The sequence below is a fragment of the Pseudonocardia humida genome (assembly GCF_023898865.1).
Classification (GTDB): domain Bacteria; phylum Actinomycetota; class Actinomycetes; order Mycobacteriales; family Pseudonocardiaceae; genus Pseudonocardia; species Pseudonocardia humida.
Map to the genome: position 1 here is coordinate 1 of NZ_JAGSOV010000025.1, position 110,320 is coordinate 110,320.

102 protein-coding genes and 1 pseudogene are annotated in these 110,320 nt (G+C 75.2%); 74 read left to right on the top strand and 29 right to left on the bottom strand.

All coding sequences use genetic code 11. The annotated features are described in order from the left end of the window. Positions 1–76: 76 nt before the first annotated feature. Positions 77–220, bottom strand: coding sequence for a GPGG-motif small membrane protein (locus KDL28_RS12605; RefSeq protein ID WP_252438058.1), 144 nt, complete (start codon positions 218–220; stop codon positions 77–79). 170 nt (positions 221–390) lie between these two features. On the opposite strand from KDL28_RS12605, the gene KDL28_RS12610 reads away from it, so the two are divergent. After that, positions 391–1,776, top strand: coding sequence for a class II 3-deoxy-7-phosphoheptulonate synthase (locus KDL28_RS12610; RefSeq protein WP_252438060.1), 1,386 nt, complete (start codon positions 391–393; stop codon positions 1,774–1,776). Positions 1,777–1,811: 35 nt separating this feature from the next. On the opposite strand, the gene pknB is transcribed toward KDL28_RS12610, so the two are convergent. Continuing rightward, a complete protein-coding gene (gene pknB, locus KDL28_RS12615; protein WP_252438062.1) occupies positions 1,812–3,605 on the bottom strand; it encodes a Stk1 family PASTA domain-containing Ser/Thr kinase in 1,794 nt (597 codons plus the stop codon). Between the two features lie 125 nt (positions 3,606–3,730). Here pknB and KDL28_RS12620 point away from each other — a divergent pair, with 125 nt between their 5' ends. Further along, positions 3,731–4,084: an Rv2175c family DNA-binding protein gene (locus tag KDL28_RS12620; RefSeq protein WP_252438064.1), complete on the top strand. Its 354-nt coding sequence runs from the start codon at positions 3,731–3,733 to the stop codon at positions 4,082–4,084. On the opposite strand, the gene KDL28_RS12625 is transcribed toward KDL28_RS12620, so the two are convergent. The 4 genes from KDL28_RS12625 to KDL28_RS12640 are packed head-to-tail and all read right to left on the bottom strand — an operon-like array spanning position 4,053 to position 9,588. Beyond that, positions 4,053–5,048: a phytoene/squalene synthase family protein gene (locus KDL28_RS12625; RefSeq protein ID WP_252438066.1), complete on the bottom strand. Its 996-nt coding sequence runs from the start codon at positions 5,046–5,048 to the stop codon at positions 4,053–4,055. The genes KDL28_RS12620 and KDL28_RS12625 overlap by 32 nt on opposite strands. Beyond that, the gene (mptB, locus tag KDL28_RS12630; RefSeq protein WP_252438068.1) at positions 5,026–6,792 is read right to left on the bottom strand and encodes a polyprenol phosphomannose-dependent alpha 1,6 mannosyltransferase MptB; all 1,767 of its coding nucleotides are present in this window, start codon (positions 6,790–6,792) and stop codon (positions 5,026–5,028) included. Before mptB ends, KDL28_RS12625 begins: the two co-directional genes overlap by 23 nt. Before the next feature lie 28 nt (positions 6,793–6,820). Further along, entirely contained in the window at positions 6,821–8,383 is a 1,563-nt protein-coding gene (crtI, locus tag KDL28_RS12635; protein ID WP_252438070.1) for a phytoene desaturase family protein, read from the bottom strand. Positions 8,384–8,430: 47 nt separating this feature from the next. Continuing rightward, a complete protein-coding gene (locus tag KDL28_RS12640; protein WP_252438072.1) occupies positions 8,431–9,588 on the bottom strand; it encodes a polyprenyl synthetase family protein in 1,158 nt (385 codons plus the stop codon). A gap of 306 nt (positions 9,589–9,894) precedes the next feature. Between KDL28_RS12640 and KDL28_RS12645 the strand changes: the two genes are divergently transcribed. After that, positions 9,895–10,791 carry a methylenetetrahydrofolate reductase gene (locus tag KDL28_RS12645; protein WP_252438237.1) on the top strand — a complete coding sequence of 299 codons (897 nt, stop codon included), beginning with the start codon at positions 9,895–9,897 and terminating at the stop codon, positions 10,789–10,791. On the opposite strand, the gene KDL28_RS12650 is transcribed toward KDL28_RS12645, so the two are convergent. Both KDL28_RS12650 and KDL28_RS12655 read right to left on the bottom strand, forming a co-directional pair. Beyond that, positions 10,775–11,485 carry an LppM family (lipo)protein gene (locus tag KDL28_RS12650; RefSeq protein WP_252438074.1) on the bottom strand — a complete coding sequence of 237 codons (711 nt, stop codon included), beginning with the start codon at positions 11,483–11,485 and terminating at the stop codon, positions 10,775–10,777. The two genes, KDL28_RS12645 and KDL28_RS12650, sit on opposite strands and share 17 nt — an antisense overlap. Before the next feature lie 5 nt (positions 11,486–11,490). After that, positions 11,491–12,072: a GNAT family N-acetyltransferase gene (locus KDL28_RS12655; protein WP_252438076.1), complete on the bottom strand. Its 582-nt coding sequence runs from the start codon at positions 12,070–12,072 to the stop codon at positions 11,491–11,493. A gap of 186 nt (positions 12,073–12,258) precedes the next feature. Here KDL28_RS12655 and KDL28_RS12660 point away from each other — a divergent pair, with 186 nt between their 5' ends. Next, positions 12,259–12,573, top strand: a complete 315-nt coding sequence (locus KDL28_RS12660) for a hypothetical protein (protein ID WP_252438078.1) — start codon at positions 12,259–12,261, stop codon at positions 12,571–12,573. Between the two features lie 56 nt (positions 12,574–12,629). After that, a complete protein-coding gene (locus KDL28_RS41110; RefSeq protein ID WP_305882203.1) occupies positions 12,630–13,118 on the top strand; it encodes an SAV_6107 family HEPN domain-containing protein in 489 nt (162 codons plus the stop codon). A 140-nt stretch (positions 13,119–13,258) separates the two neighbouring features. Here KDL28_RS41110 and KDL28_RS12675 read toward each other — a convergent pair whose 3' ends face one another. Next, a complete protein-coding gene (locus KDL28_RS12675) occupies positions 13,259–14,116 on the bottom strand; it encodes a ParA family protein (protein ID WP_252438080.1) in 858 nt (285 codons plus the stop codon). A 127-nt stretch (positions 14,117–14,243) separates the two neighbouring features. Here KDL28_RS12675 and KDL28_RS12680 point away from each other — a divergent pair, with 127 nt between their 5' ends. Continuing rightward, a complete protein-coding gene (locus KDL28_RS12680; RefSeq protein ID WP_252438239.1) occupies positions 14,244–14,954 on the top strand; it encodes a class I SAM-dependent methyltransferase in 711 nt (236 codons plus the stop codon). A 305-nt stretch (positions 14,955–15,259) separates the two neighbouring features. Further along, complete coding sequence (locus KDL28_RS12685) at positions 15,260–15,646, top strand: SCO2097 family morphological protein (RefSeq protein WP_252438082.1); 387 nt, start codon at positions 15,260–15,262, stop codon at positions 15,644–15,646. A gap of 208 nt (positions 15,647–15,854) precedes the next feature. On the opposite strand, the gene KDL28_RS12690 is transcribed toward KDL28_RS12685, so the two are convergent. The 3 genes from KDL28_RS12690 to KDL28_RS12700 are packed head-to-tail and all read right to left on the bottom strand — an operon-like array spanning position 15,855 to position 20,504. Continuing rightward, positions 15,855–18,164: a transglutaminaseTgpA domain-containing protein gene (locus tag KDL28_RS12690; RefSeq protein ID WP_308215995.1), complete on the bottom strand. Its 2,310-nt coding sequence runs from the start codon at positions 18,162–18,164 to the stop codon at positions 15,855–15,857. 58 nt (positions 18,165–18,222) lie between these two features. Further along, a complete protein-coding gene (locus KDL28_RS12695) occupies positions 18,223–19,482 on the bottom strand; it encodes a DUF58 domain-containing protein (RefSeq protein ID WP_252438084.1) in 1,260 nt (419 codons plus the stop codon). A 17-nt stretch (positions 19,483–19,499) separates the two neighbouring features. Next, entirely contained in the window at positions 19,500–20,504 is a 1,005-nt protein-coding gene (locus KDL28_RS12700) for an AAA family ATPase (protein WP_372496958.1), read from the bottom strand. A 594-nt stretch (positions 20,505–21,098) separates the two neighbouring features. On the opposite strand from KDL28_RS12700, the gene mraZ reads away from it, so the two are divergent. The 21 genes from mraZ to KDL28_RS12805 all read left to right on the top strand — a co-directional run bounded on the left by mraZ (position 21,099) and on the right by KDL28_RS12805 (position 46,609). Then, positions 21,099–21,530 carry a division/cell wall cluster transcriptional repressor MraZ gene (gene mraZ, locus KDL28_RS12705; protein ID WP_252438086.1) on the top strand — a complete coding sequence of 144 codons (432 nt, stop codon included), beginning with the start codon at positions 21,099–21,101 and terminating at the stop codon, positions 21,528–21,530. A gap of 161 nt (positions 21,531–21,691) precedes the next feature. Beyond that, entirely contained in the window at positions 21,692–22,684 is a 993-nt protein-coding gene (gene rsmH / locus KDL28_RS12710) for a 16S rRNA (cytosine(1402)-N(4))-methyltransferase RsmH (protein WP_252438088.1), read from the top strand. A 73-nt stretch (positions 22,685–22,757) separates the two neighbouring features. Next, positions 22,758–23,564, top strand: a complete 807-nt coding sequence (gene ftsL / locus KDL28_RS12715) for a cell division protein FtsL (RefSeq protein ID WP_252438090.1) — start codon at positions 22,758–22,760, stop codon at positions 23,562–23,564. Next, the gene (locus KDL28_RS12720; protein WP_252438092.1) at positions 23,564–25,420 is read left to right on the top strand and encodes a peptidoglycan D,D-transpeptidase FtsI family protein; all 1,857 of its coding nucleotides are present in this window, start codon (positions 23,564–23,566) and stop codon (positions 25,418–25,420) included. The genes ftsL and KDL28_RS12720 overlap by 1 nt, the downstream gene beginning before the upstream one ends. 281 nt (positions 25,421–25,701) lie before the next feature. After that, on the top strand, positions 25,702–27,279 hold the full coding sequence (locus KDL28_RS12725; protein WP_372496960.1) for a UDP-N-acetylmuramoyl-L-alanyl-D-glutamate--2,6-diaminopimelate ligase: 1,578 nt from the start codon (positions 25,702–25,704) through the stop codon (positions 27,277–27,279). 91 nt (positions 27,280–27,370) lie between these two features. After that, the gene (locus KDL28_RS12730) at positions 27,371–28,816 is read left to right on the top strand and encodes a UDP-N-acetylmuramoyl-tripeptide--D-alanyl-D-alanine ligase (protein ID WP_252438094.1); all 1,446 of its coding nucleotides are present in this window, start codon (positions 27,371–27,373) and stop codon (positions 28,814–28,816) included. Next, positions 28,813–29,883, top strand: a complete 1,071-nt coding sequence (mraY, locus tag KDL28_RS12735; protein WP_252438096.1) for a phospho-N-acetylmuramoyl-pentapeptide-transferase — start codon at positions 28,813–28,815, stop codon at positions 29,881–29,883. The genes KDL28_RS12730 and mraY overlap by 4 nt, the downstream gene beginning before the upstream one ends. After that, complete coding sequence (murD, locus tag KDL28_RS12740; protein WP_252438247.1) at positions 29,883–31,295, top strand: UDP-N-acetylmuramoyl-L-alanine--D-glutamate ligase; 1,413 nt, start codon at positions 29,883–29,885, stop codon at positions 31,293–31,295. Before mraY ends, murD begins: the two co-directional genes overlap by 1 nt. Continuing rightward, positions 31,292–32,677, top strand: a complete 1,386-nt coding sequence (gene ftsW, locus KDL28_RS12745; protein WP_252438098.1) for a putative lipid II flippase FtsW — start codon at positions 31,292–31,294, stop codon at positions 32,675–32,677. The genes murD and ftsW overlap by 4 nt, the downstream gene beginning before the upstream one ends. A 207-nt stretch (positions 32,678–32,884) precedes the next feature. Beyond that, positions 32,885–34,018: an undecaprenyldiphospho-muramoylpentapeptide beta-N-acetylglucosaminyltransferase gene (gene murG / locus KDL28_RS12750; protein ID WP_252438249.1), complete on the top strand. Its 1,134-nt coding sequence runs from the start codon at positions 32,885–32,887 to the stop codon at positions 34,016–34,018. After that, on the top strand, positions 34,015–35,487 hold the full coding sequence (murC, locus tag KDL28_RS12755; RefSeq protein WP_256501400.1) for a UDP-N-acetylmuramate--L-alanine ligase: 1,473 nt from the start codon (positions 34,015–34,017) through the stop codon (positions 35,485–35,487). The genes murG and murC overlap by 4 nt, the downstream gene beginning before the upstream one ends. Next, the gene (locus KDL28_RS12760; RefSeq protein WP_252438100.1) at positions 35,484–36,302 is read left to right on the top strand and encodes a cell division protein FtsQ/DivIB; all 819 of its coding nucleotides are present in this window, start codon (positions 35,484–35,486) and stop codon (positions 36,300–36,302) included. The genes murC and KDL28_RS12760 overlap by 4 nt, the downstream gene beginning before the upstream one ends. 167 nt (positions 36,303–36,469) lie before the next feature. Continuing rightward, positions 36,470–37,945: a cell division protein FtsZ gene (ftsZ, locus tag KDL28_RS12765; protein ID WP_252438102.1), complete on the top strand. Its 1,476-nt coding sequence runs from the start codon at positions 36,470–36,472 to the stop codon at positions 37,943–37,945. 20 nt (positions 37,946–37,965) lie between these two features. Next, positions 37,966–38,679, top strand: a complete 714-nt coding sequence (gene pgeF / locus KDL28_RS12770; RefSeq protein WP_252438104.1) for a peptidoglycan editing factor PgeF — start codon at positions 37,966–37,968, stop codon at positions 38,677–38,679. Next, a complete protein-coding gene (locus KDL28_RS12775) occupies positions 38,676–39,422 on the top strand; it encodes a YggS family pyridoxal phosphate-dependent enzyme (protein ID WP_252438106.1) in 747 nt (248 codons plus the stop codon). The genes pgeF and KDL28_RS12775 overlap by 4 nt, the downstream gene beginning before the upstream one ends. Positions 39,423–39,475: 53 nt before the next feature. Beyond that, positions 39,476–40,306, top strand: coding sequence for a cell division protein SepF (locus KDL28_RS12780; RefSeq protein ID WP_252438108.1), 831 nt, complete (start codon positions 39,476–39,478; stop codon positions 40,304–40,306). A 4-nt stretch (positions 40,307–40,310) separates the two neighbouring features. After that, on the top strand, positions 40,311–40,604 hold the full coding sequence (locus KDL28_RS12785; RefSeq protein ID WP_214406485.1) for a YggT family protein: 294 nt from the start codon (positions 40,311–40,313) through the stop codon (positions 40,602–40,604). A 48-nt stretch (positions 40,605–40,652) separates the two neighbouring features. Continuing rightward, the gene (gene wag31 / locus KDL28_RS12790) at positions 40,653–41,528 is read left to right on the top strand and encodes a DivIVA-like cell division protein Wag31 (protein WP_252438110.1); all 876 of its coding nucleotides are present in this window, start codon (positions 40,653–40,655) and stop codon (positions 41,526–41,528) included. Between the two features lie 66 nt (positions 41,529–41,594). Then, positions 41,595–42,776, top strand: a complete 1,182-nt coding sequence (locus KDL28_RS12795) for a hypothetical protein (RefSeq protein ID WP_252438112.1) — start codon at positions 41,595–41,597, stop codon at positions 42,774–42,776. A gap of 312 nt (positions 42,777–43,088) precedes the next feature. Further along, complete coding sequence (gene ileS / locus KDL28_RS12800) at positions 43,089–46,304, top strand: isoleucine--tRNA ligase (protein ID WP_252438114.1); 3,216 nt, start codon at positions 43,089–43,091, stop codon at positions 46,302–46,304. Positions 46,305–46,321: 17 nt separating this feature from the next. Next, on the top strand, positions 46,322–46,609 hold the full coding sequence (locus tag KDL28_RS12805) for a DUF167 family protein (RefSeq protein WP_252438116.1): 288 nt from the start codon (positions 46,322–46,324) through the stop codon (positions 46,607–46,609). 63 nt (positions 46,610–46,672) lie between these two features. On the opposite strand, the gene KDL28_RS12810 is transcribed toward KDL28_RS12805, so the two are convergent. Next, entirely contained in the window at positions 46,673–47,038 is a 366-nt protein-coding gene (locus KDL28_RS12810) for an excisionase (protein ID WP_252438118.1), read from the bottom strand. Positions 47,039–47,111: 73 nt separating this feature from the next. Here KDL28_RS12810 and KDL28_RS42450 point away from each other — a divergent pair. The 3 genes and pseudogenes from KDL28_RS42450 to KDL28_RS12830 form a co-directional block, all read left to right on the top strand. Then, positions 47,112–47,478 (top strand): annotated as a pseudogene (locus tag KDL28_RS42450) (Clp protease N-terminal domain-containing protein); the annotation flags it as partial. A gap of 32 nt (positions 47,479–47,510) precedes the next feature. Continuing rightward, positions 47,511–48,062, top strand: a complete 552-nt coding sequence (locus KDL28_RS12825; protein ID WP_504967675.1) for a Clp protease N-terminal domain-containing protein — start codon at positions 47,511–47,513, stop codon at positions 48,060–48,062. 209 nt (positions 48,063–48,271) lie between these two features. Then, positions 48,272–49,033: a class I SAM-dependent methyltransferase gene (locus KDL28_RS12830; protein WP_252438120.1), complete on the top strand. Its 762-nt coding sequence runs from the start codon at positions 48,272–48,274 to the stop codon at positions 49,031–49,033. Here KDL28_RS12830 and KDL28_RS12835 read toward each other — a convergent pair. From KDL28_RS12835 to KDL28_RS12845, 3 genes are all read right to left on the bottom strand, one after another. Then, entirely contained in the window at positions 49,020–49,913 is an 894-nt protein-coding gene (locus KDL28_RS12835; RefSeq protein WP_252438122.1) for a DUF4097 family beta strand repeat-containing protein, read from the bottom strand. The two genes, KDL28_RS12830 and KDL28_RS12835, sit on opposite strands and share 14 nt — an antisense overlap. Further along, complete coding sequence (locus KDL28_RS12840; protein ID WP_252438124.1) at positions 49,910–50,584, bottom strand: response regulator; 675 nt, start codon at positions 50,582–50,584, stop codon at positions 49,910–49,912. The genes KDL28_RS12835 and KDL28_RS12840 overlap by 4 nt, the downstream gene beginning before the upstream one ends. A gap of 70 nt (positions 50,585–50,654) precedes the next feature. Continuing rightward, positions 50,655–52,004 carry a sensor histidine kinase gene (locus tag KDL28_RS12845; RefSeq protein ID WP_252438126.1) on the bottom strand — a complete coding sequence of 450 codons (1,350 nt, stop codon included), beginning with the start codon at positions 52,002–52,004 and terminating at the stop codon, positions 50,655–50,657. A 96-nt stretch (positions 52,005–52,100) separates the two neighbouring features. Here KDL28_RS12845 and KDL28_RS12850 point away from each other — a divergent pair, with 96 nt between their 5' ends. The 8 genes from KDL28_RS12850 (at position 52,101) to KDL28_RS12885 (ending at position 60,666) form a co-directional block, all read left to right on the top strand. Beyond that, the gene (locus KDL28_RS12850; protein ID WP_252438128.1) at positions 52,101–53,615 is read left to right on the top strand and encodes a potassium/proton antiporter; all 1,515 of its coding nucleotides are present in this window, start codon (positions 52,101–52,103) and stop codon (positions 53,613–53,615) included. A gap of 46 nt (positions 53,616–53,661) precedes the next feature. Further along, positions 53,662–54,393: a signal peptidase II gene (gene lspA / locus KDL28_RS12855; protein ID WP_252438130.1), complete on the top strand. Its 732-nt coding sequence runs from the start codon at positions 53,662–53,664 to the stop codon at positions 54,391–54,393. A gap of 37 nt (positions 54,394–54,430) precedes the next feature. Beyond that, a complete protein-coding gene (locus KDL28_RS12860; RefSeq protein WP_252438255.1) occupies positions 54,431–55,318 on the top strand; it encodes an RluA family pseudouridine synthase in 888 nt (295 codons plus the stop codon). Further along, a complete protein-coding gene (locus KDL28_RS12865; protein WP_252438132.1) occupies positions 55,315–56,088 on the top strand; it encodes a hypothetical protein in 774 nt (257 codons plus the stop codon). Before KDL28_RS12860 ends, KDL28_RS12865 begins: the two co-directional genes overlap by 4 nt. Before the next feature lie 148 nt (positions 56,089–56,236). Next, the gene (locus KDL28_RS12870; RefSeq protein ID WP_252438134.1) at positions 56,237–57,004 is read left to right on the top strand and encodes a DUF998 domain-containing protein; all 768 of its coding nucleotides are present in this window, start codon (positions 56,237–56,239) and stop codon (positions 57,002–57,004) included. Further along, the gene (locus KDL28_RS12875) at positions 57,001–57,966 is read left to right on the top strand and encodes a hypothetical protein (RefSeq protein WP_252438136.1); all 966 of its coding nucleotides are present in this window, start codon (positions 57,001–57,003) and stop codon (positions 57,964–57,966) included. The genes KDL28_RS12870 and KDL28_RS12875 overlap by 4 nt, the downstream gene beginning before the upstream one ends. A gap of 47 nt (positions 57,967–58,013) precedes the next feature. Next, positions 58,014–59,192, top strand: a complete 1,179-nt coding sequence (locus KDL28_RS12880) for a glycosyltransferase (protein WP_252438138.1) — start codon at positions 58,014–58,016, stop codon at positions 59,190–59,192. Between the two features lie 247 nt (positions 59,193–59,439). Next, entirely contained in the window at positions 59,440–60,666 is a 1,227-nt protein-coding gene (locus KDL28_RS12885; RefSeq protein ID WP_252438140.1) for an IS110 family RNA-guided transposase, read from the top strand. Positions 60,667–60,727: 61 nt separating this feature from the next. Here KDL28_RS12885 and KDL28_RS12890 read toward each other — a convergent pair whose 3' ends face one another. Both KDL28_RS12890 and KDL28_RS12895 read right to left on the bottom strand, forming a co-directional pair. After that, positions 60,728–61,798, bottom strand: a complete 1,071-nt coding sequence (locus KDL28_RS12890) for a glycosyltransferase family 4 protein (RefSeq protein WP_252438142.1) — start codon at positions 61,796–61,798, stop codon at positions 60,728–60,730. Next, positions 61,795–62,709 carry an alpha/beta fold hydrolase gene (locus KDL28_RS12895; protein WP_252438144.1) on the bottom strand — a complete coding sequence of 305 codons (915 nt, stop codon included), beginning with the start codon at positions 62,707–62,709 and terminating at the stop codon, positions 61,795–61,797. The genes KDL28_RS12890 and KDL28_RS12895 overlap by 4 nt, the downstream gene beginning before the upstream one ends. Before the next feature lie 239 nt (positions 62,710–62,948). Here KDL28_RS12895 and dnaE point away from each other — a divergent pair, with 239 nt between their 5' ends. Both dnaE and KDL28_RS12905 read left to right on the top strand, forming a co-directional pair. Then, positions 62,949–66,488 carry a DNA polymerase III subunit alpha gene (gene dnaE / locus KDL28_RS12900; RefSeq protein ID WP_252438146.1) on the top strand — a complete coding sequence of 1,180 codons (3,540 nt, stop codon included), beginning with the start codon at positions 62,949–62,951 and terminating at the stop codon, positions 66,486–66,488. Between the two features lie 150 nt (positions 66,489–66,638). Continuing rightward, complete coding sequence (locus KDL28_RS12905) at positions 66,639–66,863, top strand: hypothetical protein (protein ID WP_252438148.1); 225 nt, start codon at positions 66,639–66,641, stop codon at positions 66,861–66,863. 46 nt (positions 66,864–66,909) lie between these two features. Here the strand turns inward: KDL28_RS12905 and KDL28_RS12910 are convergent, their stop codons facing one another. Beyond that, positions 66,910–67,110 (bottom strand): DUF397 domain-containing protein, encoded by a 201-nt coding sequence (locus tag KDL28_RS12910; protein ID WP_252438150.1) that lies wholly within the window; start codon positions 67,108–67,110, stop codon positions 66,910–66,912. Between the two features lie 259 nt (positions 67,111–67,369). Between KDL28_RS12910 and KDL28_RS12915 the strand changes: the two genes are divergently transcribed. Beyond that, positions 67,370–67,936: an isochorismatase family protein gene (locus KDL28_RS12915; protein ID WP_252438153.1), complete on the top strand. Its 567-nt coding sequence runs from the start codon at positions 67,370–67,372 to the stop codon at positions 67,934–67,936. Positions 67,937–67,977: 41 nt separating this feature from the next. On the opposite strand, the gene KDL28_RS12920 is transcribed toward KDL28_RS12915, so the two are convergent. Further along, positions 67,978–68,889: a PaaX family transcriptional regulator gene (locus KDL28_RS12920; protein ID WP_252438155.1), complete on the bottom strand. Its 912-nt coding sequence runs from the start codon at positions 68,887–68,889 to the stop codon at positions 67,978–67,980. Between the two features lie 126 nt (positions 68,890–69,015). Here KDL28_RS12920 and KDL28_RS12925 point away from each other — a divergent pair, with 126 nt between their 5' ends. From KDL28_RS12925 to KDL28_RS12935, 3 genes are read left to right on the top strand one after another with little or no spacing between them, the layout of a single operon-like run. Continuing rightward, complete coding sequence (locus KDL28_RS12925) at positions 69,016–69,990, top strand: GNAT family N-acetyltransferase (RefSeq protein ID WP_252438157.1); 975 nt, start codon at positions 69,016–69,018, stop codon at positions 69,988–69,990. Then, positions 69,987–70,538, top strand: coding sequence for a GNAT family N-acetyltransferase (locus KDL28_RS12930; protein ID WP_252438159.1), 552 nt, complete (start codon positions 69,987–69,989; stop codon positions 70,536–70,538). Before KDL28_RS12925 ends, KDL28_RS12930 begins: the two co-directional genes overlap by 4 nt. A gap of 36 nt (positions 70,539–70,574) precedes the next feature. Then, positions 70,575–71,081 carry a type II toxin-antitoxin system PemK/MazF family toxin gene (locus KDL28_RS12935; RefSeq protein ID WP_252438161.1) on the top strand — a complete coding sequence of 169 codons (507 nt, stop codon included), beginning with the start codon at positions 70,575–70,577 and terminating at the stop codon, positions 71,079–71,081. 13 nt (positions 71,082–71,094) lie between these two features. Here KDL28_RS12935 and KDL28_RS12940 read toward each other — a convergent pair whose 3' ends face one another. Both KDL28_RS12940 and KDL28_RS12945 read right to left on the bottom strand, forming a co-directional pair. After that, positions 71,095–71,775, bottom strand: coding sequence for an LON peptidase substrate-binding domain-containing protein (locus KDL28_RS12940; protein ID WP_252438163.1), 681 nt, complete (start codon positions 71,773–71,775; stop codon positions 71,095–71,097). 5 nt (positions 71,776–71,780) lie between these two features. Continuing rightward, positions 71,781–72,479 carry an NUDIX hydrolase gene (locus tag KDL28_RS12945; RefSeq protein ID WP_252438165.1) on the bottom strand — a complete coding sequence of 233 codons (699 nt, stop codon included), beginning with the start codon at positions 72,477–72,479 and terminating at the stop codon, positions 71,781–71,783. 157 nt (positions 72,480–72,636) lie between these two features. On the opposite strand from KDL28_RS12945, the gene nadA reads away from it, so the two are divergent. The 6 genes from nadA to hisB all read left to right on the top strand — a co-directional run bounded on the left by nadA (position 72,637) and on the right by hisB (position 79,428). Next, the gene (nadA, locus tag KDL28_RS12950; protein WP_252438167.1) at positions 72,637–73,662 is read left to right on the top strand and encodes a quinolinate synthase NadA; all 1,026 of its coding nucleotides are present in this window, start codon (positions 72,637–72,639) and stop codon (positions 73,660–73,662) included. A 70-nt stretch (positions 73,663–73,732) separates the two neighbouring features. Then, positions 73,733–75,328, top strand: coding sequence for an L-aspartate oxidase (locus KDL28_RS12955; RefSeq protein ID WP_252438169.1), 1,596 nt, complete (start codon positions 73,733–73,735; stop codon positions 75,326–75,328). Further along, positions 75,325–76,191 carry a carboxylating nicotinate-nucleotide diphosphorylase gene (gene nadC / locus KDL28_RS12960; protein ID WP_252438171.1) on the top strand — a complete coding sequence of 289 codons (867 nt, stop codon included), beginning with the start codon at positions 75,325–75,327 and terminating at the stop codon, positions 76,189–76,191. Before KDL28_RS12955 ends, nadC begins: the two co-directional genes overlap by 4 nt. Positions 76,192–76,370: 179 nt before the next feature. Further along, positions 76,371–77,705, top strand: coding sequence for a histidinol dehydrogenase (gene hisD / locus KDL28_RS12965; protein WP_252438173.1), 1,335 nt, complete (start codon positions 76,371–76,373; stop codon positions 77,703–77,705). Continuing rightward, complete coding sequence (locus KDL28_RS12970) at positions 77,702–78,832, top strand: histidinol-phosphate transaminase (RefSeq protein WP_252438175.1); 1,131 nt, start codon at positions 77,702–77,704, stop codon at positions 78,830–78,832. Before hisD ends, KDL28_RS12970 begins: the two co-directional genes overlap by 4 nt. After that, positions 78,829–79,428, top strand: coding sequence for an imidazoleglycerol-phosphate dehydratase HisB (hisB, locus tag KDL28_RS12975; protein WP_252438177.1), 600 nt, complete (start codon positions 78,829–78,831; stop codon positions 79,426–79,428). The genes KDL28_RS12970 and hisB overlap by 4 nt, the downstream gene beginning before the upstream one ends. Before the next feature lie 661 nt (positions 79,429–80,089). Here the strand turns inward: hisB and KDL28_RS12980 are convergent. After that, complete coding sequence (locus tag KDL28_RS12980) at positions 80,090–80,455, bottom strand: nuclear transport factor 2 family protein (protein WP_252438179.1); 366 nt, start codon at positions 80,453–80,455, stop codon at positions 80,090–80,092. Between the two features lie 106 nt (positions 80,456–80,561). Here KDL28_RS12980 and KDL28_RS12985 point away from each other — a divergent pair, with 106 nt between their 5' ends. The 3 genes from KDL28_RS12985 (at position 80,562) to KDL28_RS12995 (ending at position 84,736) form a co-directional block, all read left to right on the top strand. Next, a complete protein-coding gene (locus tag KDL28_RS12985; RefSeq protein WP_252438181.1) occupies positions 80,562–81,677 on the top strand; it encodes a helix-turn-helix transcriptional regulator in 1,116 nt (371 codons plus the stop codon). Next, entirely contained in the window at positions 81,626–83,230 is a 1,605-nt protein-coding gene (gene mdlC, locus KDL28_RS12990; protein ID WP_252438183.1) for a benzoylformate decarboxylase, read from the top strand. The genes KDL28_RS12985 and mdlC overlap by 52 nt, the downstream gene beginning before the upstream one ends. A gap of 147 nt (positions 83,231–83,377) precedes the next feature. Next, positions 83,378–84,736 (top strand): MFS transporter, encoded by a 1,359-nt coding sequence (locus tag KDL28_RS12995; protein WP_252438185.1) that lies wholly within the window; start codon positions 83,378–83,380, stop codon positions 84,734–84,736. A 7-nt stretch (positions 84,737–84,743) separates the two neighbouring features. Here the strand turns inward: KDL28_RS12995 and KDL28_RS13000 are convergent, their stop codons facing one another. After that, entirely contained in the window at positions 84,744–86,123 is a 1,380-nt protein-coding gene (locus KDL28_RS13000; protein WP_252438187.1) for an MFS transporter, read from the bottom strand. Positions 86,124–86,234: 111 nt separating this feature from the next. Here KDL28_RS13000 and hisH point away from each other — a divergent pair, with 111 nt between their 5' ends. The 6 genes from hisH to KDL28_RS13030 all read left to right on the top strand — a co-directional run bounded on the left by hisH (position 86,235) and on the right by KDL28_RS13030 (position 91,196). Beyond that, positions 86,235–86,870 carry an imidazole glycerol phosphate synthase subunit HisH gene (hisH, locus tag KDL28_RS13005; protein WP_252438189.1) on the top strand — a complete coding sequence of 212 codons (636 nt, stop codon included), beginning with the start codon at positions 86,235–86,237 and terminating at the stop codon, positions 86,868–86,870. A 281-nt stretch (positions 86,871–87,151) separates the two neighbouring features. Next, positions 87,152–87,922 carry a bifunctional 1-(5-phosphoribosyl)-5-((5-phosphoribosylamino)methylideneamino)imidazole-4-carboxamide isomerase/phosphoribosylanthranilate isomerase PriA gene (gene priA, locus KDL28_RS13010; protein WP_252438191.1) on the top strand — a complete coding sequence of 257 codons (771 nt, stop codon included), beginning with the start codon at positions 87,152–87,154 and terminating at the stop codon, positions 87,920–87,922. Continuing rightward, positions 87,922–88,695 (top strand): imidazole glycerol phosphate synthase subunit HisF, encoded by a 774-nt coding sequence (gene hisF, locus KDL28_RS13015; RefSeq protein WP_252438193.1) that lies wholly within the window; start codon positions 87,922–87,924, stop codon positions 88,693–88,695. Before priA ends, hisF begins: the two co-directional genes overlap by 1 nt. After that, positions 88,692–89,063, top strand: coding sequence for a phosphoribosyl-AMP cyclohydrolase (gene hisI / locus KDL28_RS13020; protein ID WP_252438195.1), 372 nt, complete (start codon positions 88,692–88,694; stop codon positions 89,061–89,063). The genes hisF and hisI overlap by 4 nt, the downstream gene beginning before the upstream one ends. 206 nt (positions 89,064–89,269) lie before the next feature. After that, a complete protein-coding gene (locus KDL28_RS13025) occupies positions 89,270–90,496 on the top strand; it encodes a sensor histidine kinase (RefSeq protein WP_252438197.1) in 1,227 nt (408 codons plus the stop codon). A gap of 43 nt (positions 90,497–90,539) precedes the next feature. Next, a complete protein-coding gene (locus KDL28_RS13030; RefSeq protein WP_252438199.1) occupies positions 90,540–91,196 on the top strand; it encodes a response regulator in 657 nt (218 codons plus the stop codon). A gap of 71 nt (positions 91,197–91,267) precedes the next feature. On the opposite strand, the gene KDL28_RS13035 is transcribed toward KDL28_RS13030, so the two are convergent. Beyond that, entirely contained in the window at positions 91,268–91,891 is a 624-nt protein-coding gene (locus KDL28_RS13035; RefSeq protein WP_252438201.1) for a TetR/AcrR family transcriptional regulator, read from the bottom strand. Between the two features lie 79 nt (positions 91,892–91,970). Here KDL28_RS13035 and KDL28_RS13040 point away from each other — a divergent pair, with 79 nt between their 5' ends. The 13 genes from KDL28_RS13040 (at position 91,971) to KDL28_RS13100 (ending at position 105,149) form a co-directional block, all read left to right on the top strand. Then, the gene (locus KDL28_RS13040) at positions 91,971–93,587 is read left to right on the top strand and encodes an anthranilate synthase component I (protein ID WP_252438202.1); all 1,617 of its coding nucleotides are present in this window, start codon (positions 91,971–91,973) and stop codon (positions 93,585–93,587) included. After that, positions 93,584–94,198, top strand: coding sequence for a Trp biosynthesis-associated membrane protein (locus KDL28_RS13045; protein ID WP_252438204.1), 615 nt, complete (start codon positions 93,584–93,586; stop codon positions 94,196–94,198). The genes KDL28_RS13040 and KDL28_RS13045 overlap by 4 nt, the downstream gene beginning before the upstream one ends. Positions 94,199–94,258: 60 nt before the next feature. Further along, positions 94,259–95,083, top strand: coding sequence for an indole-3-glycerol phosphate synthase TrpC (trpC, locus tag KDL28_RS13050; RefSeq protein ID WP_252438206.1), 825 nt, complete (start codon positions 94,259–94,261; stop codon positions 95,081–95,083). 74 nt (positions 95,084–95,157) lie between these two features. Beyond that, positions 95,158–96,504 (top strand): tryptophan synthase subunit beta, encoded by a 1,347-nt coding sequence (gene trpB / locus KDL28_RS13055; RefSeq protein ID WP_252438207.1) that lies wholly within the window; start codon positions 95,158–95,160, stop codon positions 96,502–96,504. Positions 96,505–96,648: 144 nt separating this feature from the next. Then, the gene (gene trpA, locus KDL28_RS13060; protein WP_252438209.1) at positions 96,649–97,458 is read left to right on the top strand and encodes a tryptophan synthase subunit alpha; all 810 of its coding nucleotides are present in this window, start codon (positions 96,649–96,651) and stop codon (positions 97,456–97,458) included. A gap of 24 nt (positions 97,459–97,482) precedes the next feature. Next, the gene (gene lgt, locus KDL28_RS13065; protein ID WP_252438211.1) at positions 97,483–98,643 is read left to right on the top strand and encodes a prolipoprotein diacylglyceryl transferase; all 1,161 of its coding nucleotides are present in this window, start codon (positions 97,483–97,485) and stop codon (positions 98,641–98,643) included. Beyond that, a complete protein-coding gene (locus KDL28_RS13070) occupies positions 98,640–99,275 on the top strand; it encodes a DUF2461 domain-containing protein (RefSeq protein WP_252438213.1) in 636 nt (211 codons plus the stop codon). Before lgt ends, KDL28_RS13070 begins: the two co-directional genes overlap by 4 nt. Positions 99,276–99,455: 180 nt before the next feature. Then, positions 99,456–100,877 carry a pyruvate kinase gene (gene pyk / locus KDL28_RS13075; protein WP_252438215.1) on the top strand — a complete coding sequence of 474 codons (1,422 nt, stop codon included), beginning with the start codon at positions 99,456–99,458 and terminating at the stop codon, positions 100,875–100,877. A gap of 46 nt (positions 100,878–100,923) precedes the next feature. Continuing rightward, a complete protein-coding gene (tesB, locus tag KDL28_RS13080; protein WP_252438217.1) occupies positions 100,924–101,814 on the top strand; it encodes an acyl-CoA thioesterase II in 891 nt (296 codons plus the stop codon). 20 nt (positions 101,815–101,834) lie between these two features. Continuing rightward, a complete protein-coding gene (locus KDL28_RS13085) occupies positions 101,835–102,551 on the top strand; it encodes a dienelactone hydrolase family protein (RefSeq protein WP_252438219.1) in 717 nt (238 codons plus the stop codon). Between the two features lie 97 nt (positions 102,552–102,648). Further along, positions 102,649–103,218: a GNAT family N-acetyltransferase gene (locus tag KDL28_RS13090; protein WP_252438221.1), complete on the top strand. Its 570-nt coding sequence runs from the start codon at positions 102,649–102,651 to the stop codon at positions 103,216–103,218. Between the two features lie 96 nt (positions 103,219–103,314). Next, positions 103,315–104,637, top strand: coding sequence for an O-acetylhomoserine aminocarboxypropyltransferase/cysteine synthase family protein (locus KDL28_RS13095; protein WP_252438223.1), 1,323 nt, complete (start codon positions 103,315–103,317; stop codon positions 104,635–104,637). Further along, positions 104,634–105,149: a CoA-binding protein gene (locus KDL28_RS13100; protein ID WP_252438225.1), complete on the top strand. Its 516-nt coding sequence runs from the start codon at positions 104,634–104,636 to the stop codon at positions 105,147–105,149. Before KDL28_RS13095 ends, KDL28_RS13100 begins: the two co-directional genes overlap by 4 nt. A gap of 24 nt (positions 105,150–105,173) precedes the next feature. Here KDL28_RS13100 and KDL28_RS13105 read toward each other — a convergent pair whose 3' ends face one another. Together KDL28_RS13105 and KDL28_RS13110 are read right to left on the bottom strand one after the other, a co-directional pair. Beyond that, positions 105,174–105,626 (bottom strand): hypothetical protein, encoded by a 453-nt coding sequence (locus KDL28_RS13105; protein WP_252438227.1) that lies wholly within the window; start codon positions 105,624–105,626, stop codon positions 105,174–105,176. Positions 105,627–105,696: 70 nt separating this feature from the next. Continuing rightward, on the bottom strand, positions 105,697–106,881 hold the full coding sequence (locus tag KDL28_RS13110; protein ID WP_252438229.1) for a DUF418 domain-containing protein: 1,185 nt from the start codon (positions 106,879–106,881) through the stop codon (positions 105,697–105,699). A gap of 104 nt (positions 106,882–106,985) precedes the next feature. On the opposite strand from KDL28_RS13110, the gene KDL28_RS13115 reads away from it, so the two are divergent. Further along, on the top strand, positions 106,986–107,981 hold the full coding sequence (locus KDL28_RS13115) for a malate dehydrogenase (protein WP_252438231.1): 996 nt from the start codon (positions 106,986–106,988) through the stop codon (positions 107,979–107,981). A 67-nt stretch (positions 107,982–108,048) separates the two neighbouring features. Here KDL28_RS13115 and KDL28_RS13120 read toward each other — a convergent pair whose 3' ends face one another. Together KDL28_RS13120 and treZ are read right to left on the bottom strand one after the other, a co-directional pair. Further along, the gene (locus KDL28_RS13120; protein ID WP_252438233.1) at positions 108,049–108,381 is read right to left on the bottom strand and encodes a hypothetical protein; all 333 of its coding nucleotides are present in this window, start codon (positions 108,379–108,381) and stop codon (positions 108,049–108,051) included. A 56-nt stretch (positions 108,382–108,437) separates the two neighbouring features. Continuing rightward, positions 108,438–110,177 (bottom strand): malto-oligosyltrehalose trehalohydrolase, encoded by a 1,740-nt coding sequence (gene treZ / locus KDL28_RS13125; RefSeq protein WP_252438235.1) that lies wholly within the window; start codon positions 110,175–110,177, stop codon positions 108,438–108,440. Positions 110,178–110,320 lie beyond the last annotated feature (143 nt).

Genomic DNA, 110,320 nt, shown 5'->3' on the forward strand with positions numbered 1-110,320 from the left:
GCGCCCCCCCGGGGGGGGGGGGGGGGGCCGCGGGGGGGGGGGGGCCGCGGCGCCCCCCCCCCCCCCCCCGCCCCGGTCACGTGAAGATGCTCACCCCGCCGGGGCCGACCAGCAGGCCGACGACGATCAGCACGATGCCCCAGAGCAGCTGCTTGCGCAGGATCGCGAAGATGCCCGCGATGACGAGGACGACGGCCAGGATCCACAACAGGGTTGCCATGTCGAGCGAGTGCCCGGAACCGTCCCCTGTGGAATCAGTCCGATCGGGTGATATTGCCGTGGGGCGACGGCACAATGTCGAATGCTCGTGACCGTGCGTAGTTTTGTGCGCATTCGGGACCGGTCGACCGGCCACGGCGCACTTCCGCGCACCGCTTATCGTTGGGACCTGTGAACTGGACGGTCGACGCCCCGGTCGAAGAACTGCCGACCCTGCCCCCGCTCCCACCGGACCTGCGGGCCCGGCTCGACGACGCCCTCGCCCGTCCGGCCGCCCAGCAACCGGACTGGCCCGACCCGGAGCACGTGGCGCACGTCCGGACGGTCCTGGAGAGCGTGCCGCCGGTGGTGCTGCCGCCGGAGATCGACCGGTTGCACGAGCGGCTGGCGTCGGTGGCCAACGGCGAGGCCTTCCTGCTGCAGGGCGGCGACTGCGCGGAGACCTTCCAGGACAACACCGAGCCGCACATCCGGGCCACCATCCGCACCCTGCTGCAGATGGCCATCGTGCTGACCTACGGGGCGTCGCTGCCGGTGGTGAAGGTGGGGCGGATCGCCGGGCAGTACGCCAAGCCGCGCAGCGCGCCCGTCGACGCCCTGGGGCTGCCGTCCTACCGCGGTGACATCGTCAACTCGATCACCCCGGACCCGAGGGCCCGCATCCCCGACCCCTCGCGCATGGTGCGCGCGTACGCCAACGCCAGCGCCGCGATGAACCTGGTCCGCGCGCTCACCGCCACCGGCGAGGCCGACCTGACGATGGTGCACGACTGGAACAAGGACTTCGTGCGCAACTCGCGGGCGGGGGAGCGGTTCGAGGCGATCGCCGCCGAGATCGAGCGGGCGCTGCGGTTCATGGACGCCTGCGGCGTGGACGACCACAACCTGCACAACGTGGAGTTCTACGCCAGCCACGAGGCCCTCCTGCTCGACTACGAGCGGGCGCTGCTGCGCCTGGACACCCGCTCCGGGCCGGCGCTCTACGACCTCTCGGCGCACTTCGTCTGGATCGGCGAGCGCACCCGCCAGCTCGACGGCGCGCACATCGCCTTCGCCGAGCTGCTGTCCAACCCGATCGGCCTCAAGATCGGCCCGAGCACCACCCCGGAGCAGGCCGTCGAGTACGTCGAGCGGCTCGACCCGCACGGCAGGCCGGGCCGGTTGACGATGATCAGCCGGATGGGCAGCGGCAAGGTCCGCGACCTGCTGCCGCCGATCGTGGAGAAGGTCGAGGCCTCCGGGCACAAGGTCATCTGGCAGTGCGACCCGATGCACGGCAACACCGTGGAGTCGGCCAGCGGCTACAAGACCCGCCACTTCGACCGGGTCGTCGACGAGGTCCAGGGCTTCTTCGAGGTGCACCACGGCCTGGGCTCGCACCCCGGCGGCATCCACGTCGAGGTCACCGGCGAGGACGTGACCGAGTGCATGGGCGGGGCGCAGGAGATCTCCGACGCCGACCTGTCCGGCCGCTACGAGACGGCGTGCGACCCGCGGCTGAACACCCAGCAGTCGCTGGAGCTGGCGTTCCTCATCGCGGAGATGCTGCGGGGCTGACGGCGCCGGTCTGGAAGGGCGGCTGGAAGGGCCGGCTAGAAGGGCAGGGTGTCCAGGACGACCGTGGTGCCGATCTCGACCATCGAGCCGGCGCCCTGGTCCTGGCCGACCACCAGCCCGCCGCCGCCGAAGACGCCGCCGATGCGGGGCCGCTCCTCGGCCTCCAGCCCGACCTCCTGGAGCCGGGCCTCGGCCTCGGCGTAGGACCGGCCCGTCACGAAGGGCACCCGGACCTGCTCGGGCCGCTCGCCCCGGCTGAGCACCAGCTCGACGGCGCTGCCCGAGTCGACCCGGGACCCGCCGGAGGGCTGGCTGCGCGTGACCGTGCCCTCGGGGGCCGAGTCGCTGTACTCGGTGGCGCCGCTCGAGCGGGGTTCCAGGCCGGCGTCGCGGATGAGGGCCTCGGCCTCGGCGACCGTGGTGCCGGGCGCGATGGTCGGGACGCGGGGCTTGCCGGTCGAGACGGTGATGGTCACCGTGCTGCCGCGCAGCACGTCGGAGTCGGGCGGGCGGTCGGCGGCGGCGACGAGGCCCTCGGCGACGCCGTCGTCGGGCTTCTCGACCGTCACCGCGACCAGGTCGGCGTCCTCCAGGAGGCGCTGGGCGACCGTCTCCTCCACCCCGACCAGGGACGGCACCGCCGTCCACCGGCCGCTGCCCAGCCACCAGGCCGACACCCCGATCGCCGCGGCCAGCACCAGCACCACCATCAGCCAGGCGGCGAAGACGCGCCGGCTGCGGCGGCGCGCGCGCAGGTGCGGGGGCGGCTCGGCGGCCGCGGCGGCCGGGGCCTCCTCGACGGGGCGGGGCAGCGCGCGGGTGCCCCGCGGGCCGGCGGGCGCGGCACCGGCGCCGGGCCGCCCGCCGGGCACGACGGGGTTCGGGCGGGTCGCCTCGCCGGGGGCGTCGGGGTGGCGCTGCCGCGGGGCCGTGTCGACGTCCTCCGGCGGCGGGGCGGGCGGCACCGGGACCGCCACCCTCGGCACCTCCAGCTGCTCCGCGAGGGTGCGTAGCTCGTGCAGCAGCCGGGCGGCGTCGGCCGGACGGCCCTGCGGGTCGCGGTGGGTGGCGCGCTGGATGAGCTGGTCGAACTCGGGCGGCACGTCGCCCGCGACGTCCGACGGCGCCGGCACGTCGGAGTTCACGTGGCGGTAGGCCACCGAGATGGCCGTCTCGCCGCGGTAGGGCGGCTCGCCGGTGAGCAGCTCGTAGAACAGGATCCCGGCGGCGTAGACGTCGCTGCGGGCGTCGGCCCGGCCCGTGACGACCTGCTCCGGGGACAGGTACGCCACCGTCCCCATGATCATGCCGGCGTGGCTGGCGCCGGCCTCGGCGGCCGCCACGACCAGCCCGAAGTCGGCCACCTTGACCTCGCCCGACGTGCTGATCAGCACGTTCTCCGGCTTGACGTCGCGGTGCACCAGGCCCAGCCGGTGGGCCTCGGCCAGCCCGGCGAGCACCCGGTCCATCACGGTGACCGCGGCGGGCACGCCGAGCGCGCCGCGCAGCCGCAGCACGTCGCGCAGGGTGCCGCCCTCGACCAGCTCCATCACCAGGAACAGGGCCGGGCCGTCGGGGCCGTGGTGGTTGCCCTGGTCGAACACGTCGACGACGGCGGGGTGGTCGATCCGGGCGGCGGAGCGCGCCTCGCGCACGAACCGGGTGCGGAAGGCCGGATCGGCCGCCATCCGGCCGTCCATGATCTTGATCGCGACCGGCCGGTCGAGCCGGGTGTCCAGGCCCCGGTAGACGGTGGACATCCCGCCCCTGGCGATCATCGACCCGACCCGGTATCGCGCGTCGATCAGCGCGGCGGATGGGGCGTTCACGGGAAAACGGTACCGCCCGTGAGGGCGGTGCCGGAGCCGGCGCCGCTGTGGCAGAGTGTCCCAGCCGTGCTGGATGGTCCCGCCCCCGGTGAGGGGGCGGTCCGGAGGGAACAGGGGATCGTTGCGTGAACGAGGTGTTCGAGCTGTCCGGCGACGTGGTCACGCTGCCGGTGGCCGAAGTCGGCGCGATGCTGGGCGTTCCCCCCTCGCGCGTCCAGCAGATGGTCCGCGACGGCCAGTTGCTGTCCTTCCGGCGCGAGGGTGAGGTCGTCGTACCGGCCGACTTCTTCGTCGACGGGGAGGTCGTGAAGGGGCTCTCCGGCACGATCATCCTGCTGCGCGACGGCGGCTACACCGATCCCGACATCCTGCGCTGGCTGTTCTCCGACGACGACACGCTGCCCAGCACGCCGCTGGCGTCGCTGCGGGCCGGTCGCCACCGCGAGGTCAAGCGCCGGGCGCAGCTGATGGCCTTCTGACCGGTCTCCCGAGCGGCGCAGGCGACCGCCGCGCGCGGGCTGTGAGGGCCCTGGCGAGACCGGGGATTGCCACGGCGGCCCGTCGCGACGGGGACACCGCCACCCGGCGGTGCAGCACGTCGTAGTCGGCCGCCGCGATCTCGTCGAGGATGTCGCGGTAGAGGCGGAAGGCGCAGCGCACGCAGGCCCGGGAGACCGGCTCCAGCATGGCCAGACCGGCCTCGGCCCTGCGGTACACGGCCTGAGTGTGGGCGACCAGGTGGGCCAGCGCGCGCCGCACCCGCGGGTCGGGGCGGCGGGTGCGCCGGCACCAGAGCAGCAGCTCCCGGTCGACGCCGAACGCGGCCAGCTCCTCGGTGGGCAGGTACACGCGGCCGCGGTCGAGGTCCTCGCCCACGTCGCGCAGGAAGTTGGTCAGCTGGAAGGCGACCCCGAGCGCGGCCGCGGGCCCCTCGGCCTCGGCGACCGGCACGACGGTGCCCAGCACCGGCAGCATCTGCAGGCCGATCACCGCGGCCGACCCGTGCACGTAGACGCCCAGCTCGTCGAAGGTGGCGTACTCGGTGACCTCGGTGTCCATCCGCATGGATGTCATGAAGTCGGTGAAGTGCGCCGTGGGGATGCGGTAGCGGCCCGCCGTGTCGGCGAGGGCGATCAGCACCGGCTCCTCGGGCGGCTCGCCGGCCAGCGCCCCGGCCAGCGCGGCGTCGAGGGCGTCGAGGCGGGTGGCGCGCTCGGCGACCGGGCTGTCGTCGTCCAGGTCGTCGACGATCTCGTCGGCGTAGCGGGCGAAGCCGTACAGGGCGTGCACGGCGGGCCGGCGCGCCGCCGGGAGCAGCCGGGTGGCGAGGAAGTACGTGCGGCCGTACCGGGCGTTCAGCCCGCGGCAGGTGGTGTAGGCGGCCCGGAGGGCGGGGTCGGTGATCCCCGCCGCGTCGAGCTCAGCCGGCCCGCTGCTCGGCACCGGCCGAGGCCCCGGCGGGGGAGGGGGAGGTCGTCGTCCCGGTGGGCGGGGCGGCGGTGGTGGCCGGACCGGCGTCGGCGGCGTCCGGGGTGGACGGCGGCTGCTCGGCCGGGAGCGGCTCGGTGGCGCGGGCCGCGGTCTGCGCCTCGGCGGTGGTGCCGCGCTCGCCCACCACGGGCCGCGGGGCTGCCGGGGTCCGCCCGCTGCGCGCCCCGGCGGCCAGCCGGAGCGGGTCGGGGCGGTACAGCGACACCGCGGCCAGCGCCGCGACCAGCGCGCAGCCCAGCAGGTAGGGCCAGTTGTAGAGGGCGTCCTCGCCGTTGGGGTAGTAGACGATGATCAGCATCAGCGAGACGAAGACCATCGCCGTCAGGCCCCGCCGCGACCACGGCACCATCGCCAGCAGCGCCATGCCCCAGCTGAGGTACCAGGGCAGCGTGGCCGGCGAGAGCACCGCCACCAGCAGCAGCGCGGTGCCCGCGCGGTGCACCGCGAGGGGCTGGTCGTCGCGGGCCCGCCACCACAGCCGGCAGATGATCCAGACCAGCAGGATGGCGCCCAGGGCCCGGGCGACGTCGATGAACGGCTGCTTGCCCACGTCGACGAAGATCGACGTCAGCATGTGCAGGAACTCGCCGACCGCGGTCGGGATCGACATCCAGTTGACGATCATCGACGGCGCGCTGAGCGCGGGCAGCCAGCCCAGGCTGACGCCCGCCGCGAACGTGCACGCGGCGAACACCACCACGAAGACGCCGACGCCGTAGGCGATGCCGCGGACCAGCCGGGAGCGCGGCGAGCCGGTCAGCTGCGCGGCCCACACCAGCACCAGGAACGGCAGTGCGATGCCGGCGCTGGCCTTGACCGCCATCGCCGCGGACACGATCGCGATGCCGCTGGCAGGGGCGCCGCGCAGCGCGATGAGCGCACCGGCCGCCAGCATGCCCACGACGATCAGGTCGTTGTGCCCGCCGCCGATCATGTGGATGACCATCACCGGGTTGGCCACGGCGATCCACATCGCCAGCGGCACCCGGCCGCCGAGGCGGCGGGTCAGCTCGGGCAGCGCCCAGATCAGCAGGGCCAGGCCGGGCAGCATGGTCAGCCGCATCAGCACCACGCCGAGGATCACGTTGTCGCCCACCAGCGCGGTGACCGACTTGGCGATCAGGATGAACAGCGGGCCGTAGGGCGCCGGCGTGTTCTGCCAGAAGTAGTGCACGTTCTCGGTGAAGACGCCCGGCATGACCTCCGGGCCCACCTCGTACGGGTCGAACCCGGCCAGCGGCAGCCCGCCCTGGGCCAGGTAGCTGAACACGTCGCGGGTGAACAGCGGCGGCGAGAACAGCATCGGCACCGACCACACCAGCGCCGTGGTCAGCACCGCGCGCCCGCCGACCCGCCGGGCCAGCACGTCGCGGCCGAGCTGGACCCACGCCCAGGCCATCAGCGCGACCCCGCTGTAGATCATGATGGCGGCGAGCTGGCTGCCGTGGCCGTAGCGCCAGAAGCCCAGCGGCGAGTTGGTCAGCACGGGGTCGTGGACCAGCACCCCGCCGGCGCCGAAGCCGCCCACGACCATCAGCAGGGACGCGGCCAGCCCCAGCAGCAAGGGGCGCCGCGGTGGGCTGCCGAAACGGCTGCCCGACCGGGTGCGGACCGGTGCCGCGGCGCGCTCCGACGGGGCGGGGTCGGGGGCCGCGTCCGGCCCTGCCGGCCGGTCGTCCGATGGTGGTGAGTCCATGACGCGATCCATGCTCGCACGCCCGGTGTCAGCCGGTTGTGGGTACCCTGCGCCCCCGCGCCCGGGCGCGGGACGGGCCGCATATCCGCTGGGCCGCGAGCCGGCCGGAGATCAGCACCGGCGGGATCCCGACACCGGGCGTGGTGCCGCAGCCGGCCAGCACCGCGTTCTCCAGCCCGCGCACCAGGTTCCGCGGCCGGAACGGGCCGGTCTGGGCGAACGTGTGCGCCACCGAGAACGGCGTGCCCGCGGCCATGCCCTGAGCGGCCCAGTCGGCCGGCGTGACCAGCCGGGAGATCTCGATGTCGCCGGCCAGCCCGGTGAGCCCGGGGTGGGCGCGGCGGTCGAGCTCGGCCAGCAGCTCGTCGCGGTAGGCGGGGCCGACCCTGGCCCAGTCGATCGGGCCGCGCTCGGTGTTGGGGCACGGGGCCAGCACGAACGCCAGGTCGCGGCCCGGGGGAGCGAGCCCCGGGTCGGTCGCGGTCGGTCGGGTGATCAGCAGCGACGGGTCGCTCATCAACCGGCCGTCGGTGATGATCTCGCGGAACGTGGAGCGCCACGCCCGGCCGAACGAGATCGTGTGGTGGGCGGCCTCCGGGTGGGGCGAGGACAGTCCGGCGTGCAGCACGACGGCGCTCGGGGAGTACCGCAACCGGATCGGGCGCCGCGGCGCGCGGCCGAGCAGCTCGTGGACCACCGGGAGCTCGGGCGTGAGGACGATCGCGTCGCACTCGAGGCGCTCGGTCGGGTCGGCCGGGTCGCCGGTGGCGCGGTGGCGCACGGCGACCACCCGGCCGCCGCGGCGCTCCAGGCCGGTCACCGTGCGGTCGTAGACGATCTCGGAGCCGGCCGCGGTCGCCGCGTCCGCCAGCGCCGCACCGACCTGCCGCATCCCCCCGCGCGGGAAGTGCACGCCGCCGATGGTGTCCATGTAGGCGATCACGCCGTAGGCGCCGAGGGCGCGGTGCGGCGGGATGCCTGCGTACAGCGCCTGGAAGGAGAAGATCCGCTGCAGGCGCTCGTCGGACACCATGCTGGCCACCTGCGGGCCGAGCCGGCCGAACCCGCCCAGCGCGGCCAGCCGGGCCAGGTCGGGGCCCACGAGGTTGAACGGGCTGTCCATGTTGGCGCCGATGAACGAGTCGATCTCGGCCCGGTAGAGGTCGGTGAGCCAGCGGCGCAGCGTGCGGTAGCCGTCCGCGGCGCCCGGCCCGCAGACCCGCCGGACCTCGGCCTCCATCGCCGCGGCGTCGGTGTGCACGTCGATCGTGGAGCCGTCGGCGAAGTGGGTGCGGTAGGCCGGGTCGAGCTCGACCAGGTCGAGCCGGTCGGCGGCCTTCTCCCCGACCGCGGCGAGCGCCTCGTCCAGCAGCGACGGCATGGTGAGCACGGTCGGACCCGGGTCGACCAGGTAGTCGCCGTGCTCGGTGCGCAGGTCGAGCCGGCCGGCCCGGCCGCCCGGATGGTCGGCCCGCTCCAGCAGCGTCACCCGGCGACCGGCGCCGAGCAGGTGCAGCGTGGTGGCCAGCCCGGCCAGCCCGGCCCCCACGACGACCACGTGGTCGGTGGGTCCGGGGATGCGGCGCGTCATCGTGCCGCGCCCGTCGCGGGGCGTGCGGCGTGCTCGTTCATCGGCGGTCAGCTCTGCCGACGGGTGGCCTGGTCGGCCAGGCCGACGAGCGCGGCCCGCGCCACGTCGGTGATCCGGGCCGCGTCGAGCGCGTCGAGCGCGGAGCCGGTCAGCGCGGTGATCCGCTTCTCGACCTCGTCGTGGGCGCCCAGGTCGAGGATCAGCCCGCGCACGCGGTCGACGCCCTCGTCGTCGAGGTCGGGGTCGCCGACGGCGGCCTCGATGGCCGTCGCCGCCGCCTCGCTGCCCCGCTCCGCGGCGCGCTGCAGCGCGATGGCCAGCAGGAGCGTGCGCTTGCCCTCGCGCAGGTCGTCGCCTGCGGGCTTGCCGGTGACCGCCGGGTCGCCGAACACGCCCAGCAGGTCGTCGCGCAGCTGGAAGGCCACCCCGATGTCGGCGCCGAAGCGCCGGAACGCCGCCACGAGGTCGGCGTCGGCGCCGGCGAGCGCGGCCCCGAGGTGCAGCGGGCGCTCGACGGTGTACGCGGCGGTCTTGAACCGGTCGATCTGCAGCGCGGCACGCGGCGACGGGTCGCCGGCGGCCTGGTAGAGCACGTCGAGGAACTGTCCGCCGAGCACCTCGGTGCGCATCGCCTCCCACGGCACCAAGGCCCGGGCCATGGCCTCGGGCGGCAGCCCGGCGGCGCGCAGCATGTCGTCGGCCCAGGCCAGTGCCAGGTCGCCGAGCAGGATGGCGGCGGCGGCGCCGAACCGGGCGGGCATGCCCCGCCAGCCGGCGTCGACGTGGCGGCGGGCGAAGTCGACGTGCACCGTCGGGCGGCCGCGACGGGTGGCCGAGGCGTCCATGAGGTCGTCGTGGATCAGGGCGCAGCCCTGGATCAGCTCCAGCGCGCTGATCGCCCGCACGACGGCGGGCGCCTCGGCGGACTCCGGGTGCCCGCCCGCGCCCCGCCAGCCCCACCACGCGAAGGTGGGGCGCAGCCGCTTGCCGCCGGACAGCACGAACCCGCTCAGGGCCTGGCCGGCCTCGGCGAACACCGGGTCGATGGCGGCGGCGTCCGCGGCGCGACGGGCCAGGTAGGCGGCGAGTTCGGCCTCAACGGCCCCGGCGAGGCCGTCGTCGGGGAGGCCCGGGGCGTCCGGGAGGCCCGGGGCGACCTCCTGGGCCGACGGGGGGATGAGGTCGACACCGGCCGGGCGGCTCATCGCCGGCTCCGGACGGGCCGCTGACCGGGGGGCGAGGGGAGCGAAACGGACACCGATCGAGGGTATCGGCGTCGGCCGGAACCGGCGCGTCGACGAGCGGGACCCGATCCGGGGTACCGGGGACCTTCGCGGTGGTCGGTCATCGCGGAACGGTATCGCCGCATGTCGCGGGGTGAGCGCGACATTCGTCGAACTGCCGGATCGGCCGAGCGGGGCTACTGCCTAAGCTGGGGGTGTGCTGGATACCGGAGAAGGTGACGCGTGGTGCATGCCCGGTGACCGTGCTGACAGGGTGGCGCAGTGAAGATCACCCAGCGGATCAGCACCGATCGACCGGTCTTCTCGGTGGAGTTCTTCCCCCCGAAGGACGAACCGGGCGAGGTCGAGCTGTGGAAGGCGATCCGCCGCCTGGAGGCGCTCGACCCGGCCTTCGTCTCGGTCACCTACGGCGCGGGCGGCTCCAGCCGCGACCGGACCATCCGCACCACGGCCCGCATCGCCACCGACACCACCCTGGTCCCGATGGCGCACCTCACTGCCGTCTCGCACTCGGTCGCCGAGCTGCGCCAGGTGGTGGGCGCCTACGCCGCCGCGGGCATCCGCAACGTGCTGGCCGTGCGCGGCGACCCCCCCGGCGACCCGCTGGGCGAGTGGGTCGCCCACCCGGAGGGCCTGACCTACGCCGACGACCTGGTCCGGTTGGTGCGCAGGCTGGGCGACTTCTGCGTGGGCGTGGCGGCCTTCCCCTACGGCCACCCGCGCTCGGCCGACGTCGACAGCGACTTCGCCCGGCTGCTGGCCAAGATCCGGGCCGGCGCCGACTTCGCCATCAGCCAGCTGTTCCTGGAGCCGGAGGGCTTCCTGCGGCTGCGCGACCGGCTCGTCGCCGCGGGCTGCGACGTCCCGCTGCTGCCCGGGATCATGCCGCTGACCACCGTGCGGACGTTCCACCGCGGCCCGGAGCTGTCCGGCGCGCCGCTGCCGCCCGCGCTGGTCGAGCGGCTCGACCGCTACGCCGACGACCCGGCGGCCTTCCGCGCGGCCGGCATGGACGCCACCGCCGAGCTCTGCGCGCGGCTGCTCGACGAGGGCGTCTGCGGCCTGCACTTCTACACGTTGAACCGGTCGACCGCGACGGTGGAGCTGGTCAACCGGCTCGGGCTGGCCGGGGCGCGCTCGGTGGCGCTCAGCGGCGTGGGCTGACCGGGGGGTTGCGGGTCCGCCGCGCCATCACCACGACGGCGGCGGCGGTCAGCACCACGATGGCCGACAACCCGAGCGTCCAGTTCAGCGCGGACGGGGCGTTCGGGTCGTCGAACGCGGCGATGGCGTTGATGTCGCCGACGTCGCCCGGGGTGAACGTCCAGCTCACGGTGCCCGAGTCGGCCTCGCCGTTGGTCTCGGTCACCTCGCCCGGGAAGCTGATCTTGAGCTGGAAGTCGGCCTTGTCGACCGGGACCCTGGTCAGGTCGATCGAGCCGGTCACGATCACCCGGTTGCCCTGCCTGCGCAGCTCGAGGACGGTGCCGGTGCCGGCCTCGCCCACCACCCGGTTGAGCTGGCCGACCTGCTCGAAGGTCAGGTCGGAGAAGCGCAGCAGCGACCCGACGTAGCCGTCCTGGCGGTACTCGCTCACGTCGACGGCGTCGGCGAGCTCGGGCGGGACCGTGACCTTGGGCCCCTTGTCCTCCGGGTTCTGCTCCGGCGTGGCCAGCACGACCTCGCCGGCCACCGTGTCGTCGGGCTGCACGGCGAGCGCGGTGCGCACCCGGGCGCAGCCGCCGACGAGCAGGCCCAGCACGAGCACGGCGAGCAGCAGCGGCAGCGCCCGGCCGCGCGAGCGGCGGACGGGGCGGGGTCGAACGGTGGTCGTGGGCCGGCTCGGCGGTCGGGGCACGACCGTCATCGTGCCACCGGCGGGTCGAGCGGCAGCGGGCGGCCGAGCACCGCGAAGGGGCGGGAGTCGCCGGTGAAGCGGTGGTCGCGCAGCACGTCGCGGAAGCCGGTCCGGCGGTAGAGCTGCCAGGCCTTGCCCGGCTGGTTGTCGCGGTACTCCGGCGTCGACAGCAGCACGGTGGACCGGTTGGTGCCGGCCAGCAGCGCCCGCAGCAGCCCCTCGCCGAGGCCGCGGCCCTGCGCGTCGGGGCGGACGTGCAGCTCGGTCAGCTCGAAGTAGTCGGTGAGCCAGCCGTCCGGGTCGCCGCCGGCGCCGAGCAGGCCCCGGCGCACCTCCTCGAACCACCACTGCCCGGGCGCGCCCGCGTAGCCGTAGGCGATGCCCTGCAGGTCGCCGCCTGCGCCGATCCAGCCGACCGCCCGCCACCCCGGCCTGCGCATGTGGTCGAGCCACAGCGCGCGCCGCTGGCGGGCCGTGCTCGGGGGATAGCCCATGGCGCTGACGTACACCTGCAGGGCCTCGCTGAGCCGATCGGTGAGCTCGCCCGCCCCGAACTGGACGAGCTGGCGGGCGGGCGCGGCGGTCACCGACCCATCTCACCACGTCCGGGAATGTCGGTGCGGTGCGGTGCACTCCGACTTGACGCGAGGGCCGGTACGGGCTGTACTGGTCGTGGTCGAACATCTGTTCGATCCCGTCGACCCGGTGGCTGGGGTGGGGGAAGCGCCCCACCACCGGGTGGGCGGGTGCGGTGGAGTCTTCAGGGAGCGCTCATGAGCCCGTTCGGACGTCGGTTCGGACGCCAGCCGACGCCGATCCAGGTCCGCTGGCAGGACGGCGAACCGATCGAGTTCGAGCGCCGCCCCATGCGCAAGGGCGCCCGCTACCTGGTCACGGACGTGCGCGAGCGGTGGATCGAGGAGTCGCCGTGGCCGTTCCCGTCGCCGATGCCCGTCGGCGGCGACCGGCTGCGCTGCTGGCGGGTGATGGCCCGCTCGGCGACCGAGCCCGACGCCCCGGCCATCGAGATCGTGCTGCGCATGCGCGCGGGGCCCGGCGTGTGGGACCTCGTGCGGGTGGCCGACTGACCACTCCCACCCGGCACTTCGACCGACGACAGGACGACGAGAGGAGGCGGCTACCGATGACCGCGATGATGAGCGAGTCCGCGATGACCTTCGACCTGCCGGACGGCCGGGGTCCCGGCCGGCGGGGCGCCCCCGGGGCGCGTCGCTTCACGGCCCCGGTCCCGCCCCCGGCGCCGACCCCGCGCGCGGCCCTGTCCCTGCTGCGCCAGGCGGCCGACGGCCTCGCCGAGGCCCACCGCACCGACGACCCCCTCCTGCGCTACCCGGCCGCCTACCTCGCCGCCCTCCGCGCCGGCGCGGCCGTGCTGGCCGTCCGGGCCCGCCCGGAGCCCAAGCGCCGGGGCAGCCGCAACGTCTGGCACCTGCTCGCCGAGGTCGCCCCGGAGTTCGCCGAATGGGCGGCGTTCTTCGCCTCCTGCTCGGACACCAGGGCCGCCGCGGAGGCCGGGATCAGGCGCCTGGTGGGCCGCCGGGAGGCCGACGACCTGCTCCGGCAGGCCGAGCAGTTCGTGACGCTGGTGACCGGCTCCATCCCCCTCCGCTGAGGTCGGCACCGCGCACGAGGGCGGCTCTCGTTCCATGAGGTGGGGCGAGAGCCGCTTTCGTGGTCGCGGGGCGAGGCGGCGCTCCGGGCGGCGCCCGGGGAGAACCAGGGGTCCCGGCCGGGAGGTCCCGGCCGGGGGAGTCAGTTGGGTGCGGGCGGTGCGGTGGCGACGCGCGGGGTGCGGCGGGGGCGCTCGGAACGCAGCACCCGACCGAGCAGCAGGGTGAAGACGGTCGACGCCTCGCGGGCGCCGGGGGTGTCCCAGCGCTGGATGGGCATGCAGGCGCCCTGGGCCTGCTGGATGGCCGAGCGGTCGGGCAGGACCCCGGGCAGCACCAGTGGCCCGAAGAGCTCGCGCAGCTCGGCGATGCGGAAGTCGTGCTCGGCGTTGCGGGGGCGCACCCGGTTGATCAGCACCCCGAGCGGCTGCAGGTCGGGGTTGGAGCGCTGGCGCTCGGTCTGCACGGCGTCGAAGGCGCGCTGGACGCCGGAGACGGCGAACATCGTGGGGTCGGTCACCAGGACGGCCCGGTCGGCGGCGGCCAGTGCGCTGCGGGTCAGCTGGCCCAGCGAGGGCGGGCAGTCGACGACCACGAGGCGGTAGGGATCGGGAGCCTCGTCGTCGAGGCCGTCGACGCTGTCGGCGTCGAGGCGGTCGAGGCGCTGCAGCGCCCGGCGCAGCCTGCCCACCTGGGCAGGCCCGGGTTCGGGGTGGTTGTGCCGCTCGGCCTGCTCGGCGCCCACCATCACGTCGAGGCCCTCGCCCCACGCGCTCGGGGCGATCGCGGCGCGCAGCACCGAAAGGCGGGGCTCGTCGAGGACGTCGGCGACGGTCGCGCTGGTCGGGCCGACGTCCAGGGCGATGGTGGCGTTCGCCTGCGGGTCGAGGTCGACGACCAGGGTGCGCAGACCGTGCTGCTGGGCGGCTCCGGCGAGGCCGAGCGCCACGGTGGTCTTGCCCACTCCGCCCTTCAAGCTCAACGAGGCGACGACCTGCACGGCGTGGAACCTACCCGGTCGGGGTGAGCACTACTGTGCTGCCGTGGAGTTGGGGTCAGCGGTGGACGACACCGGGAACGGCGTGCGGCGCCCGGCCGATGCGGGGGAGCCCGCGGGCGGTGGGCCCGTGCACCGGGCCCTGCTGGCGGAGGTCGACGCCTTGCGCGCCCGCCACCACGGCCGCGCCCCCCGGGTGCTGGACGTGGGCGGCGGCAGCGGGGCGTGGGCGGTGCCGCTGGCCCGGCTGGGCTGCGCGGTGACGGTGGTCGACAACAGCCCCAACGCGCTGGCCGCGTTGCACCGGCGGGCCCGGGAGGCCGGGGTCGACGGGTTGGTCGACGCGGTGCAGGGCGACGTCGACGCGCTCGCCGACGTCGCCCCGGTCGGCGGGGCCGACCTGGTCCTCGGCCACGGCCTGCTGGAGGTCGTCGACGACGCCGGGGCCGCGGTGGACGCACTGGCCCGGGCCGCGGCGCCGGGGTCGGCCGTGTCGGTGCTCGTCGCCGGGCGCTACGCGGCCGTGCTCGCCCGGACCCTGAGCGGCCGCCTCGCCGAGGCCAGGGCGCTGCTGACCGACCCGCACGGCCGCTTCGGGCCCGACGACGCCCTGCGCCGCCGCCTCGACGCCACCGGCCTGCGGGCGCTGCTGGAGGGCGGCGGGCTGCGGGTGGAGCTGCTGCAGGGCGACGGCGTGCTGGACGCGTGGGTGCCCGGCTCGGTGCGCGACGGCGGCCCGGCCGCCGCGCGGTCGGTCGCGGAGCTGGAGGCCCTCGCCGCGGCGGCGGCCCCGCTGCGGGAGGTCGCCGCCCGGCTGCACGCGCTGGCGCGTCTGCCCTGACCCTGTCACCCGTCCGGTCGGCGGAAACTCGCCAGGCCCGAAAATCCGGACAAACAGGGCGAACAGCCTGCCCGCTCACCCGTGCGGGCCGTCCCGAACGGCGCCGCGCGACCCGATCGGCGGAGTCGAACGGGGGTCCGGACGTCGGGTGTGCCACTCGATGCGGCCGCTCGACGAGTCCGGGTGGTCGCGGCGGCCTCGGACTCGTATCCTCCTGGGTAGACGCCCACCCCAGGGCGCTCGTCGCGTCGCTCCGGCACCATGGAAGATGACCCGACAGGATGACCAGTGCCGGAGGTGAAGCCGTGCCCCTCTCCGAGCACGAGCAGCGGCTGCTCGACCAGATCGAGCGCGCTCTCTACGCCGAGGACCCCAAGTTCGTGTCCACCGTTCGCGGTGGACGTCTGCGCAAGCCCACCCGCAGGCGCCGCCTGCAAGGGGTTGCGCTGTTCCTCCTCGGGCTGGTGCTGCTCGTCGTCGGCCTCGCCGTCCGACAGCTCTACTTGGCCGAGGTCTTCCCCGTGGTGAGCATCCTCGGGTTCCTGGTGATGCTGGGCGGCGCGTGGCTCGCCGTCAGCTCGTCGGGTTCCGGTGGTGCCCCCAGCCCCCAGGCCAAGAGCGCCGAACCCGACCGCAACGGGTTCACCGGCCGGATGGAAGAGCGCTTCCGCCGCCGGTTCGAGCAGGAGTAGGTGGCAGGCGGGTAGGAGCGGGTCGGGGTCGTCCCGGTCCGCTGGGACCACCGGCCCCATCCGATCCATGAGCGCGGTGCGCGCCTGTGGGCGCGACGCCGCGCAGGCACGTCCCGATCGATCGCCTGATCCAGGTCCGATGCCGTCCGCACCCGTGCGGGCGGCATCGTCGTGTCGGCGTCCGGACGGTCGGCGTGTCCGGCGCGGGTCAGCGCCCGGGTGCGCTGCCGACCGGCTCGGCGGGCTCGGCGGTGGCCGCCCGCGACAGCGCGCCGCGCCGCACCACCGAGTGCGGCAGCAGCCGCTGGCGCAGCGTCAGCCCCGACCCGGCGGCGATGCCCGCGGCCACCGCCCGCACGGCCCCGTCCAGGGCGCCCGGCGCCGGGTGGTCGCCGCCGTACCAGCTCGCCTCCACCGCCGTCACGATCGCCCGCAGCGCCTGCTGGGCGCCCTCGTCGAGGCGGTGCTCGCGGACCAGCCGCCGGGCCGCGCCGCGGACGGTGTCGGTGTCGGGGATCGGGACGTGCCGGTCGAGCGACTCGGCCAGCAGCTCGCTCCACGCCGCCGCGGCCGCGCCGGGACCGCCGGCACGCACCGCGGCCATCCGCGTGCGCCGGTGCAGGACCCGCAGCCCGGCCGGGGCCCCGACGACGGCGACGACCAGCAGCGCCACGGCGAACGGCCACAGCGGCAGCCCGCCGTTCTCGTCCTCGAGCGCCGTCGGCGGCGGGGTCGCGGGTGCGGCCTGCTCCTCGAGCTCCTGCTGCGGCGACGCCTGCGGGTCGATGTCGTCCTCGGGGGACAGCTCGTCGGGGAGGTCGGAGGCCTCCTCGCCGGCTGCCTGGCCCTGGGCCTGCTCGACGTAGGGAGGGGTGATGGCGCGCCCGTCGGTGAGCGGCGTCGGGTCGAAGGTGGTCCAGCCGATGCCGGGGAACCACGCCTCGACCCAGGCGTGCGCGTCCTTGGTGGTGATCGAGCGGTAGTCGGCGATCTCGGTGCCGCCGGTGAACCCGACGGCCACCCGCGAGGGCACGCCGACGGTGCGCAGCATCGTGGCCATCGCCGAGGCGAACTGCTCGCAGTAGCCGGTGCGCCCGATGGTCAGGAACTCCACCAGCGCGTCGTCGCCGTTGCCCGGCGCGGTCTGCAGGCTGTAGCGGAACGGGCTGGCCGGTCCGGCGAAGAAGTCCTGCAGCGCGATGGCCTTGTCGAAGCCGCCGGCGGAGGCCGAGGTGGCCTGCGCGGCGATCGCGGCCACGCGGTCGTCGACGTTGGTGGTGTCGAGGTACTCCGGGCCCACGCCGTCCACGCCCCGGGCGGCCCGCAGGTCGTCGGCGGTGGGCGCGGGCAGCAGCGCGCGCTGCTGCCAGCCCTCCTCCGCGCGCGGTCGGATCGTGTAGCCGGTGCCGGCGCTGGAGTCGTACTGCCACTGGTCCTCGGGCAGGCCGGCCACCTCGAGGGGTTCGCCGTAGAGGGGCAGCCAGTAGTCCCGGAACGCCACGTTCTCGATGTCGATGTCGGCCTGGTCGCCCGGAGCGAGGGACTCGCCGGGCAGCGCGCCCGGCAGCCGGGCGCCCGGCGCGGGCGGGCTGGCCTGCCAGCCGATGCCGGGCACGTACTCGCGCAGGGTCAGCGCCCGCAGGTAGACCGGCCGGTCGAGGCCGCGCACCCGGAACAGCTCGACCGGCGCGCTCTGGTCGAGCTGGCCGCGCAGCGCGGTGAACGGGCTCAGCCCGATCGAGTTGGTCGAGTCGCCGCCGGCGCCGTTGCCCTCGAAGCGGCCCGCCGTGCCGACGAACCCGGCGCCCGCTCCGACGGCCAGCGCGGCCAGCACCGCCACGCCCACGACGATGCCGCCGGTCCCGGTCCGCCGCCGCCCCGCGGCGGCCCCGGTGACCAGCAGCAGCCCGAAGCCCGCCGTCGCGGCCACCATCGCCCACCAGGGCAGCAGGTCGTCGGCCAGCGCGGCGGGCACCGCGAACACGGCCAGCAGCGGGACCCCGGCGGCCGCGGGCGCGGACGTGCTGACCGCCGCGGCGTACACGCCGATGGCCAGCAGCCCGAACGCCCCGGTGACCAGGAAGCGGATCTCCGGGGTGGGCATCACCGGGGCGGTGCTGGTGTCGATCTGCTCGCCGGCGCGCTGCAGCAGCGCGCCGAACTCGCCGAGCGCGGCCGGCCCGGGCAGGAACCCCAGCAGGCCGCCCTCGGTGAACAGCACGGTCAGCAGGGCCAGGACGGTCAGCAGCTGGCCGACCACCACGGCCGCGGTGCCCAGGCGGTGCAGCAGCAGCCCGACCACGACCACCGGGATGATGGCCACGGCCGCCTGCACCGGCCACACCGAGCCCTGCACGATCGCGGTCACCGGGGCGCCGGCCAGCAGCACGGCCAGGCCGGCGGCGCTCGCGGTGTCCCACGGCAACGGCGGCCGGGTGGGGGTGGGCGGGCGGGTCGGTCGACGCCCGGTCGGGGCGGGCCCGGCCGGGCCCGCGTTCCGCTCGACGGTCGTGGTCACCGGGCTCCTCCGTCCGTCGGCGGTCGGTCGGTCGCCCGCGGGACCGCGGGGCGGGCGGTCATCGGACCTGCACCCGCGCGGCCGCGGCGGCGACGAGCTCGTCCCAGGCGCGGACGGGTGAGGTGGACGCGGTCGCGACGACGACGCCCCAGCCGGCCCCGCGCAGCGCGGCCGCGGTGGCCTGCGCGCCGGGTCCGCTGCCGGCCTTGCCCGCGGCGTCCCAGGTGGCCGTGTCGAGCAGGACGGCGTAGCCGCCGCCGGGCCTGCGGGCCTGCAGCGACTCCAGCTGGCCCGGCCCCAGCTCGCCGAGCACGGCCAGCACGTCGGCGTTGGCGGAGAGCTCGGGGCCGCCCAGGTCGGCGCGGGCGGACGAGCGCAGCTGGGCGAGCACGTCGAGCATCGCCTCGGTGCCGTGGGACGCGCCGGGCGCGGCCAGCTCGGTGCCGTCCTCGGCGACCATCGTGATCGGCTCGCCGCGCGCCACCAGGTGGGCGTAGATGCTCGCGGCCATGCTGATGCCGTACTCCAGGCTGGAGCCCGCGCCCCGGCCGCGGTGGGCGGAGTCGCGGCGGTCGAGCAGCAGGGTCGTGCCACCGCGCCACGGCCGCTCCTCCAGGCGCACCATCAGCTCGTCGTAGCGGGCGGTGCTGCGCCAGTGCACCCGGCGCAGCTCGTCGCCCACCCGGTAGGGGCGCACGAGCACGTCCGACGAGCCCTGGCCCTGGTGGGCGAGCGCGGCGCCGGGCGTGCCCTCGCCCGCGCCGAGCGCCGGGGGCACCCCGACGAGCCCGACCACCCGCGGCACCACCAGCAGCGTGGTGGCCGGGGCCAGCGTCTGCTCGAACTGGGCCAGGCCCAGCGGGTCGGTGCTGCTCGCGGTGAGCGGCCCGATGCGGTGCGCGCCGCGCAGCGCGGGGCGCAGTCGGTAGGTGATGGCGGCCGAGCGCCCGGCGGTGCCCGCGCTGCGCCCGAGGCTGTGCACGGTGAACCGGGGCGGCGTGTCGGCCTGCGGGCCCGCGGCGTCGGGCACCGCGTCGGTCAGCCGCAGCGTGCTGAGCAGGCGCCCCCCGCGCAGCAGCAGGTCGACCCGCAGGCCGCCGCCGACGGCGAGCCGGGCCGGGCGCAGGGTGCGCTCGGCGGCCACCGAGCGCCGGGTGCGCCGGGCCACCAGCAGGGCCAGCAGCGGCAGCAGCGCCACGAAGGCGCCGATGCGCAGCAGGTCGCGTTCGTCGAGCAGGACGGCGCAGCCGGCCGTGGCCAGCCCGCCGGCCAGCATGCAGCGGCCCCGGGTGGTGAGTCCCGACAGCCGCCCGCCCACGTCCGCGCCCCGCGGGCTCAGGGCCCGGGCCGGCTGGGCGCCGGTACGGCCTGCCGGCCCAGCAGGCCGCGGACGATGTCGACGGCGGAGCGCCGGGAGGCGACCGCCTCGGGGGAGAGCAGCAGCCGGTGCGCCAGCACCGGCACCGCGACGGCCTGCACGTCGTCGGGGACGACGAAGCCGCGCCCGGCCAGCGCGGCCTGCGCCTTCGCCGCCCGGACCAGCTGCAGCGTCGAGCGGGGGGAGGCGCCCAGCCGCAGGTCGGGCAGCCGGCGGGTGGCGCTCACCAGCTCCACGCAGTACTGGCGCACCTCGGGCGCGACGTGGGTGCGGCGCACGGCGTCGATGACGCTGGCGACCCAGCGGGCGTCGGTCACCGGGCGCAGCTGCTCGAGCGGATCGGCGGCGGCGTGCTCGTCGACCATGGCCAGCTCGGCCGCCATGTCCGGGTAGCCGACGCTCACCCGCGCGGTGAACCGGTCGCGCTGGGCCTCGGGCAGCGGGTAGGTGCCGTCCATCTCGATCGGGTTCTGGGTGGCCACCACCATGAACGGCTGGGCCAGCGGGTAGGTGGCGCCGTCGACGGTGACCTGGTGCTCGGCCATGCACTCCAGCAGCGCGGACTGGGTCTTCGGCGAGGCGCGGTTGATCTCGTCGGCGATCACCAGGTTGGCGAACACCGGGCCGGGGCGGAACTCGAACTCCGAGGACTGCCGGTTGAACACCGACATGCCGGTGATGTCGCCGGGCAGCAGGTCGGGGGTGAACTGGACGCGGCTGACCGAGCAGTCGATCGACCGGGCCAGCGCCTTGGCCAGCGAGGTCTTGCCGACGCCGGGGACGTCCTCGACGAGCAGGTGGCCCTCGGCGAGCAGGGTGACCAGCGCGACCCGCACCACCTCGGGCTTGCCCACGATGACGCGCTGGACGTTGCCGGCGATCCGGTTGCACAGGTCGGCCACCTCGGCCAGCCCGACCGCACCGTCGCCGTCGACACGGGCCCGGCTGCTCGTCGTCGTCACCCGATCTCCTCACGTCCCGCGTCGGTCACTACGAGACTGCGCTCCAGTCTGTCAAACGGGGGCGAAGCCCGTCGCCCGATGGTCACCCCAAGATTCACCGGAGACCCACCGCAGTGTGCCCGAGCGCCGCCGACGCAGTCTGCCCGAGAGCCTCCGGCCGCCGTCGGGGGCCGTGGGTGGCCGGACCGCGGGGCCCTTGCGCGGCGTGTCGCGCGCGACGCGCCGGTGGTGGCGCGCGCGGACCGACTCCGCACCACCGTCCCCCACCCGGCGCCCCGCCGTCGCCCGGCCGTCCCCCACCGTGCCCCACTTCGCCACCTCGGGTACCCGATCGAGTAGTGATCGTCACCGACAGCGAAGCAACCCCCACCCGTTCGTCACCCACCGTGATGCGGCCCACCTCGGCGGCGGGTGTCGGGATCGGTCACCGGCCCGCGGGCCGGTTCCCGACCCCCACCTGTCCCCACCGCGTTGACCTGCGTATTCGTCCGTCCTCGGAGGGCTGGGGCGGCTCGGTTCCGGTTGACGGTGGGGGGAAGTGGGGTAATGTGGTGATCGCTGGGGCACACAGGGCCGCAGGTGGAGGTGGGGCCGGTGTTCCTCGGCACCTACACCCCCAAGCTGGACGACAAGGGGCGGCTCACGTTGCCCGCGAAATTCCGCGACGAGCTGCGAGGCGGCCTGATGATCACGAAGGGGCAGGACCACTGCCTGTACGTGTTCACCCGCGAGGCCTTCACCGAGCTCGCGAAGAAGGTGGCGTCCGCGCCGCTGACCAGCGAGGCGGCCCGCGTCTTCCAGCGCAACCTCTTCTCCGGCACCGACGAGCAGAACCCCGACGGCCAGGGTCGGATCGTGATCACCCCCGAGTTGCGGCGCTACGCCGGGCTGACCAAGGACTGCGTGGTGATCGGCGCGTTCACCCGCGCCGAGATCTGGGACGCGCGGGCCTGGCAGCGCTACCAGGACGAGCACGAGAACACCTACGCCCAAGCGCAGGAGGAGGTGCTCCCCGGCTTGCTGTAGGTGGATCTGCAGGAGTCGGAACCGGGGGCGAGATGGACCCGGCGGTGTCCCCACCCGGCAGCCCTGGCGCACCTTCCCCGGTGCCAGGTCTGCCGGGTGGAGGCATCGCCGGCGGCCCGGCTGGGAGCCCGGGCCACGGGCTCGGTGACGCGGGGCGGGAGGTGGGGGTTGTGGGGAACCCGGAGTTCGGGGACGGGCCGGCTGGGGCCAGGCACGTCCCCGTCGCCCTGTCCCGCGTCGCCGAGTTGCTCGCGCCCGCGCTGGCCGGGCGCCCCGCGGTGCTGGTCGACGCCACCCTCGGGCTGGGTGGGCACGCGGCCGCGCTGCTGGCCGCGCACCCGCGGCTCACCCTGGTCGGGCTCGACCGCGACCGCGAGGCGCTGGACCTCGCCGGGCGCAGGCTGGCCGCCTACGCCGACCGCACCCACCTGGTGCACGCCGTCTACGACCGGATCGCCGACGTCCTCGACGACCTGGGCCTCACCGGAGTCGACGGCGTGCTGTTCGACCTCGGGGTGTCCTCGCTGCAGCTCGACGCCGATGCGCGCGGCTTCTCCTACTCCCGCGACTCCGACCTCGACATGCGCATGGACCCGAGCACCGGCCCGACCGCGGCCGACGTGCTGAACACCTACCCGGTGCCGCAGCTGGCCAAGGTCCTGCGCGAGTACGGCGAGGAGCGCTTCGCCGGGCGGATCGCCGCGGCGATCGGCAGGCGCCGGCAGAGCTCGCCGCTGCGGCGCAGCACCGAGCTGGTCGAGCTGCTGTACGAGGCGGTGCCCGCGGCGTCGCGGCGCACCGGGGGCCACCCCGCCAAGCGCACGTTCCAGGCGCTGCGCATCGAGGTCAACGGCGAGCTGGACGCGCTGCGCGCGGCGCTCCCGGCGGCCATCGACGCGCTCACCGTCGGCGGCCGGCTCGTCGTGCTGTCCTACCACTCTCTCGAGGACCGGATCGTCAAGCGCGAGCTGGCGGCCAGGGCGAGCTCCACCACCCCGCTCGACCTGCCGGTGGAGCTGCCGGGCCACGGACCGGAGCTCCGCCTGCTGGTGCGGGGGTCCGAGCAGGCGAGCGAGGACGAGATCAGTGACAACCCGCGGGCGGCCTCGGTCCGCCTGCGGGCCGCGGAACGCATCCGGGAGGTGGCGGCGTGAACGAGCTCGGGGATTCACCATCCAACACAGCAGCGTCGATCGCGCCCCCGCAGAGCGTCGGCGAGGAGGGGTCATGAGCGTTCGGACACCGAGCCGGGAGCGGGTGCGCACCGGCTCGACCGCCGGGCGCACCACCGCCCGCGGTCGCACGCCGGCCCTGCCCGCCCAGCGCGAGGCGGCGCCGACGCGCGCCCGCGCCGCGACCACGGCCACCGAGACCGCCACGCCGACGGCGTCCCAGCGCGCCTACGCCCGCCGCGAGGAGCGGCTGCGTCGGCTGGTCGGCGCCGCCCGCCCGGCCCGCCCGGGCGCGGTGTCGACGGGGCGGGCCAAGTTCGTCCTGCTGATCATGCTGCTGCTGATCGGCGGGCTGGTGGCCACGCTGTGGCTGTCCACCTCCGCCTCGGCCGACTCCTACCGCCTGCAGGACGCCAAGTCCGACGCGGCGGCCCTCAGCCAGCGCAGCGAGCAGCTGCGCCGCGAGGTCGCCCAGCTGGCCTCGGCGCCCGAGCTGGCCCGCCGGGCCGAGGAGATGGGCATGGTCCGGGTCCAGGACCCGGCCCGGCTCGTCGTCGGTCCCGACGGCGCGGTGACCGTGGTCGGCGAGCCGCAGGCGGCTCCCGCCCCGGCCCCGCCGGTCGTCTCGGCCGCCCCGCCCGCCGGTGCCCAGGTGGGCGTGCAGCCCGGCGCCTCCGGCCCGGGCACGCCCCTCGCCGGTGCCCCCGGCGCCGGTACCCCCGAGGCGGCCACCTCCGAGGAGGCCACCCAGGGCGACGGGGCCGCGGGCGCCGCAGGCGAGGACGCGGACGAGACCTCCGACCCGACCCCGGGCACCCCGGCCGGCGCCGACGGCGGGGACGCCCCGGGGGGCACCGACTGATGCCGGCGGCCCCGCCCCGGCCCCGGCCAGCGGGCGCGGTCCGCACGTCGTCGGCCGTCCCGCGCCGGCCGTCGGGGTACCGCCGCACACCGCTGGGCGGCCCCTACCGCAAGCGGCTGGTGCTCGGCCGGATCCTGCTGGTCATCGCGCTCGGACTGGCCATGGTGAAGCTCGTGGTCGTCCAGACGGTGCAGGCCGGTGACCTGACCGCGGCCTCGGCCAGGCAGGCCACCACACCCATCCCGCTGCCCGCCGCCCGCGGCGCGATCCTCGACCGCGACGGCAACACGCTCGCGTTCAGCATCGACTCCCGCCAGCTGGTCACCAGCCCCCGCACCATCGCCAGGACCCACGGCGCCGACGCGCCGCGGTACGTCGCGGAGATGACCACGGTGGTCGCCGCGGCCACGGGCGGCGACCCGGTCGAGATCGGTGAGCAGCTCAGCAGCGACAAGCGCTACGTCAAGCTGGGCAAGCCGGTCGAGCCCGCGGTGGCCGACCGGGTCCGCGAGCAGTTCCCGGAGATCGCCGAGGAGCGGCGCGAGGAGCGCGCGTACCCGGCGGGCACCACCGGAGCGAGCGTGATCGGCGCGGCGGCGTGGGGCATCGACGACAAGAAGGTCATCGGCCGGGAAGGCCTGGAGTCCACCGAGGACAACACCCTCGCCGGCTCCGACGGCCTGCGCGTCGTCGACACGGCCGAGGGCAGCAACGCCGTCATCCCCGGCAGCACCCGGTTCGAGCGCGCCGCCGTGCAGGGCTCGGACATCCAGCTCACGCTCGACTCCGACGCCCAGTACACGGTGCAGCGGCTGCTCGAGGAGAAGGTCGCCGAGACCGGCGCCAAGCCGAACTCGTCGGTGGTGGTGCTGGACGCGCGCACCGCGCAGGTCCTGGCCATGGCCAACGGCCAGTCCTACGACCCGGCGAACTTCACCAAGGCGACCGATGCGCAGCGGTCCAACCCCGCGGTGCAGAACCCGTTCGAGCCCGGCTCGGTCAACAAGGTCGTGACGATGGCCGCGGCGCTGGAGTTCGGCGTCGCCGAGCCCGACGACGTGCTGAGCGTGCCCGGCAGCATCAAGGTCGCCGACCGCACGGTCAACGACGCCTGGAACCACGGCACCGAGCAGTACACGCTGACCGGCGTGCTGGCGAAGTCGTCCAACGTCGGCACGCTGATGACCGCGCAGAAGGTCGGCGAGGAGCGCTGGCTGGAGATGCTGGGCCGGTTCGGCGTCGGCACCCGGACCGGGGTCGAGCTGCCCAGCGAGAGCCGCGGGTCGGTGCCGCCCCGGGAGACCTGGTCCGGCTCCACCTTCGGCAACCTGCCGATCGGGCAGGGCCTGTCGATGACCACCCTGCAGATGGCCGGCATCTACCAGGCGGTCGCCAACGACGGCGTGCGCATCCCGCCGCGCATCATCCAGGCGACCATCGGCCCCGACGACGTGCGCGCACCGGCCCCGGCGCCGGAGGGCGTGCGGGTGGTGTCCCCGGAGACCGCCGCGGCGCTGCGGACCATGCTCACCGCGGTCACCCAGGACGCGCAGGGCCAGCGCGGCACCGGATACCTCGCCGCGGTGCCCGGCTACGAGGTGGCCGGCAAGACCGGCACCGCCCAGCAGGTCGACCCGGACTGCGCCTGCTACACCTCGGCCAGCCACACCATCACCTTCGCCGGCATGCTCCCCGCCGACCAGCCGCGCTACGTCATCGCGATCATGCTCGACGCCCCGGCCGCGGGCACCAGCGCGGCGCCGCTGTTCCACGACATCGCCAGCTACCTGGCCCAGCGCGACGGGCTGCCGGTGAGCACCGAGCCGCCGCCGGTGCAGACGCTGGTGGCGCCCTGACCGACCGCCGCGGCGTGCGGCGGGCGGTGCCGCGGGCTCGGCGGGCGGAGGCGGCCCGGGAGCAGCGGTCGACGGGCCCGCCCGGGGCGCGTGGCGCCCCCGACGGCGCTCGATCGCGGTCGATCATCGGGGGAGCGGGGTCGGCGAACTGTCGGCGGGCCGCGCCGTCGCCCGTCCGGTGCGCCGACAGGCCCAGCGGGAGCGGCGGGCGGCGGAGCCCCGCCGGTAGCGCGGTGGTGCGCGGACGTGCCCGGATCGACCCGACGGTAGCCTTCCGCGTCGTGCCGACCGTCAGCTCAGCCACGACCGGGACGGCCGTGAGCCCGCCCCGACCGGGATCGTCGCGGCCGGTCGCGCTCGCCGACATCGCCGCGGCGGTGCACGCCGTCCCGCGCGGTCCCGCGGGCGACACCGCGGCCCCGGTGGCGGTGCCCGCCGTCGAGGTCGGCGGGGTCACCCTGCGCGCGGCGGAGGTCCGCCCCGGCGACCTGTTCGCCGCCCTGTCCGGGGCCAGGGCGCACGGCGCCGACTTCGCCGACGTCGCCGTCGCGGCCGGCTGCGCCGCCGTGCTCACCGATCCCGCGGGGGCCACCCGACCGGCGCTGGCCGGCGTCCCGGTGCTGGTGCACCCCGACCCGCGGGCCGTGGTCGGCGCGGTCGCCGCGCTCGTCTACGGCGACCCGACCGCCCGGCTGTCGGTGCTCGGCGTCACCGGCACCAGCGGCAAGACGACCGTCGCCCACCTGCTGGAGGCCGGGCTGGTCGCGGCAGGCCGGCGCACCGGCCTGCTGGGCACGGTCGGCACCCGCATCGGCGGCGAGCGGCTGCCCAGCGCCTTCACCACGCCAGAGGCGCCCGACCTGCAGGCCCTGTTCGCGGTGATGGAGGAGGCCGGGGTGAGCGACGTGGCGATGGAGGTCTCCAGCCACGCGCTGGCCCTGGGCCGGGTCGCGGGCACCCGGTTCGCGGTGGCCGCCTTCACCAACCTGTCGCAGGACCACCTCGACTTCCACCGCGACATGGACGACTACTTCGAGGCCAAGGCCCGGCTGTTCGACGGCCGCGCCCGCCACGGCGTCGTCTGCGTTGACGACGAGTGGGGCGAGCGGCTGGCCGCCCGCCACCCGGAGGCGGTCACCGTGACCACCGGGCCCGGCCCGGCGGCGTGGCGGGTGCGCGAGGCCCGCACCGACGCCGACGGCGCGCAGTCGTTCACCGCGCTCGGGCCGGACGGGGCGGCGGTACCGGTGCGCCTGGCCCTGCCCGGCGCGTTCAACGTGGCCAACGCGCTGGTCGCGCTGGCCTGCCTGGACGCGGTCGGGGTCGCGCCCGCGGTGGCCGCGGAGGGCTTCGCCGCCCTGGCGGTCCCCGGCCGGATGCAGCGCGTGGACGCCGGGCAGCCGTGGCTGGCGGTGGTCGACTACGCGCACAAGCCCGCCGCCGTCGCCGCGCTGCTGGACACCCTGCGCGCGCAGGTCAGCGGCCGGATCGCGGTCGTGCTGGGCTGCGGCGGCGACCGCGACCGGGGCAAGCGCCCGCTGATGGGTGCCGCGGCCGCGGCCCGGGCCGAGCTGCTCGTGGTCACCGACGACAACCCCCGCTCGGAGGACCCGTCCGCGATCCGGGCGGCGATGCTGGACGGCGCGCTGGCCGAGCCGGCGCACCACGAGGTCCGGGAGGTCGGCGACCGCCGGGCGGCCATCGCGGCCGCCGTCGCCTGGGCCCGCCCCGGCGACGCCGTCGTCGTCGCGGGCAAGGGCCACGAGACCGGCCAGGAGGTCGACGGCGTCAAGCACCCCTTCGACGACGCCGCCGAGCTGGCCGCGGCGATCGCCGCGGGCCGCGCCGGGCCGGTGTGACCGGCCGGGACGGGACAGAGCATGATCGGGCACCGCCGATGACCCGCTCCACCCACCCCTGCTGTCCCCCCACCAGTAGCGGAGCTTGAGCATGATCGAGATGCGGCTGGCCGACGTCGCCGCCGTGACCGGTGGGCGGTTGCACCGCGCCACCGGCGAGGAGCGCGTCGCCTCCGTCGAGTTCGACTCCCGGGCCGTCGGCCCGGGCGCGCTGTTCCTCGCCCTGCCCGGTGAGCGCGCCGACGGGCACGCTTTCGCCGCCGCGGCGGTGGCGGCGGGAGCGTCCGGTGTGCTGGCGGGCCGCGAGGTCGACGCGCCCGCCGTCGTCGTGCCCCCGGCCCCGCCGGGCGGCCACTTCGCCCGCACCTACCTGGCCGCCAACGACCCGGACGGCTCCGGGGCCGCGGTGCTGGCCGCGCTGGCCGCGCTGGCCGCGCACGCGGTGCGCTCGCTGCCGGCCACCGCCGTCGTCGGGGTGACCGGGAGCTCGGGCAAGACCACGACCAAGGACCTGCTGGCCGCCGTGCTCGCCCCGCTGGGGCCGACGGTGGCCCCGCCCGGATCGTTCAACAACGAGCTCGGCCTGCCCTGGACCGCGCTGCGCGCCGGCGCCGACACCCGCCACCTGGTGCTGGAGTTCTCCGCCCGCGGACCCGGCCACATCGCCGCGCTGGCCGCCGCGGTGCCGCCGCGGGTCGCCGCCGTGCTCAACGTGGGCTCGGCCCACCTCGGCGAGTTCGGCAGCAGGGCGGCGGTGGCGCGGGCCAAGGGCGAGCTGGTCGAGGCCCTCCCGGCCGACGGTGTGGCCGTGCTGAACGCCGACGACCCCGCGGTGGCGGCCATGGCCGAGCGCACCGCGGCCCGCGTGGTGCGGTTCGGGCTGGGCACGGGCACCGGGCCCGACCCGGTGGTGCGCGCCGAGGACGTCGAGCTGCACGCCGGACGGGCCCGGTTCACCCTGGTCGCCCCGACCGGATCGGCGCCGGTGGCGCTGCGCCTGGTCGGCGCCCACCAGGTGGGCAACGCGCTCGCCGCGGCGGCCGTGGCGCTGGAGCTCGGCGGCGACCCGGCCGGTGTGGCCGCGGCGCTGTCCGCGGCCGAACCGGGCTCGCGCTGGCGCATGGAGGTCACCGACCGCCCCGACGGCGTCACCGTCGTCAACGACGCCTACAACGCCAACCCGGAGTCGATGCGCGCCGCGCTGTCCGCGCTGGTGGCCATCGCCGGGCCGCGGCGCAGCTGGGCGGTCCTCGGCACGATGGCGGAGCTCGGGGCCGACGCCGCCGCCGCGCACGCCGACATCGCCCGGGCCGCCCGCGACCTCGGCGTCGACCGGCTGGTCGAGGTCGGTGCCGCCGGCTACGCCGGCGCCCACCGCGTCGACGACGCGGCCGCGGCGATCGCGCTGCTGCGCGCCGAGCTGGAGGAGGGCGACGTGGTGCTGGTCAAGGCGTCGCGCGCGGTCGGGCTGGACCGGGTCGCCACCGCCCTGCTCGAACCGGGCCGACTCGACACCCGGGGGGTGGCGGCCAGGTGAGGGGTGTCTTCATCGCCGCGGGCGTCGCGCTCGCGGTGTCGATCCTGGCCACGCCGTACCTGATCCGGTTCTTCGCCCGGCAGGGCTTCGGCCAGGAGATCCGGGCCGAGGGCCCGTCCAGCCACCAGGCCAAGCGGGGCACCCCGACCATGGGCGGGGTGGCCATCGTGGTGGCCATCTGGGTCGGCTACGTCGTCTCGCACGCGCTCACCGGCGAGCCGATGACCCCGTCGGCGCTGCTGGTGCTGTTCCTGACCACCGCGCTGGGCGTGGTCGGCTTCCTCGACGACTACATCAAGCTCCGCCAGGCCCGCAACCTCGGCCTGAACAAGACCGGGAAGCTGGTCGGCCAGGTGCTGGTGGCCACGGTCTTCGCGATCCTGGCCCTGCGCTTCGCCAACGCCGACGGGCTCACCCCGGCCTCGGAGAGCCTCTCGTTCGTCCGCGACATCACGGTGCTGTCCTTCGGCGCCGTCGGCTTCGTCGTGCTGGCCAACCTGATCGTGGCCACCTGGTCGAACGCGGTGAACATGACCGACGGCCTCGACGGCCTGGCCGCCGGGACCGCGGCCATGGTCTTCGCCACCTACACGATCATCGGGTTCTGGCAGTTCCGCAACAACTGCGTGATCGCCGCGGCGGCCGGCTGCTACCAGGTCCCCGACCCGCTGGACGTGGCGCTGGTCGCGGCCGCGGCGATGGGCGGCTGCATCGGGTTCCTCTGGTGGAACGCCGCCCCGGCGCGCATCTTCATGGGCGACACCGGCTCGCTGGCCCTGGGCGGGCTGGTCGCCGGGCTGTCCATCGTGACCCGCACCGAGCTGCTGCTGGTGGTGATCGGCGGGGTGTTCGTGGTCGAGGTGCTGTCGGTGGCCGTGCAGATCGCGGTGTTCCGCACGACCCGGCGCCGGGTGTTCCGGATGGCGCCGTTCCACCACCACTTCGAGCTGGCCGGGTGGGCCGAGACCACGGTCATCATCCGGTTCTGGTTGCTCGCCGCGATGTGCGCGGCACTCGGGCTCGGCCTGTTCTACCAGGAGTGGCTCACCGCGTCGGCGGGCCCGTGATGGACGTGCGCGCGCTGGCCGGCGCCCCGGTGCTGGTCGCCGGGGCCGGGATCTCCGGCCTCGCCGCGGCGTCCGCGCTGGTCGAGCTGGGGGCCCGGGTCACCGTCACCGACGCCGTCCCGGCCCGGCTCGCCGACCTGCCCGACGGCGCGCGCCCCGGCTCGGAGTCCGACCCGCTGCCGCCCGGCACCGCGCTCGTCGTCACCGGCCCCGGCCGCCGCCCGGACAACGCGCTGGTCACCGCGGCCGCCGCGGCCGGGGTGCCGGTCGTCGGGGAGCCCGAGCTGGCCTGGTGGATGGGGTCGGCCCGGCCCGAGCCCCCGCAGTGGCTGGCGGTGACCGGCACCAACGGCAAGACCACCGCGACCGGGATGCTGGCCGCGATCCTGCGCGCGGCCGGCCGCGACGCGGTCGCCTGCGGCAACATCGGCTACCCCGTCGTCGACGCGGTCCGCGCCGGGCACCGGGTGCTGGCCGTGGAGCTGTCCAGCTTCCAGCTGCACTGGTCGCCGTCGGTGCGCCCGGCCGCGGGCTGCGTGCTCAACGTCGCCGAGGACCACCTCGACTGGCACGGTTCGATGGGCGCCTACGCCGCGGCCAAGGCCCGGGCCCTGCTGGGGCCGGTCGCGGTGGCCGGCGTCGACGACCCGATCGCCGCGTCGCTGCTGGCGGCCTGCCCGGCACCGCGCCGGGTCGGGGTCACCCTCGGCGAGCCCACCGCCGACCAGCTCGGCGTGGTCGACGGCGTGCTGGTCGATCGGGCCTTCGACGGCGGCGCGCTCATCGAGGCCGCCGCCGTCGCACCCCCCGGCCCGCCGGGCGTCACCGACGCGCTGGCCGCGGCCGCGCTGGCCAGGGCGGTCGGCGTCGGACCCGACGCGGTGCGCTCCGGGCTGGTCGACTTCCGCCCCGGCCCGCACCGGGCCGCCACCGTGGCCACCGTCGACGCCGTCCGTTACGTCGACGACTCGAAGGCCACCAACCCGCACGCCGCCGCCGCGTCGCTGGCCGCCGCGCTGTCCGGGGCCCCGGCCGGGGCCCGGATCGTCTGGGTCGTCGGCGGGCTGCTCAAGGGCGCCTCGGTGGACGCGCTCGTCGCGGCGCACGCGCACCGGTTGCGCGCGGCCGTCGTCATCGGCACCGACCGCGTCGAGATCGTCGCCGCGCTCGCGCGACACGCGCCCGATCTCCCCGTCACCGAAGTGGTGGCGGGCGACGATGGGCCGATGAGCGGTGTGATGGACCGGGCCGTGCGATCCGCGCGCACCCTCGCCCGACCGGGCGACGTCGTGCTGCTGGCCCCGGCCGCCGCGTCGATGGACCAGTTCGCCGACTACGCCGAGCGCGGCAGCGCGTTCGCCGGGGCGGTGCGGGCCCTGGACGGCGCTGCGGCCGGTGGCGGGGCGCTGTGACGCCCGCGGAGGGCACCGCGCGCAGCACCGAGCGGTCCGCCCGCGAGGGGTCCGGCGGCGACGCCCGCGAGGACGCCCGGGGTGAGGCCGCGGCGCGCGTCCCGGCCGGGCGTGCGTCCGGTCCGCGGGCCGCGATCGGGCGCGCCGCCAACGCGGTCGGCGAGTGGCTGCGCAGCCCGCTGACCTCCCTGCACCTCGTGCTCGCCGTGTTCGGGCTGCTGACCGTCTTCGGGCTGGTCATGGTCCTGTCCGCGTCGGCGGTCCAGTCCTTCACCGCCGACGGCTCCAGCTACTCGGTCTTCACCCGGCAGCTGATGTTCTGCGGGCCGGGGCTGGCGCTGTTCTGGCTGGGCCTGCGCATCCCGCCGCGACGGCTGCGGGCGCTCGCCCCGGTCGGGCTCGCGGTCGGCGTGCTCGCCCTGATCGCGGTGCTGATCGTCGGCTCGGTGCGCAACGGCTCGCGGGCCTGGTTCGCCATCGGCAGCTTCTCGCTGCAGCCCTCCGAGGCGGTGAAGGTCGCGCTCACGCTGTGGGGCGCGCACGTGCTGGTGGCCCGCCGCCGGGTCATGCACCGCTGGAAGCAGGCGCTCTCCCCGGTCGTACCGGTGACCGCGCTGCTGATGACCCTGCTGGTGCTCCAGCCCGACCTGGGCATGACAGTCTCGCTGGGCATCGTGCTGGTCGCGCTGCTGTTCTACGCGGGCGCGCCGATGCGGCTGATGCTCACCCTCACCGGGGCCGCGCTGGGCGGCGCGATCGTGCTCGCGCTCACCGCCGACTACCGGCTGGCCCGGGTCACCGCGTTCCTGTCGGGCAACAGCGCCGACCCGCTCGGCGCCCAGTGGCAGGCCAACCAGGCGCTGTACTCGCTGGCCGACGGCGGGCTGTTCGGGGTCGGCCTCGGCCAGGGCCGGGCCAAGTGGGACTATCTGCCGAACGCGCACAACGACTTCATCTTCGCCATCATCGGTGAGGAGCTGGGGTTCCTCGGGGCGTTCGCGGTGCTCGCGCTGTTCGCGACGCTCGCCTACGTCGGCATCCGGATCGCCGACCGCAACAGCGACCCCTGGCTCAAGCTGGTGGTCGCGACCTCCACCAGCTGGCTGGTCGCCCAGGCCGCCATCAACATCGGCTACGTGGTCGGCCTGCTGCCGGTGACCGGGCTGCAGCTGCCGCTGATCTCGTCGGGAGGCACCTCGCTCGTGGTCACCATGTTCGTCTTCGGCGTGCTGGCCAACGCGGCCCGGCACGAGCCGGAGGCCGTCGCCGCGCTGCAGCAGCACGGGCAGGGCACCATCGCCCGGCTGCTGGGCCTGAAGCTGCCCGAGCCCTACCGGGCCCCGGTCAGCCGCCCGGCCGCGCAGCGGGGGCCGCTGCGATGAGCGAGCGTGCAAGCGGATCATCCAGTACAGCGCCCGCGCAGCGCCGACCGAGCGTCAGCGAGGGAGAGCGATGAGCGAGCTTGCGAGCGACTTGTCAGTACGGCACTGCGTGACTGTTCGACACTGCATGACTGTTCGACCTAGCCTCAGCGGGGGAGTGTGGTGAACCAGCCCGGGATGAACCGGCCGGGGATGCCCGAGCCGGCGATGAACGAGCTGACCCAGCGGTTCGACGTCGGGAGCCGGGCTCCCGGCAAGAGCGCTCGCGGTCCGTCGGTGGTGATCGCCGGCGGCGGCAGCGCCGGGCACATCGAGCCCGCGCTGGCCTTCGCCGACGCGGTCGTCCGGCTGGTGCCCGGGGCGCGGATCACCGCGCTGGGCACCGAACGCGGGCTGGACACCACGCTGATCCCGGCCCGCGGCTACCCCCTGGAGCTGATCCCGCCGGTGCCGCTGCCCCGCAGGCCCAGCGGCGACCTGCTCAAGCTGCCCGGCCGGGTGCGCGGGGCCGTCGGGCGGGTCCGCGAGGTGCTCGCCGCGGTCGACGCCGACCTGGTCGTCGGGTTCGGCGGCTACGTGGCGCTGCCGGCCTACCTGGGCGCCCGCGGTCGGGTGCCGATCGTCGTGCACGAGGCCAACGCGCGCGCCGGGCTGGCCAACAAGGTCGGGGCGCGGTTCGCCGACCGGGTCGCCGCCGCCGTCCCGGGCAGCGGGCTGTCGGCCGCCGAGGTCGTCGGCATCCCGCTGCGCCGCTCGGTCACCACGCTGGACCGCCCCGGTCTGCGGCTGCGCGCCCGGCACCTGTTCGGGCTGCCCCGCGGCGAGCCGGTGCTGCTGGTCTTCGGCGGCAGCCAGGGCGCCCGGACGCTGAACACGGCGCTGGCCGCCGCGCTGCCCCGGCTGCGCCGCGCCGGCATCGCGGTGCTGCACGCCTACGGCAAGAACGGCACGCCCGCCGACCCGATGCCGGGCTACGTCGGGCTGCCCTACATCGACCAGATGCACATGGCCTACGCCGCCGCGGACGCGGTGCTCGGGCGGGCGGGCGCGATGACGGTGGCCGAGGTGTCGGCCGTCGGGCTGCCCGCGGTCTACGTGCCGCTGCCGCACGGCAACGGCGAGCAGGCCCTCAACGCCCAGCCCGTGGTCGACGCGGGCGGCGGGCTGCTCGTCCCGGACGACCAGCTCACCGGGGAGCGGGTCGTCGACGAGCTGGCCCCCCTGCTGACCAACCCCGCTCGGCTGCTGGCCATGGGCCGCGCGGCGCGGGCGTCCGGGCACGCCGACGCCGACGAGCGACTGGCCCGGATGGCCCTCGACGTGCTGGCGGTGCGCGCATGAACCCCACGACCGAATCGCCTGCGCCCTCCTCGGCGGAGCGGTCCGCGGCCGCCCAGCCGGGCCTCGGCGCGGGCAGCAGGGTCCACCTGATCGGGATCGGCGGTGCGGGCATGAGCGGGATCGCCCGGATCCTGCTGGCCAGGGGAGCGGCGGTGTCCGGGTCCGACGCCAAGGAGTCGGGCACGGTGCTCGCCCTGCGCGCGCTCGGGGCCCGCATCGAGATCGGTCACGACCCCGCCCACCTGCCGCCCGACGAGCCCGGCGCGGCCCCGGCGACGGTGGTCGTGTCCAGCGCCATCCGGGAGGGCAACCCCGAGCTGGCCGCGGCCCGCGGCCGCGGGCTGGCGGTGCTGCACCGGTCGCGGGCGCTGGCCGCGCTGACCGCGGGGCGCAGGCTCGCCGCGGTCACCGGTACGGCGGGCAAGACCTCGACCACCTCGATGCTGACCGTGGCCCTGCAGCACTGCGGGCTCGACCCGTCCTTCGCCATCGGCGGCGACCTGGCCACCTCCGGTTCGGGGGCGCACGAGGGCACCGGCGACGTGTTCGTCGCCGAGGCCGACGAGAGCGACGCGTCGTTCCTGGCGTTCTCGCCCGCGGTGGCGGTGGTCACCAACGTCGAGCCCGACCACCTGGACCACTACGGCACCGCCGAGGCCTACGAGGCGGCGTTCCGCGAGTTCCTCGACCGGATCGTGCCCGGCGGCGTCCTGGTGACCTGCACCGACGACCCCGGCGCCGCGGCGCTGGCCGCCGACGCGCAGGCCCGCGGCGTGCGGGTGCTCGCCTACGGCCGCGGCCCCGGGTGCCACGCCCGGCTGGTCGACTTCCGGCCCGACGGCACCGGCGCCCGGGTGGTGCTGCGCCACGCGGGCGTCGAGCACCTGCTGCGGCTGTCGGTGCCCGGCGAGCACATGGCGCTCAACGCGCTGGCCGCCCTGCTGGCCGCGGTCGAGCTGGGCGCGGACGCCGAGGGCGTGCTGGCCGGGTTGGCGGCGTTCGACGGGGTGCGGCGCCGGTTCGAGTTCCGCGGCCGGGTCGCGGGCGTCGCGGTCTACGACGACTACGCCCACCACCCGGCGAAGGTCGCGGCCCAGCTGCGCGCGGCCCGCGACGTGGCCGGCCCGCTGGGCCGGGTCGTGGTGGCGTTCCAGCCCCACCTGTACTCGCGCACCCGCGACTTCGCCGCCGCGTTCGGCGCCGCGCTCGGGCTGGCCGACGAGGTCGTCGTGCTGGAGGTCTACGGCGCGCGGGAGGACCCCGAGCCCGGGGTCAGCGGCGCGCTCATCGCCGACGCCGTGCCGCTGCCGCCCGATCGGGTGCGGTTCGTCCCCCGGTGGTCGGACGTCCCGGCCGTGGTGGCCGGGCTGGCCACCACCGGCGACCTGGTGGTCACCATGGGGGCGGGTGACGTCACCGTGCTGGCCCCGGAGATCCTGCTGGAGCTGGAGCGGCGGGAGCGAGGGTGACCCGGCCGGGGACGCGGCGGGCGGTCCGGCCCGATCGGGCCGACCGCGGCGAGCGCCCCGCCCGGCCACCGCTGCCCGACGTCTACCGCCGCCGGCGCCGCCTGGCCGGGGTGCTGGTCGGCGCCGTGGTTCTGGTCGGGCTCGGGCTGACCGCCCGGCTGCTGCTCTACGACGCCGGTCTGGCCGACGTCGACCAGGTCGAGGTGGTGCTGACGACGCCGGCCGGCACCCCGGTCGGCGGCGCCGGTCCGGACGCGCCGATGCTCTCCGAGCAGCAGGTCCTCGCCGCCGCCGGGGTGGAGCCGGGCGGCCCGCTGATCGAGGTCGACGTCGACGCGGTGGCCGCCCGGGTGGCCGCGCTGCCCGCCGTCGCCTCGGTCGAGGTGCGCCGAGACTGGCCGCACACCGTCTCCGTACGGGTCGTGCAGCGCACGCCGATCGCCGTCGTGCGGACCGGGGGCGGGCCGGCCCTGGTCGATGGGACGGGCTCGGTGTTCCCCGGTCCCCCGGTGGTCGGGCTGCCCGACCTGGCGGTGTCCGCGCCGGGGCCCGCCGACCCGGCGACACTGGCCGCGGTGGGGGTGCTGGCCGCGCTCCCGGGCGACGTCCGGGTCGATGTGCTGACGGTCACCGGGTCGGTCGACCCGGCAGGCGGGCCGGCTCAGGTCGCGCTCGGGCTCACCGACCAGCGCGAGGTGAGCTGGGGGTCCGCCGAGCGCTCCGCGGACAAGGCGGCGGTGCTCGGCCCGCTGCTCACCCAACCCGGCCGCCTCTACGATGTGACCAGTCCCGACCTGCCCACGATCGAGCGGTGAGCACCCGGTACCGGGGGAGGATCCCGGCCGGGACGTCGGAATGAACCCGGACGGGGGGTTGCCGCTGCGCGGCGCGCCTGCTGGACCGGGAGGGAAGCGCGACCTAGCGTCGTAGACGAAGGCCCGGACCCCCGGGGTCGGACCCGAGCTTGACTGGAAGGTGCGCCATGACGCCCCCCCACAACTACCTGGCCGTCATCAAGGTCGTCGGCATCGGTGGCGGCGGCGTCAACGCCGTCAACCGGATGATCGAGGTCGGCCTCAAGGGCGTCGAGTTCATCGCGGTGAACACCGATGCGCAGGCGCTGCTGATGTCGGACGCCGACGTCAAGCTCGACATCGGCCGCGAGCTCACCCGCGGCCTGGGCGCCGGGGCGAACCCCGAGGTGGGGCGCAAGGCCGCCGAGGACCACAGCGAGGAGATCGAGGAGGTCCTCAAGGGGGCCGACATGGTCTTCGTGACCGCAGGGGAGGGCGGCGGCACCGGCACCGGTGGCGCCCCGGTCGTCGCCTCGATCGCCCGCAAGCTCGGCGCGCTGACCATCGGCGTCGTCACCCGGCCGTTCACCTTCGAGGGTCGCCGCCGGGCCGGGCAGGCCGAAGAGGGCATCACGGCGATGCGCCAGGAGTGCGACACCCTCATCGTCATCCCGAACGACCGGCTGCTGCAGCTCGGCGACGTCGGCGTCTCGCTGATGGACGCCTTCCGCTCGGCCGACGAGGTGCTGCTCTCCGGTGTCCAGGGCATCACCAACCTGATCACCACCCCCGGCCTGATCAACCTGGACTTCGCCGACGTGAAGTCGGTGATGTCCGGGGCGGGCAGCGCGCTGATGGGCATCGGGTCCTCGCGCGGTGAGGGCCGGGCCATCCAGGCCGCGGGCAAGGCGATCAACTCGCCGCTGCTGGAGGCCTCCATGGACGGCGCCCAGGGCGTGCTGCTGTCGATCGCGGGCGGCTCCGACCTCGGCCTGTTCGAGATCAACGAGGCCGCGTCGCTGGTCCAGGAGGCCGCCCACCCCGAGGCGAACATCATCTTCGGAACGGTGATCGACGACTCGCTCGGCGACGAGGTCCGGGTGACCGTGATCGCGGCCGGGTTCGAGGCGGGCGGTCCCACCCACAAGAAGCTCGAGCCCACGGCGTTCCGCTCGACCGAGCGTTCCGACCACGGCGACGGGGCCTCCGGCACGGGCGGCTCCACGGCGCCCGCGCCCGACCCGCCGCGCCAGCCCGCCCAGCAGCCGCCGTCGAACCCGGGCCCGTCCTGGTCGGCCGGTGGCACCTCCACCGCACCGGCGGCCCCGTCCGCGCAGTCCCAGGGGTCAGCGCCGGCGTCCGGCGGCGGCCTCGTCGGCTACGTCGGCCCGGCCAACGGCCACACCGGTCGCGGCTACCCCGCGGGCAACGGCACCGCGGGCCAGGGTGCCCACGGCGGCGCCCACCAGACCGGCACCCTGCCGCCGGCGGCCCCGAGCGACCCGTACTCCCCGCCGCAGCACCGGCGCAGCGACTCCCGCACCGACGGCGCCGACACCGGGCCGCACCCGGTCGCGCCGTCCCAGCCCGCGTTCACCCGCCAGGTCGAGACCCACGACGACCTGGACGACGACGTGGACGTGCCGCCCTTCATGAAGCGCTGAGCCGCCGTGCGGATCACCCGGTGACCGCGCGCGTCCGACGCGTCGTCACGACCCGTGCGGGCGGTCGCTCGACCGGTTCGTACAGCTCGTTCAACCTGTCCGCAGGCGTCGGCGACGACCCGGGCGCGGTGACCGCGAACCGCGCCCGGCTGGCCCGAGAGCTGGGCGCGCCGGTGGTGTTCCTGGAGCAGGTGCACGGCACGACCGTCGCCGTCGTGGACGCGCCGCCACGGCCGGGGGAGCCGGACCGCCCGGCGACCGACGCCGTGGTGACCGCGCTGCCCGGGGTCGCGGTGGCCGTGCTGTCGGCCGACTGCGTCCCGGTGCTGCTGGCCGACCCGGGCGCCGGCGTGGTCGGCGCCGCGCACGCCGGGCGGGTCGGCGCGGCCGCCGGGGTCGTCCCGGCCGTCGTGCGGGCGATGACGGACCTGGGCGCCCGGGTGGGCGCGATCGAGGTGCTGCTCGGCCCCGCGATCTGCGGGGGCTGCTACGAGGTGCCGGCGCCGATGCGGGCCCAGGTCGACGCCCGCCTGCCGGGCAGCGCGGTGCGCACCCGCCGCGGCACACCCGGCCTCGACCTGCGCGCCGGCCTCTACCACCAGCTCACCGGGCTCGGGGTCGCCCGCATCGGCGGCGACCCGCGCTGCACCTTCGAGGACCGCGACCTCTACAGCCACCGCCGTCAGCCCGGCACCGGGCGGCTGGCCGCCGTCACCTGGCTGGATCCGTCGTGAGCGCGCCCGGCGCCGGTGCGGCCCGGGCGGAGGAGTTCGCCACCCGGCTGGCCGCGGTGCGGACGCGGATCGCCGAGGCCTGCCGGGCGGCCGGCCGCGACCCCGCGGAGGTCGAGCTGGTCGCGGTGACCAAGACCGTGCCCGCCGAGGACGTCGCCCTGCTGCTCGACCTCGGGCTGGAGACCTTCGGGGAGAACCGGGTGCAGGAGGCCGGGGCCAAGGTCGAGCGGGTCGCCGAGCTGCGCCCGGCCGCCCGCCCCCGCTGGAGCCTGGTCGGCGGGCTGCAGCGGAACAAGGCGGCCGCGGCCGCCCGTTGGGCCGACCGGGTGGAATCCGTGGACTCGATCAGGGTGGCCGACGCCCTCGACCGCGCCGTCCGCCGCCTGCTGGAGACCGGCGGGCGCGCGGCGCCGCTGCCCGTGCTGCTCCAGTTCAGCGTCGACGGCGACCCCCGTCGGGGCGGCGTCCCCGCCGCCGACCTCGAACCGCTCGCCGAACACGTCGCCCGGTGCGGTGGATTGCAGCTTCGGGGGGTTATGGCGGTGGCACCACTGGGTATGGAGCAGGACCGGGCATTCTCGGCCGTCGCGACGGCGGCCAACCGCGTCCGAACGCGGTTTCCGCAGGCCAACACCTTGTCGGCGGGGATGAGCGGGGACTTCGAGTCCGCCATCAGGCATGGTTCGGACGTGGTGCGTGTCGGTACGGCCCTGGTGGGCGATCGACCGTTAGCCTCGCCGTGACGGCCGTTCGTGGGGGCTCGCCGGCCGTCGAGTGACGAGGATTGGGAGCGCGGATGGGCACGATGTACCGGCTCAAGGCCTACTTCGGCATGGTGCCCGCCGAGGAGCTGACCGAGTACGTGGACGAGCCGCTCGACCGCTACCCGGCTCCGCGCCGCTCGCGGGACGACGAGGACCGCTGGGCCGAGCGCAGGCGCCCTGACCAGCACCGCTCCGACCCGCGCCGCGACGACCCGCGCTGGGAGGACAAGCGCTGGGCCGAGCCCGGCTGGGACGAGCGCCGCCGCGACTCCGCCACCTGGGACGACGGCCACTGGGACGACGACCGGTACCCGGACGACGACCACGGGTCGGAGCCGACCCGATCCGACGACCCCCGTCGCGGTGATCTCCCGCGCGACGAGCGGGGCCCGCGGCGCCCGTCCCGCCCGTCGGTGGTCCCGGACCGCAGGCGGCCGGTGAGCGCGGCGTCCTCGCCGGTCAGGGGCGCGCTGGCGATCGACACCGACACCGTGGCCGTCCCCGAGCCGGTCCGGGCGGTGGTGCCGGTCGCCGCGGTGCCCGGTCCGGTCGGCGCGGCCGAGGCACGCGATCGGGTGGCCACGCTGGCCCGCATCACCACGCTGTCACCGCGCAGCTACAAGGAGGCGCGCACGATCGGTGAGCGGTACCGCGACGGCCAGCCGGTGATCATGAACCTCACCGAGCTGGACGCCGCGGACGCCAAGCGCCTGGTCGACTTCGCCGCCGGCCTGGCCTTCGCCCTGCGCGGCGGGTTCGACAAGATCGCCACCCGGGTGTTCCTGCTCACCCCCGCCGACGTGGAGGTTTCCGCCGACGACGCCCGGAAACTCGCAGAACGCGGTCTCTTCCGCCAGGATTGAGCCCGTGTCCCTCGCCATCCAGTTCGTGCTCTACTACCTGCTGTTCTTCTTCTGGCTCCTGCTCATCGGCCGGATCGTGGTGGAGCTCGTACGCAGCTTCGCCCGCCAGTGGGTGCCGGCCGGCCCGAGCGCGGTCGCGCTGGAGTTGATCTTCACGGCGACCGACCCTCCGGTGAAGCTGTTGCGGAGAGTGATCCCGGTCGTGCGGATCGGCGGCGTGGGACTAGACCTGTCGATTATGGTTCTGCTGCTGGTGGTGTTCATACTGATGAACGTTGCCCAGCCGACGCCGCTGTGAGCCCCAGTCACAGGGTGCCGCCGCCGAGGAACTGCATGAGGTGATCCGATGCCGCTGACGCCCGCCGACGTCCACAACGTCGCGTTCAGCAAGCCCCCGATAGGGAAAAGGGGGTACAACGAGGACGAGGTCGACGCGTTCCTCGATCTTGTCGAGGCCGAGCTGGCCCGACTGATCGAGGAGAACGAAGACCTCCGCGAGCAGATGTCCCAGCTCGAGCAGCGCCTCGGCAACGCCCAGGCCGACCTGGAGGACGCCCGTTCGCGTCCACCGGCGGCCGGGATGGGAGGGCAGGGCGTCGCCCCGCCCACCCAGCAGATCCAGCGCCAGGTCGAGCCACCACCCATGCGCATGGAGCAGACACGCGCGATGGGTGGGCCCGGGATGGGCGACATGGGCGGTGACGGCGGTGGCGACAGCCACATGCAGGTCGCCAAGGTCCTCAGCATGGCCCAGGAGATGGCCGAGCGGCTCACCGCCGAGGCCAAGTCCGAGGCCGACACGATGCTGAGCGACGCCCGGTCGAAGTCCGAGCAGCTGCTGTCCGAGGCCCGGAGCAAGTCCGACGGCCTGGTCAACGACGCCCGCTCGCGCGCGGAGACGATGCTCAACGACGCCCGCACGCGGGCCGAGACCCTCGAGCGCCAGTCCCGCGACAAGGCCGCCACGCTGGTCGGCGACGCCGAGCGCAAGCAGGCCGAGATCATCGGCACGATCACCCGCGACAAGTCGGTCCTCGAGAAGAAGATCGACGAGCTGCGGACGTTCGAACGCGAGTACCGCACCCGGTTGAAGACCTACCTCGAGACCCAGCTCAGGGACCTCGGGGACCGGGCGTCCGCCGCTCCGTCAGACAGCAGGGGCAGCGCCAACGGGGGGTACGCGTCCACCGGCTACGGTCAACGCGCCGACGCCGGCAGCTGAGTCTCGCGAACGATCTCGCGGCGGTGCCGGTGTCCGCACCGGTGTCCGCCGTCCACGGAGTAGAACGTGCTGCTGCTGGTCCTGATCCTCATCCTGATCGCCTTCGGGTTGCTCGTGGTCGCGCTGCTCACCGGCAGCGTGCTGTGGGCCTGGGTGTCCGTGGCGGTGAGCGCCGTCGCGGCACTGGTCCTGGTGGTCGACGCCCTCCAGCGGCGGGCGGCGCTGCGGGCCGGTGCCCAGGCGGAGGCGTCGTCGCAGGACCGGTCCGTGCGCCAGCGGTCGTACCCGGCCCCGGATCCGGCCGTGCCGGAGCCGGTCACCGAGATCCTCCCGGTGGTCCCGCCGGGAGGCGGTCGGTCCGTGCGCGGCGAGGCGCCCGTGCCGGAGGTCGAACCGCAGGTGGTCCCGCCGGCCCCACCCCAGCGGGAACCCGTGTCCGAGCAGGCCGCGGCCAGCCAGCGAACGCAGGTGATGGGTCCGGTTCAACCGCCCGGCTCTGAAGCGCGACCGCCCGGCGCTGCCGGCCCACCGGCTCCTCCGGGACATAGCGCATCACCGAGCGTGACCGGATCCGGGGCCGAAGAGGCCCGGGAGGCGGTCGCGGCGAAGCTCGACAAGCCCACCGGTGCGTCCAGCGGCGACACCCCGGACGAACCCGCGGCGGGCGCCCCACCGTCCGGCGAGGGTGGTGCCTCGGGGGCCGCGGGCGGCGGTGCGGGCAACGAGCCGACGGTCGTCGTGCGCGCACACGGCAGCACCAAGGGCTCCGCATCCACGCAGGGCCCCGCGTCCGCCCAGCCCGCCGAGGAGTCCGAGGGCGACAGCGGCGGCGGTGGCGACGACGCCACCTCCGAGCCGGCGAGCGGGGCCACCGCGGTCGCGGGGTCCGGCCCCGCGGCGGCCGGCGCCGAGGCGGCCCCACCCGCCGACGGCGCCGCGACGTCGTCCGGGCCCACCGAGCAGGCAGGCACCCCGGCGGAGCAGCCGGCCGGTGAGCCCCCGGCCGACAGCGACCCTCCCGAGGAGACCCGCGAGCCCGCCGTCTCGGCGGTGGTCGCGCTGCTGCCCGACGAGGTCCTGGTCGTCGACGAGCAGCCCCGCTACCACGTGAGCGGCTGCCGGGCCCTGGCCGCCAGGCCCACCATCCCGCTGCCCGCGCGGGAGGCCGTGGAACTGGGCTTCACGCCGTGCGGTTGGTGCAGTCCCGACCGCACGCTGGCCGAGCGCCACCCCGCCCGCGCCCAGTAGCCGTCCCACCGGGGTCCCGTCGGCCGTCCCAGCGGTCGGCGGGGACGCCCGGCGCAATCCGGTGGCGCGCCGCGGCTATCCTGGTGTGCACAGGCACCGATCCGGCCATCACCGGGGAGCCTCCGGAAGAAACGGGCCCACCCGCGCGGGGCGGCCCGGAGTAGAACCGGACGGGTACGGCCCGTCACAGCCGCCGAACGAGAGGCCGTCCGCGAGCCGCACCACGTGCGGGGACGGCAAGCGGGGTGGTACCGCGGCGCGCGAGCGTCGTCCCCGTGCGCACCGATCAGGCACGCACGAGGAGCACCACCGATGACCGCGAGCCCAGAGACCAGCCCGGCGACCAGCGGCGGGTCCGGCTACCCCGCCGTCCCGGCGCACCCGTCGTTCCCGGCGCTGGAGCAGGAGGTCCTGGCCTCCTGGGAGACCGACCGCACCTTCCAGGCCTCGGTCGAGGCCCGGCCGGCCGGGGAGAACGGCGGCAACGAGTTCGTCTTCTACGACGGCCCGCCCTTCGCCAACGGCCTGCCGCACTACGGCCACCTGCTGACCGGCTACGTCAAGGACGTCGTCCCGCGGTACCAGACCATGCGGGGCAAGCACGTCGAGCGCCGGTTCGGCTGGGACACCCACGGCATGCCCGCCGAGACCGAGACCGAGAAGCAGCTCGGCCTCAAGGACAAGTCCGAGATCGACGCCATGGGCGTGGCCGCGTTCAACGAGGCCTGCCGCGAGTCGGTCCTGCGCTACACCGACGAGTGGCGCGCGTACGTCACCCGCCAGGCCCGCTGGGTCGACTTCGACAACGACTACAAGACGCTCGACCTGGACTACATGGAAAGCGTCATGTGGGCCTTCAAGACCCTGTGGGACAAGGGCCTGGTCTACCAGGGCTTCCGCGTCCTCTGGTACTGCTGGCACGACGGCACGCCGCTGTCGGCCACCGAGACCAAGATGGACGACGTCTACCAGCCGCGCCAGGACCCGGCGGTCACCGTCGGGCTGCGGCTGCGGGCCCCCGGCACCGACCTGGACGGCGTGCTCGCGCTGATCTGGACGACCACCCCGTGGACGCTGCCGTCCAACCTGGCCATGGCCGTGCACCCGGACGTGGAGTACGCCCTGGTCGAGGCGACGGGCGGCGACAACGCCGGCACGCGCTACCTGCTGGCCTCGGCCCGGGTCGGCGCCTACGCCCGCGAGCTGGGCGAGGAGCCGACCGTGCTGCGCACCTACACGGGCGCCGAGCTGGTCGGCACCGCCTACACCCCGCCGTTCGACTTCTTCGCCGGCTGGGAGAACGCCCACCGGGTGCTCACCGCGCCCTACGTCACCACCGAGGACGGCACCGGCATCGTGCACATCGCGCCGGCCTTCGGTGAGGAGGACAAGGTCGTCACCGACGCCGCCGGGATCGAGGCGGTCGTGCCGGTCGACACCCGCGGCGAGTTCGACTCCCGCGTGCCCCCGTACGAGGGGATGCAGGTCTTCGACGCCAACCCGCACATCATCGCCGACCTCAAGCGCGGCGCCGGGCACGCGCACGGCGTGCTGCTGCGCCACGAGACCTACGACCACCCGTACCCGCACTGCTGGCGGTGCGGCAACCCGCTCATCCAGCGTGCGGTCGACTCGTGGTTCGTGCAGGTCACGGCGTTCCGCGAGCGGATGGTCGAGCTGAACAAGCAGATCACCTGGGTGCCAGAGCACATCCGCGACGGCCAGTTCGGCAAGTGGCTGGAGGGCGCGATCGACTGGTCGATCTCGCGCAACCGGTACTGGGGGAGCCCGATCCCGGTGTGGGTCTCCGACGACCCCGCGTACCCGCGGACGGACGTGTACGGCTCGCTCGACGAGCTGGAGCGCGACTTCGGCGTGCGCCCGACCGACCTGCACCGGCCCTACGTCGACGACCTCACCCGGCCCAACCCGGACGACCCGACCGGGAAGTCCACCATGCGCCGGGTGCCGGAGGTGCTCGACTGCTGGTTCGAGTCGGGCTCGATGCCGTTCGCCCAGGTGCACTACCCGTTCGAGAACCGCGACTGGTTCGACCACCACTACCCGGGCGACTTCATCGTCGAGTACAACGGGCAGACCCGCGGCTGGTTCTACACGCTGCACGTGCTGGCCACGGCGCTGTTCGACCGGCCGTCGTTCCGGTCCTGCGTGGCGCACGGCATCGTGCTGGGCGACGACGGGCTCAAGATGAGCAAGTCGCGCAAGAACTACCCGGACGTCGACGAGGTCTTCTCGCGCGACGGCTCGGACGCCATGCGCTGGTTCCTGATGGCCTCGCCGATCCTGCGCGGGGGCAACCTGGTCGTCACCGAGCAGGGCATCCGGGAGGGCGTGCGGCAGGCGATCCTGCCGCTGTGGAACACCTGGTACTTCCTGTCGCTGTACGCCAGGGCGGCCGGGCGCTCCGGGGAGTTCCGCACCGACTCGGCGCACGTGCTCGACCGGTACGTGCTGGCCCGCACGGCGGCGCTGGTCGACGACGTCACCGCGGCGATGGACGTGTACGACATCGCCGGGGCGTGCGAGCGGGTGCGCGACCACGCCGAGGCGCTCACCAACTGGTACGTGCGCCGCTCCCGGGAGCGGTTCTGGGGCGGCGACGCCGACGCGATCGACACCCTGCACACCGTGCTGGAGGTCACCGCGCGGGTCGCGGCCCCGCTGCTGCCGCTGACGATGGAGCGGGTCTGGCAGGGGCTCACCGGCGACCGCTCGGTGCACCTGGCCGACTGGCCGGCGGGCGACCTGCTGCCGCACGACGCCGACCTGGTCGCGGCCATGGACCGGGTCCGCCAGGTGGCCTCCACCGCGCTGTCGCTGCGCAAGTCGGCCGGGCTGCGGGTGCGGCTGCCGCTGGCCGCCCTGACCGTGGCCGCCGCGGACGTCGAGTCGCTGCGCCCGTTCACCGACATCCTGCGCGACGAGGTCAACGTCAAGGAGGTCGTGCTGACCACCGACGTGGCCGCGCACGGCCGGTTCGAGGTGGCGGTCAACGCCCGGGCGTGCGGCCCGCGCCTGGGCGGCGACACCCAGAAGGTGATCCGGGCGGTCAAGGCGGGCGAGTGGACGGCCAACCCCGACGGCACGGTCACCGCGGGTGGCATCGACCTGCTGGCGGGGGAGTTCACCGAGCGGCTGGTGCCCGCCGAGGGTGGTGCCGGATCGAAGGGGGCCACGGCGGCCCTGCCCGGCTCCACCGGCCTGGTGGTGCTGGACACCGACGTCACCCCGGAGCTGGCCGCGGAGGGCACCGCGAAGGACGCCGTCCGGCTGGTCCAGCAGGCCCGCCGCGACGCCGGCCTGGACGTGTCCGACCGCATCCGGCTCACCCTGCACGCCGCCGACGCGGTGCTCGACGCCGTGCGCACCCACCAGGCGTTCCTGACGGGGGAGGTGCTCGCCACCGACGTCGTGCTGGCGGAGGTGGCCGCGCCCACCCTGGTCGGCTCGGTCACCGACCCGGCGGGCAGGTCCGCCGACCTCCGGGTGCTGGTCGAGCGCGCCTGACCCGGGACCGGGCACCGGTGCGGATCGCCGTCCGGGTGCGGCCCGGCGCGGCCGCCGACCGGGTCGGCGGCCGCTGGGACGGCCCCCGCGGGCCCGCACTGCTCGTCGCGGTGCGGGCCCGCGCGGTCGAGGGGGCGGCGAACGCGGCGGTGGTGGCCGCGCTCGCCGCCGCCTTCGCCCTGCCCCGCTCCGCGGTGGCGATCGCCGTCGGGGGGCGGGGCCGCGACAAGCTCGTCCACCTCGACGGCGACCCGGAGGCCCTGGCCGCGCGGCTCACCGCGCTGCTGGCCACGAGCCACGGGTGACCGACGGGGCCGGCTGCGGTCGTCCGCCGGCCGGCGCGCCCCCGGGCACGTCGGGGGTCCCCGCTACCCCGCCCGACCGCGGGCCTCCAGCGCGGCCAGCCGGATCTCCAGCCGGTCGACCTGGCCGCGCAGCATCGCGACCTGGGCCTCCAGGCTGATCTCCCGCTCGGCCCGGCGGCGGATCCGGGCCGAGCGCTCGGCCCGGTCGAGCACGGCCTCCAGCGGCACCAGCCGCTGCGGTCCGTGCGGTCCGTCGACCAGCCGGGAGCTGATCTCCCCGCCGCGGTACCACGACCGCAGCGCGGACCGGGACACGCCGGCCTGCCGCTCCGCCTCGGCGAGCGGCACCCAGGTGGTGCCGGTCGCCCTGGCCAGCAGGTCGAGCTCGGCGCGCCAGGCCTCGAGCCGGGCCTCCCATTCGCCCTCCACGGCGGACCTCCCTGTCACAGCACCCCTTACCCTATCAATAGCATGGTATTGACAGGGTCAGGAGCATAGAAGCATGTTCGAACGGTTCACGGGCGAGGCCCGTCAGGTCGTCGTACTGGCCCAGGAGAAGGCTCGGGAGCTGAGCCACCACCACATCGGCACCGAGCACGTGCTGCTCGCGCTCCTGGCCCAGGAGTCCTCGCCGGTCCGGCAAGGACTCCTGGGCCTGGGGCTGAGCCCGGACACCGCGCTCAAGTTCGTCCTGGAGAACGTCCCGCGGGGCGCCACCCCGCCGCCCGGGCACATCCCGTTCACCCCGCGGGCCAAGAAGGTCATGGAGCTGTCGCTGCGGGAGGCGCTCAACCGCCACGACGAGCACATCGGCCCCGAGCACCTGCTGCTCGGGCTGGTGGCCGAGGGCAGGGGCGTCGCCGGCCACATCCTGCTGAGCGACGGGCGCACGGCCGACCAGATCCGCCAGGCCGTCGCCCCGAGCCGGAGCGCCTCCGCCGCCTCGTCCCCGCCCCGCCACACCCCGGCCGCCGACGAGGTACTGGCCCGCGCCGAGGCGCTCGCCGTCGGAGCGCCGGTCGGCACCCAGCACCTGCTGGAGGCGCTGATGAGGACCTCGACCGGGGTGGCCGGCCAGGTGCTGGCCGACCTGGGGGTCACCGATGAGTCCCTCAGCACCCTGATCGACGACCTGGACGTCGCGGGCACCGGCGACAGCACCCCGGAACTGGCCGCCGCGGCGGCCATGACGCTCACCGTGGACGGCGGCACCGCCGTCCTCACCACCACCGAGCCGGACGCGGTCGCCCGGATCGCCGCCCTGGTCGAGCAGGCCGGCGGCCCCCTCACCGGAGAGGGCCCGCTGGCCGGCCCGTTCATCGGGCTGCACCAGGCACTGGAGACCGTGTCCGGCGCGCTCGAGGCGGTGCTCAACGCGCCGGAGCCGGCCGCCGACGAGCCGCCGCCCACCCCGAGCCTGCGCGACCGGCTGCGCCGGCGGCGGACGGGCTAGTGGCCCGTCCAGCAAGGTTGGTGGGGATATCGGTGGATCCAGGTGTTCGCTGGCAAGGCGCCGGTCGGCCCTCGTACCTGGCTGTACTCGGGTCGGCCGGCAACGCAGCCAGCGGGCACCTGGGCCGCCGAGATACCCGGCGAACCTTGCTGGACGGGCCACAAGCTAGGCGCGTGCGCCTCAGCGGCGATCGGTGGAAGGGTGACGGCGTGGGGGACGCGGCGGAGACCTGGGCGCGGCTGCAGCGCGGGCGGGGCATCCCGCCGGAGATCCTGGCCGGGGCGCGGGCGAACCCGTGGCACCACGACCCGGCGCACTTCCAGCCGCCCGACGTGCCTGCCGACACCCCCTCCCGGCGGGCCGCGCTCGACCTGCTCGGGACGGGCGGCAGCGTGCTCGACGTCGGCTGCGGGGGCGGCGACGCCGCGCTCGCGCTGGCCGGGGTGGCGACCGAGGTGGTGGGCGTCGACCAGCAGGCCGACATGCTCGCGGTCTTCGCGACCGCGGCGGCGGCCAGGGGGTTGGCCTTCCGGACGGTCGGGGGCCGCTGGCCCGACGTGGCGGCGGAGGCCGGGACGGCCGACGTCGTGGTGTCGCACCACGTGCTGCACAACGTCGTCGACCTGCCGCCGTTCCTGCTGGCCATGGGGGCCGCCGCGCGGCGCGGGGTCGTCGTGGAGATGCTCGACCGGCACCCGATGGCCTGGCTCGACCCGCTCTGGGAGCGGTTCCACGGCCTGCGCCGACCCCGGCCCGCCACCACCGACGACGCCCTCGCCGTGCTGGCCGAGCTGGGCGTCTCGCCCACCGTCGAGCGCTGGGAGCGCACCGCCCCGCCCCGGCAGGACACCGCCGTGGTCACCCAGCGGCTGTGCCTGCCGCCGGAGCGGGAGCCCGAGGTCGACGCCGCGCTCGACGAGCTCGTTCGGCCCCGGGTGGCGGCCACCCTGAGCTGGCTCAGCCCCCGTTGACCAGCACCGGCTCCGGCGGCACCGGCGGGTCTGGCGGCCGCGGCGGCACCGGGGCGGGCCCGTCGCCGCGGGGGTCGGGCAGGACCAGCGGCCCGGGGAAGGGGTAGGACGTGCGGACCAGGACGTCGCCGCCACCGCTGGTCGCGGTGATCGCGTGCGCCGACGAGGCATCGGTGCGCACGCCGATCCGGGTCTCGCCGTCGATGGCCCAGGAGTCCACCCGGTAGCGCTCGGCGCCGGGGACCCCGACGACGACGTCGCCGCGCTCGGACCACAGCCGCACGTCGCTCGGGGCGGTGTCCATGTCCAGGAAGATGTTGCCGTCGGTCCGCTCGACCACCACCGCGTCGCTGTCGATCTGCACGGCGTTCACGTCGCCGGAATCGCCCCGCACGGTCAGCGGACCGCTCAGGTCCGACAGGAACGTGTCGCCGGAGCGCGCGGTCAGCGCGAGCGCACCGCTCAGCCCGTGCGCGGCCACGTCGCCGGAGCCGACCTCGACCCGCACGGCGAAGTCGCGCGGCACCTCGATCTCGTAGTCGACCCGGCACTCGATCGCCAGCAGGTCCTCGCAGCGCGCGGACAGCAGCACGCCGGCCGCGGTCGACTCGGCGGTCAGCGCGGGCGGCTCCAGGCCGTGCTCGGCGTAGGTGCGCACGTGGACGAGGTCGTCGGGGCTCGCCACCAGCTCGACGTCGCCGACGCCGTTGCGCACGGTCAGCATCGCGACGTCGGAGGCCAGCGAGGTGGTCTGCTCGGTCGTCGACCGGTACCCCTGGGCGATCAGGCTGACCGCCCCCGGCACGACCGCCAGCAGCACGAACACCACCGCGAGCAGCACCAGCGCGCGGCGCGGACGGGTGGGCGCGGGGGCGGTCACGACGCGCTCGCGAGGTAGGCGAGCACGGCCAGCACCCGGCGGTGGTCGGTGGCCGCCACGGGCAGCGCGAACTTGCCGAAGATGGCGCTGACGTGCTTCTCCACGGCGCCCTCCCCGACCCTCAGCGCCTCGGCGATCCCGCTGTTGGAGCGGCCCTCGGCCATCAGCGCCAGCACCTCCCGCTCGCGCGGGGTGAGCCCGGCCAGCGGCTGCGGGCGGCGCGCGCGGGCGAACAGCTGGGACACCACCTCCGGGTCGAGCGCGGTGCCGCCGCCGATCACCCGGCGCAGCGCCTCGACGAAGCTGCCGACGTCGACGACCCGGTCCTTGAGCAGGTAGCCGACGCCGCGGGTGTCGCCGGCGAGCAGCTCGGTGGCGTAGCGCTCCTCGACGTACTGCGACAGCACCAGCACCGCCACCTCCGGCCACCGGGCCCGGATGACCAGGGCGGCGCGCAGGCCCTCGTCGGTGTGCGTCGGCGGCATGCGCACGTCGGCGACCACCACGTCGGGGCGTTCCGCGTCGAGCGCGCGCAGCAGCTCGTCGCCGTCACCGACGGCCGCGGCGACCTCGAAGCCGGTCTCGGCCAGCAGCCGGCACAGGCCCTCGCGCAGCAGGACCGAGTCCTCGGCGACCACGACCCTCGGCGGGCTCGTCGGAGGCGCGTTCACCGCACGGCCTCGCAGGACTCGGCCGGCGCTCCACGGAGGCGCTGTGTCGATGATTCGCTCGCAAGCTCGCTCATCGCACGTCGCAGGGCAGCTCGACGGTGAGCACGGTCGGCCCGCCGACCGGCGAGTCCACGCTCAGCTGACCGTCCACGGCGGAGACGCGGTCGGTCAGCCCGCGCAGGCCGGTGCCGCGGTCGGGGTCGGCGCCGCCCCGGCCGTCGTCGGTGACGGTGACCCAGACCGGCCCGTCGTCCTCGCGGCGCACCCGCACGACCGCGGAGGCGGCGCCGGAATGCCGGGCGACGTTGGTGAGGGCCTCGGCGACCACGAAGTAGCCGATGGCCTCCACGGTGGCCGGCGGGCGCCGCTCGATCTCCACGGTCAGCTCGACCGGCACCGGGCAGCGCACGGCGATCGCGGACAGCGCGGCGTCGAGCCCACGGTCGGCCAGCACCGGGGGGTGCAGCCCGCGGATGAGCAGGCGCAGGTCGGTGACCGCGTCCTTGGCCTGCTGGTGGGCGTCGTCGAGCAGCTCGCCGATGGAGCCGGGGTCGGCGGCGTAGCGGGCCTTGGCCCGGCCCAGCGTCATGCCCAGCGCGACGAGCTGCTGCTGGGTGCCGTCGTGCAGGTCGCGCTCGATGCGCCTGCGCTCGGTCTCCCCGGCGTCGACGACGCGGGCCCGGCTGCGCTCCAGCTCGTGCACGCGCCGCGCCAGCACCTCCGGCGGCGGGCCGAGCAGCGCGCGGGCCACCGACACGTCCAGCGCCACCAACCCGCGCACCAGCATCGGGGCCGCCAGCACCAGCAGCAGCCCGGCCGCGCCCAGCAGCATCTGCCCGGTCGGGGTGTCCGACAGCGGCAGCCCGAGCACGTGCCGGTCGACCGAGCCGTCGGCCATCGCGGGCGGGAACAGGATGGCGATCGCCACCGAACCCAGCAGCGCCAGCGCCCCGGCCAGCGTCGCCCACACCAGCCCGGCGGTCACCAGCCCCAGCGGCATGGCGACCAGCTGGTGCAGGGCGCGCCTGCGCACGCCGCCGTCGCGCCACAGCGCCCCGGCGTAGCGCAGCGGGTTGACCTCGGCGGGCGGCATCGGCACCGGGGCGATCCGCACGTCGAGCAGCAGCCGGTAGCGGGCCCGCTCGATCCCGGCCATCATCCGCGACAGCCAGGCGGTCACGATCCACACCGGGACGCCCACCAGCGCCAGCGGCAGCAGCACGACGGTCATCGCCAGCCCGGTGACCAGTACCGTGGTGTACGCCGTGCCCAGCAGGGCGTCGAGCAGCAGGTGCGCGGCGCCGAGCCAGGTGCTGGGGGCGACGAGCGCGCGGATCGGGTCGGGCCGCGCCCGCTCCGCCGCGCCGACCTCCCTGTCGCGGGCCGTGTCCGGCGGTGCGCCGACCGTCATGGGGACCATGCCGGTCAGGCTAGGGAGCCGGACCGCTCCGGCACCATCCTGCGGGTCCCCGGGCTGTGGTGGGGGTAGCCGTAGGGTCCTGCAGCGGGGGGTGGCATGCCGAGCCTTGAGATCCTGCTGGGCGCGGGGGCGGGCATCGTGCTGCTCGGAGTGCTCGCCGTGCGGGTGTCGGTGCGGCTCGGCCTGCCGTCGCTGCTGATCTACCTGGGCATGGGGGTCCTGCTCGGGGAGTCGGTGCTGGGCATCCCGTTCTCCGACGCCGCGCTCACCGAGGCGCTCGGGCTGGCCGCGCTGGTGCTGATCCTGATCGAGGGCGGCATCACCACCAGCTGGCCCGCGGTACGCCCGTCGCTGGGCCTCGGGATCGCGCTGGCGACGGTGTCGGTCGCGGTCAGCATCGGCGTCGTCGGGGTGTCGCTGCACCTGCTGCTCGGGCTGGAGTGGCGCACGGCGTTCCTGTGGGCCGCGGTGCTCTCGTCCACCGATGCGGCCGCCGTGTTCAGCGTGCTGCGCGGCGTCGGGGTGATGCGCAGGCTGGCCGGCGCACTGGAGCTGGAGTCCGGGCTCAACGACGCCCCGGTGGTGCTGGCGGTCGTCCTGCTCGCCTCCAGCGAGGAGCTGACCTGGCAGACGCCCCTGCTGGTGGTCTACGAGCTGGTCGTGGGGGCCCTACTGGGCTGGCTGTTCGGTCGCGGCGGGGCGAGGGCGCTGCGCCGGGCGGCGCTGCCCTCGACCGGGCTCTACCCGCTGGCGACGGTGGCGGTGTGCGTGCTGGCCTACTCCACCGGGCAGCTGGCGCACGCGTCCGGGCTGCTGGCGACCTACGTGGCCGCGCTCGTGCTGGGCAACTCCGACCTGCCGCACCGCGGCGACGTCCGCTCCTTCGCGGAGGGCACCGGCTGGCTGGCCCAGATCGGGCTGTTCGTGCTGCTGGGGCTCTACGCCTCGCCTGCCCGGCTGCCCGAGGCGGTGGTCCCGGCGCTGGTGGCCGGGGTGGTGCTGGTGGTGGCGGGGCGGCCGCTGTCGGTGCTGGCCGCGGCGCTGCCGTTCCGCGTGCCCTGGCGCGAGCAGGCGTTCCTGTCCTGGTCGGGGCTGCGGGGCGCGGTGCCGATCGTGCTCGCGCTGATCGCGCTGACCGAGGGCGCGCCGAGTGCCACCGAGCTGGTCGACGTGGTGTTCGTGCTGGTCGTGGTGCTCACGATCGTGCAGGGCACCACGCTGCCGGTGGTGGCCCGCACGCTCGGGGTGGCCAGCCCGGCCGAGCCGACGGAGATCGAGGTCGACGCCGCCCCGCTCGACGAGCTGGGCGCCGACCTGCTGCAGGTGCGGGTGCCGGTCGGCTCGAAGCTGCGCGGGGTCTACATCGGCGAGCTGCGGCTGCCCCGCGGGGCCACGGTCAGCCTCGTCGTGCGCGACGGCGAGGGCTTCACCCCGTCCCGCGACACCCGCCTGCGCGAGCTCGACCAGCTGCTGGTCGTGGCCACGGCGGGGGCGCGGCCGGCGACCGAGCAGCGCATCCGGGCGGTCGACGAGCACGGCCGCCTGGCCCGCTGGCGCGCCGCGAGCCCGGACGACGGCCCCCGCCGCCCGCGCGGTCCCGGGCCGCGCTGACCCCCGGCCGGCGGGGGGCCTCCTCCGGGTGGGGGATGATGGTCGGGTGAGTCCCCCCAGCACCGCAGCCGGCCCGAAGATCCGGTTGCTCTCCCTGATCGCCGCGGCGGTGCTGGCCGTCGACGTCGTGACCAAGGTCCTGGCGGTCGCCGAGCTGGAGGGCCGCGAGCCGGTCGAGCTGTTCGGCGGGCTGGTCCACCTCGTCCTGGTGCGCAACCCGGGCGCGGCCTGGTCGCTGGCCACCGGCTACACCTGGGTGCTCAGCCTGATCGCGATCACCGTGGTCATCGTGCTGATCCGGGTGGCCAGGCGGCTGCGCTCCACCGGCTGGGCCATCGCGCTGGGCCTGGTGCTGGGCGGCGCGCTGGGCAACCTCGTCGACCGCATCTTCCGCTCGCCGGGCCCGCTGCGCGGGCACGTCGTCGACATGGTCTCGCTGCTGCGCCCGGACGGCACCTTCTTCCCGGTGTTCAACGCGGCCGACTCGGCGGTCTGCTGCGGCGGCGTGCTGCTGGTCCTGCTCGCGCTGACCGGCCGCGAGCTGGACGGCACCCGCAGCCCCACGCGCCGCTCGCGGGACGGCGGCGGTGACGGCGCCGACAGCGCCGACAGCGCCGACAGCGACGACGGCCCACCGGACGACACCCCGCGCACGGGCGACACCACACCCGCCCGCCACGCCGACGGCGGCCCGGAGCGGTCGACCGCCGACACCTCCGGTTCCGACTCGAGCGGCTCCGGCGGCTCCGACAGCAGCAGCGGAGGCTCCGGTGACTGACACCCGCCAGCTCCCCGTCCCCGACGGCCTGGACGGCATGCGCGTCGACGCCGGGCTCTCGCGCCTGCTCGGGCTGTCCCGCACCGTCGTCGCCGCGCTCGCCGAGGACGGCCGCGTCGCCGTCGACGGGCGCACCGCCGGCAAGTCCGACCGGCTCACCGCGGGCTCGTGGCTCGAGGTCGCGCTGCCCGAGCCGGAGGCGCCCGCGTCGATCAGCGGCCCGGCCGAGGTCGTCGCCGGGCTGACCGTGCTGCACGCCGACGACGACCTCATCGTGATCGACAAGCCGGTCGGCGTGGCCGCGCACCCCAGCCCCGGCTGGACCGGGCCGACGGTCGTCGGCGGCCTCGCCGCGCTGGGCTACCGGCTGTCCACGTCGGGCGCCGCCGAGCGCCAGGGCATCGTGCACCGCCTCGACGTCGGCACCACCGGCGTGATGGTGGTGGCCGCCTCCGAGCGGGCGTACACGACGCTGAAGCGGGCGTTCAAGGAGCGCACGGTCGACAAGCGCTACCACGCCGTCTGCCAGGGCCACCCCGACCCGTCCAGCGGCACCATCGACGCCCCCATCGACCGCCACCCCCGCCACGACCACAGGTACGCCGTCGTCGCCGGTGGCCGCCCGAGCGTCACCCACTACGACACGGTCGAGGCGTTCCGCGCGGCGTCGCTGCTGGACATCCGGCTGGAGACGGGCCGGACCCACCAGATCCGGGTGCACCTCTCTGCGGTGCGCCACCCGTGCGTCGGCGACCTGATCTACGGCGCCGACCCCACCCTGTCCCAGCGCCTCGGCCTGACCCGCCAGTGGCTGCACGCCCGCGCGCTGGCCTTCGACCACCCCGCCGACGGCCGGTGGGTCGAGTTCGTCAGCCCGTACCCGGCCGACCTGGAGCGCGCCCTCGACCGCCTCCGCGAGCCGTGAGCGCGGGGCGCCCACCCCGCCCCGAGCACGCCGAGGACGACACCGACGACGACGCCCACGACGACACCGACAGCGGGGCGGGCGGGGGCCTGACCTGGCGCGGACGGCTCGTCGTCCTCGGCGTCTGCGTCGCCGTCGCCCTGCTGACCGCCTGGTACGCCGGGTCGCGGTTCACCCCGACCGCGCCCGGGCCGCCGGTCGGCAGCATCCGGCTCGGCCCCGACGCCGGCCAGCCCGTCGCCGACTACCTGGCCCTGCTCCCCGAGCGGCTGCCCCCACCCGGGCAGGCCGCGCCCGCGCTCGTGCAGCTGGCCGCCGAGGCGACCACCGGGCAGGCGGCGGCCCTCGTCGGCGGCCCGGCCGCGGCCACCGTCGCGGTGTTCCGGGTGCCGCTGACCCGCGTGCAGACCGCCCTGCGGTTCGAGGCGCTCGACCCCGGGCTGCCGGCGGCCGCCGCGCTCGACTCCGCCCGCCTGCGCGCGCAGCGGGCCGCCGCCGCCGACGCGGCCCGGCTGGCCGACCGGCCCCGCGACGTGGCCGCGGCCGAGGCGGCCGCGCTGGGCGAACCGGCCTGCGCCTGCGTGCTGGCCCTGGTCGTGCGGGCCGACCGGGTCGCGCTGGAGGCGCTGGCCGCGGCGCAGGGGGTGCGCGCGGTCGACGCCGCGCCGGTCGGCGCGACCGAGCCGGAGCTGGCGCTGTCGCCGCTGCTCCCCGGGCAGGTCGAGCGGGTCGACGCGCCCCCGGACGACGGCCCCGTGCCGCCGGCATGACCGGTGCGCCGGTCCGGGCGGCGACCGCGCCCGCGGCCCGGACCCGGGGTTTTCCCTCGCCCCGGTTCCGGGCATGGGGTTTTCCCCCGGTAGGACTGGGTGGAGTTCCTGATGTCCGTCTCAGCGTCCGGCTGGCACGGTGATCCCCATGGTGAGCAGCGGGGGGACCGGGCAGGGGCCCGGGGCGGAGGGTGCCGGGGAGGTGGCGGCCAGGGCGACCTGGCCGGTCGTCGCCTGCGTGGGGGTCGCGGTGACGGCGCTGGTGGCGCTGCACGTCGACGGAGTGGGGACCGTCGACCCGATCGTGCAGACGCTCAGCGATTACGTGGCCCTCCCCGGCGGGTACGCCCTGCTCGGCGTGGCCGCGCTCGCGCTGGCGGCGGCCGTCTGGATGCTGGGCGCCGGGCTGCGCGGCTGGGGCCTGACGGCCCCGGCCGCACCGGCCGCGCTGCTGTCCGTGGCGAGCGGTGGGTTCGTGGCCGCGGCCGTGTTCCCGACCAACGACCCGGGCACGGCCGCCGGACCGGTCGCCGACCTGCACCGGGTCGCGGGCGGGATCGTGCTGCTGGCCCTGCCGCTGGCGGCCTGGATGGTGGCCAGGCGGGCCGTCGAGAGCCCGGCCTGGCGGGCCGCCGCCCCCGCGCTCACCCGGCTGAGCGTCGCCGTGGCGGCCCTCAGCGTCCTGTTCCTGCTCAGCAATGTCCCGATCGTTATCTCCGGTTCACCGATCTTTGCCGTTCTCGGTGTTCTTCAACGTGTTCTCTACGCAGTGATGCTCGTCCTGCTGCTGGTGATCGCGCGCGCGGCCCGCGCCACGGCCGTCGCCGCCCGGACCGCGGTCGACCTCCCGGTCGCCGCGGCGGTGCAGGCGACGATCGAGGGTCCGCTCGACGAACGGCTGGGGAGGACGGCATGAGCGACCTGCTCAGCGGCACCGCCGGAGCCATCTCGCTGGCCGTGCTCGGCGCGTTCTGCTTCGCCGGGGCCGCGGTCCTGCAGCACGGGGCGGTGTCCGCCGAGTCCGACGCCGAGGGCGGGCGGGGCTCGGGGGAATCGCTGACGCTGCGCGGCCTGCGCGCCGTCGCCCGCAGGCCGGGCTGGCTCACCGGGCTGGCCCTGGCCGGCAGCGGCACCGCGCTGCACGCGCTGGCGCTGATCCTGGCGCCGCTGTCGGTGGTCCAGCCGATCGGCGTGCTCGCCGTCCCGGTGGCGGTCCTGCTGACCTCGCTGCACGCCCGCCGCGCGCCGGACGGCGCGATCGTCGGCTGGGTGGCGCTCAGCGTGGCGGGCGTGGCGGTCTTCGTCGTCACCGCCGCGCGCACCGCGGTCTCCAGCGAGCCGCAACCCGGCGCCACCCTGATCGCCGGGCTGGTCGTCGCCTGCGTCGTCGCGCTGCTGGCCTGCCTCGGCCTCGCGCGCTCGGGCTGGGTGCGCTGCATCGCCTGCGCGACCGCGGGCGCGGTCGCTTTCGGGCTGGTCTCCGGGCTGGTGCGGGCGGTGTCGCAGTCCATGAGCCCCGGTCTGGCCGGGCTGCTGGACCCGGCGGTCGCCGGTGCCGGCGCGGCCATCGGCGCCGCCATCGTCGTCGGCGGCTGGCTGGTCCAGCAGGCGTTCGCCTCCGGCCCGCCCGAGGTCGTCATCGCCTGCCTGACCGTCGTCGACCCGATCGTCGCGGTGATCCTCGGCGCGGTGCTGCTCGGCGAGGGTGCCGCCACCCCGCCGGTCGTCTTCCTGCTGCTCACCGCGGCGGCCACGGCGGCCGCGATCGGCGTGGTCGGGCTGGCCAAGCACCACCCGGACGCCGCGGCCCACGCCGCCGCCCACCCCACCCACAACCGCCTCGACCCGTCGTGGCCCGAGCACTCCCTACGCCGGTGACCCCAGCACCGGCCGTCGGACGACCCACCCCGAGAGGACGCTTTGCCGTGAACCCGCTCCGGATCCTGATCGGCGCCGAGACGTACCCGCCCGACGTGAACGGCGCCGCCCGCTTCGCCGAGCGGCTGGCGACCGGCCTGGCCAAGCGCGGCCACGACGTGCACGTCGCCGCGCCGTCGCAGACCGGCCGGCCGACCCGCGAGGTCCGCGGCGGGGTCACCGTGCACGGGCTGCGCTCCCACCGCTACTACAGCCACGAGCGCTTCCAGTTCTGCCTGCCGTGGGAGGCCTTCCCGGACTCCGCCGAGCTCATGGAGCGGATCGACCCGGACGTCGTGCACACCCAGGGGCACATGGTGCTGGGCCGCGGCGTCGTGCGCGCCGCGCACCGCACCGGCCGGCCGCTGGTGGCCACCAACCACCTCATGCCGGAGAACCTGCTGGCCTACTCGCCCATCCCGCGGGTGCTGCGCGGGCTGGCCGCGACGATCGGCTGGAAGGACCTGGGCCGGATCTTCGGCAAGGCCGACGCCGTCACCGCGCCGACGCCGCGCGCGGTCGAGCTGCTGGTCCGCCGGGCCGGGCTCACCGAGGCGTTCCCGGTGTCCTGCGGCATCGACGCCGACCGCTACCGGGCCACCCCGAAGGTGCCCGGCGCGGTGCCGACGGTGCTGTTCGTCGGCCGGCTCGACCAGGAGAAGCGGGTCGACGAGCTGATCAGGGCGTTCGCCGCGCTGCCTGCCGGGCTGGCGGCCCAGCTGGAGATCATCGGCGACGGCGGCAGGCGCGACGAGTGGACCGCGCTGGCCGACGAGGTCGGGCTGGGCGAGCGGGTCCGGTTCCGCGGGTTCGTCTCCGAGGAGGAGCTGGTCGAGGCCTACGCCCGGGCGGCGGTGTTCTGCATGCCCAGCATCGCGGAGCTGCAGAGCCTGGCCACCCTGGAGTCGATGGCCGCGGGCACGCCGGTCGTCGCGGCGGACGCGATGGCCCTGCCCCACCTGGTCCGCCCCGGCCGCAACGGCTTCCTGTACCAGCCGGGCGCGGTCGGCGAGCTCACCACCCGGCTGACCGCCCTGCTCGGCGACGCCGGGCTGCGCAGGCGGATGGGCGCGGCGAGCCGGGAGATCGTCGCCGAGCACGCCATCGACGCCACCCTGGCCACGTTCGAGAGCGTCTACCTGCGCCTGCTGGGCCGCGCCGAGGCCCCGCTGCGCCGCGCCGCCTAATGGGACCTGCCGGGTCTGGATAGGGAAGGCTCGGTGCCGGTAGCCGCCGGTGGGTGAGCACTCGCGCCGCCTGGACGCAGGTGAGTCCTAGGGTCAGACCGTGCCCCCACTGGTGGTCGGGAGCCCAGACCGCTGATGGGATGACGTGCCCGCCGAGATGAGTGGCGCGAGCACTGGACCATTAGGCCGCGGCTAGCTCCCGCAGGCTGCCGGCAGTGAACGGGTTCGGGCAGGTGGAGGCGCTGGCGTGCTGTTCGTGGGCAATGACTGGGCAGAAGATCATCATGATGTGGAGGTGCAGGACCAGACCGGGCGCCGGCTCGGGAGGGCTCGCCTGCCCGAGGGTGTCGTCGGGATCGCGCGGCTGCACGAGTTGATCGCCGGGTTCGCCGGTGAGGACACCGGTGCTGAGCAAGTGCTGGTGGGGATCGAGACCGACCGGGGGCCGTGGGTGACGGCGTTGGTCGCAGCCGGGTACTCGGTGTTCGCGATCAACCCTCGCCAGGTCGCCCGGTTCCGGGAACGCCACGGCACCTCCGGGGCCAAGAGCGATGTCGGGGACGCGCACGTGCTCGCCGACATGGTCCGCACCGACGCCCACCAACTACGTGCCGTGGCCGGGGACTCCGCCCTGGTCGAGGGCATCAAGATGGTGGCGCGGGCGCACCAGAACCTGGTCTGGGACCGGCACCGGCAGGTGCTGCGGCTGCGCGCGAGCCTGCGGGAGTACTACCCCGCGGCATTGGAAGCGTTCGACGACCTGGCTGCCGCTGATGCGCTGGACCTGCTCGGGGCGGCCCCGGACCCCCAGCGCGGCGCCCGGTTGTCGCGCTCGCGGATCGCCGGAGCCCTCAAACGAGCCCGCCGCCGTGACGTGGAGGCCAAGGCCGAGAAGATCCAGACGATCCTGCGCGGCGAGCAGTTGACCCAGCCACCGGAACTGGTCGCGGCCCACGCCGCGGCCACCGCGGCCACTGTCGCGGTGATCGTCGCGTTCACCGCTCAGATCACGGTGTTGCAGGGGCAGGTGGAGGCCCATTTTGGCCGCCACCCGGACGTTGAGATCTACCGCAGCCAACCCGGCCTCGGTGACATCCTCGGCGCCCGGGTGCTCGGCGAGTTCGGTGACGACCCCACGCGCTACGACGGCGCTCGAGCCCGCAAGAACTACGCCGGCAACTCCCCGATCACCCGCGCCTCGGGCAAGAAGACCGTGGTCCTGGCGCGGTTCGTGCGCAACCAACGCCTCGCCGACGCCCTGCACCAGCAAGCGTTCTGCGCGTTACGCGCCTCGCCCGGCGCCCGGGCCTACTACGACCAGCTCCGTGCCCGCGGAACCGGCCACCACGCCGCGCTGCGTCAGCTCAGCAACCGCCTGGTCGGGATCCTGCACGGCTGCCTACGCACCCGAACCCTCTACAGCGAGACCACTGCCTGGGCCCACCACCAACAACATCAACCAGCTGCTGCTTGACACCCGAGATCATGGGATGTCTGACCCCTCCCGACTCGGGGGAGCGGCAGGCCGGGGCCGGTCAGCGGGCGCGGGCCACGCGCTCCAGCAGCGCCAGCAGCACCCGGGCCGAGGCCTCCCAGCTGTATCGGGCGGCGCGCTCCCGGCTCGCCGCCGACCGCGCCGCCCACACGTCCGGGTCGTCCAGCTCGCGCACCGCCCGCACGAAGCCCGCGACGTCGTCGGGCGCCACGTAGGCCGCCGCGTCGCCGCCGACCTCCCGGAACACCGGGATGTCGCTGACCACCACCGGCGTGCCCAGCCCCATCGCCTCCACCAGCGGGATCCCGAAGCCCTCGTCGCGGGACGCGCTGACCAGCGCCGTCGCCGCGCGCAGCGCCCCGTGGTACTCCTCGTCGGACACGCCGTCGTGGAACACCAGCCGGCCGCCGTGGGCCAGGGCGGTCAGCCGGGCCCGCTCGGCGTCGCCGACCCGGCTCATCAGGTGCAGCTCGTGGTCGGGCAGCGAGCCCATCGCGGCGGCCAGGGTGGCCACGTTCTTGTAGGGCATGAACGAGCCCATGTAGACCAGCGCGGGCGTCCGGTCGTGGCGCGGGAGGTCGGGCAGCGGGTCGGGGGCGTTCGGGACCACCGTCACCGGCCTGCGGGTCAGCCGGTGCTCGGCGATCAGGCCCGCGGTCGTCTCCGAGACCGTGACGACGGCGTCGGCGCGGTTGAGCAGCGCCCGCTGGGGCCACCACGCCAGGTGGAACAGCCGCCACAGCGCCCGGATCGGCAGCGCGAACTCCGGGGGAGGGGTGCGGTTGCGGTAGTAGATGAGGTCGTGCAGCGTCAGGACCAGCGGGTACGTCCGCCCCCAGCTGCCCATCGTCTGCATCGGCGAGAACACGACGTCCGGGGCCAGCGCCCGCACCTGGCGGGCCACGAGCGGCTCGCGCGCGCTGGTCGGGGCGCTCACCCGGTGCGAGGGCAGGTCGGGCAGGTGCGCCAGCTGCCCCGGCTCGCTCACCAGCAGGACCAGCTCGTGCCCGTCCGCGACCTTCGCCAGGGCGCCGACCAGGCCCACCGTGTAGCGGCTGATGCCGTCGTGCCGGTCGACGCGGACGTAGCGGCAGTCGAGCGCGATCCTCACCGGGCGGACCCGGTCGCGGATCCCACGAACTCCGCGATCGCCGCGGCCACCTCGCGCGGGGCCTCGTAGTGCGCCAGGTGCCCGGTCCCGGGCACCACGACGAGCCGGGCGTCGGGGAAGCGGGGCCGCAACGCCTCCTGGGCGGCCCGCGGGGCGATGTCGTCCAGCTCGGCGGCCACCAGCAGCGTCGGCACGGGCACGTCCGCGGCGAACTCGGCGACGTCGTGGGAGACCGAGGCGTGGAAGGACTCCAGCAGGTTGCGCCGCCCGGCGAAGCCGCCGAAGTAGCGGTCGTGCTCGGCGTGGATCCACCGGCGCAGCCCGCGGTCGCGGGTCGTCACCATCGCGACGCTGGCGATCCGGGTGACCAGGCGGTTGCGCAGCAGCCAGGTGCCCGCGCGTTCGGGCAGCGCCGCGGCGAGCCGGTGGTGCAGCACGGTCAGCTTCGTCAGCACCCGGTGCGGACCGGCCAGCGCGGAGGTGGCGATCGGGTTGACCAGCACGAGGGCCCGCGGCCGCGCCCCGCCGGCCACCGCGGCGGCCGCGACGATCGAGCCGAACGAGTGCCCGGCCAGCACCGCGTCGCCGCCCGGGTCCACCGCGGCCAGCAGTTCCCGCGTCCAGGCCGCGTACCCGGCGATGTCGTGGCGGTCGGCGGGCATCGGCGCGGCCGCCCCGAACCCGGGCAGCTCGGGCACGACCACCTCGAGCGCGCCCAGGTGCGCCACGATCGGCTCCAGGCCGTGGTGGTCGCCCCGCAGCCCGTGCAGGAACACGACCCGGTGCCGGGCGCCCGCGGGGCCGTAGGTCCGCACCGGGGTGACCGTGCCGCGCACCGCCACCTCCTGGACCCGCACCGGGACGCGCGCGATCCGCTCGGCGTAGGGGGAGGGAAGGGCCGTGGTCGCCATCGGCGCGAAGTCTAGGTGGGCGGGGATCGGCGGTGCGCCGGGCTCGGTGCGGCGTCGGAACGGGCCGAGCAGCGCCTTCCCGGCGCACCGCCCCGGGTGTCGGGAAGTGTCGGGGGCCGGGGCTAACCTGCTCTCGGACCAGGTCCCGTCCGCGCCCCGCCCGGCGCGTCCGGCGGTCGGGTCCGGCAGTCGATCGAGCGCAGCCCCCGGGCCGCGCCAGGAGGGAGCAGTCCACCCCGATGGCCAGCCCGAAGGACAGCTTCGTCCACCTGCACACCCACACCGAGTTCTCCATGCTCGACGGGGCCGCCCGGCTGGACGACCTGTTCAAAGAGGCCGCGCGGATGGAGATGCCCGCGCTGGCGATGACCGATCACGGCAACGTGTTCGGCGCCTACGAGTTCTGGCGCAAGGCCAACGCCAACGGGGTCAAGCCGATCATCGGCATGGAGGGCTACCTGTCGCCCGGCTCCCGGCACGAGCGCAAGCGCGCCACCCTGGGCGGCCAGCAGATCAGCGACGACAACCCGGGTGAGATGTACACCCACATGACGCTGCTGGCCGAGAACACCGAGGGGATGCACAACCTCTTCCGGCTCTCGTCCCTGGCCTCCCTGGAGGGCTACTACTACAAGCCCCGCATGGACCGCGAGCTGCTCGAGACCTACGGCAAGGGGATCATCGCCACCACCGGCTGCCCCTCCGGCGAGGTCCAGCGGCTGCTCCAGCAGGACCGTTACGCCGACGCCTGCCAGGCCGCCAGTGACTACCGCGACATCTTCGGCAAGGACAACTTCTTCTGCGAGCTGATGGACCACGGCATCAGCATCGAGAAGCAGGTCCAGGAGGACCTCTTCCGGCTGAAGAAGGAGCTCGACCTCCCCGGCCTGGCCACCAACGACCTGCACTACACCTACGCCGAGGACGCCCGGCCGCACGAGGTGCTGCTGTGCGTGCAGACCGGCAAGACCCTCGCCGACCCGAACAGGTTCAAGTTCGACGCCCAGGACTTCTACCTCAAGTCCCCGGCCGAGATGCGCGCCCAGTGGGACGACCAGTTCCCGGAGTCCTGCGACAACACGCTGCTGATCGCCGAGCGGGTGGACGTCGGCTTCACCGAGGGCCAGGACCTGATGCCCCGCGCCCCCGTCCCGGAGGGGGAGAACGAGGAGTCCTGGCTGGTCAAGGAGGTCGAGCGGGGGCTGCACATGCGGTTCCCGAACGGCGTCACCGACCAGTACCGCAAGCAGGCCGAGTACGAGCTGTCGGTCATCATCCAGATGGGCTTCCCCGGCTACTTCCTGGTCACCGCCGACCTCATCCAGCACGCCAAGAAGGTCGGCATCCGGTGCGGGCCCGGCCGCGGGTCGGCGGCGGGCTCGCTGGTCGCCTACGTCCTGGGGATCACCGACCTCGACCCGATCAAGCACAAGCTGATCTTCGAGCGGTTCCTCAACCCCGAGCGCATATCGATGCCCGACATCGACATGGACTTCGACGAGCGCCGGCGCGGCGAGATGATCCGCTACACCACCGAGAAGTACGGCGAGGACCGGATCGCCCAGATCATCACCTACTCCACCATCAAGGCCAAAGCGGCCATCAAGGACTCGGCCAGGGTGCTGTTCGGCCAGCCCGGCTACGCGGTGGCCGACCGGATCACCAAGGCGATGCCACCGGCGATCATGGGCAAGGACATCCCGCTGTCCGGGGTGTTCGACCCGTCCCACAAGCGCTACTCCGAGGCCACCGAGGTCCGCGCCCTCTACGAGGTCGACCCGCAGGTCAAGGAGATCATCGACACCGCCCGCGGCCTGGAGGGCCTCAAGCGCCAGTGGGGCGTGCACGCGGCCGGTGTGATCATGTCGTCGAAGCCGCTGATCGACGTCATCCCGATCCAGCGCCGCGAGGCCGACGGCGCCATCATCACGCAGTTCGACATGGGCGCCTGCGAGACGCTCGGGCTGCTCAAGATGGACTTCCTCGGCCTGCGCAACCTGACGATCATCGACGACGCGCTGGAGAACATCGAGCTCAACGGCAAGCCCAAGCTGGAGATCGAGTCCGTCGAGCTCGACGACAAGAAGACCTACGACCTGCTGGCCCGCGGCGAGACGCTCGGGGTGTTCCAGCTCGACGGCGGTCCGATGCGCGACCTGCTGCGCCGGATGGCCCCCACCGAGTTCGACGACATCTCCGCCGTCGGCGCGCTGTACCGGCCGGGTCCGATGGGCGCCAACGCCCACAACGACTACGCCGACCGCAAGAACGGCCGGCAAGAGGTCACCCCGATCCACCCGGAGCTGGCCGAACCCCTCAAGGACATCCTCGGCGAGACCTACGGCCTGATCGTCTACCAGGAACAGGTCATGGCGATCGCGCAGAAGCTGGCCGGCTACACGCTCGGCAAGGCCGACCTGCTGCGCCGCGCGATGGGCAAGAAGAAGAAGGAGATCCTGGACAAGGAGTACGCCGGCTTCGCCCAGGGGATGAAGGACCACGGCTACTCCGAGGCCGCGGTCAAGACCCTCTGGGACATCCTGCTCCCGTTCTCCGACTACGCGTTCAACCGCGCCCACTCCGCCGCGTACGGCCTGGTCTCCTACTGGACGGCCTACCTCAAGGCCAACTACCCGGCCGAGTACATGTCCGGCGTGCTCACCAGCGTCCGCGACGACAAGGACAAGGCCGCGGTCTACCTGGCCGAGTGCCGCCGGATGGGCATCACGGTGCTGCCCCCGGACGTCAACGAGTCGGTGCGCAACTTCGCCCCCGTCGGCAACGACATCCGCTTCGGCCTTGGCGGCATCCGCAACGTCGGCGTCAACGTCGTCGACTCGATCGTGGCGGCCCGCAAGGAGAAGGGCGCGTTCACCGACTTCAGCGATTTCCTGCGCAAGGTCGACGCCGTCGTCTGCAACAAGAAGGTCATCGAGTCGCTGATCAAGTCCGGTGCCTTCGACTCGCTCGGCCACCCCCGCAAGGGCCTGCTGCTGGTGCACGCCGACGCCATCGACGCGGTCATGAGCACCAAGAAGGCCGCCTCGATGGGCCAGTTCGACCTGTTCGGCTCCATGGACGGCTCGGGCGGCTCCGAGCTCGACTCGGTCTTCGACGTCAAGGTCCCCGACGACCAGTGGGACCCGAAGCACCAGCTCGCCGTCGAGCGCGAGATGCTCGGCCTCTACGTCTCCGGCCACCCGCTGCACGGCGTGGAGCAGGTGCTGTCGGCCAAGTCCGACATGCCCATCTCCACGATCCTGGAGGGCACCGTCCCCGACGGCCACCAGGTCACCATCGGCGGCATCCTGGCCAACGTGAACCGCCGGGTCAACAAGAACGGCGAGCCCTGGGCGTCCGCCCAGCTGGAGGACCTGGCCGGCGGCATCGAGGTCCTGTTCTTCCCCCGCTGCTACCAGGTCGTCGGCGTCGACGTCGCCGAAGACGCGATCGTCCTGGTCAAGGCCCGCGTCAACCGCCGCGACGACCGCGTCTCACTCATCGTCAACGACCTCGCCGTCCCCGACCTCACCAGCGCCAACGGCGGTCCCGGCGCCCCCGTGAAGGTCAGCATGCGCACGGAGCTGGTGACCCCCCAGCGGGTGTCCAAGCTCAAGGAGGTGCTGAGCAACCACCCGGGAACGTCCGAAGTGCACCTGAGCCTGATCAACGGGTCGCGCACGACGATGCTCAAACTGGACGACTCGTTGAAGGTGACGCACTCGGGGGCGTTGATGGGCGACCTGAAAGCCCTGCTGGGGCCGGGGTGCCTGGGCTGAGCGGCGGGTAGCGGCAGACGCTCGGGGACGGGCCTTGTCGCCCCCGACCGCCCGTTGGCTCAGCGGGCCAGTTGCACCGGTTTGAGCCGACGCCTGCTCCGATGGTCATACCCCGGGAGGGCGCTCGTCTGGCCCACGACGGTCTACCGGGTGTCCGACCTGGCCGCCGCGCACGCGGACGCCCGCACGGCCTGGCCCGACCGGCCCGGCTGCCGCGCCGCCGCCCGCTCGACCCTGCCGATCGTCGTGCCGACCGACGACCGCTGCCTGGTGCTGCCGGTCACCCGGCTGCGGGCCGCCCTGGCCGAGGCCAGGGCCGACTACCTGCTCGTGGCCGACCAGCCGCTGCGTTCGGACCTGGATCTGGCCAGCTGAGGGGTTGCGTCCCCGGTCCGGGCCCGCCGGACCGGGGACGCTCCCGTCACACCTTCAGACGGACCGTCGACTCGACGTCGACGCCGGCCGGACGCGGTCCGGGGCCGGCGGCGGGGCCGAAGTCGAGCTGGTTGGACTTGATGCCGCGGACGAAGTCCGCCCACTCGTGCGCGTTGAACACGACCCCTGGTGCGGCCTGGTTCTTCAGGTCCCGCAGCGCGACCGATCCGTCCTCGAGCCGGGTCACCTCGACCGAGCCGACGCGGGTGCCGGCTCCGCCTCGGCGGGGGATGTCGCCTGGTCCTGCCATTGCCTACCTCGCCCGTCCTCTGCTCGCGATCCTGGACTGGCCGGCCCCGCGTGATCGGGCCGGCACCGCACCCTAACGCGCTGCCGTCGGCGGGCGGTCGGGCCGACCGGCGCGGGTGCGGTCGGCGGCGTGCCGCTGTCGGTGGCGGGTCCTACGGTGGGTCCGGTACCGAGGACCAGCGCGTCGGGAGGGACCCATGACCACGCTCGACAACCGGCCGAACACTGCCGTGCTCGTCGTCGACGTCCAGAACGGCGTCGTCTCCGGCGCCCACGAGCGCGACGGCGTCGTGGCCAACATCGCCCGCCTGGTCGAGAAGGCGCGGGGCAGCGACGTCCCGGTCGTCTGGGTGCAGCAGACCAACGAGGAGTTCCCCCGCGGCAGCGACGGCTGGCGCATCGTGCCCGAGCTCGTCCCGGGCGAGTCCGAGCCCGCGGTGGAGAAGGAGCACGGCGACTCCTTCGAGGCCACCAGCCTCGAGCAGGTCCTGTCCGCGCTGGGTGTCGGGCGGCTGTACGTGGCCGGCGCGCAGACCGACGCGTGCATCCGGGCCACCCTGCACGGCGCGTTCGTCCGCGGGTACGACACGACGCTGGTCACCGACGCCCACACCACCGAGGACCTCACCCAGTGGGGCGCGCCGCCGCCTGCCCAGGTCATCGCCCACACCAACCTGTACTGGGGCTTCCAGACCGGTCCCGGGCGGACGGCGGCCACGGTCACCACCGAGGAGGTCGACTTCCGGGTCACCACCGACGCGTAGGCCGGCCCCGGCACGGGTCGACGACGCCCCGCCGCGCGCGATCACCCTTCGACGGCGGGTGGGTGCGGGTCGGCGTCGGCGACGAGCTCGTCCCACTCCTGCTGGGCCTGCTCGGCCCAGCAGGAGTGCAGCTGGTCGAACACGGCGGCCGCGCGGGCGCCCGCCCAGCGGGCGGGCAGCAGCTCGGCGGGCAGCTTGGGGTCCAGGAACGGGAAGCGCCGCCACGCGTGCACCAGGTGGATCTGGTTGCTCAGGGTGCCGCCGGTCGGGTCGGCGGTGGCCGCGGCGAAGGTCTCCAGGAAGCCCTCGTAGGCCTCCTCGACCTCGGCCAGGTCCCAGGCCTGGGCCACCAGGTCGCGCTCGAAGCCGATGGTGCCGAAGGGGCCGACGAACGAGCTGCTGACGGCGGTCAGCTCCAGGTCGGCGAGGACCTTGGCCACCTCGTCCTGCTTGTCCGGGTCGGGGCTGAGCCAGACGCCGGGGGCGGGGGAGCCGAGGCCGACCCAGGCCAGCCGGGTGCGCAGGCGGTGGCGCAGCTGGCGGCGCACCTCGGGCACGCTGACCAGCAGCACCAGCCACCGTCCCGCCCACGGGCGGGCCGGGGCGCCGAAGCCGTAGATGCGGGTGGCGCCGTCGGTGAGCAGGCTGCGGCCCTGCTCGGTCAGCGACCAGCGCACCCGGCGCCCGGCCCGGTCGGACTCGAGCAGGCCCTCGGCCGCGGTGCGGGCGAGGGCCTGGCGGGCCGACTTGTGCTCGACGCCGAGCCGGCCCAGCACATCGATCAGCACCTGCGTCCAGACGGCGTCGTCGCGCGGCAGCACGAACTCGCCCAGCACCGTGAGCAGCAGCGACCGCGCGCTGGTCGCGCCGAGCTCCCGCCGGCGGGAGAGTGCGGGGTGCTCCGCACCGGCCGCCGCGACGCCGGACGCGGCCGTGGACGAGAGGGTCGACATGGCCCCGTCAGGGTAACCGGGCGCACCGGCGGTGGCCGAGGCGCTGGTCCGTTCGCCTGCCCGCGCGGCGGGGAGGCGGCCCGAGTGGGGTGCACGGGCGGCGATCAGGACCTACCGTCGCTGCACGTGATCGCCCTCGCCCTGCCGCTCGCGCTGCGCCACCGACCCCTGCGTCCCTCCGACGCGGCCACCTGGGCCGAGCTGCTCGCCGCCGCCGAGGCCGTCGACCGCCTCGGCCGGCACTACGACGCCCAGGACTGCGCCCTCGAGCTCGCCGACCCCGACCTCGACCACGAGCGCGACGCGGTCCTCGTCCTCGACGGCGACCGGCCGGTGGCGTGCCAGGTGCTGTGGGTGCGCGGTCCGGTCGGGGAGCAGGTCGTGGAGGCCGACGGCGTGGTGCACCCGGACCACCGCGGGCGCGGCATCGGGACGGCCCTCGTCGGGGTGGCCCGGGACCGAGCGGTCGAGCTGGGGGCGCGGTTGGACGTGCGGGTGGCGGAGTCGATGCCCGCGGCGGTGGCGATGGCCGAGCGGTCCGGCCTGGTGCCGGTGCGGTGGTGGTCGGAACTGCGCCGCGACCTCGCCGCGCCGGTCGTCGCACCGCCCGTGCCCGAGGGGGTCGAGTTGCACATGCTGGGTCCGGACTACGACGGAGCCCGCTGGGACAGGGCGCTCTGCACCGCCCGCAACGCCTCCTTCGCCGACCACTTCGGCTCGGTCCCCGACGAGCTGGAGACCTTCGTGCACCACCGCACGGCCAACCGCAACTTCCGCTCGGAGTGCTCGATCGCCGCGCGCACCCCCGACGGCGTGGTCGTGGGGTTCGTGCTCTGCGAGGAGTTCGCGGCGGCTACCGCGCGCACCGGGCGGCGCGACCTCTACGTCGACACCGTCGGCACGGTCCCGTCGTGGCGCGGCCGGGGCCTGGCCGCCGCGCTGCTCGCGCGGGTCCTCGGGCGGGCGCGCGAGCTCGGCTACGCGTCCTCGTCGCTGACGGTGGACGCGACCAACCCGACCGGCGCGCTCGGCGTCTACGGCCGCGCCGGCTACGTCCTGCACCGCCGCGACGTCACCTACGCGCTCCCGCAGGCCGGGTGAGCGCCGTGGACTGGTCGCTGACCTGGGAGGACGACCTCGACGCCGGGGCGCACGCCGAGCTGGCCGGGCTGCTGCGCCGGTGCTTCCCGCGCTCGCGCCGCCTCGACGGGTCGCGCAGCTGGGCCAGTGCCCGGCCGGAGGTGCGGCTGGTGGGGCGGCGGGACGGGCGGGCCGTCGCGCACATCGCCGTGCTGCGCCGGTACCTGCGGGTCGCGGGCGACGACCGCGACCTGCTGGTCGGCGACGTCGGCCTGGTCGGGGTCGACCCCGACCAGCAGGGGCGGGGCACTGGCCGGCTGCTGCTGGTCGAGCTCGCCGGCGTGCTGGACGGCTGGGCGCTGCCGTTCGGGTTCCTGACCACCTCCGACGACCTCACCGGCTTCTACGCCGCAGGCGGCTGGGCGCGGGTGCCCGCCCGCACCCGGATGATCGAGCCGGACGGGCGGGTCGAGGTGTACGGGGGACCGTCGATGGTGCTGCCGGTGCGCTCCCCGATGGCCGACTGGCCGGCGGCCGACGTCGTCGACCGCAACGGCTACGAGGTCTGAGCAGAGCCTGGAGATCGGGTCGGGCATGCTGGTCCGATGGCCGACTGGGGGAAGGCGCTGCGGCAGGCGGCGCGCATCGGGATGGACCTGCTGAAGTACGGGCAGCGTCGGAGCGCCCCCGCGCCCACGGCCGACCCGCGGCGCAGCGGCGCGCGCCAGGCCCCGACCGCGGACCGCGCCGACAAGATCGTCTACGCGCCGAACCCCGACGGCGCCGCGGACCCCGGCGAGGTCGTCTGGGCCTGGGTGCCGTTCGAGGAGGGCGACGGTCGCGGCAAGGACCGCCCGCTGCTCGTCGTCGGCCGCCGGGGCGGGGAGCTGGCCGCCCTGATGCTGTCCAGCCGGCACGACCGCCAGGGCGACCGGGACTGGGTGTCGATCGGTTCCGGGGCGTGGGACCGGCAGGGCCGGGAGTCCTTCGCCCGGCTCGACCGGGTGCTGGAGGTCGGCGAGCAGGACATCCGCCGCGAGGGCGCCGTGCTCGACCGCGCCCGCTTCGACCGCGTCGCCGACCAGCTCCGCACCCGCTTCGGCTGGCGCTGACGGAGGCCGGGGGTCAGTTGAAGGAGTGCTCCACCGCGAAGGTGGTCATGGGGGCCGGGACGGCGCGCAGCTGCGAGAGCAGACCGGTCTCCCGGGCCATCAGCGCGCGCACCATCCGCAGGCGCTCGGTGGGCGAGGTCTGCTCCAGCAGCTGCTGCCGGTCGCCGATCGGCAGCAGGCAGTCGGCGGCCAGCACGTGCGGCAGGGTCCCCGGCTCGACGTCGGCCTCCGGCTCGGACCAGTCGTCGGACTTCCACGCCGTGGCGCAGTAGCGGCGGTGCGCGTCGCGCGCGGAGCTGATCAGCATCCGGGTCAGGTCGCCCGCGTCGGCAGGCGTCTCGACGTCGGGCAGGTGCTCCACGGTGCCCATCAGGTAGGGCTTGGTGTCGGCGTCGATGTCGAGCAGTCGGAAGCGGCGCGATCCGCGGGTGACGATGTCGAACCGGCCGTCGGGCAGTCGGCGCACGTCGCGCAGCTCGGCCGTGCACCCGACGTGGTGGACGCCCTCCATGCCGTGGTCGTCGGGGGTCCAGCCCTCCCGAACGGCCACCACCCCGAACAGCTTGCCGGGCACGGCGCCCGTCACGAGATCGACGGTGAGCTGGCGGTAGCGCGGCTCGAAGACGTGCAGCGGCAGGGACGCTCCGGGGAGCAGGACCGTACCCAGGGGGAACAGCGGAAGGGTCTCGGTCACCCGGATCACGGTACGGCCGACCGCGCGACCTCGCCCGGCGGCCGCAGCACGGCGAAGGCGTCGGTCACGCGCAGCGACCGGTCGGTGAACCGGAAGCGTCCTGCCGGCCGACCTCCGGACGGCCCTGGCGGCGCGATCGCGCCGGTCGGTTGGAGCAGCCCGCGCCGGGTCAGCACGCGCTGCAGGTTGGTCGCCGAGACGGGGTGCCCGAGCGCGCCGACATATAACGCGCGCAGTTCCGAGATCGTGAACTCGTGCGGGGCCAGCGCGAAGCCCAGGTTCGTGTAGGACAGCTTGGCCCGCAGCCGCTCGCGGGCGTCGCGGACGATCAGGGCGTGGTCGAAGGCCGTCGGCGGCAGGTCGGCGAGCCGGTGCCACGCCGTGTCGGCGGGCAGGGCGGGGTCGGCGTCGGAGGGGACGAGCCCGAAGAACGCGGTGGCCACGGTGCGCGGGCCGGGGACCCGGTCGGGGTCGCTGAACACGGCCAGCTGCTCGACGTGGGCGATCTCCCGGACGTCGACCTTCTCGGCGAGCTGGCGGCGCACCGAGGCCTCGACGTCCTCGTCGTCGCGCAGCCGCCCGCCCGGCAGCGCCCACCGCCCGGCGTCGGGTTCGCGGGCGCGCTGCCAGGCCAGCACCTGGAGGTGGCCGTCGCGGATCTGCAGCACGGCGGCCAGCACCTCGTGCGCGGTTGGCCGGCTCATGGGCGCAGATCGTAGGCGTGGCCGTCCGACCGGCCGTCGCGGTGAACGGATCGTTGCCGGTAGGTGAGGCGCGGGTCACGGGACGGGTGCGGACCGGGCCCCTCGGAGCTACAGTAGCGCACGTTTACGACTCATAGTCGAAAACAGAGGAGGCACCGTGTCGCTCACCGACACCGTCGCAAGGCCCCAGGTCGGCCCCGGTACCGACCCCGTCGCCGACCCCGGCCCCGACTGGGCCGCGGAGGTCCGCGAGCTGGCCGGGCGGCGTGGTGCCGTCCTGCTGGCGCACAACTACCAGCTGCCGGCCATCCAGGACGTGGCCGACCACGTCGGCGACTCGCTCGGGCTGTCCCGGATCGCGGCCGCCGCCGAGGCGGAGACGATCGTCTTCTGCGGCGTGCACTTCATGGCCGAGACGGCCAAGATCCTGGCCCCGGACAAGACGGTGCTGATCCCGGACGCGGCCGCCGGCTGCTCCCTGGCCGACTCGATCACCGCCGACCAGCTGCGCGCCTGGAAGGCCGAGCACCCGGGCGCGGTCGTGGTCAGCTACGTCAACACCACCGCCGAGGTGAAGGCCGAGACCGACGTCTGCTGCACCTCGTCGAACGCGGTGGAGGTCGTGGAGTCGATCCCGGCCGACCGCGAGGTGCTGTTCCTGCCCGACCAGTTCCTGGGCGCGCACGTCCGGCGGGTCACCGGGCGGGAGAACATCCACGTCTGGGCGGGCGAGTGCCACGTGCACGCCGGCATCAACGGCGCCACGCTCAGCGCGAAGGCCGCCGAGGACCCGGACGCCGAGCTGTTCGTGCACCCCGAGTGCGGCTGCGCCACGTCGGCGCTCTACCTGGCCGGCTCCGGGGCCGTCCCGGCCGACCGGGTCAAGATCCTTTCCACCGGCGGCATGCTCGACGCCGCGCGGGCGTCCACGGCGGCCTCGGTGCTCGTCGCGACCGAGATCGGGATGCTGCACCAGCTGCGCCGGGCCGCCCCTGAGATCGACTTCCGGGCGGTGAACGACCGGGCGTCCTGCCCCTACATGAAGATGATCACCCCGGAGAAGCTGCTGCGGGCGCTGCGCGAGGGCCGCGACGAGGTCCACGTGGCCCCGGACCTGGCCGCCCGTGGTCGCGCCGCGGTCCAGCGCATGATCGAGATCGGGCAGCCGGGCGGCGGCGAATGAGCGAGCTTGCGAGCGAATCATCGACACGGTGCCTGCGCGAAGCGCCGAGCTCGCGCAGCGAGGGAGAGCGATGAGCGGCTGGGAGGCGGCGGCCGACCTGGTCGTCGTCGGGTCCGGGGTGGCCGGGCTGACCGCCGCCCTTGACGCCGCCGAGGCCGGCCTGCGGGTCGTCGTGGTGACCAAGGACAGCGCCGATGCGGGGTCCACCGGCTGGGCCCAGGGCGGCGTCGCGGTCGTGCTCGGCGACGTCGCCGGCGACAGCGTGGCCGCGCACGTCGAGGACACCCTGGCCGCCGGGGGCGGGCTGTGCGACCCGGCCGCGGTCCGCGCCATCCTGGCCGACGGCCCGGCCGCGGTGGCCCGGCTGCGGGCCCGCGGGGCCCGCTTCGACGGCCCGGACGCCCGTCCCGACCGCACCCGCGAGGGCGGGCACAGCGCGTTCCGGGTGGTGCACGCGGGCGGCGACGCCACCGGGGCCGAGGTGGAGCGGGCGCTGGTCGCCGCGGCGGGTGACCGGCGGCTGCCGCTGCTCACCGGGCACGTGGCCGTCGACGCCCTGCTGGACGCCCGCGGCACGCTCGCCGGCCTCGCGGTGCTCGACGACGCCGGCCGCCCCGGTGTCCTGCGCACCCCGGCCGTGCTGCTGGCCACCGGCGGGTACGGCCAGCTCTACGCCTCGACCACCAACCCGGAGACGGCCACCGGCGACGGCGTCGCCCTCGCCCTGCGCGCCGGGGCCACCGCGGCCGACCTGGAGTTCGTGCAGTTCCACCCGACCGTGCTCTACACCGGTCCGGCCGTGGGGCGCCGACCGCTGGTCACCGAGGCGGTGCGCGGGGAGGGTGCGGTGCTGCGCGACCGCACCGGCCGCGCGTTCATGGCCGGGGTGCACCCGCTGGCCGACCTCGCGCCGCGGGACGTGGTCTCCGCGGCGATCAGCCGCACGCTGGCCGAGTCCGGCGCCGTCTGCGTCTTCCTGGACGCCACCGCCCTGCCCGGGTTCGGGCGCCGGTTCCCGACCGTCACCGCGGCCTGCCGGGCGGCCGGGGTCGACCCCACCACCGAGCCCATCCCGGTGACGCCCGCGGCGCACTACTCGTGCGGCGGCGTCGTCACCGACCTGCACGGGCGCACCGGCGTCCCCGGCCTCTACGCGGCCGGGGAGGTGGCCCGCACCGGGCTGCACGGTGCCAACCGGCTCGCCTCCAACAGCCTGCTGGAGGGGCTGGTGATGGGGGAGCGGGTGGTCGCGGCCGTGCTGGGCGACCGGGCCGCCGGGCGCCCCGCGCCGGGTCCGGCCGTCGCCCCGCCGCCCGCGGTGCCGATCGCCCCGCGCGGCGTGGTGCAGCGGGCGATGACCGCGGCCGCCGGGATCGGCCGCTCGGCGTCGGGGCTGGCCGCGGCCTCGGACGTCGTCGAGGCGGCCACCGCGCTGTCGGTCCCCTGCGACCGGGCGGGCGTCGAGGACGCCGCGCTCACCCTGCTCGCCCAGGCGGTGCTCGCCGCCGCGGGCGGGCGCACCGAGAGCCGGGGCTGCCACCTGCGCACCGACTTCCCCGCCCGCGACGACACCTGGCAGCGCGAGAGCCTGCCCATCGGCCTGGACGCCACCGGCCGCGCGGTCGTGCTCCCCGCGCTCGCCACCACGAAGGGGAGCGCCGCATGACCGGCACGCTGATCGGACCCGACCTCGACGACCTGCACCGCGTCGTCGACACGGCGCTGGGCGAGGACCTGCGCTACGGCCCGGACGCCACGACCGCGGCCACCGTCGCGGCCGACGCCGTGGCCACCGCGGTGTTCGCCGCCCGGAAGCCGGGCGTGCTGGCCGGCGTGCCCGCCGTGCGGGCGGTGCTCGACCGGGTGCTCGGCGCCGACGGCTACCAGGTGCTCGACGCCATGGCCGACGGCGACCGCCTCGCCCCCGGCGACGCCGCGCTGACCGTCCGGGCGCCGGTGCGGGGCCTGCTCACCGCCGAGCGCACCGCCCTCAACCTGCTCTGCCACCTGTGCGGCGTGGCCACCGCCACCGCGGCCTGGGTGGACGCCGTGGCCGGCACGGGCGCCCGCATCCGCGACACCCGCAAGACGCTGCCGGGTCTGCGGCTGCTGGAGAAGTACGCGGTGCGCTGCGGCGGCGGGGAGAACCACCGGCTGGGGCTCGGCGACGCCGTCCTGATCAAGGACAACCACGTCGCCGCCGCGGGCTCGGTCGGGGCCGCGCTGGCCGCGGTGCGCGCGCACGCCCCCGACCTGCCGCGCGAGGTCGAGGTCGACACGCTGGAGCAGCTCGACGAGGTGCTGGCGCTGCGGGCCGAGCTGGTGCTGCTGGACAACTTCGACGTCGCCGCGACCCGGGAGGCGGTGCGGCGGCGGGGGACCTCGGCGACGCTGCTGGAGTCCTCCGGCGGGCTGACCCTGGCCGACGCGCGGGCCTACGCCGAGACCGGCGTGGACTACATCTCCGTCGGCGGCCTGACCCACTCGGTGACGGCGCTGGACCTCGGTCTGGACCTGCGTGGGGGCTGATCGGGTGTGAGCGCTCCCAATTCCGCTGGCGCTCCGTTTCGATTCAGTCACCGTCCGTGGTAGTTCGAGGTCCCCGGTTCGACCTTGTGGGTGGCGCGCACGGCCCGCTCATGGGTCGGGTGTGCAAAACCTCGGTCGGCCGGGCGTGGCGGGCTGGCGGTCGGTCGTAGGCTGGGTCGGTGCTCCGCCGACTCGACCTGCGCTCCGACCCGCTCCCCGGTACCGCCCGGCTCCGCGGCCTGCTCCCGCGGGCCGACGTCGACGTCGACGCGGCGGTGGAGCAGGTCAGGCCCGTCGTCGACGCGGTCCGCGAGCGCGGGGTCGAGGCGGCCCTGGAGTACGGCGAGCGGTTCGAGCGGGTCCGCCCCACCGCCGTGCGGGTGCCCGAGCAGACCCTGAAGGCGTCGCTGGCCGCGCTCGACCCGGCTGTGCGGGACGCGCTGGGGGTCTCCATCGCACGGGCCCGCACCGTGCACGCCGACCAGCGGCGCACCGACGTCGTCACGCAGGTCGCGGCGGGCGGGGTCGTCACGGAGCGTTTCGTCCCGGTGCGCCGGGTGGGGCTCTACGCGCCCGGCGGGCTGGCCGTCTACCCCTCCAGCGTCGTCATGAGCGTGGTCCCGGCCCAGGAGGCCGGGGTGGAGTCGCTGGTACTGGCCTCGCCCCCGCAGGCCGAGCACGGCGGCCTCCCGCACCCGACGGTGCTGAGCGCGGCCGCGCTGCTGGGTGTCGAGGAGGTGTGGGCGGTCGGTGGCGCGCAGGCCGTCGCGCTGCTCGCGCACGGCGGCACCGACACCGACGGCGCCGAGCTGGAGCCCGTCGACATGATCACCGGGCCGGGCAACATCTACGTCACCGCGGCCAAGCGGCTGGTCCGCGGGCTCGTCGGCATCGACGCCGAGGCGGGCACCACCGAGATCGCCGTGCTCGCCGACGCCACCGCCGACCCGGTGCACGTCGCCGCCGACCTGATCAGCCAGGCCGAGCACGACCCGAACGCCGCCTCGGTCCTGGTCACGACGTCCGCCGAGCTGGCCGCCGCGGTCGACGCCGAGCTCGCCCGCCAGGTCCCGGCGACCAAGCACACCGAGCGGATCTCCACCGCGCTGGCGGGCCCGCAGTCCGCGACGGTGCTGGTCGCCGACCTGGACGACGGCCTCACCGTGGTCGACGCCTACGCCGCCGAGCACCTGGAGATCCAGACCGCCGACGCTCGCGAGGTCGCGCTGCGGGTGCGCAACGCCGGGGCGATCTTCGTCGGGCCGTGGTCGCCGGTGTCGCTGGGCGACTACTGCGCCGGCTCCAACCACGTGCTGCCCACCGGCGGCTGCGCCCGCCACTCCGGCGGGCTGTCCGTGCAGACCTTCCTGCGCGGCATCCACCTCGTCGAGTACACCGAGCAGGCCCTCGCCGACGTCGCCGACTCGGTGCGCACGCTGGCCACCGCCGAGGACCTGCCCGCGCACGGCGAGGCCGTCACCGCCCGCTTCGGCCCGGCCCGGACCGCCCGGTGAGCGCCGACACCGCCACCGTCGGCGGGCAGGTCACCCTCGACGAGCTGCCCCTGCGCGACGACCTGCGCGGCAAGTCGCCCTACGGCGCCCCGCAGCTCGACGTCGCGGTGCGGCTCAACACCAACGAGAACCCGTACCCGCCGCCGCCGGAGCTGGTGGCCGACGTCGTCGAGGCGAGCCGGGTCGCCGCCGCCGAGCTGCACCGCTACCCCGACCGCAACGCCGTGGGCCTGCGCACCGACCTGGCCGACTACCTGACCACGGCCACCGGCGTCCCGCTGACCTGCGCGAACCTCTGGGCCGCGAACGGGTCCAACGAGGTCCTGCAGCAGATCCTGCAGGCCTTCGGCGGCCCCGGCCGGATCGCGGTCGGCTTCGAGCCGTCCTACTCGATGCACCCGATCATCGCCGCCGGCACGCGCACCGAGTGGCTGCCGGCGCCGCGCCGGTCCGACTTCTCCGTCGACGTGCACGCCGCCGCCGCCGTGCTCGCCGAGCACGCCCCCGACATCACGTTCCTGACCAGCCCGAACAACCCCACCGGGCAGTCGCTGGAGCCGGCCGAGCTGGCCGACCTGATCGACGCGGCCCCCGGCGTCGTGGTCGTCGACGAGGCCTACGTCGAGTTCTCCGACCGGCCCAGCGCGGTCGCCCTGCTCGCCACCCACGGCCACAAGCTGATCGTCAGCCGCACCATGAGCAAGGCGTTCGCGTTCGCCGGCGGGCGGCTGGGCTACCTCGCCGCCGCGCCCGCCGTCGTCGACGCCCTCCAGCTGGTCCGGCTGCCCTACCACCTCTCCGCGCTCACCCAGGCCGCCGCGCGGGCGGCGCTGCGCCACGCCGACGCCACCCTGGCCTCGGTGGCGCTGCTGCGGGCCGAGCGGGGCAGGGTGGTCTCCGAGCTGGCCGCGGCCGGCTACGACGTGGTTCCCAGCGACGCGAACTTCGTGCTGTTCGGACGCTTCGCCGACGCCCCCCGGGCGTGGCGGGCGTTCCTGGACCGGGGGGTGCTGATCCGCGACGTCGGGATCGCCGAGCACCTGCGGGTCACGGTCGGCACCCCCGAGGAGAACGACGCGTTCCTGCAGGTCGCAGTGGACGTCCTGGCGCTGGAGGAGCGTGCATGACCAGGATCGGCCGCGTCGAGCGGATCACCAAGGAGTCGAAGGTCCTGGTCGAGATCGATCTGGACGGCACCGGCCAGACCGAGATCACCACCGGCGTCCCCTTCTACGACCACATGCTCGACGCCCTGGGCAAGCACGCCGCCTTCGACCTCACGGTCGAGGCGTCCGGCGACGTCCAGATCGACGTGCACCACACCGTGGAGGACGTGGCGATCGTGCTGGGCCAGGCCCTGCGCCAGGCCCTCGGCGAGAAGAAGGGCATCCGCCGCTTCGGCGACGCCATGATCCCGATGGACGAGACGCTCGCCCAAGCCGTCGTCGACGTGTCGGGGCGGCCGTACACGGTGCACACCGGCGAACCCGACGTCATGCAGTCGTTCGTGGTCGGCGGGCACTACCCGACGGTGCTCAACCGGCACGTCTTCGAGTCCCTGGCCTTCCACGCCCAGATCAACCTGCACGTCCTGGTGCTGCACGGGCGCGACCCGCACCACATCACCGAGGCCCAGTTCAAGGCGATCGCTCGGGCGCTGCGCGCGGCCACCGAGTACGACGCCCGCATCACCGGCATCGCCTCCACCAAGGGCACCCTCTAGCCCTCCCCGCCCCGAGCGGAAGTGACCCTCGTCCAGCCTGGTCGGGCGAGAGTCACTTCGCTCAGGACGTGACACGGATCCGCGGCACCCCGCGGATGCGGCGCGCTCCCGCCGCGAGGCGGGGCTGCGGGGTGGGTGCCGAAGGCGTGAACCTCGGGGCCGCGAAGCGCCCACCCGCCTCGGGGAGGCCCCGGCCCCCTGTCCGGAATGGTTACCGGCCGGTGTGGGGGCATTCGCCGCGCTGGTGCGGCTCATGTCCCCGATTCGCGATGGCGGCGTCGGCCGGCGTGCGTGGCGGGTGTCCCCCGGCGCGAGTGGTGCATCAGCGGGCTCGCCGGACGGCAGGACTTTCGTTGCGCCCGACGGGACGAGAGCCACTCTCGTGGCGCCCGAAGGAGCGAGCGCGACTCTCGTCCCACCCGGCGAGCGAGTGGCGCGGTGGGCCGGCCTCGTTGGGAGAGGGCGCCACTCGCTCAACCAGGGCGGGAGGGGCCCGGTGGGCGAGTGGCGCGTTCGCCCAGCCTGGTTGGCCCAGCGCGCCGTTCGCTCGAAACGGGCGCGCGGGCGAGCCCGGGAGCGGGACGAGAGTGGCTCTCGTCCCGCCTGGTCGGACGAGAGCCACTCTCGTTCGGTTACTGATCATGGTGGGCGGCTGGGCCGGTCATGTCAGGGCGAACTGGTGGTCCTCGCGGATGCGGCCGTCGTCGTCCAGCCGCACGACCATCAGGCCGGTCCACGCGATGTCGCCGCCGCCGTCGGGGCGCATGACCGTGCGGAAGGTGACGGTGCCGTGGTGGCCGTGGGCGGGGCCGTCGCGGTGGAAGCGGAAGCCCTGGCCCGCGACGAGGTCGTCGTGGGCGGAGCGGACGCGCTCCTGCAGGGCGGCGTGGCCGCGGTGCTCGCGGGTCTCGGTGAACTCGACGGCGTCGGGGGCCCACAGCTCGTCGACGGTGGCCCGGCGGGTGGTGGGGTCGGGCTCGTTCCACACGGCGACGTAGCGGTCGGCGAAGGCCTGGATGTCGGTCATGTCGTGCTCCTGTCGATCGGTACGCCCGACGCTAGGAGCGCTCCACTGACAGGGAGCGTCAGCGGATCCCGGGGAGACTGTCGGGGGTGGCTGCGAGCATCCGGGGGTGCGTGCGAGCCGGCTGGTGGAGATCGTCCTGCTGCTGCAGACGCGGGGGAAGCTCACCGCGCAGCAGCTCGCCGACGCCCTCGAGGTGTCGGTGCGCACCGTCTACCGCGACATGGAGGCGCTGTCGGCGGCGGGTGTGCCGGTCTACGCCGGGGCCGGCCACTCCGGGGGCTACCAGCTCGTCGACGGCTACCGCACCCGGCTCACCGGGCTGACCACCGGCGAGGCCGAGTCGCTGTTCCTGGCCGGCCTGCCGGGCGCGGCCAGCGATCTCGGGCTGGGCGCGACGGCCGGTGCCGCCCGGCTGAAGCTGATGGCCGCGCTGCCCGAGCCGCTGCGGGGGCGGGCGGCCCGCACCGCGAGCCGCTTCCACCTCGACGCCCCGTCCTGGTACCGGGACGCGGAGGCCGCCCCGCACCTGACGGCCGTGGCCGATGCGGTGTGGAACCAGCGCCGCCTCCGGCTGCGCTACGAGCGGTGGGCAGAGCCCCGGCTGGTCGAGCCCACCGTCGAGCCCTACGGCCTGGTGCTCAAGGCGGGCCACTGGTACCTGGTGGCCGCCGAGGGCGGCAGGCACCGCACCTACCGGGTCGCCCGGATCCTCGACGCCGTCGCCGAGCCCGACCCGTTCGACCGCGACGAGTCCTTCGACCTGGCCGCGCACTGGGAGGCCTACCGGCGCGACTTCGACCAGCGGCGGCTGTCCGGACGGGCGGTGCTGCGGGTGAGCCCGGCGACGCTGGCCGCGCTGCCCGACCTCGTGGAGCCGGCCTTCCTCGCGGCCGCGCAGCGCACCGCGGTCGCGGAGGCCGACGGCTGGACGCGGGTCGAGGTCCCGGTGGAGGCGCCGGGTGCCGCCGTGGGTCAGCTGCTGCGCCTGGGGGCCGGGATCGAGGTGCTCGGGCCGCCGGAGCTGCGGGCGCGCATCGCCCGGACCGTCGCCGCGCTCGCCACCGCATACCAGGGCTCGGGCGCGGAAAACAGTGCTCCGGGCCCGTTTCCCGGGCCCGCCCCGGAGGGCACGCTGGGGGAGCCCGATCACCCCGTCGCCGTGGAGGAGCCGTGCCCACCGTCCGCGAGACCACTCATCAGCTCCTCCGCGACCGGGGGCTGACCACCGTCTTCGGCAACCCGGGGTCGAACGAGCTGCCGTTCCTGGACGGCTTCCCGGCCGACTTCCGCTACGTGCTGGGCCTGCACGAGGGCGCGGTGCTGGCGATGGCCGACGGCTACGCCCAGGCGAGCGGGCGCCCCGCGCTGGTCAACCTGCACTCGGCGGCGGGGCTGGGCAACGCGCTGGGCGTGCTGGCCAACAGCCGCGCGTCGGGGACGCCGCTGGTGGTCACCGCGGGCCAGCAGGCCCGGGCGATGGTCGGGCTCGGTTCGGTGCTGGCCGAGCCGGACATGGTCCGCGTGCCCGAGCCGCAGGTGAAGTGGGCCTACGAGCCGACCAGGGCGCAGGACGTGCCGCGGGCGCTGTCCGAGGCCGTGCACCGGGCGACGCTGCCGCCCACCGGGCCGGTGTTCGTCTCGCTGCCGCTGGACGACTGGGCCGCCGAGGTCGACCCGGACGAGGTCGCCGCGCTGCCCGCGCGGACGGTGCGCTGGGCCGGTGCGGCGTCCCCGGACCTCGTCGCCGAGTTGGTCGAGCGGCTGTCGGCGGCGGGCGCGCCGGCCGTCGTCGTCGGGCCGGAGGTCGACGACGAGCGCGCCTTCGACGTGGTCGTGCGGCTGGCCGAGCGGCTGCAGGCGCCGGTCTGGACGGCCCCGACCCCGCCGCGCTGCCCGTTCCCCACCCGCCACCCGCTCTGGCAGGGCGTGCTGCCGCCGAGCATCGCCGGGGTCGGCGAGCACCTGGCCGGCCACGACCTGGTGCTCGTCCTGGGCGCGCCGGTCTTCCGCTACCACGCCTACCGGCCCGGTCCGTGGCTGCCGGCCGGCACCGAACTGGTCGCCGTCACCTCCGACCCGGCGATCGCGGCCCGGCCGGCCTTCGGCGACGCCGTCGTGGGCGACGTCGCGGCGATCGCGGGCCAGTTGCTCGACGCGCTCGCCGGGATGCCGTCCCGGGAGCCGCGGCCGGCCCCGGCGCGCCCGGAGCCGCCCACCGCCGCCGGGTCGGCCCCGTTCCCCGCCGACACCGTGTTCGGGCTGCTCGCCGAGGCGCTGCCGGCGCACGCCCGGCTGGTCAACGAGTCGACGTCCAACACCGTCCAGTTCTGGCAGCACCTGCGGGTCGACCGCCCGCGCGGCCTGTTCTTCCCGGCCGCGGGCGGGCTCGGCTTCGGCCTGCCCGCCGCCGTCGGCGTGGCGCTGGCCGATCCCGGGCGACCGGTCGTCGCAGTGCTGGGCGACGGCGCCGTGCAGTACGGGGTGGCCGGGCTGTGGTCGGCGGTGCAGCTCGACCTGCCGGTCACCTTCCTGGTGCTGCGCAACGGCGGGTACGGCGCGCTGCGCGGCTTCCTCGCCCAGCTCGGCGTGGGCAGCGCCCCCGGCCTCGACCTGCCCGGGCTGGACGCCGTGGCCGTGGCGGCGGGGTACGGCATGCCCGCGCAGCGCATCGACACCGCCGAGGAGCTGGTCGCGGCCCTGCGCTGCACGGCGTCGACGCCCGGTCCGCGGCTGCTGGAGGTGGCGATCACCGCCGAGACCCGGGCCCTGGGCTGAGCCCGCCGGGCGCTGCGCTGAACGCGAAGGGGCCACGCGACGGATGACGTAGGTGTGAATGCGGCGGCCGGCCCACGACGCGGGCGGTCGTCGGTGCTTCAGTGATCGGGCGCAGTCGTGTCCTCCGGTGCCGAAGGAGTGCTGCCCGTGACCAGCCCGTCCGCCAAGCCGTCCGAGCCGGCCGGAACGACCGGGTCGACCGAACCGTCCAGCCCCTCCACCAGGGGCATCTTCGTCGCCAGCTTCATCGGCACGTCGATCGAGTGGTACGACTACTACATCTTCGGCACCGCCGCGGCGCTCGTCTTCGGCACCCTGTTCTACCCCGGCGCCGACCCGACCGCGGGCACCCTGGCCGCCTTCGCCACGTTCGCCGTCGGGTTCCTGGCCCGGCCGCTGGGCGCGGCGGTGATCGGGCACTTCGGCGACCGCCTCGGCCGCAAGTCGATGCTGGTGCTCACCCTGATGCTCACCGGCGGCGCGACCTTCCTCATCGGCGTGCTGCCGACCTACGCCGCGATCGGCATCGGGGCGCCCATCCTGCTGGTGGCCCTGCGACTGCTGCAGGGCTTCGGGGTCGGCGGCGAGTGGGGCGGCGCCGTGCTGATCGCCACCGAGCACGCCTCGCCGCGGCGCCGGGCCGTCTTCGGCAGCTTCGCGCAGTTCGGGGTGCCGATCGGCGTGCTCACGTCCAACCTGGCGTTCCTGGCGGTGTCCGGATTGTCCGAGGAGGACTTCCTGGCCTACGGCTGGCGCATCCCGTTCCTGATCAGCATCGTGCTGGTGGTGGTCGGGCTACTGGTGCGCAGCAGGCTGACCGACGCCCCGGAGTTCAGCCGGCTCAAGCAGGAGCAGACGGTCAGCAAGGTGCCGATCGCCGACCTGTTCCGCACGCGCCCGCTGCAGCTCGTGCTGGCCAGCCTGGCCTCCATCGCGCCGCCGGCGGTCGGCTACACCGTGATCGTCTACATGCTGAACTACGGCACCACCGTCGTCGGCTTCGCCCGCCCGACGCTGCTGACGCTCATCCTGGTCTCGACGCTGTTCTGGGTCGCGACCATCGCGGTCTCGGCGCTGGTCGCCGACCGGTACGGCGCCAAGCGCGTCTTCGTGATCGGCGCGGCCACCGCGGTGATCTGGCCGCTGCCGCTGTTCGCGCTGGTCAACACGGGCGACTGGCTGCTCGCGCTGATCGCCTTCATCGTGGCGGCCGTGGTGCAGGGGATCATGGCCGGGGCCCAGGGCGGGCTGTTCACCGAGCTCTTCGAGGTGCGCCTGCGCTACAGCGGGATCTCCATCGCCTACCAGCTGGGCGGCATGATCGGTGGGGCGGTCACCCCGATCGTGGCCACCGCGCTGTTCGGGGCCTACGGGTCGTCCATCCCGATCGCCGTCTACGTGACGGTGCTGTGCCTCGTCAGCCTGGTGTCGGTGATCGCCATCCAGGTGCACCCCACCGACTCGACCGGGGGCGCCCGTCCGGTGCCCGACGCGGCCACCGGCTGAGCGGGCGTCAGGCCCTGGCCCGGCCGGCCGCGAGCACGGCCAGGCCCGCGACCACGGCGGCGATCGCCGTCGTGGCCGCGAAGGCGACCGCCCCGGACCCGATGAGCGCGGCGAACACCGCGCCGGACACCGCCAGCACCACCGCGGAGAACAGCGCGTCGGCGATCTGCAGCGACGCGCTGTTCGTGCCCTGCTCCGCGGGAGCCGACAGCTCCAGCAGCAGCACGGACAGCGTCGGGTAGGCCATGCCCATGCCCAGCCCGGCGACCAGCCAGCCGAGCACGGCGACCGCCAGCGGCACCACCGGGACCAGCGCCGACCCGGTCAGCAGCACGCCGACGGCGATGGCCGCCGTGCCGCCGCGCAGCATCGTCGTCCGCGACGGGGCGCGGTCGCGGCCCTGCAGCCAGGAGCCCGCCGTCCAGCTGAGGGCGGCGCCGGTGAGCACCAGCCCGGCCAGTGTCGGGGACAGCCCGCGCTGCTGGGCCAGCAGCAGCGGCAGGAACGCCTCGGCGCCGAAGAACGCGGCCGCGCACAGCCCTCGCAGCGCGATCACCGCGGGCAGCCCGCGTCGGGCCAGCAGGGCCCCGGCGGGCAGCAGGCGCGGGCCGGCCAGCGCGACCGCGACCAGGGCCACCGCACCGACGACCCCCGCGAGGGCGCCGTCGAGCTGGCCGGCCTGGTGCAGCCCGGCGGCCCCGACCGCGGCCAGCAGCGCCCACAGCACCCGCCGGGCCGGGCGCGACGTCCGGTCGGGGGCCGGTCCGTCGTCGACGGCGTCGGCGCGCAGCCTGCGCAGCGCGGGCTCGACCATCGTCGCGGCCGGCACCGCCAGCACCGCGGCCAGTGCGAACACCCACCGCCAGCCGATCGTCTCGACCAGCAGCCCGGCCACCGGCGGCCCGACGACCGCGGGCAGCACCCACGCCGCCGCGAACGCCGCGAAGATCCGTGGGCGCAGCGCCGGGTGCACGGCCCGGGCCACGACGACGTAGAGGGCCACCGAGAACAGCCCGGAGCCCAACCCCTGCACGGCCCGCCCGGCGGCGAGCGCGGCCATGGTCGGGGCGGTCGAGGCGAGCAGTAGGCCGATCACGAACGCGGCCACCCCGACCCGCATCGGCGCGGCCGGTCCGTGTGCGTCCGACCACACCCCGGACAGCACCATCCCGACCACGCTGGTGGCCAGCGGCAGCCCGAACGCCAGCGCGTACCCGGAGATCCCGTCCAGCGCGGCGGCCGCCGTCGGCATCGCCGTCGCGACCGCCATCGCCTCGAACGCGGCCAGGCTGACCAGGGCGACCGAGCCGATCGTGAGGGTGCGCAGGGTGGGCGCGAGCAGCCCCCGGGGTGGGGTGGACGGGGGTGCGCCGGCGAGCTCGGTCATCGCACCAGCGTGCAACCTCGACCCGCGTCGAGGTCAATCCGGTAGCCGGCCGGGGCGCGCGGCGCGGCCGCGACCAAGATCGACCCGATCCGCCTCGGTTATCCTCGGGGTATGTCGCGGATCGTCGTGCTCGACTACGGGTCGGGCAACCTCCGCTCGGCGGAACGGGCGCTGCAGCGCGTCGGTGCCGACGTCACGGTCACCGCGGACCGCCACGCCGCACTGGAGGCCGACGGGCTGGTCGTGCCCGGCGTGGGCGCCTACGCGGCGTGCATGGCCGGGCTGCGCGCGGTGGACGGCCACCGCATCATCGAGCGCAGGCTGGCCGGCGGCCGTCCGGTGCTGGGCATCTGCGTGGGCATGCAGGTCCTGTTCGAGCTGGGCGTCGAGTGGGGGGAGCGCACCGAGGGCTGCGGCCAGTGGCCGGGCACGGTGGAGAAGCTCAAGGCCGACGTGCTGCCGCACATGGGCTGGAACACCCTGCGCGTCCCCACCGGCTCCACGCTGTTCGCCGGCCTCGACGCCGACACCCGGTTCTACTTCGTGCACTCCTTCGGCGTGCGGCACTGGACGCTCGAGGAGTCCGAGGTGCTGCGCCCGCCGCTGGTCACGTGGGCCCACCACGGCGAGGACTTCGTGGCGGCGGTGGAGAACGGGGCGCTGGCGGCCACGCAGTTCCACCCCGAGAAGTCCGGCGACGCCGGCGCCGCCGTGCTGCGCAACTGGCTGCGCGACGTCGTCGGCTGAGCGGTCCGGGCGCCGCTGAGCGCGTCCGGAACTCCTTGCTCGGCAGGTCGTAGCGCAGCTGAGCACCGCGACCGCCCCGCCGCGCCCGGGCCAGCCCATCGGCGCCTCCGTGTTCACGGCGAACAGGTGCTCGACGACGACGTCGTCGGTGCGCTCGGCCGGCCGAAGGCCGCGACGCCGATCGCCACCACCAGCAGGTCGAGCCCGCGCCGACGGCACGTCCGGGGCGGAAGGCTGACGCAGCGGTCAGCCGCCGATCGGGCTCGGTAGGCTCACTCACCGTGAGTTTCACCCTGCTGCCCGCCGTCGACGTCGCCGCCGGCCAGGCCGTGCGCCTGGTCCAGGGCGAGGCCGGCACCGAGACCGGATACGGCGAACCCCGCGAGGCCGCGCTGGCCTGGCAGCGCGACGGCGCCGAGTGGATCCACCTGGTCGACCTCGACGCCGCGTTCGGGCGCGGGTCCAACGCCGAACTGCTGGCCGGGGTCGTCGGCGAGCTGGACGTGAAGGTGGAGCTGTCCGGAGGCATCCGCGACGACGCCTCCCTGCAGCGCGCCCTGGCCACCGGCTGCGCCCGGGTCAACCTGGGCACGGCGGCGCTGGAGGACCCCGAGTGGTGCGCCCGCGCGATCGCCGAGCACGGCGAGCGCGTCGCCGTCGGGCTCGACGTGCGCATCACCGACCAGGGCCACCGGCTGGCCGCGCGCGGCTGGACCACCGACGGCGGCGACCTGTGGGAGACCCTGGAACGCCTCGACCGCGACGGCTGCGTCCGCTACGTCGTCACCGACGTCAGCAAGGACGGCACCCTGCGCGGTCCGAACGTCGAGCTGCTCACCGAGGTCGCCCGCCGCACCCCGGCGCCGGTGATCGCCTCCGGCGGCATCTCCCGGATCGCCGACCTGGTCGCGCTGGCCGAGGCCGCCGCGGGCGGGGCGAACATCGAGGGCTCGATCGTGGGCAAGGCGCTCTACGCCGGGCGGTTCACCCTGCCCGAGGCGCTGGAGGCCGTGCGCGCGGTCGACGTCGCGGCCGGACGGGCGGCCGGCTGATGGCCGTCGCGGTCCGGGTGATCCCCTGCCTGGACGTCGACGCCGGACGGGTGGTCAAGGGCGTCAACTTCACCGACCTGCGCGACGCGGGCGACCCGGTGGAGATGGCCAGGGTCTACGACGCCGAGGGCGCGGACGAGCTGACCTTCCTCGACGTCACGGCGTCCTCGAGCGGGCGCGACACCATGCTCGACGTGGTCCGGCGCACCGCCGACCAGGTGTTCATCCCGCTCACCGTGGGCGGCGGCATCCGCACCACCGACGACATCGACGCGCTGCTGCGCGCGGGCGCCGACAAGACCGGCATCAACACCGCCGCCATCGCCCGGCCCGAGCTGCTCGCCGAGGCCAGCCGCCGGTTCGGCTCGCAGTGCATCGTGCTGTCGGTCGACGCGCGCAAGGTGCCCGAGGGCGGCGAGCCCACGCCGTCGGGCTGGGAGGTCACCACCCACGGCGGCCGCCGCGGCACCGGCATCGACGCCGTCGAGTGGGCGGCGCGCGGCCAGGAGCTCGGGGCCGGGGAGATCCTGCTGAACTCGATGGACGCCGACGGCACCCAGGCCGGCTTCGACCTGGAGATGATCACGGCGGTGCGCGCCGTCGTGGACATCCCGGTGATCGCCAGCGGCGGGGCGGGCACGGTCGAGCACTTCCCGCCCGCGGTGCGGGCGGGGGCCGACGCGGTGCTCGCGGCCAGTGTGTTCCACTTCGGACTGATCCGGATCGGCGAGGTCAAGGCCGTCCTGCGGGACGCGCGGCTGGAGGTCAGATGAGCGCTCGCGTGGAGGTCTCGCAGCTGGACCCGCAGATCGCCGCGCGGCTGCGGCGCACGCCCGACGGGCTGGTGTGCGCGGTGACCCAGCAGCGCGGCACCGGTGAGGTCCTGATGGTCGCCTGGATGGACGACGAGGCCCTGCACCGCACGCTGACCAGCGGCCGGGCCACGTACTGGTCGCGCAGCCGCCAGGAGTACTGGGTCAAGGGCGACACCTCGGGCAACACGCAGGCGGTGCACGAGGTCCGGCTGGACTGCGACGGCGACGCCCTGCTCGTCGTGGTCGACCAGCAGGGCGCGGCCTGCCACACCGGCACCCGCACCTGCTTCGACGCCGACGTCCTGCTCGCCGCCCCCACCCCCTGACGCCCAACCCCTGGCACCCACCCCCTGGCACCCACCCTCCGTTCCCAGGTTCAGGAAGGCCACCTTCATGAACCCCGCGCGTCAGGAAGGTGGCTTTCCTGTCCTGTGGGGACCTGAAGGTGGCCTTCCTGAACCCCGGTCGGTGGGCGAGGGGACTCCCTCGCGCGGGGGAGCCGCGGGGCGGGCGGGTTTGCGACGATCGGGGCGTGCTCCGGTCGATCCTCGCCCCGCTGCGGGCCGGGCTGACCTACCGCCGGGCGGTGCACCTGCTGCTGGGGGCCGTGCTGCTGCTGCCCTACCTGGCGCTGGGCGTGCTGTTCGCCTCCGCGCTCGGGCAGGGCGGGGCCGATCCGGTGTCGTTGGGGCTGCTGATGGTGCTGGCGGTCGGGGCGGCGGTGGGGGTGGCGCTGGTGCCGGGGGTGCGGGCGCTGGAGATCACCGCGGCGCGGGCGCTGCTGGGGGCCGAGGTGCCCGAGCCCGACCCGGCCACCGAGGACGCCTGGCCCGCCCGCCGTCGGGCCGCGGCGTGGCTGCTGGTCAACATGGCGGTCGGCGGGGTGGCCGGGCTGCTGGTGTTCTTCGTCCTGCCGTCGACGGTGGGGCTGCTGCTCGCGCCGTGGCTCACGATGTCGCCGCTGCCCTCCGGGTGGGCCGTGGCGTGGGCGCCGTTCGTGGCGCTGGCGCTGCCGGTGCTGCTGCTGCACGCGGTGTCGGCGGGCGGGGCGGTGCTGGCCCGGCTGGCCCCGCGGCTGCTCGGGCCCTCCGAGGCCGAGCGGCTGGTCGTCGAGCTGGACCGGGTGCGGGCGGCCGAGCGGCGGATGGCCGAGCGCAACCGGCTCGCCCGCGAGCTGCACGACTCGGTCGGGCACGCGCTCACCGTGACGACCCTGCAGGCCGGCGCGGCGGCGCGGGTGCTCGACAGCGACCCGGCGTTCGTCGCCCGCGCGCTGGAGGCGATCGCCGAGGCCGGTCGCACCGCGCTGGACGAGCTCGACCACGTCCTCGCGCTGCTCCGCGACGGCGCCACCGAGGACACCCGCTCCCCGCAGCCCGACCTCGGCGACCTCGACGGCCTGCTCGAGGGCACCCGCTCGGCCGGGGTCGTGGTCACCGCGCGGGTGCGGGGCGACGTCTCGGCCGTGCCGGCCGTGGTGTCGCGCGAGGCGTTCCGGATCGTGCAGGAGGGCGTGACGAACGCGCTGCGCCACGCCGGGCGGGTGCCCGTCCAGGTGCGGGTCGACGTCGGGGCCGACCGGCTCGAGCTGGAGCTGACCAACCCGCTCGGCCCGGCGGCGCCGCGCGCGGGTCGCGGCGGGCGCGGCCTGGCCGGGATGCGCGAGCGGGTCGGGGTGCTGGGCGGCGAGCTCACCGCGGGACCGGAGGCCGACGGTTGGCGTGTCGCGGTGCGGCTGCCCCTCGGCGGCCCGCAATGATCGACGACGTGTTCGGGGAGCGGCTGTGTCCGGGGGATCGGCTGTGATCGGTGTGCTGCTGGTCGACGACGAGGAGCTGGTGCGCACCGGACTGCGGGCGATCATCGACGCGGAACCGGACATGCGGGTGCTCGGCGAGGCCGAGGACGGCGCCGAGGTACCCGGCCTGGTGCGCAGGCTGCGCCCGGACGTCGTGCTGATGGACGTGCGGATGCCCGACGTCGACGGCATCGCCACCACCCGGCACCTCACCACGGCGCTGGACGACCCGCCGCGCGTGCTGGTGCTGACCACCTTCGGCAACGACGGCTACGTCTACGACGCGCTGCAGGCGGGCGCGACCGGCTTCCTGCTCAAGCGGGCGCGGCCGGTCGAGATCGTGCGCGCGGTGCGCACGGTGGCCGTGGGCGACTCGCTGCTGTTCCCGGCCGCGGTGCGCGACCTGGTCTCGACGCGGGGGCAGCGGCGGGGCGACGCGCTGCGCGGGGCGGGGCTCACCGAGCGGGAGGGCGAGGTGCTGCGCTGGATGGCCCGCGGGCTGTCCAACGCCGAGATCGCCCGGGAGCTGGTGGTCGGGGTGGAGACGATCAAGACCCACGTGGGGAACGTGCTGGCCAAGCTCGGCGCGCGCGACCGCACCCAGGCCGTCGTCGCGGCCTACGAGTCGGGCTTCATCGACCCGGACCGCCCCGACCCCTGACCGTCGAGAACGAACTCGTCGCCGTTCTGGACCGGTCCAACCGACGACAGGTTCGTGCTCGACGGGGGCGGTCAGGGGGCGGGGGCGTCGAGATCGCCGGTGAGGTAGCGCTGCAGGTTCGGCGCGACGGCGGCGACGACGGTGGCGTGGTCGGCGGAGGCCAGCGGCTCGAGCCGCAGCACGTAGCGGACCATCCCGAGGCCGATGAGCTGGGTGCCGGCCAGCGCGGCCCGCAGCTCGTACCGGTCGGGGGCGACCTGCTCGACCACCCGTTTGAGGATCACCCGGGAGACGAACTCGCGCATCATCCGCGCCGCCGCCTCGTGCGCGGCGATGCTGCGCACGAGGGTGACCATCTGCCCCCCGCCCGAGGTGTCCCACAGCTGCAGGAAGCGCGGCACGATCCGCCAGGCGATGGCCTCCGGCGGGCCGGGCAGCACGTCGTTGATCAGCGCGGCCGGGTCGACCGGGATGTTCAGGGAGGCGGTGAACAGCGCCTCCTTGCCGCCGAACCAGTGGTTGACCATCGCCGCGTCGACGCCGGCCCGCTCGGCGATGGCCCGCACGGTGGCGCCGTCGAAGCCGCGCTCGGCGAACTCGGCGCGGGCCGCGTCGAGCAGCTGGGCGCGGGTGTCGGCACCGCCGGGTCGGCGTCCGCGGCGCCGACCCGGCCGGGACTGCTCGGGGGCGGCCATGGTCGTCATTGTCCCGCATCACCACGGTCCCGCAGCCGTGCCCCGACCGTGCGACGGGCGAGCTTGCGACAATGTCGCCATGACCGCCACCGCGCCTGCCGGCGCACTCGGAACGGTCGCCCCCAGTCGCGAGGAGTTCCGCGAGCTCGCCGCGGGGCACCGGGTGATCCCGGTGACCCGCAGGCTGCTCGCCGACGACGAGACCCCCGTCGGGGTCTACCGCAAGCTGGCCGGCGACCGGCACGGCACCTTCCTGTTGGAGTCGGCGGAGAACGGCCGGTCGTGGTCGCGCTGGTCGTTCGTGGGCGCCCGCAGCGCCGCCGCGCTGACCGCGGTGGACGGGCAGCTCACCTGGACCGGCGACGTGCCCGCCGGGTTGCCGACCGACGGCGACCCGCTGGCCGCGCTGCGCTTCTGCCTGCAGGAGCTGCACAGCGAGCCGCTGCCCGGGCTGCCCCCGCTGACCGGCGGCATGGTCGGCTACCTCGGCTACGACGTCGTGCGCAGGCTGGAGCGGCTGCCCGAGCTGGCCGCCGACGACCTGCGCCTGCCCGAGCTGATCATGCTGCTCGCCACCGACCTGGCCGCGGTCGACCACCACGAGGGCACCATCACGCTGATCGCCAACGCGATCAACTGGGACGCCAGCGACGAGCGCGTCGACGAGGCCTACGACGACGCGGTGGCCCGGCTCGACCGGATGACGGCCGAGCTGGCCGCGCCGGCGCCCGCCACGATCGCGGTCTACCGGCCCGCCGAGCCGCAGTTCACCCGCCGCCGCTCGTCGCCGGAGCACCACGCGGCGGTGGAGGCGGCCAAGGAGCAGATCCGCGCGGGCGAGGCCTTCCAGGTCGTGGTGTCGCAGCGGTTCGAGATGGAGTGCGACTCCGACCCGCTCGACGTCTACCGGGTCCTGCGGGCCACCAACCCCAGCCCGTACATGTACCTGCTGCGGCTGGAGCCCGCGGTGGGCGAGCGGTTCGCCATCGTCGGGTCGAGCCCGGAGGCGCTGGTCACCGTCCAGGACGGGGTAGTGACCACGCACCCGATCGCCGGGACGCGCTGGCGCGGGGCCACCGAGGAGGAGGACCTGCTGCTGGAGAAGGACCTGCGCACCGACGAGAAGGAGCGCGCCGAGCACGTCATGCTCGTCGACCTGGGGCGCAACGACCTCGGCCGGGTGTGCGAGCCGGGCACGGTCAAGGTGCACAACTTCTTCTCCGTCGAGCGCTACAGCCACGTGATGCACCTGGTCTCGACGGTCACCGGCGTGCTGCGCGCCGACCGCACCGCCTACGACGCGGTCACCGCCTGCTTCCCGGCCGGGACCCTGTCCGGGGCGCCGAAGCCGCGCGCCATGGAGATCATCGAGGAGCTCGAGCCCACCCGCCGCGGGCTCTACGGCGGCATCGTCGGCTACCTCGACTTCGCCGGCAACGCCGACACGGCCATCGCGATCCGCACCGCGCTCGTCCGCGGCGGCGTGGCGTACGTGCAAGCCGGTGGCGGCATCGTGGCCGACTCCGACCCGTGGGCCGAGGACGCCGAGTGCCTGAACAAGGCCCGCGCGGTGCTCTCGGCGGTGGCCACGGCGGCCACGCTGGACGTGCCCGCCGCCGCGGGCCGCCCCGCGCCGCCCTCGCTGTCGCCCGACGGGCACCAACGGGCGGGTGCCGTCGGGTCGCCGCCGGCGTGACCGCCCCGCCCTCACCCCGGGCGCTGGTCGCGGTCTGCGCGGCGCTGGCGCTGGCCGCGGCGGCGCTGGCCGGGTCCTCGGCGCTCACCTGGGCGGAGGTCAGCCCGCCCGGACGGGCGGCGGTGCCGCTGTCGGGGGGCATGCTGGCCCCGTCACTCACCGGGATGGCGCTGCTGGCGCTGGGCGGCATCGCCAGTGCGGTGGCGATGTCGGGTCTGCTGCGCCGGATCCTCGGGGTCCTGCTCGTCGGGGCGGCCGTCGTCGTCGGGCTGGCGGTGGTGCCGGTGCTCGTCGGCGACCCGGTGGCGGCGGCCGGTGGGGCGAGCCTGCCGGGCGGGGCGCCGGTCGCCGACCTGGCCGGGCTGCCCGTGACCGCGACGCCCGCTCCCGCGCTCGCCGCGGCCGGGGCGCTGCTGCTGGTGGGGGTCGGGATCTTCATACTGCTGCGGGAACCGCGGCTGCCCCGCTTCGGGGCCCGGTACGCCACGGGTGGACGAGCCGACCCGGCCCGCGACCCCGACCGGCGCGCCTGGGACGACCTCGACGAGGGCCGCGACCCCACGACCGGGGGCGGTCCCGCGGGCCGCACCGGCAGGGTGGACGATCCCTGAAGTGGGCCGACGTCTAGCATGGCTGCGGCCCGGCCCAATCGGAAAGGGGGACCAGCTGCCATGGAGAACGGCAGGGGCAGCGTCCTCGATTCCATCGTGGACGGTGTCAGGGCGGACCTCGCCGTGCGCGAGGCGGAGGTCGACTTCGCGGAGATCAAGCGCCGCGCCGCCGCGGCACCGCCGCCGAAGGACGTGATGGCGGCGCTGCGCGCCCCCGGCATCGGCGTGATCGCCGAGGTCAAGCGGCGCAGCCCGTCCAAGGGCGATCTCGCGCCGATCGCCGACCCGGCCCAGCTGGCGGCCACCTACGCCGAGGGCGGCGCCCGCGTCATCAGCGTGCTCACCGAGCAGCGCCGGTTCGGCGGGTCGCTGGCCGACCTCGCCGCCGTCCGCGCCGCGGTGGACGTGCCGGTGCTGCGCAAGGACTTCGTCGTCACCCCCTACCAGGTGCACGAGGCGCGCGCGTTCGGCGCCGACCTGGTGCTGCTGATCGTCGCGGCCCTGGAGCAGAACGTGCTGCTCGCGCTGCTCGACCGGGTCGAGTCGCTGGGGATGACGGCGCTGATCGAGGTGCACACCGAGGAGGAGTGCGACCGCGCCCTGGAGGCGGGCGCCCGGCTGATCGGGATCAACGCGCGCAACCTGCACACCCTGGAGGTCGACCGGAGCATCTTCGGTCGGATGGCCCCGGGCCTGCCCACCGACGTGCTGCGGGTGGCCGAGTCGGGCGTGCGCGGACCGGGCGACCTGCTCACCTACGCGGGGTGGGGGGCCGACGCCGTGCTCGTCGGCGAGGGCCTGGTCACCAGCGGCGACCCGAAGGCCGCGGTCCGCAGCCTGGTCGCGGCCGGTTTCCACCCGTCCTGCTCGCGGGCGGTCCGGTGAGCTCCGCCGTTCGTTGACACCGCGGGCGGCCGAATCGGATGGCGGCCCGCACGCGCACTACCCAGGATGGACTTGTGGACGTCAAGGCGAGCGACGGTGTCGCGCATCCCTCCGAGCACGACCCCGACGAGGGCGGCCACTTCGGCCGCTACGGGGGCCGGTTCGTCCCGGAGGCGCTGATCGCGGCGCTGGACGAGCTCACCGTCTTCTACCAGAAGGCGCGCGCCGACCCGGAGTTCCTCGACGAGCTCGACCGGCTGCACCGCGACTACACCGGGCGTCCGTCCCCGTTGACCGACGCGCCGAAGCTCGGTGAGCACGCCGGCGGCGCGCGGATCCTGCTCAAGCGGGAGGACCTCAACCACACCGGCTCGCACAAGATCAACAATGTGCTGGGCCAGGCGCTGCTGACCAAGCGCATGGGCAAGAAGCGGGTCATCGCCGAGACCGGCGCCGGCCAGCACGGCGTCGCCACCGCCACCGCCTGCGCCCTCATGGGCCTGGAGTGCGTGATCTACATGGGCGAGGTCGACACCGAGCGCCAGGCGCTCAACGTCGCCCGCATGCGGCTGCTCGGGGCCACCGTCATCCCGGTCAAGTCCGGCTCGCGCACCCTCAAGGACGCGATCAACGAGGCGCTGCGCGACTGGGTCACCAACGTCGACGAGACGCACTACCTGCTCGGCACCGTGGCCGGCCCGCACCCGTTCCCGGCCATGGTCCGCGACTTCCACCGGGTCATCGGGATGGAGGCGCGCGCCCAGGTGCTCGACCGGGTCGGCAGGCTGCCCGACGCGGTGGCCGCGTGCGTCGGCGGCGGGTCCAACGCGATCGGCATCTTCCACGCCTTCCTCGACGACCCCGGCGTGCGGCTGGTGGGATACGAGCCCGGCGGCGACGGCGTGGAGACCGGCCGCCACGGCGCCACCCTGTCCGAGGGCTCGCCCGGCGCCCTGCACGGCGCGATGTCCTACCTCCTGCAGGACGAGGACGGCCAGACCGCCGAGTCGCACTCGATCTCCGCGGGGCTGGACTACCCGGGCGTCGGCCCGGAGCACGCCCTGCTCAAGGACCTGGGCCGCGCCGAGTACTCGCCGGTCACCGACGCCGAGGCGATGGAGGCGTTCGCGCTGCTCTGCCGCACCGAGGGCATCATCCCGGCCATCGAGTCGGCGCACGCGATCGCCGGGGCGCTGCGGCTGGGCCGCGAGCTCGGGCCGGACGCGGTGATCCTGGTGAACCTCTCCGGGCGCGGCGACAAGGACGTCGACACGGCCGCCCGGTGGTTCGGGATGGTCGAGGGTGAGAGCGCCGCGGAGGCCAGCGGCACCGCGATCGCCGAGGCCGACCTGTCCGGCCGGTCCCCGGCCCAGGACGAGCCCTCCCCGGCCGGGGCCGACACGGGAGCGGTGCAGCGATGAGCGAGCTGGCGAGCGGATCATCGACACGGCGCCTGGGCGCAGCGGCGATCGAGCCCTGCGAGGGAGAGCGATGAGCGAGCTGGCGAGCGAATCATCGATACAGCGCCTGGGCGCAGCGCCGACCGAGCCCTGCGAGGGAGAGCGATGAGCCGGGTCGAGAAGATCTTCCAGGACTGCCGGGCGCAGGGTCGGGCGGCCCTGGTCGGCTACCTCCCCGCCGGCTACCCGACCGTGGACGGCTCGGTCGAGCTGCTGTCGGCGATGGTGGAGGGCGGGTGCGACCTGCTGGAGGTCGGCGTCCCGTACTCCGACCCGGTGATGGACGGCCCCACCATCCAGGCCGCGGCCGACACCGCGCTGCGCGCGGGCTTCCGGCTGCGCGACGTGTTCGCCGTCGTCGAGCGCGTGTCCGCGGCCGGCGGCCGGGCCGTGGTGATGACCTACTTCAACCCGGTGCTGCGCTACGGCGTCGACGCCTTCGCCCGCGACCTGGCCGCGGCGGGCGGGCTGGGCGTCATCACCCCCGACCTCATCCCGGACGAGGCCGGGGAGTGGATCGAGGCCTCCGACGCGCACGGCCTCGACCGGACCTTCCTGGTCGCGCCGTCGTCGTCGGAGGAGCGGATCGCCTCGACCGCGCGAGCCGCCCGCGGGTTCCTCTACGCCACCTCCACCATGGGCGTCACGGGTGCCCGCGACGCGGTGGCCTCCGCGGCCCCGGCGCTGGTCGAGCGCTGCCGGCGGCACACGTCGCTGCCCATCGGCGTGGGGCTGGGCGTGCGGTCGGCCGAGCAGGCGGCCGAGGTGGCCGCGTTCGCCGACGGGGTCATCGTCGGGTCGGCGTTCGTGACGGCGGCCGAGCGGGCCGGCGCCGACGGCGTCCGCGACCTGGCCGCCGAGCTGGCCGGTGGCGCGCGGCGCGGCGCCCCCGCGAGTGCCGCAACCGGGGCCTGAGGCCCCCGCGCTACCGTTGGCGACGTGAGCGCAGCGCTGGCCGCCAGCACCGTCCTGGCCTACATCCCGAGCCCGGACCGGGGGGTCTGGTACATCGGACCGGTCCCGATCCGGGCGTACGCGCTGTGCATCATCGCCGGCATCGTCATCGCGGTGGTCTGGGGTGAGCGGCGGTTCGTCGCCCGCGGCGGCCCCGCCGGGACCGTCACCGACGTCGCCGTGTTCGCGGTGCCGTTCGGCCTGATCGGCGGCCGGCTCTACCACGTGGCCACCGACTGGCCGAAGTACTTCGGCCCCACCGGCGACCCGCTCGCCGCGCTGCGGATCTGGGAGGGCGGCCTGGGCATCTGGGGCGCCATCGCGCTCGGTGGCGTCGGGGCCTGGATCGGCTGCCGGCGCCGGGGGATCCCGCTGCCGTTCTTCGCCGACGCCGTCGCCCCGGGCATCGTGGTCGCGCAGGCCGTCGGGCGGCTGGGCAACTACTTCAACCAGGAGCTGTACGGCGCCCCCACCGACCTGCCGTGGGGCCTGGAGATCTACCGCAGGGTCGACCCGGCGACCGGCGCCGTCGACCCGCTGGGCGGCGTCGCGCTCGACAAAACGCCGATCGAGGTCGTGCACCCCACGTTCCTGTACGAGCTGCTGCTCAACCTGGCGGTGGCCGCCATCGTGGTGTGGGCCGACCGGCGGTTCCGGCTCGGGCACGGCCGGGCGTTCGCGATCTACGTGGCCGGCTACACCGCCGGGCGGTTCTTCATCGAGCAGATGCGCACCGACGAGGCCACCCGCGTCTTCGGCGACATCCGGATCAACGTGGTGGTGTCCGCCGTGGTGTTCGTGGCGGCCGTGCTCTACGTGGCGCTGGTCCGCAAGCCGCGCGAGGTGCTGGAGTGGTCCGACACCGACACCGACGCCGACGGCGCCGTCGACCCGGACGACGCGACCGACCCGGCCCCGAGCCTGCGCAAGGGCGGCGCGACCCGCGGTGGGGCCGGGGGCGGCGTCGCCGTCGCCGAGCCGAGCACCGAGGTCGCCGCCCGGACCGACGGGCCCGCCGAGGAGGCGCCCGCCGCCGCGGAGCCCGCGAAGCCGGCCGCGGAGCCGACCGAGGAGTCGACCGCGGCGTCGACCGAGAAGCCCTCCGCCGACGCGCCGGAGGCGGCGAGGCGGGAGCGCGAGGAGTGAGCTTCACCGGCTTCGGTGAGGACGCCGTCGAGTTCTACGACGGCCTGGCCGCGGACAACTCCAAGGCCTACTGGACCGACCACCGGGCCGTCTACGAGGAGCACGTGCGGGCGCCGATGCAGGCGCTGCTGGCCGACCTGGAGCCCGAGTTCGGCTCCGGCAAGATCTTCCGCCCCTACCGCGACCTGCGCTTTGCCAAGAACAAGACCCCGTACAAGGACCACTGCGGGGCCACCGCGGGCGCGTTCTACGTCCAGGTCGGCCCGGAGGGGCTGATGGCCGCCGGGGGCTACTACGGGATGGCCGCGGACCAGGTGGCGCGTTTCCGCACCGCGGTCGACGACGAGCGCCGCGGCGAGGACCTGGTCAAGCGGCTGGCCGCGCTGCGCGCCGAGGGGCTCACCGTGGCGGGGGAGACCCTGCGCACCCGCCCGCGCGGGTTCGACCCCGAGCACCCCCGCCTCGACCTGCTGCGGCACAAGGGCCTCTACGGCAGGCGCGACTGGGCGCCCGACGACGTGCTGCACGAGCCGGCCGCGCGCGACCGCGTGGTCCGCACCTGGCGCGCGGTGACCCCGCTCGTCGAGTGGCTCAACGACCACGTCGGGCCCTCCGAACAGCCCCGCCGCTGATCGAAGGGCCTCCGGTGCCCCCGTTCGCTCCTTCGGGTGATCCGAACGGGCTATCCGTACGTCGAGTCGTCGCACGCTCGTCGACCGGTCGCCCGATCAGCGGTGCCGTCCACCGGCATTTGTGCAGCCCTTAAGGATCTGCTTCCTGATCGTTCCAGTTCCCGCGCTAGACTCAAGAACGTGAGCCGTCGCACAAAAATCGTCTGCACCATCGGTCCGGCGACCGCGAGCCCGGAGCGCATCCGAGAGCTCGTGCAGGCCGGCATGGACGTCGCGCGGCTGAACTTCAGCCACGGCAACCGCGACGACCACAAGCGCGTCTACGAGATGGTCCGCACCACGGCCGACAGCGAGGGCCGTGCCGTCGGCATCCTGGCCGACCTGCAGGGCCCCAAGATCCGGCTCGGGCGCTTCGCCACCGGGCCCGTCGAGTGGCGCACCGGCGAGGAGGTGCGGATCACCGTCGAGGACGTGGCCGGCACCCACGACCGGGTCTCCACCACCTACTCCGGCCTCGCCGACGACGCCCGCCCCGACGACCGCCTCCTCGTCGACGACGGCAAGGTCGGGCTGCGGGTCATCGGCGTCGAGGGCCTCGACGTCATCTGCCGGGTCACCGAGGGCGGCCCGGTCAGCGACAACAAGGGCATCTCGCTGCCCGGCATGAACGTCTCGGTGCCCGCGCTGAGCGAGAAGGACATCGCCGACCTGGAGTTCGCCCTCGACCTGCGGGTCGACACGGTCGCCCTGTCGTTCGTGCGCAGCCCGGCCGACATCGACCTGGTCCACAAGATCATGGACAGCAAGGGCGGCCGGCTGCCGGTCGTGGCCAAGCTGGAGAAGCCGGAGGCCGTCGACAACCTCGAGGCCATCGTGCTGGCCTTCGACGCGGTCATGGTCGCCCGCGGCGACCTGGGCGTCGAGCTGCCGCTGGAGCACGTGCCGCTGGTGCAGAAGCGGGCCATCCAGATCGCCCGCGAGAACGCCAAGCCGGTCATCGTGGCCACCCAGATGCTCGAGTCCATGATCACCAACTCCCGCCCGACCCGGGCCGAGGCCTCCGACGTCGCCAACGCCGTGCTCGACGGCGCCGACGCGGTGATGCTGTCGGGGGAGACCGGCGTCGGCCGCTACCCGATCAAGACCGTGCGGACGATGGCGCAGATCGTCGAGGCCGTCGAGGCCGGTCCGGTCAACGTGCCGCCGCTCAACCACGTCCCGCGCACCAAGCGCGGCGTGCTGTCCTACGCCGCCCGCGACATCGGCGAGCGGCTCTCGGCCAGGGCGATCGTGGCGTTCACGCAGTCCGGCGACACGGTCCGCAGGCTGGCCCGGCTGCACACGCGCCTGCCGCTGCTGGCGTTCACCCCCACCCCGGAGGTGCGCAGCCAGCTGGCGATGACCTGGGGCGTGGAGACCTTCCTGGTCGACTACGTGGAGTCCACCGACGCCATGGTCCGCCAGGTCGACCACGCCATGCTGTCGATCGACCGGTTCCGCCGCGGCGACCTGGTGGTCATCGTGGCCGGTTCCCCGCCCGGGACCGCAGGCTCGACCAACCTCATCCGCGTGCACCGCCTCGGCGAGGACGACCTGGGCTGACGCCCGCCCCGGTCGACCGCGGGTCGGGGCCTGAGAGGATGCCCGCGTGACAGGTTCCCCCGCGACCAGCCCCGTGCCCGGCGCCGAGACCCCCCAGCCGGAGCTGGACTCGCTCGTCGAGCTGCTCGACCTCGAACAGCTCGACGTGAACCTGTTCCGCGGGTTCAGCCCGCCGCAGAGCCCGACCCGCGTCTTCGGCGGGCAGGTGGCGGGGCAGGCGCTGGTGGCGGCGGCCCGCACGGTGCCCGCCGACCGCCTCGTGCACTCGCTGCACGCGTACTTCATCCGCGCTGGCGACCCGAGCGTGCCGATCATCTACACCACCGAGCGGGTGCGCGACGGCCGCTCGTTCGCCACCCGACGGGTGCTCGCGGTGCAGCGCGGCGAGGCCATCTTCTCGCTGTCCGCGTCGTTCCAGGAGGAGCAGGAGGGCCTGGAGCACAGCGAGCCCGCGCCGGAGGGCGTCCCGGACCCGGAGAGCCTGCCCTCGATGGAGCAGCTGCGCCGCGACGGCAAGCTCGACTCCTGGTACGCCGCGCAGCAGCCGATCGACATGCGCTTCGTCGGGGTGCCCACCTGGTCGCGGGCCCGCACGGAGCCGACCGACGAGCCACTCCGCGTGTGGATGCGCGCCGCGGGCAGCCTCCCCGACGACCCGCAGCTGCACGTCTGCCTGCTGACCTACGCCAGCGACCTCACGCTGCTGGGCTCGGTATTCACCCGGCACGCCCCGGTGCGCGGCATGAGCTCGGCGAGCCTCGACCACGCCGTCTGGTTCCACCGCCGGTTCCGGGCCGACGAGTGGCTGCTCTACACCTGCTACTCGCCGACGGCCTCGGGCGCGCGCGGGCTGGCCACCGGCCGGTTCACCGACCGCGACGGCCGGATGATCGCCACCGTGGTCCAGGAGGGGCTGGTCCGGCTGCCCCGGACCTGATCGGCGGTAGTGTCCGCCGGGTGCAGACCGAGGTGACCCTCACCGGAGCCGGTGGTGTCCGCTACCCCGGCGTCCTGACCGTCCCCGACGAGCCCGGGGCCACGCCCCGCCCGGCGCTGCTGATGATCTACGAGGCGTTCGGGATGACCGACGAGATGAAGCGCGTCGCGCGCGACCTCGCCGCCGAAGGCTACGTCGTGCTGATCCCCGACCTGTTCGCCGCGGCCGGCCCCAAGCCGCTGTGCGTCCTGCGGACCATGCGCACGATGCTGCGCGGGGAGGGCCGCGCCCTGCACGACCTGGAGAACGCGCGCCGCTGGCTGGTCGCCCGCCCCGAGGTCGACGCCGAGCGCGTCGGCGCGATCGGCTTCTGCATGGGCGGCAGCTTCGCGCTGCTGCTGGCCCGCACCGGGCTGTACAAGGTGAGCGCGCCGTTCTACCCGCAGGCCGTCGACCTGCCCCGGGCGTGCCCGGTCGTCGCCAGCTTCGGCGGGCGCGACCGCACCACCCGCGGGTTCGCGGACAAGCTCCCGGCCCGCCTCGACGAGCTCGGCCAGCCGCACGACGTCAAGGTCTACCCCGATGCCGGGCACTCGTTCTTCACCCGCACCGACGGCCTGATGGGCCGCCTCGGCCCGCACCTGCCGCTGCGGGCGGAGTACCACGAGCCCAGCGCCCGCGACGCCCACCGCCGCATCCTCGACTTCTTCCGCGAGCACCTCGCCCCCACCCCCTGACCGTCGAGAACGAACTTGTCGTCGTTTGGACCGGTCCACACGACAACAGGTTCGTTCTCGACGGGGGGTTGTCGGGGTGCGCGGGTACACCTGACGAGTGGGTGAGCTGACGATCAGGCCGGTCACGTCGCAGCGGTGGGTCGATCTCGTGGCGCTGTTCGACGAGGGCGGTGAGCCGCGGCGCTGCTGGTGCACGTACTTCCGGATGCCCAAGCCGCGGTGGAACGCGATGCAGGTCGACGAGCGGCGGGGGGCGTTCGAGGAGATCGTGGCCTCCGGGGCGGAGCCGGGGCTGCTCGCCTACGACGACGAGGGGCCCGTCGGCTGGGTGTCCGTCGCGCCGCGCGAGGAGTTCCTGCCCCACCTGGAGCGCACCCGGGTGCTCAAGCCGGCGCCGGGGGAGGGCGTGTGGTCGGTGCTGTGCTTCGTCGTGTCGAAGCGGGCCCGCGGCCGGGGCGTGGCGCACGCGCTGCTGGCGGCCGCGGTCGAGCACGCCCGCGGGCGGGGGGCGGAGGCGGTGGAGGGCCACCCGCTCGACGAGTCCCGCCGCGAGCTGATCGCGATGGAGGCCTACGTCGGGGTCACCTCGATGTTCGAGGGGGCCGGGTTCACCGAGATCGACCGGCGCGGTGTGCGCCCGCTCTACCGGCTCACCATCGACGCCTGAGCCGGGGCAGGATGGCTTCATGAGCGAGCCTGCGAGCGAATCGTTCAACACAGCGCCTTTGCGCGAAGCGCCGAGCTCGCGCAGCGAGGGAGAGCGATGAGCGAGCGCAACTGGGGCTTCCGGACGCGGGCCGTGCACGCCGGGCACGTCCCGGACGCCACCACGGGGGCCCGGGCGGTGCCGATCTACCAGTCCACCAGCTTCGTCTTCGGCGACACCCAGGACGCGGCGAGCCTGTTCGCGCTGCAGAAGTACGGCCTCATCTACAGCCGCATCGCCAACCCCACCGTCTCGGTGCTGGAGGAGCGGCTGGCCAGCCTGGAGGGCGGCATCGGCGCGGTGTGCACGGCCAGCGGGCAGGCCGCGGAGTTCCTCACCTTCGCCACGCTCGCCGGCGCGGGCGACCACATCGTCGCGGCGGCCGGGCTCTACGGCGGCACGGTCACCCAACTCGACGTGACGCTGCGCCGGTTCGGGGTGGACACCACGTTCGTGCCGCACGCCGCGGGCGCCGACGGCATGGCCGCCGCGATCACCCCCCGTACCAAGCTGCTGTTCGCCGAGGTCGTGGCCAACCCCAGCGGCGACGTCACCGACATCGCCGCGCTGGCCGACGTCGCGCACGCCGCCGGGCTGCCGCTGGTCGTCGACGCCACGATGGCCACGCCGTACCTGTGCCGGCCGATCGAGCACGGCGCCGACGTCGTCATCCACTCGGCGACGAAGTTCCTCGGCGGCCACGGCACCACGCTGGGCGGGGTGGTGGTCGAGTCCGGCCGGTTCGACTGGGGCAACGGCAACTTCCCGCAGATGACCGAGCCCGTGCCCGCCTACGGCGGGCTGAGCTGGTGGGGCAACTTCGGCGAGCTCGGCTTCCTGACCAAGCTGCGCGCCGAGCAGCTGCGCGACATCGGGCCCGCGCTCTCCCCGCACAGCGCGTTCCTGCTGCTGCAGGGCGTGGAGACGCTGCCGCAGCGGATGGACGCGCACATGCGCAACACCCACGAGGTCGCGGGCTGGCTCGCCGCCGACCCGCGCATCGCGTACGTCCGCTGGGCGGGCCTGCCCGGCCACCCCGGCCACGAGCTGGCCCGGCGCTACCTGCCGCTGGGGCCCGGGGCGGTGTTCTCGTTCGGGGTGAAGGGCGGGCGGGAGGCGGGCCGGCGGTTCATCGAGTCGCTGCAGCTGTGCAGCCACCTGGCCAACATCGGCGACGCCCGCACCCTGGTCATCCACCCCGGCTCGACCACCCACCAGCAGCTCACCGACGACCAGCTGCGCGACGCCGGGGTACCGCCGGACCTGATCCGGATCAGCGTCGGCCTCGAGGACGCCGAGGACATCATCTGGGACCTCGACCGCGCCCTCGCCACGGCGACGGGCCCGGCCGTCCTGCCGGTCGCCGGGGGTGCGGCATGACCACGACCGCCTCCACCTGGCAGAACCCGAGCCCCGCCGAGCGGCTGCGCATCCTGCGCGAGACGCGCACGGTCGCGGTGGTCGGGGCGTCGGCCAACCCGGCCAGGGCCAGCAACTTCGTCTCCACGTACCTGCTGGCCAGCACGCGGTTCCGGGTGCTGATGGTCAACCCGAACGAGACGGAGATCCTCGGGCGGCCCTGCTACCCGAGCCTGGCCGAGCTGCCGGTCGTCCCGGACCTGGTCGACGTGTTCCGGCGCCGCTCCGACCTGCCCGCCGTGCTCGACGACGTGCTGGCGCTCCCGCCCGGCGTGCGCACCTTCTGGACCCAGTTCGGGCTGTTCGACGAGGCCGTGGCGCGGCGGGCGGAGGCGGCCGGGCTGCAGGTGGTGATGGACCGCTGCCTGAAGGTCGAGCACGCGCGGTTCCACGGCGGGCTGCACGTGGCGGGCTTCGACACCGGCGTCATCAGCGCCCGGCGGCGCTCGACCGACGGGGTCGATCCCGGGTGACGGCGCCCGCCGGGAGGGCGGTCGTCAGGCCGCGCCGAGCCGTGACGCCGTGGCCAGCAGCCGGATGGCGAAGTAGATCACGACCCCCACGATCGCGAGCAGCCAGAAGGGCCAGGCGCGCTTGCGGGCGATGAGCCACAGCACCAGCGAGCCGAGCGCGGTCGGCACGACCGTGCTGCCGACGACCGCACCGAACGCCGCGGACGACGGCGGCGGCCCGGCCAGGGCCAGCAGGATCACCAGCTGGAGGGCGGCGCCGATCGAGGTCGCGCCGAGCGCCAGCGGGTAGCTCGTGCGCGGGCCGGGTCGGCCCACGGGTGCCGGGTCCGGCTCGATGCCGGCCGGGTACGGCGGCGCGCCGGGCATCGGCGCGTGCGGGGGGAGCTCCTGGTGGGGCTGGTAGCCGGGCGCGCCCATCCAGGACGGTCGCTCCTCGTCGGGGCCGGGGCGCCACCCCGGTGGGGGACTCTGGGACATGGCTGAACGGTAGCCCCGCGGTACCGGCACCCGTGGCGGATCCCGACAACCGCCCGACTCGCGGGGCCGGTCAGCGCGACCCGTAGGTCAACCGGCGCAGCAGCGTCTCGGCCGGTCCCCGTGCGCCGAGCCGATCGGAGGCGGCGGCGGCGACCAGGATCACCAGCCAGACCCCGATCGCCACCAGCGCCGCCGCGCCGGGACCGAGCACCGCGCCCAGGCCGAGCGTCCACGCCGGCAGCAGGGCGGCGAACACCACCGACTGGGCCAGGTAGCACGACAGCGAGCGCTGCCCGCACGCCCGCACGGCCCGCGCCACGACGCCGGGGTCGCGCCCGGCGCGGCCCAGGGCGAGCAGCCCGAACAGCGCGGCGTAGCCGAGCCCGCCGGCGTAGCCGGTCAGGGCGTGCAGGGCGCCCGCCGCCGCCGTCACGGCGAAGGGCGCCGCCCAGACGCCACCGGCGATCAGCGCCAGCGGCAGGCCGCCGAGCACCGCGGCGCCCAGGCCGCCCACGGCCAGGCGCACCAGCAGGGGCCGGTGCGCCGCGGGGTCGTCGAGCAGGCCGCGCCGGGCGGTCCACGTGCCCAGCGCCACCGCCCCGAACACCCCGAGCACCGAGCCGATCAGACCGCCGCCGAGGTAGTCGACCGCGCGGGCGCCGAGCGCGGCCAGCGGATCGGCGAGGGCCGTGGACGGGAGCACGGCGGTGGTGCCGGGCCCGGGAGCGAGCGCCACCGCCGCGCCGACGACCGTGACCACCGTGGCGCCGCACCCGACCACGACCAGCAGGGCGCGGTCGCCCGCCGCGTGCACCAGCGCCCCGGCCAGCAGCACGGCCACCAGGCCGTAGGCGCCGACGACGTCGCCGGGGAACAGCAGCACCCCGTGCGCGACACCGATCAGCAGCAGCCACCAGCCCCGCCTGCGCACCAGGCGCACCACGGCGGGCGCGGGCACGCCCACCGCGGCCCGGCGCCGGGCCAGCTGCACGACGCCGTACCCGAACAGCAGCGCGAACAGCGGGTACGCCCGCCCGTCCACCAGCGCCAGCTGCGCGATCGTGACGACCTGGTCGACGCCCCGCGGGTCGGGCGGGTAGCCGCGCAGCCCGAGTGGGCGCCCGTGCGCCCAGAACACCACGTTGGCCAGCGCGATGAGCAGCAGCATCCCGCCGCGGGCGAGGTCGGGGGCCGGGATCCGGTCGCGCAGCGGGGTGGCGCCGGGGTCGAGCGACCCTCCGGACGGGGCGGGCATGGCGGGCAGCCTAGAGCGGCGGGTGCCGGCGATGTGTCACCGGACACCCGTCGCCGGTGCTCCCCGTCACGGCGGCTGCGCCGGGTGGGGGCTAGCCTGCCTGCGTGTCTGCGTCGACCACCGCACCTGTCAACGTCACCGTCACCGGAGCCGCCGGCCAGATCGGCTACGCGCTGCTGTTCCGGATCGCCTCCGGGCAGCTGCTGGGGCCCGACACCCCGGTCCGGCTGCGCCTGCTGGAGATCCCGCAGGCGGTGAAGGCAGCGGAGGGCACCGCGATGGAGCTCGACGACTGCGCGTTCCCGCTGCTGAGCGGCATCGACATCACCGACGACGCCACCGCCGCCTTCGACGGCGCCAACGTCGCGCTGCTGGTCGGTGCCCGCCCGCGGAGCAAGGGGATGGAGCGCGGCGACCTGCTCGAGGCCAACGGGGGGATCTTCGCCCCGCAGGGCCGGGCGATCAACGCCGGTGCGGCCGACGACATCCGCGTGCTGGTCGTGGGCAACCCGGCCAACACCAACGCGCTGATCGCCCAGGCCGCCGCGCCCGACGTGCCGGCCGCGCGGTTCACCGCGATGACCCGGCTCGACCACAACCGCGCCGTCGGCCAGCTGGCCAAGAAGCTGTCGGTGCCGGTCACCGAGATCACCAAGCTGACGATCTGGGGCAACCACTCGGCCACCCAGTACCCCGACCTCTACCACGCCGAGGTCAACGGCAAGGTCGCCGCCGAGCAGGTCGACGAGGCCTGGCTGCGCGACACCTTCATCCCCACCGTGGCCAAGCGCGGCGCGGCGATCATCGAGGCGCGCGGGGCGTCGTCGGCGGCCTCCGCGGCGAACGCGGCCATCGACCACGTGCACGACTGGGTGAACGGCACCCCGGCGGGCGACTGGACCTCCGCCGCCATCCCGTCCGACGGCTCCTACGGCGTGCCGGAGGGGCTCATCTCCAGCTTCCCCGTCGTCTCCCGGGGCGGCGCGTGGGAGATCGTGCAGGGCCTGGAGATCGACGAGTTCTCCCGCTCGCGGATCGACGCCTCGGTCGCCGAGCTGAACGAGGAGCGCGAGGCCGTCAAGGGCCTGGGCCTGCTCTGACCCGACCCGACCACGACGAAGCCCCGGCGCCGCCCTCCACGGGCGGGACCGGGGCTTCGTCGCGCCGCTACCGGTCGTCCCCGCGCTCGATCAGGCCGGTGATCAGTTCGACGATGCGCTGCTGACCGGCCGCGGCCTGGTCGAGCTTGGCGCGGACCTCGCCGAAGCCGCTGCGCACCTCGTTCTCCAACCGGTCGAACCGGGCGGCGGTCTGCACGCCGAGCGCGTTGACGGCCGAGCGGTTGGCGTCGACCTTGATGGCCAGGTCGGCGTAGTCGCGGTCGTTGGCGGCGGCGAGGTGGCGGGCGGCCGATGCGTCGGCCGCCACCTCCTCGATGCGCCGCTCCAGCGCGCTCACCCTCCTGCGGAGGTCACCGGGCTCGTCGGGGGAGGCGGACATGGACGCAGGGTACCGAGCCGACCCACCCGCGGGGCCGTTTCGGGAAGGACCCCGGATCACCCCAGCTGCACGATCGCGAACGCCTCCGGCGGCAGGGCGATCGCGTCCTCGTGGCCCTCGACGGGTTCGCTGGCCAGCAGGATGCGGGCGACGGTCCCGTTCATCGCCAGCGTGACCGGCTCGCCGCCCAGGTTGCAGGCCACCCGCAGCCTGCCCCGGTGCAGCACGACGGTGCGGGCCACCTCGTCGACGTCGACCTCGACCTCGTCCAGCCACGGGTCGGACAGCTCCGGCCAGGCCCGGCGCAGCGCGATCAGCTCGCGGTGCAGCCGCAGCAGGGTGGCGTGCGGCTCGCCGACCGGCTCGTCCCAGTCGAGCTTGGAGTCCAGGAACGTCGACTCGGCGTTCGGGTCGGGGACCTCCGCGTCGCCCCAGCCGTGCTCGGCGAACTCGGCGCGCCTGCCCTTGCGCACGGCGTCGCGCAGGCCCTCGTCGGGGAAGTAGGAGAAGAACTGCCAGGGCGTGCGGGCCCCCCACTCCTCGCCCATGAACAGCATCGGGGTGAACGGTGAGCCGAGCACCAGGGCCGCGCCGCAGGCCAGCAGGCCGGGGGAGAGGGTCTGGGTGAGCCGGTCGCCGGTGGCCCGGTTGCCGATCTGGTCGTGGTTCTGCAGGTAGGCCAGGAACCGGTGGCCGGGGATGCGCTTGGTGTCGACCGGGGCCCCGTGGTTGCGCTGGCGGAAGCTCGACCAGGTGCCCTCGTGCAGGAACGCGCGGGTGAACACGTGCTGCAGGCCGGTGAGCCCGGCGGTGGCGAAGTCGGCGTAGTAGCCCTGGCCCTCGCCGGTGAGCGTGGTGTGCAGGGTGTGGTGGATGTCGTCGGTCCACTGGCCGTGCAGGCCGTAGCCGCCCGCCTCGCGGGGGGTGACCATCCGCGGGTCGTTCAGGTCGGACTCCGCGATCAGCGAGAGCGGCCGGTTGAGGTGCGTTGACAGCGCCTCCACCTCGACGGCGAGCTGCTCGAGCAGGTGGGTGGCGCGGGTGTCGCGCAGCGCGTGCACGGCGTCGATGCGCAGGCCGTCGACGTGGAAGTCGCGCAGCCACATCTTCGCGTTGTCGATGACGAAGCGGCGCACGTGCTCGGAGTGCGCGCCGTCGAGGTTGAGCGATGGCCCCCAGATGTTGGAGCCGGCGAAGTACGGGCCGAAGCGGTCGAGGTAGGCCCCGGACGGCCCGAGGTGGTTGTAGACGACGTCGAGCAGCACGCCCATGCCGCGGGTGTGGCAGGCGTCGACGAACCGCTTGAAGGCGTCGGGGCCGCCGTAGTTCTCGGTGACGGCGTACCAGCCGACGCCGTCGTAGCCCCAGTTGCGCGGCCCGTCGACGGCGTTGACCGGCAGCACCTCGACCAGGTCGATCCCCAGGTGGGCCAGGTGGTCGAGGCGCTCGATCGCGGAGTCGAAGGTGCCCGCGGGGGTGAACGTGCCGATGTGCAGCTCGTAGACGACGCTGCCGGGCAGCTGGCGCCCGGTCCAGGACTGGTCGGTCCAGATGTGCCAGTCGCCGTCGTAGAGCCGGGAGGCGCCGTGCACGCCTGCGGGCTGCCACTGCGAGCGCGGATCGGGCAGCGGGGTCTCGTCGTCGCCGAGCAGGAACGCGTAGGCCGCGCCGGGCTGGGCGCCGCCGACGTCGGAGCGCCACCAGCCGGCGCCGTCCGGGGTCATCGGATGGGGGGTCCCGTCCACCAGGACGCGGACCCGGTCGTGCAGCGGCGCCCACACCGCGAAATCAGCCACGCGGGCATCCTTCCGGTTCGCCCCGGACCCCGCCCGGTGCAGGGGTGTGACGCTCCACCCCGAGCCACGACCCGTCGAGAACGAACCTGTCGTCGTTTTGGACCGGTCCCAAAGAACCCCGGGTGGTTTGCGGCGGGGGGCGA

What these genes read in the sequence shown, in the direction of transcription:
- KDL28_RS12605 (WP_252438058.1), bottom strand. Translation starts at nt 220, where the DNA reads ATGGCAACCCTGTTGTGGATCCTGGCCGTCGTCCTCGTCATCGCGGGC.
- mptB (WP_252438068.1), bottom strand. Translation starts at nt 6,792, where the DNA reads ATGGACTCACCACCATCGGACGACCGGCCGGCAGGGCCGGACGCGGCC.
- crtI (WP_252438070.1), bottom strand. Translation starts at nt 8,383, where the DNA reads ATGACGCGCCGCATCCCCGGACCCACCGACCACGTGGTCGTCGTGGGG.
- KDL28_RS12640 (WP_252438072.1), bottom strand. Translation starts at nt 9,588, where the DNA reads ATGAGCCGCCCGGCCGGTGTCGACCTCATCCCCCCGTCGGCCCAGGAG.
- KDL28_RS12660 (WP_252438078.1), top strand. Translation starts at nt 12,259, where the DNA reads ATGAGCCCGTTCGGACGTCGGTTCGGACGCCAGCCGACGCCGATCCAG.
- KDL28_RS41110 (WP_305882203.1), top strand. Translation starts at nt 12,630, where the DNA reads ATGACCGCGATGATGAGCGAGTCCGCGATGACCTTCGACCTGCCGGAC.
- ftsL (WP_252438090.1), top strand. Translation starts at nt 22,758, where the DNA reads ATGAGCGTTCGGACACCGAGCCGGGAGCGGGTGCGCACCGGCTCGACC.
- KDL28_RS12720 (WP_252438092.1), top strand. Translation starts at nt 23,564, where the DNA reads ATGCCGGCGGCCCCGCCCCGGCCCCGGCCAGCGGGCGCGGTCCGCACG.
- KDL28_RS12730 (WP_252438094.1), top strand. Translation starts at nt 27,371, where the DNA reads ATGATCGAGATGCGGCTGGCCGACGTCGCCGCCGTGACCGGTGGGCGG.
- murD (WP_252438247.1), top strand. Translation starts at nt 29,883, where the DNA reads ATGGACGTGCGCGCGCTGGCCGGCGCCCCGGTGCTGGTCGCCGGGGCC.
- murG (WP_252438249.1), top strand. Translation starts at nt 32,885, where the DNA reads ATGAACGAGCTGACCCAGCGGTTCGACGTCGGGAGCCGGGCTCCCGGC.
- murC (WP_256501400.1), top strand. Translation starts at nt 34,015, where the DNA reads ATGAACCCCACGACCGAATCGCCTGCGCCCTCCTCGGCGGAGCGGTCC.
- ftsZ (WP_252438102.1), top strand. Translation starts at nt 36,470, where the DNA reads ATGACGCCCCCCCACAACTACCTGGCCGTCATCAAGGTCGTCGGCATC.
- KDL28_RS12780 (WP_252438108.1), top strand. Translation starts at nt 39,476, where the DNA reads ATGGGCACGATGTACCGGCTCAAGGCCTACTTCGGCATGGTGCCCGCC.
- wag31 (WP_252438110.1), top strand. Translation starts at nt 40,653, where the DNA reads ATGCCGCTGACGCCCGCCGACGTCCACAACGTCGCGTTCAGCAAGCCC.
- ileS (WP_252438114.1), top strand. Translation starts at nt 43,089, where the DNA reads ATGACCGCGAGCCCAGAGACCAGCCCGGCGACCAGCGGCGGGTCCGGC.
- KDL28_RS12845 (WP_252438126.1), bottom strand. Translation starts at nt 52,004, where the DNA reads ATGGTCCCCATGACGGTCGGCGCACCGCCGGACACGGCCCGCGACAGG.
- KDL28_RS12850 (WP_252438128.1), top strand. Translation starts at nt 52,101, where the DNA reads ATGCCGAGCCTTGAGATCCTGCTGGGCGCGGGGGCGGGCATCGTGCTG.
- KDL28_RS12860 (WP_252438255.1), top strand. Translation starts at nt 54,431, where the DNA reads ATGCGCGTCGACGCCGGGCTCTCGCGCCTGCTCGGGCTGTCCCGCACC.
- KDL28_RS12870 (WP_252438134.1), top strand. Translation starts at nt 56,237, where the DNA reads ATGGTGAGCAGCGGGGGGACCGGGCAGGGGCCCGGGGCGGAGGGTGCC.
- KDL28_RS12875 (WP_252438136.1), top strand. Translation starts at nt 57,001, where the DNA reads ATGAGCGACCTGCTCAGCGGCACCGCCGGAGCCATCTCGCTGGCCGTG.
- KDL28_RS12895 (WP_252438144.1), bottom strand. Translation starts at nt 62,709, where the DNA reads ATGGCGACCACGGCCCTTCCCTCCCCCTACGCCGAGCGGATCGCGCGC.
- dnaE (WP_252438146.1), top strand. Translation starts at nt 62,949, where the DNA reads ATGGCCAGCCCGAAGGACAGCTTCGTCCACCTGCACACCCACACCGAG.
- KDL28_RS12915 (WP_252438153.1), top strand. Translation starts at nt 67,370, where the DNA reads ATGACCACGCTCGACAACCGGCCGAACACTGCCGTGCTCGTCGTCGAC.
- KDL28_RS12920 (WP_252438155.1), bottom strand. Translation starts at nt 68,889, where the DNA reads ATGTCGACCCTCTCGTCCACGGCCGCGTCCGGCGTCGCGGCGGCCGGT.
- KDL28_RS12935 (WP_252438161.1), top strand. Translation starts at nt 70,575, where the DNA reads ATGGCCGACTGGGGGAAGGCGCTGCGGCAGGCGGCGCGCATCGGGATG.
- KDL28_RS12945 (WP_252438165.1), bottom strand. Translation starts at nt 72,479, where the DNA reads ATGAGCCGGCCAACCGCGCACGAGGTGCTGGCCGCCGTGCTGCAGATC.
- KDL28_RS12955 (WP_252438169.1), top strand. Translation starts at nt 73,733, where the DNA reads ATGAGCGGCTGGGAGGCGGCGGCCGACCTGGTCGTCGTCGGGTCCGGG.
- nadC (WP_252438171.1), top strand. Translation starts at nt 75,325, where the DNA reads ATGACCGGCACGCTGATCGGACCCGACCTCGACGACCTGCACCGCGTC.
- hisB (WP_252438177.1), top strand. Translation starts at nt 78,829, where the DNA reads ATGACCAGGATCGGCCGCGTCGAGCGGATCACCAAGGAGTCGAAGGTC.
- KDL28_RS12980 (WP_252438179.1), bottom strand. Translation starts at nt 80,455, where the DNA reads ATGACCGACATCCAGGCCTTCGCCGACCGCTACGTCGCCGTGTGGAAC.
- KDL28_RS13000 (WP_252438187.1), bottom strand. Translation starts at nt 86,123, where the DNA reads ATGACCGAGCTCGCCGGCGCACCCCCGTCCACCCCACCCCGGGGGCTG.
- hisH (WP_252438189.1), top strand. Translation starts at nt 86,235, where the DNA reads ATGTCGCGGATCGTCGTGCTCGACTACGGGTCGGGCAACCTCCGCTCG.
- hisF (WP_252438193.1), top strand. Translation starts at nt 87,922, where the DNA reads ATGGCCGTCGCGGTCCGGGTGATCCCCTGCCTGGACGTCGACGCCGGA.
- hisI (WP_252438195.1), top strand. Translation starts at nt 88,692, where the DNA reads ATGAGCGCTCGCGTGGAGGTCTCGCAGCTGGACCCGCAGATCGCCGCG.
- KDL28_RS13035 (WP_252438201.1), bottom strand. Translation starts at nt 91,891, where the DNA reads ATGGCCGCCCCCGAGCAGTCCCGGCCGGGTCGGCGCCGCGGACGCCGA.
- KDL28_RS13040 (WP_252438202.1), top strand. Translation starts at nt 91,971, where the DNA reads ATGACCGCCACCGCGCCTGCCGGCGCACTCGGAACGGTCGCCCCCAGT.
- trpC (WP_252438206.1), top strand. Translation starts at nt 94,259, where the DNA reads ATGGAGAACGGCAGGGGCAGCGTCCTCGATTCCATCGTGGACGGTGTC.
- trpA (WP_252438209.1), top strand. Translation starts at nt 96,649, where the DNA reads ATGAGCCGGGTCGAGAAGATCTTCCAGGACTGCCGGGCGCAGGGTCGG.
- KDL28_RS13095 (WP_252438223.1), top strand. Translation starts at nt 103,315, where the DNA reads ATGAGCGAGCGCAACTGGGGCTTCCGGACGCGGGCCGTGCACGCCGGG.
- KDL28_RS13100 (WP_252438225.1), top strand. Translation starts at nt 104,634, where the DNA reads ATGACCACGACCGCCTCCACCTGGCAGAACCCGAGCCCCGCCGAGCGG.
- KDL28_RS13105 (WP_252438227.1), bottom strand. Translation starts at nt 105,626, where the DNA reads ATGTCCCAGAGTCCCCCACCGGGGTGGCGCCCCGGCCCCGACGAGGAG.
- KDL28_RS13110 (WP_252438229.1), bottom strand. Translation starts at nt 106,881, where the DNA reads ATGCCCGCCCCGTCCGGAGGGTCGCTCGACCCCGGCGCCACCCCGCTG.
- KDL28_RS13120 (WP_252438233.1), bottom strand. Translation starts at nt 108,381, where the DNA reads ATGTCCGCCTCCCCCGACGAGCCCGGTGACCTCCGCAGGAGGGTGAGC.